Source organism: Devosia sp. Z11_6 (genome assembly GCF_058133665.1).
Window position 1 is genome coordinate 1 of record NZ_JBYUNQ010000007.1, and the last position, 115,343, is coordinate 115,343.

Consider the following 115,343-nt stretch of genomic DNA (forward strand, 5'->3'; position numbering starts at 1 on the left):
GATCAGGCCTACGACCTATGGGGGTTGGGGCGGGGCGCCCAGGTCACGTTCGAGGATCTATCCGCCCATATCCACCCCGCTGACCGGGATCGGGTCCGAGCTGCCTTCACCGCTACACGGGCAATACTCGGCCCCTATGAGATCGATTTCCGCATCATGGTTGGTGAGGAGCTTCGCTGGATCTCGGCCCGTGGCAAGGGAGACGATGAGGGCATCGTCGAGCGCCTCATGTTCGGTGTTTTTCTGGATGTGACAGGCCGCAAACAGGCCGAAGAAGGGCGAGAACTCCTTGCCGGCGAAATGAGTCATCGCGTCAAGAACCTGCTGGCCATTGCCACCGGTCTGACTGCGATCACCTCCCGATCCACGTCCACCGTCACCGACATGGCGCGTGAACTGACGCAGCGACTGACAGCCCTGGGACGAGCCCATGATCTTGTTCGTCCATTGCCCGGTCAGACCGACGCCGCGGCAGCTTTGCTCGGCGATCTGCTTTCCGTGCTGCTCGCGCCCTACGACGACCTAGGGGCCTTCAGTGGGCGCATCCGAGTCTCGGTGCCTCGCATGATCGTGGGCGAAAGCGCAACGACCACACTCGCATTGATCGTGCACGAACTGGCAACGAACTCCCTCAAGTACGGCGCGCTCTCATCATCGACCGGTATGATCGATGTTTCCTGCTCGGCCCGAGACGAAGCGGTAACGGTGGTCTGGACGGAGCGCGGAGGTCCTGAGGTGGTACCGACCAGCGTCCCAAAAGGGTACGGCACCAAACTCGTCGAGCGCAGCATCACCAATGCGCTACGCGGGTCCATCCACTATGCGTGGGAGGAAGATGGTCTCATCGTCACCCTGAAAATCGATCCCGCCCGCCTGGCAGCCTGAGCGGTACCGTGACTTCATCCCTCGAGACGTCCAGTGTTGCTTCAAGAGCATTGAGACCTGCAATATCTATCTCGATAATAGTTACCCAGCATCCTTCGATGAAGCCGATACCGCCCGGACAGTAAAACGCACGACGTGACGTTTTCCCCCTGTAGCCGTTGCCGTTTATCCCCTCGTCAGCGCGGCATGGCTGGCGAAGGTACGGGCACCAGCACGTGTATTTTTCTGCCTCGGTTAGTTGGTTAAAAGGTGCGATGGTTTTGTTACGCATTCTGTAGCACCCGCGTGCCCCGCCTCCTATATACGGCAAATGGAAAACACAAACCGGGGCCTTCTGGAAGCCCGCCCGCATTATCCCAGCGTTCAGGCACGCTCCGCGGATCTGTTTGTACATTTGCTGGGTCTCGGCCTTGCCCTCCTTGGCGGCGCCATCCTGCTTTGGATGGGCGTCCAGGATCCAGCCCCTGGCAGGCTTGCGGTCATCGCGATCTATTCGCTTGGCGTGGTATGCATGTTCGGGTTCTCCACCGCGTACAACTTCGCGCCGGCTGAATGGAAGCCCGTGCTGCGCCGGCTCGACCATGTCGGCATCTTCCTGATGATCGCAGCCACTTATACGCCGTTCACCGCGTATTTGCTGTCCGGAGCCTGGGCCTGGTCGCTGACCACGACCCTGTGGGTGCTGGCCGGCGTGGGCATTGCCGGCAAGATCTTCCTGCCGCCGATCAGCCAGAAGGTCTGGGTGCCCATCTACCTGGGCCTGGCCTGGATCGGCGCCATCGCAGCGGTCCCCCTTGCGGAGATAACCTCCGCGGTGGTGCTGTGGCTCCTGGCACTTGGCGGCGCTTTCTATTCAGCCGGTGTTCTCTTTTACGCCAACAAGCGCCTGCAGTTCGCCAAAGCCATCTGGCACGGCCACGTCGTGGCCGCGGCCGCGACGCACTGGGCAGCCGTGCTGGTGGGACTGTTTGTGGTCCGCTCCTGATAGCCGCTTCCCCAATCCGCCTGGCGCAGCGTTGAGGAAGGTACGCTGGGCTTTGCCAATTTTCTAGGAGCTGCAGGTCCGCTCCGGGTCCAGATGTCGATAACAGGGCGGGAAGACCGTAGCTGCTAGGGTTGAACAAAGCAAAGGGCAGCGGTTCTGCGCCTTTATGCAAGCAGCCGGAGCGAAGCCATCTGCTGAAGCTGATCGCGAACGGCTTAATTCCATTCACCCAGATATACGACCGGCGGAACCACAAAGGTTGACCACAATGAAGCGCTACTCCCACTGCTTATTTCTGGGACGCTGGGCGTCGTACGGCGCCCACCCCCCTTCATCGGTCTACGTGGTGATAAAAGAGGCTATAGGCCCCCATGTCGGAGCTGAAGAGGTATCGTCCGTGGGTACAGACCATGCCGTACCGCGGTCATCTCGGACGATCAGCAAAATGACTGGTGGCTCGACCGCGGCTTAGCTGCAGCAACGCGCTACTTCGCGGCAAGGCAGTGACGTCGGCTTTCAGGCCGCTGAACGAAGAGCGTGAACGGCAGAAATGGGGTCGGTTGCTGACCGGCCACTTGGGGGAGGTAATCTGACAGTCCGCTTCTGGCGCTCTAATCCGCAAAACTGGACGCTGCGTGCCCATCGGCTCGATCATGAGCGTCAAGCAGTATGGGCCCCAACGAAGCTGCATGGGGACATCCACCCACATATGGGCAGGGCTTCGTCGGACGGTTGTCGGAACACCGTGAAGTGGACGGTGTTGAAGCCGGGGTCTGCTGCAGCAGAAGCCATCGGGGGTTAAGACGGTCTTCCGCATCGTAGCGTGCCGATGCAGCGCGTAAAGCGGCAGGACAATCCCGCCATTGACGTGAATATCGCAACCGCTTGGAATTAGGCTTGTCCCCTTCGTTCTTCCGGGCGACCGTTTTAAGAAGTCGAGGATTCCGATTCCCGATCTTTGAAACGCCGATGAACGAAAGGGCAGGATATGACGAACTGGGAGAGTTGCAGCTTCTCGATGGACCAAGTCGCAGATCGTAAGGCAAAGGTATGGGGCAAGAAAAAAGGTGGCATTGCAATCGTCGATGCGATCGCAGGCGAAGACGATTTCGAGCTGTACTGCTTGATGCTGCCGTCGAGCGGGAAGCTCCTCGGATGGCTATGCTGCGCGCCCGAAAAGGTTGAAGAGATCGTAGACGAGCTGGTCTTAAGCCAAGACTGGACCAATGCGTCCCGCGCAGCCGACCTCTCGGCGTCGACACGGCAAGTTTGGGAAATGTTTCAACGTAAACACATGTTCTTCCGGAAGCTTCCCGAAAGTTTGCGCCCCCTGGTTCGTGCCGATGAACTCGACGAGAGGCGGTGAGTTCCTGGAAGCGGACGGTCGAGTTAGGCCGACTCTAATCTGCGTTGCTTGTCGATAGGATATCCCTCAAAGCTGTCGCACGCAGGCTAGGCCTACTGCATCTTTTTGGGCGCAACCTTCTAGGGCTGCCAGATGATCGCCGAAATGCCAGGCACGGACGGGTATGAGCAGCATGCGGTCGAACTTGTCGCAAGCTGGCAGTAACTGTCTTTCACGGACCGACCTAAGCAGGTGTTGCAACCAGTCCCAGACCCGTTTGCCGTTTCGGTATGTCGTCACCAGCCACCTGCCCGGCCTGACAGCTGCCAGCTTGCGACAGCATCGCGACAATGCCAGCCTTTATCGGCAATGGGAGGTGTGCTGAGCTCCTTGCACACCATCAGGATACAGGCCTACGGTCGTTTCGCTGCTGAGGGAATTGTTGGCCCGGTCAGCACCAACACGAAGTTCGTTCGCAAACGTCTCGCGTGGGCTTTGAAGCAGTTTTTGGAGCATGGCCCGGATCCGGGACTTGCATCGCGCTTGCGCGACATTGCCGAGGGCCCTTTCGATGCCGTTGTCCCGCACAGCCGCGGCGCGGTACTGGCGCACGATGATCCGCATCCCAACAACGTTTTGGCCACCCAGACCGACGGTCTGCTCCAACTCAGCGGCTTACTTGCTTGCGGCAATGCCCACGCCGCAGATGCCGTGTCAGATCTGGCCAAATGCCTGTTCTGTTCGGAGCATGACGCCCTGGCAGCGCACGCAACATCTTGGAGGGCTACGGCCCTGTGGCTCACCCCGATCCTGCGCGCGCACTTTGCCTTTTACACCCTGCTGCACCGCCTCACGATGTGGTCCTGGCTACGCCAGATCGGCGCCATCCCTACGCCCGATGCGCCCGGCGACATAATGGACGACCTCAAGCAAACGGCGGTGGTGGCCTAGGGAGGACGCCGGACACGGAGCGATATCCAAGCACATCGCCTTTTGGCCCCACCAGTCTGAGGATACGCCTAACGTCGGCAAATACGCGTGCCTCGCCCCCTTCGTCTGGAAGGAGCACGCCGGCAAGGTCGAAAGCTGCAAGCACCTGATCGTCTGACCATTTGCCTTGGTCTTTCTTCTAGTCCCGCATATTCGTCCCTTAGCACTACTGATCTTGGTCACAAGATCCGACATCGTCTTCGGTGTTGCCCCCTGCGCCGACCTCAAACAAGCGCTCTGACACGGACCGGGCCCAAGAGGGTACTGCGAGTGCGGACCCGGTCAGGAACTGGTCCGCCCCGCCGAAGTCGGGGAGCCTTTGCAGCTCCGGGTCTGCTATCTGGGCCCGTAAGGCGTCGCCAATCCTAGGCGTATCAATGAAGCGGAAAGGCCGAGTATGAAGTGACGCCTGCTCCGGCGATATGGCGCCTGGCACGCCTTTCGCGACCTGCAAGTCGGCGAGGAGACCGCACGCTTCCATGATGTGGGTTTCGCGCGCTTGCCAGTCCGTTGCTTCGAAGATGGCCATCAGAACGGGCTCAAGCTGCCGCGAACAGGGCAGCTCCGCAAAGGCGCTGCCGAACCATTTGGAATAAGGCGCGTAGCGCCGCTCCAAAATCATGGCCAGCTTCATTAGGTTTCCCACCATCCGCCCGGCGATCACTCTCGAGCCCAGCTCGTCCCCAACGCTGCCCGCTCGGCCGATCAGGGCACGCTCTTCCGCGATCCGGCCCCACTGAGCAGCAAGTTTGAAGAGCCAGACATCACGCGGGAAATACTTGAGGCGGTTTCGCAGCGCAGACAGTTTACCGTTGTCGTCGCGAAAGACCGCTCCGGCGGTAAGGGACAAGAACAGGTGCTCAGGATAGGATAGCCATTCGAGGCTGGTAGGCTCGGCCGGAAACTGTCGTCCGAAAAACCGGTCGCACCAGGAGGGTACGGTATAGAGCTCGCCGCCATGATCCGAACCGAGCATCATGTCCATCGCTGCCCCGGGTGGCCGAACCGCAGTAGGATAGCGGACAGAGTAGCCCTCAAACCGGTCAGGCAAGGACCTGTCCAGAACGGACATAATCTCCCGTGCTGCGCCGGGGAATGCCCCAGAGGGAAGAAAGAGCTGAACGCAGGGGCCGTAGTCATGATCGGCAGACATCTCGGTGTCATAGCCGAGGACTTCTGATCCCAAGCCAATCCGCGCGGCGGCATAGGCCAAGCGGGGGAAGTGCTCCTGCAATACCGGTTCAATGAGTTGCTCGAAGAACCGTCGTGACAGTCCCAACCCGATCCAGCGCTTCATCCGATCTCCTGGTGTGACCCTCTTGATTGGTCCCGACGCTCTTGCACTCCTTTGGTGGCCTGCAAACGACTACGAGGACATCTCGAGCCCGTTCGGCAGTGAGATCCAGATAACCGTCTGCGCTTCGGGAGAATGGCGGGACAGGTGACCTTTTCCGCGGGTATCTGCCACCAACACGAAGCTCCCTGCGGAGAAGTGGCGTCTCTCCCCATCGCTTGTTTCGTATTCCACCGAACCATCCAGCCGAACCGTCAGTACAGGCTCCGGAACCGTGTGCCAGGCCACCTCGCGCATGCCGGCCGGGATGTGGGTGATGCGCACCCGGGACGCCGGATAGCCGGCAGTCACGTCGAACGGCACAGCGTCGAGATGGACCGAACTCTTCCGCGTCGGCAACTCCACCTCGTCGAAGTGGGACTCCCCGTCCTGGTCGGCATAGATGCGCACGCATTTCATGTCGCTGGGTTCCTCCTGCTTACGTCCTACCATCAACAAGGTTGCCAGGACCATACAGGCGCATGGGCGGCCCCGCCCTCGTGACCTGATCGACCGCAATGTGGTGTGCTATCCGGCCAGTATGGTTGTAGTCATTTTACAGCGCAGACGGGCACTTCCGCTCCACGTCTGAGATAATGCGTCTGGCCAAGACGGTTGAACCTGTGCCTAGTTCGACTCTAACGTCGGTTTGGATACTGGAGCGTCGATTGCCTACTGACCCCGTGAGCTTCTACGATTCAAATGCGGTAACTTACGCGGCCGATGGCAGTGTGAATTCGCGATTAGGGCCCTTTCTATCCAAGGTACTTCCGGGAGGCTCCATTCTGGAACTGGGCACAGGGAGTGGTAAAGACGCGAAGGTCATGATCCAGACGGGTTTCGTTGTGGATGCTACGGACGGCTCAACCGAACTTGCGGCCATTGCATCAAGCTATCTTGGCCAGACTGTTCGAACTATGCGTTTTGAGGAGTTGGCTGCTGAGCAAGCATATGACGGTATCTATGCCGCTGCCTCACTGCTGCACGTCCCCAGATCGGACATTCAGTCAGTGCTACGCAAGATACATGCCGCCTTGCGGCCGAACGGGGTGGTGTGGGCGAGCTTTAAGGTCGGATCAAACGAAGGCGTCGATCGCTTAGGAAGGTACTACAATTATCTTGATTCGACCGAACTGACCGCGCTTTGGGAAGCTGCAGGACCTTGGGCGAAGGTGGAATTGGAACAGTGGCTCGGTACTGGATTTGATGAAAAGCCCACAAAGTGGGCGGCGATAACCGCAGTCCGCTGAAGACTAAAACAAAGTCCGCTTTAAACGCAGCCACGCGGGTCGTTGATCGACCCAAGTGGGGTCGGCTCCAAATCGGCATCCTTGGGGTGGATTGCGGAAGGGCAGCTTTCGGCAGGCGAGAACGAAAGGCAGACCTTTTCTCGGCATTCTATGCCTCTTCTTCGGCGAACACCTGCTCCCTTTTCTTCCGAAATGCCGGAAGCAGAACCGTCACAAGGAGGGCTGCGGCCAAAACAAGCATCGCGAGCGAAATTGGTCTCGTGACAAATGTAGACGGATCTCCACGTGACAGCAGCAAAGCGCGCCGGAGATTTTCTTCGAGCATTTCGCCCAGAATGAAGCCCAACAGGAGCGGCGCTGGCTCGCATTTCATGCGTAGCAGAAAGTATCCGGCGAAGCCGAATAAGGCTGCGGTCATGATCTCGAAGGTTTGGTTCTGAATGCTGTATAGCCCAATGACGCAGAACATCATGATGGCCGGGTAGAGATACCGGTATGGCACGGAAATGAGCTTTACCCACAGTCCAACTAGCGGAAGGTTCAGCAGTACCAGCATGACATTGCCGACCCACATTGAGGTGACCAAAGCCCAGAAGAGGTCTGGATTTCCGGTCATCACCTGGGGGCCAGGAGTAATGTTGTGGATCATCATGGCCCCCATCATCAGCGCCATGACGCCGTTAGATGGGATACCGAGCGTAAGCATGGGAATAAAGGAGGTCTGGGCCGCGGCGTTGTTCGCCGCCTCAGGACCGGCCACGCCTTCCACCGCACCATTGCCGAAGCGCTCCGGCTTCCTCGATACTTTTTTCTCAAGCGTATAGGAGGTGAAGGAGGCAAGGGTGGCCCCACCGCCGGGAAGAATGCCCATTATCGAACCGAGGACCGTTCCGCGGACTGCAGCAGGCGCAGCTTCCTTGAATTCTTGCTTGCTTGGCCAGAGCTTGGTGATCTTGTGGACCAGAGTTTCGCCTGTTGTCTTGTCGGCGACATTGTTGACGATATCTGCGAAGGCGAAAATGCCCATGGCGATGGCGATGAATTCAAGACCCGAACTTAGCTCGATCGCCCCAAACGTGAAGCGATGAACTCCGCTGTTTACGTCCGTTCCGACCGTGGCAAGGATCAGGCCGACTATTACCATGCCGATGGCCTTGATCAGTGACCCGTGCGCCAGGATTACGGCCGCGACCAAACCGAGCACCATCAGCGAGAAATACTCTGCGGCGCTGAATGACAGGGCAACGTTTGAGAGAACAGGCGAGAAGGCAGCAACAACTGCCGTGGAGATGGTCCCGGCAAAGACGGACGCCAATGCTGCAATGGCAAGTGCTGCGCCTGCCCTGCCGGCTTGGGCCATTTTGTGCCCGTCGATCGCAGTCACGACCGATGATGATTCACCTGGCAGATTGACGAGAATTGCGGTGGTGGAGCCACCGTACTGCGCCCCATAGTAGATTCCAGCCAGCATTATGAGGGCAGGAATTGGCCCCAGCGTATAGGTGAGCGGTAGCAGCATTGAAATCGTCGCTAACGGTCCGAGACCAGGCAGCACGCCAATGGCGGTGCCGAGCAGGACACCGATAAAACAGTAAAGCAGGTTGATTGGCGCCAAAGATTGGCTGAACCCGAGCGCAAGATTGGCAAAAATGTCCATGGCTCAGAACCGCCAGACTGGGATGTGGAGGCCGAGGCCCAGAATGAAGACGGCCCACGCCATGAATGTCAGGGCCAGCGCTGTCAGGAGAATCGGCAAGGGTCTGAGATTCCTCCCGGCCAATGAACCGACGATCACCAAGGCCGGAATCGCTCCCAGAAGGCCCACAGAGATCAACAGGTATGCCGAAAGCAGGACCGCTGTAGTTATTGCAAACAGAGCACGCCAATCGACCCGAGGCATGTCCCGGCCCGCTTGCTTGCGGATCGCCTGCATACCCACGACCAAGCCGACCAAGATCAGCAGGCCGCCTGCGATAACAGGGAAGAAGCCTGGACCCATTTGGGCAGCGGACCCGAATTGATACTGGCTGCCCACAGCCATGGTGAGCCCACCAAAGGCCACAAAGAAGATCGCGGAATGTCCATCCGACGATTGGAAAAGTGCGCGGTGCATCGGCTTCCTCCCACTGCAGCCCTATGATCCACCGAGTCGGTGGATCACCGTTTCTGAACTTGTGACTGTGAAGGCGGGCGAGTTTATCGAACTCGCCTTCGCCATAGACGGCAGATGGTCTCGGCTTTCAAATATCGACTTGCATTGAACGAAGTCGATCGATCACTAACGCCAAAACATCGTCGCTATTGCTGTCAGACATGGGCATATGAGTATTCCCGAATATACCCGCTTGGGGCAGATCCAAATGGATCGAGAGCCCACCGACTTCGGCGAAAGCCTGGGCGAAAGCCAGCTGCCGCGTCAACACGTTCTGCCAATGCGGCGACTTCGAAATATTGTCACCCGTCACGAAGACGAGCGGTATACTGCTTACATCCGCGGGACTTGAGAACCCCGTGGGTTCCAATGCGACAATTGCCTTTACTAGGTCAGGTCGGCTCGCCGCAGCCAGGAAAGTCGGTTCAGCTCCCTGACTATGGCAGAACAGAATGGACGGGCCGACTCTCTGCATAACCGATGTAAGTGCGGCAACCGCGAGTTCACCCGTGGTGGTCCACCGAGGCACAAATGTCCTGGCGAAAGCCTCGAAGTGATCCGTTGGAAACTGCTGACCGGGAAAGGGTCTGCGTTCGCCGTGCTGATCAACATCGCCGAAGCGAAAACGGGTCCAGGCCTCTTCCATTGTCCGCAGGATGGGCTCGCCATCCCACACGCCGGGCAAAGGGCACCATCCCGCCCGGCCTCGTTCCACATTATCCACGACATGGGTCTCAATTCCTGCTGCGACAAGCCCCTGTACCCAGCCGGCTCGCCCATCCGGTGTGGTTTCCCAAGTGCTGCCGGACATTCCCCCACCGTGGACCAAAATTACCGGACCAAGATCGGAACGCTGAGCCGGCACGAAGAACTGCACATAGGCGTGTTCGATGGCGATGGATCCATTGGGATCGTGACGATAGGTGGTCGTCGCAGTATAGTTCAAATCGCGGGTTGGCTCGCCGGAAATTTTGACGAGCCTCCCGCCGGCTGTGTAAGAACCGAAGTCAGCGAGTTGGTATTCAATCCGGGACAATGTTGCGCTCGCGGATCAGGGTGCCCCACTGGTCGACCTGAGCTGCCAGGAAGACCTGGAGATCTTCGCGGCTGCCGCCGACGATGTTAACGCCGAGCTCGTCAAATCGCTTGGAGACGTCCGGATTGTCGAGAGCGGTTTGGAACGCCGAATTCAATTTGTCTAGAGAGGCTTCATCGGTGCCTGATGGGGCGAAGATGCCGAACCAGGGCGCCACCAGCAGTTCTGGCAGCCCTGCCTCTGCCGACGTAGGGATATCGGGAGCGGCCTTGGCACGCTCCTCCTGTGCAACCAGTAGCGGGACCACCTTGCCTTCTTGGATATTCGGCAGAGCGGCAGGCAAGTTGTCGAAATAGACTTGGACCTGATTTGAAAGAAGGTCGGTCAACACTTGGCCAGCACCCTGATAGGCAATGTGCATCAGTTTCGTGTCAGCAAGCTGGTTCAGTAATTCGCCGGCAAGATGTGGTGACGAGCCAACGCCGGACGACGCATAATTCAGGTCTTGCTCGCGAGCAAGGGCGAGAAATTCCTCAAGCGTTGCAACCCCAAGTTGGGGCGGCACGGTCAGGACGCTCGGCACCGTACCGATTTCGATGACCGGAGCAAAATCTTCCTGGATCAGGTAAGGCGGATTATCGGCATAGAGGCTACCGGCCGCTGCGCAGGAAAAGGCGCAGAACAGGATTTTGGCTCCGTCGGCCGGTGCGTTTGCGACTTCTTGCGCCCCGATGCTTCCGCCGGCACCCCCGCGGTTTTCCACCAGCAGTGGTGTGCCAAGGCTCTCACCGACATGGTCAGCAAGGAGACGTGCGAGAATGTCCGGGGTGCCGCCAGCAGCATAAGGCACGATAAGCGTGACGGGCTGCGACGAATATTGATCCTGCGCCATGGACGTGGCCGGCACGGAACCGAGACCGACAGCAAACACGCTGCTCGCAAGTGCTCGAGCGATACGACTTGTGAACATCTGTATTCCTCCTTGAGAGATTTTAATGGTCACCTAACACTGTTAGAGACCTGATCGGGAAATAGATAATTGCCGCGCTTGTGATAGGACTAGCCTATCACCCTATGCGTCGGCACCTAGTGCAGCAGGCACATCGTACGCCAACTGCACAGATCAACGTCGGCCAACAAGTCCGAGTTTTTCTCGCCAGGGATGTCGGCGAGACCGGGATATTTGTGCTGGAAATAATAATCCCGCACCGCAATGGTCGCCATGCCATGCATGATGACGAGGTATTTCGCGTCCACAGGATCCAGGCCAAGTCTTTCGAGACCTACCTCGACACATTTGCCACCTTCATGCGGCCCTCGGGTAGATCGATCAGGATAAGCCCTTCGGATGTTTCCTGGCCCTGGCCGCGGAGATAGCCATGACCATTGTAGTGCAGGTTACCAACGACCCTAGTGGGAGGAATGATCAGTGACCGGAAACTATGGCTTCTAAAGCAGCTGCACCTTCCCGCTCAACTCAGGATGGCAATAGCGCTTGGGGAACTACTCATAGTCGCCCAGAATGCCCACCGGCCATCCGCCAATACGTCCGCCTGGTCCGTAAACTTCAGTGTTCTGGAGAGATCGGCGGGAAGGTCTCCACGTCTACTAGGACAGCGCGCCGCCGGTGCCGAGTAAGAGCGCCGCCATCGTCGAGGCAACGAAATTCGGTGTCCGCAACATAATCCTCCCGCAGGAGCCATCCTAATTGGCCCTTCGCCGTTTCGGCAGTTGCACCACCGCGCGCAGGGGTTAGCCCTCATCGTAGCGGGTAATCTACGCTCTCCGTCACCGTGAGAAGCAGCTAACGTGGATTGCACTAATCAGGAAACACGATCTTTGCCGCGGTGTGATAGGCTGAGCCTATGTCCTTACCCCAAGTTTCATTACGACAGCTCAGAGCTTTCAGCGCTATCGCCCGCTTAGGCAGCGTGCGTCGTGCAGCGGCTGAACTGAGCATCTCGCAGCCGTCACTCAGCCAGAGCCTTAAGCAGCTTGAGGACGCAATCGGCTGCCAGCTTGTGGTTAGGGACGCACGCGGTTCGAAGATCACTGAAGCTGGTCGACAATTGCTATCAACCTGCGAGAGCGTCTTCGCTTCGCTGGAATACACACTGGACTCTCTCCAGATGCAAACGGGCAGGCCGGGGCAACCTCTCCGGATCGCTGCGCTTCCTTCTCTCGCGCGACAGATCGTTCTGCCGGCCTTCCGCGAGTTCGGAAGTTCTAGCGAGAAGCCACAATTGTTCATTCGCGATGCCATCGGGGAGGAGGTTATCCGAATGGTCCGGGCGCGGGAGGTCGATTTTGCGTTATCTGCCCCACCTGCTGATACGACCGATCTGTTAGCGGAGCCGCTGCTTCAGTCCCCCATGAGAGCGGTAATGTCGCCAGGTCACCGGCTTTCAGAAGGAGCGACTTGGCAACAGTTGGCCCATGAGCGGTTCATCTTTGTCGCCCGCAATTCCTTCACCTATGACATCGTCACCTCCGCCTTTCACAGTGCGAAGTGCTTCCCCAAGAATTACATCGAGACGCACACCGCCGAAACGGCAGCCAGGATGGCGGCCGAGGGCATGGGGGTGACGGTTCTCCATGCCGGAAACATCGATGAAATCGAACATTTCGGTTTCGCCCACGTGCCCGTGAGTGTACCGGAGACCGCGTTGCCGGTTGTCATGATCCGACTGGCGACCAGGCCCCTAGCATCTGGTGCGTCAGCTTTCTGGAACCACCTTATCGAGTCCTCGAAGCTCGCCACTCTTCCCTGGTCAGGGTGACGCCCTAGTCGACCATAATCGCAGCATACTGATCAGCGAGTAGATGTCGGCTTATGCAATCGGGCATCAAGGTCAAGCTCAAATCTTCGCTTCCGCTGCGTTTCGTTCTGAGCGGGTCACGCTTCTTTCGTGGTCGGCATAGCGGCGCGGGCGGAGCTGCCACAAGCATTGGAGGGTCGGGTCTCCGGAGAAGCGGGAGCGCGGAGCGTGATACGCTCGTCGCCACGCAGATCCTGGGTCTTGCTTACTGCCGCTACGTCCTCAACCTGGGCGACGATCACCTCGCTCCAGGCGCGACCATCCAAGTGATCGGCGAAACACTGCAGCGCTACCTGATCATGCCAGGTCCTCTCGGCGCTTGAGGATGGGAATGCCCGTGACGCGGACCGCCTCCTTTTCTCGGCCGCCGCAACTAGGGACTTAGGGGGAACGGACGCGAGTCAATCTTGGGCGGTTGACAGACCAGGTTTAGGTCCATTTACGCGGGTTCTTATAGGAATGCTTCTGCTTGAAACACCACAGTGCGCGATAGCTGCCAATCGACCCCCATCAGTAAGAACCCGACATTGGGTTAGTTCCTGCCTTCGTGGAAAGCTGCAAGTACTGGCCGTTGACGAACATGACCGCACTCTGTAACTGTGGTCATACCACGGTATGGACAAAATACGCGGCGATGTCGATTACAAGAGAAGCGCCTGAGCAGACCAGCGGCTATGATCGCGTTGTCGGCTTTTTGCGGGAGCAACTGCTCTCCGGAGAGCTCAAGACCGGCGACATTCTTTTGCCCGAGCGGGAGCTGGCAGTGCGGCTTGGTGTCAGTCGTCCGGTGCTGCGCGAGGCATTGCGCGCGCTCGCTATGATTGGGGCCGTGGAGATCCGGCACGGCGTGGGCACGGTGGTCAGAAAGCCCGACGTGTCCACGCTGGGCGATTTCTTCACCTTCGCCCTGGCCCAGCAGGCCGATGTCATCGATGACATCATGGAGGCGCGCGTCGCCATAGAGCATCACGCCATTCGCCTGGCCTGTGATCGCGCGACTCAGAACGATCTCGATCGCATTGCGCAGTGCCTGACGCAGATCGTGGAAACCATCAACGATCCCGAGGCCGGTGGACAGGCGGACTTCGATTTCCACGAGGCCATTGTCCGGGCCGCGCGCTCGCCCACCCTGACCAGTCTTTATACATCCATCGCGACGCTGATGCGGCGCTCGCATCTGGATCGCCGCAAGCAGATTACTTCGGTGGATGGGTTCGAGAGCTTCCTCGTTGATCATCACCGGCTGATCTACGAGGCAATCGTTCAGCGCGAACCTGCCAAGGCCGACGATTTGCTCCGTCGCCATTTTCAAATCGGCGGCGAGTTCCGTCGCCGCGCCGCAGATGCGCAGATCTCCGCGCTGCCGTCTTTTAACCGACCTGTCTAAGGGGCACCGAGTGCATATTATTATTGGTAGTGACCACGCTGGCTTCCGTCTCAAGCAAGAGCTTCTCCCCGAGCTCAACAAGTCGGGTTTCGAGATCGAAGACGTCGGCAGCTTTGATCCTGACCCCGTCGATTTTCCCGATATTGCCTGGGCGGTTTGCCAGAAGGTGCGCTCCACGCCGGGTAGCCGTGGCCTTCTGGTGTGCGGCACCGGTGTTGGCGCCGTGATCGCAGCCAACAAGATCAAGGGAATCCGAGCCGCGGTCTGCCATGATGCCCATTCGGCCCACCAGTCGGTCGAGCACGACGATGTCAACGTCATGTGCCTGGGCGCCCAGATCGTCGGCCCCTGGTTGGCGATCGATCTGATCAACGCCTTCCTTGCGGCAGAATTTGTCACCGACCCCGATTTCGTGCGTCGCGTCGACAAGCTTGCGGCACTCGAACAGACCGAGTGAGCGCTTAACCACGCGCACCAGGCGGTGCACGGCACAGAGGCTGGTTTGCCAAGGCGCGCCAGACCCGGGCTGGCGCCGCCTAGATCAGCCCAGGAATTCTAATGTCGATCAACTTTCTCCCGATCTTTGCAAGCTGGCAGATGCTGCTCGACGGTGCCTGGCTGACAGTGCAATTGGCTGTGGCGACCACGATCACCGGTTTTCTCATTGGAACGCTGTGCGCCATTGCGCGCCGGTCGAGCTACAAACCAGCGGCCACCATCGCAGCCATCTATGTTGAGGCCATCCGCAACACGCCCTTCGTGGTGCAGATTTTCCTCGTTTATTTCGGGCTGTCGACTCTCGGCTTCAAATTCTCCGCAGTCACCGTCGCCATCGTGGCCCTGACGATCAATGTCGGCGCCTACACCGCCGAGATCATGCGCGCCGGCTTTGAATCCATCCACAAGGGCCAGTGGGAAGCTGCCGAAACGCTGGGGCTCAACAAGGCACAGCAATATTGGCATGTCGCGCTGCGCCCGGCGATGGAGCGGGTTTATCCCTCGCTCTCGAGCCAGTTCATTCTGCTGATGCTGGCTTCATCGGTGACCTCCCAGATTTCGGCCGAGGAGCTGACTGCGGCCGCCAATTTCATCCAGTCCGAGACCTATCGGCCCTTTGAAGCCTATGTGACCATCGCAGTGATCTATGTCGCGCTCTCGCTCGTAATGCGCGTCGCCTTCCTCTTCGTCGGCAAAGCCCTGTTCCCGCGCCAGCGCCGGCTTGGCACCCATCTTTAGGAGGAAGATCCGCATGACGTCCTCTTTCAATCCTGGCCACTTCAAGTTTCTGCTCGATGGCGCGTTCTGGACCCTGGTCCTGTCGCTGATGGCATTTGTCGGCGGGGGGCTGATCGGGTTTGCCGTAGCGCTGGCCCGCATCTCGCCGCTCAAGACGGTCAGATACCTGGCCACCGGCTATGTGCAGCTGGTTCAGGGCACGCCGCTGCTGGTGATCATGTTCGTCACCTATTTCGGCCTGCCCCAGCTCGGCATTTCGGTGGCGCCCATGGTGGCAGCCGGCTTGTCGATGACCATCTATGTCAGCGCCTATCTTGGCGAAATCTGGCGCGGCTCGATCCAGTCCGTTCCCAAGGCGCAGTGGGAAGCCGCGGAGTGCCTGGCACTCAACCGGACCGAACGCATGTTCAAGGTTATCCTGCCACAAGCCGTGCGCATCGCCATTCCACCGACGGTCGGCTTTTCCGTGCAGATCGTCAAGAACACCTCCCTGGCCTATGTGGTTGGCTTTGTTGAGCTCACCCGCGCCGGCCAGCTGATCAACAACTCCATTTTCCAGCCGCTGCCCGTCTATCTGAGTGTGGCAGCACTCTATTTCTGCCTGTGCTTTCCGATTTCGGCGCTGAGCCGCCGATTGGAAAAGCGCCTGGCCTAAACAATCTGGCGTCGGTCGAGAGGTCGCAAAAGCCATGGAGGCAAACATGCCGATCGTCATTTTGGACGATGTGAAGAAAAGTTTCGGCTCGGTGGACGTCCTGCGTGGCGTTTCTTTTGCGGTCGAGAAGGGGCAGGTCCTTGCGCTGATTGGCGCCAGCGGCTCGGGCAAGAGCACGGCCTTGCGCTGCATTGACCGGCTCGAGACCATCGACTCGGGCCGCATCGAGGTGTGCGGGCACCGTTTGGAAAACCCCAAACTCAGCCTGCGCCACCTGCGCCTCGACGTTGGGATCGTCTTTCAGAGCTACAACCTCTTCCCGCATTTGACCATCGAGCAGAACATCATGCTTGGGCCCACCACGGTCAAGAAGCTCAAAAAGGCCGATGCCCGCGAGATCGCCCGCGACGTGCTCACCAAGGTCGGCCTTGAGCATAAGGCCAATGACTTTCCCGAACAGCTCTCGGGGGGGCAGCAGCAGCGTGCCGCCATCGCCCGCTCCCTGGCCATGCAACCGCAGGTCATGTTGTTCGACGAAGTCACCTCCGCGCTCGACCCAAAATTGACCGGTGAGGTGCTGCGCGTGATCGAAAGCCTCGCCGACAGTGGCATGACCATGATCATGGTCACCCACGAGATGAACTTCGCCCGCAAGATCGCGGACAAGGTGGTGTTCATGCACCAGGGCCTTGTTCACGAGCAAGGCGACGCGTCGATCCTATCCAATCCCGAAACCGCTGCGCTCCAGGACTTCGTCTCCAACGAGCTTTGAGTGCGGCGTCAACAACTACCAGGAGGAAAACTATGTTGAATTTGAAGACTGTTACTGTCTCGGCCATGATGGTCGGCGCGTTTTTGGGCGGCGCCATGCCCGCGCATGCCGACTTGCTCGAGGACATCATGGCGGCGGGCAAGATCCGCATTTCGACCGATCTGGCCATGGTGCCATCGGGCATGCTCGACGGCGCGATGACCCCGATCGGCTCGGACGTGGAGACCGCCCAGCTGCTCGCCGCTGACTGGGGGCTCGAGCTGGAGATCATCTCCACCACCGGCGCCACGCGCATCCCCAATCTGCAGACTAACAAGGCCGATATCGTGATTTCGACCTTGTCGGTGACCGATCAGCGCAAGGAAGTCATCGACTTCTCGCGGCCATATGCGGCCGTGATCTCGGTTGTCGGCGCGCCTGCCGCAACCGAAATCACCGACTGGGAAGATCTGCGTGGCACCCCCATCAGCGTCGTGCGCGGCACCACCCAAGACAGTGAGCTGACGGCGATGGCCGGGGAAAAGGGCATTGAGGTCGTTCGCTACGAGGACGACGCCACGCTTGTGACCGCAGCGATCAGCGGCCAGGCTGCCGCTGTGGCGACCTCGGCGACCGTGGTCAACCAGATCAAGCAACGCAATACCGAGCTCTCCTTTGAGCCAAAGGTGACGATCCGCACCCTCGACGTGGCGATTGGCGTACGCAAGGGCGAAGAGGCGCTCGTGGCCAAGCTCAACGAGTGGATTTCCGCGAACATGGCCAATGGCAAGCTCAACGAAATCTACCTCAAGTACCACGGCTCTCCGCTGCCTGAAGAACTCCAGCAGTAGAAGACGCAGTGGCGGTGGCATCCCATTGCCACCGCATTTACCTTCGGGGGCCCACCCGGCACATATCCAGTCCGGACAATCTCGGTTACAATCCCGGCACGAAAAATCTGGCACCGCTCGTCCCAAGCTTCTTTGCCGCCCTTGAAATCGCCGCCGCTCTGATCTGATCATGACCCTGCCGGCCAGCCTGGCTTGAACAGCAGCCGATGTGGGGCGATTTGCCATCGGGCCACCGCCTCTCAAGCTGGGTAGTGTTGTGATGAACCTGGCCTGGCATGCCTGGCATCAGGATGAAGCGCGCCATTCTTGGCTTCGCCGCGCTATCGTCAGCGCCATCGCCGAACCGGAGCCGCTTTGACCACCGACCTGTCAGGACCGGTGTCCTTCTGTCCACCTGACGCGGGTGATGGCGCTGCGGAATTCGGCGAGATGCGAGTTTTCGGTCCGGAGCATGGATCGATTGCCGAGGTCATTTCGGGATGCAAGCTGTTACCCGGCTTCCCGTGACCCACCCGCCAACATCATAGGGCTGCTCACGTGCTTCGAAAAAGCTTCGCTTCCATGTCGCATCGGTCCGCGGCGAAGAGATGATAGCCTATGCGGTTGGTTTCCCGCACGAAGTCCTGAAGGGCGGTACTTGCCTCAAGGTAAGCCGAAATGTCCCCGAGCATCAATAATCCCGCTCGGTAGTTTTGCATCTTCTGGACCGCGCAGACGATACCAATCCAGGATGAAGAGCCGCCCTTTTTGATGGTCCATCAGGCCATCGGCGCGCAGTTTCTGCAGGGTGCGATAGATATGCACAACGCTCGTGCCAAGAGCCTCTCCTAGCTGCGCTTAGGTTAGAGGGAACGGGCAAGAACTGTCCTTCGTCAGCCCCACAACATCCATGCGTAGGTAAAGCTCGCACATGTTGGTTGGGATGTAACTGCTCGTTCAACCTGGATTTCAGCGGGGCATTGGCCTCGTCCCGCCGTGGTGTGGCTTTCCATGAAAGCGTAAAAAACTAAGTCGTGGCGCGCAGAGATATAGTTTAGAGGATGGAGCAGGAGGCTGTATGCCCCAGGCTTATGAATGATACCTGCGCCCGGCGGATATCATCGAGACCAAACGGAACACGGAATGGCACTCGTTAAGACCACCACTCTCGCCAAGCGCAAGACGGGTGAGGCATCGGCGGCGTTACCTGGGGTGAAGCCAAAGGTCGCAAGGACGCAAGTCAAGCCGCGCATGCCCGTGTCGCGTGAACAGGCGGCCGAGCGGGTCGCGGCGGCGACCATGCAACTGGCCAGCGGCGTGGCTGAATCGGCGGCAGCGGCGGAAGAGTTGCGCCGCACGCTGGAACAGATTGCCGCCGGCGCCGAGGAAGCGGCGGGAGCCGCGCACGAGTCGCTCGCCACGGTCGCTGAATTGTCGCGGCAGTTTTCCGCCGCCCGCACCAACGCGGAAACATCGCGCCGCCAGACAGAGGGTTTGCAGGCGGCAGTGGTTGAATCGGCGACGGCTATCGAGGATTCGCTGCTTGCCATCGAGAGCAATGCCTCCCGCCAGTTGACCGCAGTGGATCTGATCAATCGGCTGCAAGCGCAGGCCGGCAGCATTAGGGAGACCACGACCATCGTCGCCGATGTTTCCGATCAAACCAATCTGCTGGCCCTCAATGCCGCCATCGAAGCGGCGCGCGCCGGTGACAAGGGCGCGGGTTTCGCGGTGGTCGCCGACGAGGTGCGCGCTTTGGCCGAAAGCGCGGAGCGCAGCGCGCGCGACGTCAAGCAATTGGCGCAGTCGGTCGGCGACGGCGTGGCGCAGGTGGCTGACCGCATCGAGGCGGCCGCTCAATCTGCACGGGCACAAACCGAGGTCGGCCGCGCCATCGGGGCGGATTTGACCGCGATCCGCGCCGATTTGATGGCCCTGATCGAGGGCACCAGCGTTATCCTGACCGCTGCGGTGGAAGCGGATCTGGCCGCGCGCGAAGCCCAAAAAGGTGCGGAGAATGTTGCCGCGGCCGCTGAAGAGCAGGCGGCCGCTACGGCCCAAGCCCAGCGCTCGGTGCAGCAGCAAAGCGTGGCCTTGGATCAAAGCCAGCAGGCCGCCCAAACCCTTTCGCAAATAGCCGAGGCCCTAGGCGACAGCGCCGACGCGGCGGGCGGGCCGGCCGCCATGGGCGCGGCTGCCGAGGAATTGTCGGCCACGGTGCAGGAGCTTTCCAGCGCCGCCGCCGAGATCCTGATTGCCGTTGACCAGATCAGCAGAGGGGCCGAGGAACAGGCCGCCGCCACCCAACAGGCCAATGCGGCGATGGCCCAGATCGAAACCAGCGCCGGCCTCAGCGCCGAAAACGCTCGCGACGCGGCCAGCCGGATCCAGGCTATTGCCGAACGCCTGGCCCGCAGCCGGGTCACTGTCATCGGCATCGGCACCCAGTTGCAGACCGGCTTGAGCAACACCACCGCCGCTATGCAGGCCCTGGCCGGGCTGGATGGCGTGGCGCGCCAGATCGAGCGGGTGGTGGACCGGATCATCATGGTTGGCGTGCAAACCAGCATGCTCGCCGTCAGCGGCTCGGTGGAGGCAGCCCGCGCCGGAGCGGAGGGGCGGGGGTTTGCCATTGTATCGAGCGATATCCGCAAACTGGCCAACAATGCTTCCGAAACCATCGAGGGAGCCAAGGAAAGCGTGCGCTCGATCCAGAGCACGATTGGCTCGGCCAAGCGAGATCTGGAAGCAACGGTGCAGGCCATCGAAGCCGAACTCGCGCGCAACCGGCTGATCCTGGGGCACCTCGAACAGGTGCAAACCGATAGCAACGCCATCAGCGCGGGCAGCGCCTCCATTCTCGCCAGCGCCGATGCGGTGCTGACCGCCGTGCGCGAAATCCTTGCCGGCACCGAGCAGATTGCGGCTGTGGCGCAGGAGGCGAGCGCGGCTGCCGGGCAGGCGGCCACAGCGGCGCGCGAACAATCCAGTGCTGCCGAGGATCTTGCGGCGGCGATCGAGGAGATTGCGCTCCTGTCCGAAGAACTCCAGTCCACGAGCTGAGGGTGAGCACTCCGGCGCCAGCCACCACCATCGCCCGGCGCCAGCTGACCGTCATGCTGAGCGGGCAAATCTATGCGCTGGCCGGCGACAGCGTGATCGAGGTCCTACGCCGCCCCCAGGTCACCCGCGTGCCGCACGGACCTCCCGCCTTGCTGGGGGTCGGCAATTTGCGCGGCGCCGTGCTGCCGGTTGTCTCGCTTGCCGCCCTGATGGGGCAGGCGCCGGGCAGCGAGGGGCGTGTTGTCGTGCTGGACCATGGCGGGGCGGTGGGCCTGTTGGTGGATGCCGTGCTGCGCCTGGACCATGGCGGGGACGCCGGAGCCAGCGGGCAGATCGACCTTGCAGCGCTGCTGGAAAATGGTTTCCAACGCCAGGCAAAGCGGGGCGTCGCAAAGCGCGACACAGCGGAAGCGGCGCAGGTGGCCGAGCCGCAAGTGGCGGAGCGCGCCCTGCTGTCGTTTCTGGTGAGCGGGCAGACTTTTGCCTTGCCGCTACAGGCGGTCAGCGAGGTTCTGCGGTTGCCAGCGGCGATGGCGCGCGTCGGGGGTGCCGATGCGGCGATGCTGGGCCTGGCCAATATGCGCGAACGTACGCTGCCGATCCTGTCCCTGTCGGTTCTGCTGGGCTTCAACACCGATGCCGATGAACTCGCCGATTGTCGCGTCCTCGTGGTGGATCACGCCGGGTCGCAAATCGGGCTGATGGCCGATGCGATCCAATCGATCCTGCGGCTGCCTGAAGCGGCGATCGACCCCGTTCCGCCGGTTCTCCAGCGCGGCCAGGGGCAAGCCGAGCTCGACGCCATTGGCCGGCCAGGCGGCGGCAGGCCGCTGGTCTCCATTCTTTCGGTGAGCGGGATTTTCGCCAACGAGGCTGTTGCCGCGACCCTGGCGGCGGCAGGGGGAAAAGGGGAAGTCATGGCCGAGCAGGGCAGCGCAGGGGCACAGGAGCAGTTTGTGGTGTTCGAGCTGGGCGAGGAGCGCTACGGCCTGCCGATCGCCGCGGTGCAGGAAGTACTGCGCCTGCCCAGCACCATTACCCGCCTGCCCAATGCACCGCGCTTCGTCAACGGGATCATCAATCTGCGGGGCCGGCCGGTGCCGATCATCGACCAGCGGGAGCGCTTCGATGTGCCATCGGCAGCCGGGAGCGTGCAGCCGCGCGTCATCATCGTCACTGTCGGTGGATTGCAGGCGGGCCTGGTGGTGGATGGGGTTTCCGAAATCCTATCGGTGTCGAGCTCTGACCTTGCCACCACACCGTCTTTCGCCAGTGAAAGGTCAGCCGTGTTCACCCGCGTCGCCAATACGGGCGCGGACGGCAGGCTGGTCCTCCTGATCGATCCGGACGAGCTGCTCAGCCGCGCCGAGCAGGATTTGGTCGCCGATATCGCCGCCAGGCAAACCGGGGCGGGTACCGCGTGATCCGTCTCCTTATTGCCGAGGATTCCGCGCTGATGCGCAAGCTGCTGAGCGGCATCTTCACGGCCGCGGGAGACTTTGAAATCGCCGTGGCCCGCGATGGGCAGGAAGCGCTGGAACAGCTGACGAGCTTTCATCCTGACGTGGTGACGCTCGACATCAACATGCCCAAGCTGGATGGCCTGGCTTGTCTTGATCGCATCATGCTGGAGCATCCCGTTCCCGTGGTGATGGTTTCGGCGCTGACCGAGGAAGGCGCCGACGAAACCCTGACGGCGCTCGAGATGGGGGCGGTGGATTTCTTCGCCAAGCCTGAAGGGGCGATATCGCTGCATATGGATCGGCTCGCTGACGAGCTGGTCGCCAAGGTGCGGGCCGCGGCCGCGGTACAGCTGCCCCGCTCAAGGCGTTTGGCCGAACGGATGCGTCTTCTGCGGCTGGACAGCGTCCCCATTATTGCTCCGCCGGCCCTACCGCTCCGGGGCAAGGCGGCGGCAACCGGGCTTGTGCTGGTGGGCACCTCCACAGGCGGCCCGCCCGCTCTCGATATCCTCCTGTCGACCTTGCCCGCTGACCTGCGCTGGCCCATTGTTATCGCCCAGCACATGCCGGCGGCCTTCACGGGCCCCCTGGCACGGCGGCTCGACAAGCTGTCGCCCCTCACTGTCTGCGAAGTTACCGGGCCGACCCCGCTGCTGGCCGGCGGGGTGTATATCGCGCGTGGTGGCGCCGACATGGTAATCGGCACCCGAGCCGGGCGGCTGGTGGCTAATGCCGCCCCCATGCAGGAGGACTATCTTTGGCATCCAAGCGTTGACCGGCTGGTGCGTACTGCGCGCCAGTGGGTGCCCGCGCCGCAACTGCTGGGCATTTTGCTGACGGGCATGGGCTCGGATGGTGCCGCCGCGATGGCCGACCTGCGCGAAGCGGGCGGGCATACCATCGCCGAGGCGCGCGACACGGCCGTGGTCTGGGGCATGCCCGGGGAATTGGTGAGCCTCGGCGGAGCGTCCGAAACGCTGCCAATGGACGAAATTCCGCGGCGCCTGACGGAGTTGCTGGCATGACCGGCCGCCGCGCCGACCTTTTGGCCAGAGCCGGGGCCTTGCCGCCCTTGTCGGCCGCGGACTTGGCGACCCTCAGCGACTTCCTCCAGGCGCGGACCGGCATGCGGTTTGGCGAAACCAAGCGCTACTATATCGATCGTCGGGTCGCCGATCGCATGGCGCAAAGCAATCTGACCGCCTTTGCCGATTACTATTCCCTGCTGCGCGCGCAGCCCGACGAAGCCGAACAGCTGATCAACAGCTTCACCGTCAACGAAACCTATTATTATCGCGAGGAGCATCAGCTCGCCTGCCTCAGCCAATCCATTTTGCCCGAGATCACTGCTTCCAAGGCGCCGGGCGACAAGATCCGAATATGGTCGGTGCCCTGCTCGAGCGGGGAGGAGCCTTATTCCATTGCGATATGGCTCCTCGAAAACTGGGCGCTGGTGGATGCCTATAATGTCGAGATCGTCGGCTCCGATATCGACACCGACATCATTGCCCAGGCGCTGGAGGCCAATTACGGCCCGCGCGCGCTGATGCGGCTGCCGCCTGAGCTGGTGGAGCGTTATTTCACCCCCGACGAGGGCGGGCGGGCGCAGCTGATCAATGATTTGCGCGAATCGGTGACCTTTACGCAGTGCAACATCACCGATCCCGGCTCCGTGGCCCGGCAGGGGCGGTTCGACGTCATCTTCTGCCGTAACCTGTTGATCTATTTCGATGCCAGCGCGCGGGTGCGCTGCATGGAGAACCTGTTCAGCAGCCTCGTGCCCGGAGGCTATATGTGCCTGGGGCATTCGGAGTCCATGTCGCGTATCTCCGAGCGCTTTGTGACCCGCCGCTTTCCCAAGGCCATCGTCTACCAGCGGCCGGAGCAGGGCTGATGGACGAGCTGCTGGCCCAGTTCATCATCGAGGCGCGCGAACTGGTGCAGGCCGCCATTGACGATCTGTTTGTGCTGGAAACCGAGCCCGGCAACCGAGCCCGACTCGATAGCACATTTCGGGCCGTCCATACGCTGAAGGGCTCGACTGGCCTCTTCGATCTTGCGCCCCTCCATGCGGCACTGCACGCGGCCGAGGATAATCTGGGGCGGGTTCGCGCCGGCGCGGCAGAACTCGACGCTGGTCAGATCGATGCCATTGTCGCCGTGCTGGAATGGATCGACCGCTGTGTTGATGACATCGAAGCACAAGGCAGCGTCAGCCCGCAACGGCTGGCGCAGGCGGGCGAGATCGAAGCGGCACTAGGCGGGGAGCCAGATGCCGCTCCTGCAATCCCAAGCAGGCCGGAAGTTGCTTTGAGCGACTGGGCCTTGGCCCTTGCGGCCCCGATGGGCGGGAAGGCCAGAGTTGCACTGCGCTACCGGCCCCATCCCGAGTGCTTTTTCGGCGGCGACGATCCCCTTGCCCTGATTGCCCGCATCCCCGGCCTTTTGCACCTCTCGATCGAACCCTGCGAGCCCTGGCCGGCACCGGAGCGGTTCGATCCGTTTCGATCCAATCTGTTGTTCGAGGCGCTGAGCACCGCCGAACCACGGGAGGTCGAGTCGATTTTCCGGCTGGTGCCCGATCAGGTGGAGATCGTGCCGCTCGGGCCTAGGCCCCCTACGCCGGAGCCGTCGCAAGAGAGTGCGAGCGCCGCCAGAGCCGATGCGGCGCGCGGATTGCGGGTGGACCCCGGGCGCATCGACATGCTGCTTGACTTGGTGGGCGAACTGATGGCCGCAAAGAGCGGCATGTCCGATTTGGCAGCGATGGCCAGCGACACGCCGTACGCAGCCGAGCTCGCCCGGAGCATCGCTGCGACCCAAAAGGATCTCGACCGGCTAAGCGGTGCGCTTTACCGGGGTATCCTCCAGACCCGCATGGTGCCACTGGCCCATGCCTTTCACCGGCTGCCCCGCATGGTACGCGATCTGTCGCGGCGTTTGGACAAGCCCACCCATCTGCAGATCGAAGGCGACACGATCGAGGCGGACAAGACCATTGTCGATGAACTGTTTGAGCCCCTTCTGCACCTCGTGCGGAACGCCATGGACCATGGCATCGAACCGGCAAAGGAGCGCCTGGCCTTGGGCAAGCCCGCAACGGCCAAGCTCCATCTGCGAGTGGCTGCCGAGGGCGACCATATTCTGCTGAGCCTTACCGACGACGGACGCGGCATCGATCCGATCGGCATCCGTGCCGCCGCCCTGAGCAAGGGATTGGTGAGCCCGGAACGCGCGGCCGCGCTTGATGACAATGCAACACTGGACCTGCTGTTTGCCGCCGGGTTTTCTACGGCCAAGGCGGTCAACGATCTTTCCGGCCGCGGCGTCGGGCTCGATGCCGTTCGGGCCGATGTGACACGCCTGGGCGGCACCGTCGGGATCACCAGCCGCCTTGGTCACGGCACCACCACGCTCCTGCGCCTGCCGATCAGCTTTGCCATGAGCCAGCTGCTGGTGGTGTCGGTTGGCGCGGAGCGCTATGGCGTGCCCATGCCGGCCGTGATGGAAACCGTTCGGGTCAAAGCGGCCGAGGTCACTCCGATCCGAAGCAACCGTGCCTTTGTGCTGCGCGATCGCACCATAGCGCTGCTCTCGCTTTCGGACCTGCTGGGCCTACCCGAGGCGGCGAGCGCCGGGGAAATGACAGTGCTGGTTCTGGCCCTTGGCGAGCAGCGGATCGGGATCAGGGTCGACGCCATCACCCAACGGATTGAAACCGTTACCCGCCCCTTGGGTGGCTTGCTGACCGGAGTTCGCGGCATCGCGGGCAGCACGGTGTTAGGCAACGGCCAGGTGCTGTTGGTGCTCGACATTGCGGAGCTGGTGGGATGAGCGTCGCGTTGATTGATGATGCAATCGTGCTCCGCGGCGCCTGCGGCGTTGAGGAGGCGGAAACATTGTTGGCGCTGGTGCAGGGCAATCCAGGCCTGCCAGTCGACCTGTCAGGGGCCGGATCGATGCACACCGCCCTTTGGCAGGTCCTGCTCGCCTTTTCACCCGCGCTCCGGGGCGAGCCGAATGATCCATTCATCCGACAATGGATGCTGCCACTGGCCGCGAGGGCTGGACCAGGCAACACAGCGACTTAACTTGCGGTAGACCGACCGTGCGCCTAGAGATGAAGCGATCCGCTGGGATCAACTGGAATAACGGAGTATCTTGATGGTGACGGTCCTGCTCGTGGACGACAGCAAGCTGGCGCGGATCGTAGCCAGCAAGACCATCGCCGCCCTGCAGCCCGACTGGCAGCGTGTTGAGGCGAGCAATGCCGATGAAGCCCTCGCGGTGGTGCAGGCCCAAACGGTGGATTTGGCGGTGCTCGACTTCAACATGCCCGGCAAGGACGGGCTTGAGCTGGCGGCCGAACTGCGCCAGTCCTTTCCCGACATGCCGATCGCGATCATCACGGCCAATGTGCAGAACGAGATCGTCGCGCGGGTGCGCGAGCTAAACGCCACCTTTGTCGGCAAGCCGGTGACCGAGGAGGGCCTCAAGGGCTTTTTGAGCGGTGCGGCCTTGCGGTTGCGCCGGGTCGGCGCATGAGCTTCATCGCCGTCACCCTAGATGAACTCGAGCGCGATGCACTGACCGAACTGGTCAATATCGGGGTAAGCCGCGCCGCTGCCAGCCTGCGCAAGATGGTCGGTAAGCAGGTGCTGCTATCGGTGCCGTCCGTGGAGGTCGTCACCCAAACGGCTGCTGCCGCACTGATCGGGCAGCGCGAAAGCGATGACCTGGTTGCGATCCGGCAGGAATTTGGCGGCGCCTTCACCGGCAAGGCCTTGCTGATCTTTCCAGAGGATAACAGCCTCGAGCTGGTCCGGGCCATTGTGGGGGATGATCTCGATGCCGCTGAAGTGGCCTCGCTGAAGGACGAGGCGCTGGCCGAAACGGGCAATGTGATCCTGAATGGCTGCCTCGGCACCATTGCCAACATGCTCAACCACTCCCTGCAGATGTCCTTGCCCACGGTTCTCTATGGCGATGGCAAGTTGCTGTTCGATGTGGGCTTGGAGCCCGGCACGGACGGGCTGGTACTGTTTTTGTACATCAACTTCTCGGTTCGCGATCGCAACATCCGTGGCTATATCGCCATGATCATGGATCTCCCCTCCCTAGGCATGCTCAAGGAGCTGCTTGACAACTTCATCGAGCGGGTAACCGCTGATACCAATTGGGCGGTAGGTGCGTGACCCCAGTGCCGACATGAAAGCCGCGCCCTAAGTGCTGACCACCCAAAACATGAATGCAACCGAAACTGCCCGGTCGGAGCTGCTTGAGCTGCAGCGCGAGATCGAGGATGCGCGGCAACGCCTCGAGCTAACGCTGGAAGCGGCGGGGGCCGCGGGCAGCTGGGTCTGGGACATTGCGGAACGGCGTCTGACCGCGGATGCTAGATTTGCGGCGCTCACAGGGCAGGATCCGCTGGAGCTTGCCAATGGCGTGCCCACGAGTCAGTTTTTCGTTGGTACCCATCCCTATGACGTACGCCGCATCCGCCTCGCGGTCGCCGGTATGCTGGCCGGCGCAGAAGTGTTCTCCAAAGACTATCGCCTCCTGCGCAATGATGGCGGCATTCGCTGGGTTCACGCCGATGGGCGTACCGTGCTCAACGAGTTGGACCAGCCGGTGCAGTTTCACGGCACACTGGTGGACGTCACCGATCGCAAGCGCACCGAAGAGCAGTTGCGCATCGCCCAGACCGCGGGGCAGATTGGCACCTTTGAGCATAGTGAGGGTTTTGGGACCGTCTCGGTCTCCCGACAGTTCTGCCGGCTGCTCGGCCTGCATCCAACCACCGTGCTGCCTGTCAGAACGGTGAACCTCCTGGTTCATCCTCAGGATCGCCCGATCATCGATCCAAAACTGCCTAGCGGACCGCGGGCCGAGGACAATATCGAATTTCGCATCATCCGCGCCGATACCGGGGAAACGCGCTGGTTGGCGCGGCGCGGCGAATACCAGGAGGATACCGAGGGTAGCGGCCGGCGCTATATCGGGGTGATCTACGACATCACCCATTCCAAGCGCATCGAGGAGCGCCTCCGGCAAACCAACGAAATGCTGTCGGAAAATGTGCGCGAGCGCACCCGCGAGCGCAACCAGGTCTGGCAGAACTCGCGCGACCTGCTCACGGTGGTTGGCGCCGGTGGCGTCATTCGTGACGTCAATCCGGCCTGGCACGCCATTCTGGGGCACGAGCCCGGAACGCTGATCGGCCGCGCATTCGTCGACCTGGCCGACGAGCCGGAGCGCAACAGCGCCACTCACCTCGTGGCGTTTGAGCAGGAGCGCCCGCCGACCGCCATCGACATGGCGCTGACAGCCGCCGACGGATCGCTGCACTGGTTTTCCTGGAATGCGGCGTCGGAAGGCGAGCTGATCTATCTTTACGGCCACAACATCACCGCCGAGCGCCAGCAGGCCGAGATGCTGCGCGAAACAGAAGCCTTGCTGCGCCAGTCCCAGAAAATGGAAGCTGTTGGCCAGCTGACCGGCGGCATCGCGCATGATTTCAACAACATGCTCACCGGCGTGATCGGCTCGCTCGATGTGATGAAGCGCCGCATCGCCAGCCAGCGTTATGACGATCTCGGCCGCTTCATGGATGCGGCGATCACTTCGGCGCAGCGGGCCGCCTCGTTGACCCACCGCCTCTTGGCTTTCTCGCGGCGCCAGTCGCTGGATCGCAAGCCCACCGACGTGGTGCCCCTTATCAACTCCATGCGCGACCTCCTGACCCGCACGCTGGGGGAGCGCGTGGTCCTTGAGACTATTCTGCCCGACAACAGCTGGCAGGCGGTTACCGATGCCAATCAGCTCGAAAACGCTGTTCTGAACCTGGCCATCAATGCCCGCGACGCCATGCCCGAAGGGGGACAGTTGACCATCGCGGTGGCCAATGTCGCCCTGAGCGAAGCCCAGCTTGCCGGCAGGGATGGCTCAGCTCCCGGCGATTACCTGCGCATAACCGTGGCCGACACGGGGGAGGGCATGCCGCCCGAAGTCATGGACAAGGCCTTTGATCCCTTTTTCACTACCAAGCCTATTGGCCAGGGCACCGGGCTGGGGCTCTCCATGATCTATGGCTTCGTGCGCCAGTCGGGCGGGCATGTGGAACTGGCCAGCGCCCCAGGCGCGGGCACCGTGGTTTCGCTCTACCTGCCCCGCAACCAGCAGGAAGCGGTGGCAACCATCTCCCCGGAGGACGTGGAGACGCCCCTGGGACGGGGCGAAAGGGTGTTGATCGTCGAGGATGATCCGGCCGTGCGCCTCCTTGTGATCGATGTGCTCGAGGAGCTGGGCTATGTGCCCTTGGAAGCCGCCGACAGCACCGAGGCACTGCCCATTCTTCAGTCGGGCGCCCGCATTGACCTCCTGATCTCCGACGTCGGCCTGCCCGGTATTAACGGGCGCCAGCTCGCCGACATTGCCCGCCAAAGCCGCCCCCAATTGCGGGTGCTGTTTATCACCGGCTACGCCGCAATGGCCGCTTCCCGGGCCGACTTCCTGGGCTCCGGCATGGACATGATCACCAAGCCCTTCGCCATGGACGAACTCGCCACCAAGATCCGCAGTATGCTGGTCTCTACCTAGGCGCTTACTCGCATAGGAACGCATTCAGTTGGATGCGCGGTAGTTCAACGACCTCGACCAGCACTGTCGTGCGGCTGAAGAGCGCATCGACCGGCAGCATGGTGAGAGTGGCGAACGGTGCCGTTGGCTTCATCCATCGTGCCGTCTAGTGTTGCTCGCCGAATACCGGAGGTCGCAACCACACGCGTCAAAGCGGTCGGGACGACAATCACCGCAAAGGGACGCGGCCTTGATGATTTCGCATAAAGGGTCACTGCTTCACATGACGTGAGCGTCCCAAGTGGCCGACCGTCGAATCAATAGTTCGGGGCAATTCGGGCCGGCTGTTCATCCGTTGCGGCTCACGGTCGAGAATTTTGCGCCTGCTGCAGGCCACTTATTGGCCCTCAGACTGTTGTCTCGGGATTCTGGAGTCCGCACTCCTAAAATTCCAGTTAGGACAGCGACATCTCGATATGCCTCTCACGTCCGGCATGCACTCAAGACTAAGGAAAGGGTGCCGAAGTGCTTGGCCAGCGAGTGAACAGCCATGGCGCACTTGTAGCGGATTGATCGCCGGCCTCTTCACCTTCGCGGTCTTGTGACGCTCTTCGTAAAAAGTCAGGCGATCTGGGCGTCTGCCGGCGCCGACGCTGGCAACCGGTGCCCTGCGAACTTTTACAGCGGCTCCGTAATCCTTCAACCGCTCCGATCCGTAACATGCGCCTTTCTTCAGATTAACAGGGAACGAGTTGATCCCGAGAATCTGGCGTAGACAGCCGACGGCAGTTCTTGGGCACGAACACGTGTAATGCCGATGTCCGATATGGGTCGGTCCGGCTGGATCGAAGTGTGCCCCTACCCTTCTCTCCGATATCCACCTGGTCACAATGGGACCATCACAGCGGCCCTTCGATCATTGGTGCTGGATCGCCTTCCCAAATCATGCGGTAGACGGCGCCCTGGCGAACGGACTGAACGGCAGCCGGCCGCAGGGCGACAATGGCGGTACCACCCGGATGCCGTATGGATGGGTAGATAATGCCGTTGAGGCCAGTGGCCCGGGCGCGCTCCGCGATGGCGTTGCCCATCGGTCAGGTGATGTCCGACTTCGCTGATGCAGGTGGCGACATCCAGAGCGGCATACCAGGCACCACGATCTGCGCCGTTGATGAGCTAACCAGGGCAAACAGCATTAACGCAGCAAAAAAGCCTAACCCAGGCCGAGGCGCTCTACTCTGTTCTTTGGCTTATGGCCACCGTTGGCCTAGGCGCTTTTCTCGTGTGGCAGTATCTTCGGACGAGACGGGGCCTTGAAGTGCAGTAGGGCGAGGGCCTGATGCAGAGAAGCCTGATGCAGAGAAGTATGAGTGGTGAATGGCCCGTATTCCTCTATCCCGAAGCGAAAGCCGGATCTGCTCGATAGGTGGAGAGGCTTGTCGGCGCCGCCGCTGAGGTGGAGGTCGAGGATCAGACCTGGTTGCGGCACTTCCTCAACGATCTGGACCGGCAGGCCGACGAGCTGGTGGCCGGCCGGGTGTATCAATGGACCGATGACGACGCAGAAGTCGCATTGGAAGCGATCACGGTTGGCATAGGCGGGGACAGCGCAGTGCTCGAGAAGCTGGGCCTAACCGTTCCCGAGACAGTGGCCTCGATCTACTGGCCCGATTGGATCACCGGCGGCGATAGGGTTCTCTCCGCCATGGAAGGCCCCTACTCTGTCCCTGATGCCTTGGCTCGCGCCGAGTTCCTGTGCGCCCTGTGGGCTTTCGAGCGTGTCGAATCAGCTTGCAGCAACGCTCGCTTTGGTGCGACGAGTGGGGCCAACTTGCTGAGGAGCCAGGCTTTGACCCGATCTGAAGGGTTCCGCTACGGACTGCGCTATGTCGGCTGGTACTTCCTGACTTGGTTCGTTCTGTCCGTTGTGTTCTATATCTTCCCAGACTGGTGGCGTTCCGGATCGAGCATTGCCACGGTCGTGATGGCCGCCGCGATGACCTACTCCCGGTTTCTCAAGGACAAGTTGAGACTGCCGAGCAAGCCCGAGTACTGGAGCCTGGTTCTCCTAAGCACAACACTAAGCATCTTCATGGAAGTGTTGTTCGCGCTGGTTATCATGGCCCAGATCGGCATCTTCGGACCCGATGTGTGGCTCGCGGTATTGGGTGCAGCAGTGTTCCAAGCTCTCCTTGCCCACCTGCTGTTCTACTCGAGGTTCCTAGGAACAGCGCAGTTGAAGCGGATCCAAAAGAAACATCAATTGGGTAAGCCAAACGATGTGCGGCCGCTTCACCAATGAGATGACCTGGGCGGATAGGTCGTAAGGCCGCGCCCCAGTGGCATTTCGCAGGAATATGACTGAAACTAGCCGGGCGAGCCGGGGAGTTTGATGATGAAGCTGGTCGCCGTCTTGCTGGCTGCATCCTTGTGTTGCGGATCCACTCTCTCGCAGGAACTCCAGCTTGAAGAGTTCGTCAACAAGCAAGGCCCCGAAGCTGACGTGCGAAATGCCCTGGGCGCTGCTGGGATTGGCCTTGAGTCTCTGGCGATGCTCATCGTCAGCAACGATGATTGCGAGCTTGGCTGGACCGACAAGCAGCTCGATCTGATCCGGTGGAACGTCGACTTTCTAGAAGCGTACAGCACGCCTGAGAACGGAGCAACTCCCGCCGCTTTTAGCGTCTCAGAGATATCAAAGTGGTGGAAGCAGGTCTACGCTGCCGGCGACCAAGCTGCCGTGAAGTCTGTATGTGATGTGCTTAAGCGAGCGTCAGAAGATGCTAGGGTCCGACTAGGAAGGTAAAAACCGGCATGTGCGGGCGCTTTACCAACGAGATGACCTGGGCGGATTTGCACGCCCTCTACCAGCTTAGCGACGAGCTATACCCTGTGGCGCCGTCCAACATGCAGCCCCGGTACAACATCGCGCCCACGCAAGACGTGCAGTTCGTTCACCACGACAAGGCCGGCAACCGGGAGCTTGATCAGGGCCGCTGGTGGCTAGTACCGTTCTGGGCCAAGGAAGTGCCCAAGGCCACGATGTTCAATGCCCGCATCGAGACGATCGACACCTCGCCAGCCTTTCGCGAGCCGTTCAAGAAGCGCCGCTGCCTGATCCCGGCCGACGCCTATATCGAGTGGACCACAAATCCCGAGGACGGCAAGAAAGACCCGTGGTTGCTCTACCTGCCCGAGCATCGCCGCTTCAGCTTTGCCGGACTCTGGGCTCACAACGACAATCTGGGCGTGACCAGCTGCACCATCATCACGGCGCCGGCTGTGGAGCACATCGCGCACATCCATGGACGTATGCCGGTCATCCTGGAAGAGAACGCCTAGGACGCTTGGCTCTCAGGCGATGCTCAAGGGAACGAAGCGAAGGATCTGCTGCTCGACAACCAGCTGGACAGCCAGCTCGAGTTCCACCGGATCAGTCGCGCGGTGAACAACAGCCGCTATGAAGGCACGGACGTGAAGAAGCCGGTGGTGAACCCACTCTGATGCAGTTTACGGTGGCCGGAGTTTAACACATGCTCAGCTGGAAGTTCGCCGTCGCCTTGGCGCTGCCAATCGCCATCGTGTCAGGTTGGGGGGCCGCTAACGTGAGCGGTATCTGCGTTCCCGAGCTGCGCCGGCTTAGCGCAGGCGAGTACATCTACTCTGCACTCGAGTGGCGGGAAACCCGGCGGACTTGGGTCACGAGGCCGGATGGTCAAGTACGAACCGTAGAGAAACCAGCCTCCGCAGAGGACTACCTGGCGCTGTATCCAGGCTGCTGTTCTGTTTTCACTGAACCGGGGGCGGACGCGTTCGAAGAGCCAGATCTGTGGGATAGATGGTTTGACTATTTCTCTACAATCGTCCGGATCAGCTCCCCGCAGTACCATGACGTAGATGGCACCGTCCTTCTGAAGGCACGCGAGTACTACGTGCCAATGAACAACTGCGGCGTGGTTTGGGACCTTTGAGGGGCCTGCCAACATGGATCACGAACGGGCGGCAAGTTGAGGAGCAGCCGGTATGAGGGCGCCGACTTGAAGAAGCCGCACTTGAGAGCTGCAGTGTCCCGACCGGCTACCAGCGCTCTCGGTCTCTTCCGTTTTCGCCAGTCGCCGAGCGCATCGCCTGTTCCCGAGTGCAGTTGTCCCGCCTCATGTAGAAGCTGATGATAGCTTCACGGCGCTCTTGGGTGCTCATTGCGTACACGTTGTTGAACCTGCGCCGAACATCCGCCCTGATGGGTTTGCGGTGCTGGAAGCAGGCCCAAGCACGCGGCACTCCAAAGTAGATCGTGGCCGTACTGGCGGCGGCCGCCAGAGCAGCGATGGCTATTTCAATCTGCATCGGCGCAAATTGCCCGCAATGTCGGGCGTCATCAATCCGCCAGTGGTGCTGCCGTTAACGGATCATGAGCGCCAATGGACATGATCGTGGCCGAAGCCCACATTGCCTTGTAGCCGCCAAGAGACCGGCGGCCACAAGGCAGCACGTGCCCCAGAGTACTTGCCCGCCATTCGCGGGCCCCTCGGCACCCCGATTGCATAAACGGGCGCCAGCGCCTCTTGCACCGACCTTAAGGGCTGACCGCGCTCTCCCGGCCATTCCCGCACTGCGAGGCCGCGCAACCCGCCGACACCCCAGGCAATCGAGGCTAGGTGCGATCTTGATTTCTGCTCGACAACATATTTAATCCGGTGATCGGGTCCCGCGAGGTTGACGCTCTGGCGAAAAAGGTCACGCTCAAGGAAGCGACTGCCGTCATATTCTTGATCTGTGGGGTCCAGTGCTGGCTCTATTTCTCGCCTCTCCTGGGTGTTCAGGTTGCTGAGAACCTGATCGCCTGGTCGATCTTGTTTAGTGTCTGTTGGTTTGCTGCTTTTGTTTGCGCAATTGCGACCCGGGAGCCAAGGGCGTCCTGGTTGCTGCTAACGCTGCCCTTCGGACTAGCTCCACTCACGTGGCTCGTCTATCTCCTATCCATAGTATTTGTGGTGCTTCCATTTATGCGGAGCGGCTTTCCTCAGTGATGGAACTGTTTCGCCCGGAATGCCAAGCGCCTCTACGTCAATCATTACCCTCCCTCGTCGCACTCGCAGCCCGCTTTACCCGCCTCTAATCCGCTCTAGGCTTGGGCGGTCCTGAATATAGCTCGTCCCGCCATAGCGGGGTCGTCTTCACCCCCGCCAAACGCCGGACGGTAAGCATCCCCACATCGCTGTTGGTCGCATGCCTCTCACGAGCCCGCCAGAAGTCGGCGCTCTGGCAGCGCGGGCAGCGGCCTCCGAACAGCTCGCGCACGAACAAGTCGGGGTGGTAGATTTCCAGTAGATCCGTCGCGAGATAGATGCGCGAGCGGCGGCAGAGTTGGCAACTGCACACGATGAACATGCCGGAGGCTGCCGCCTCGCTCAGGCGAGTTCGGTAGAACATGGATGACGGTGGGTTCTTGCCCATGGCGGCGCCGGGACCAGGCTCGCTCGCCGAACTTCCGACGCATCCGCTGCTTGGCCTGAAGGGCCTGGCGAACTGCATTGGTCTCGACGTGAAGCTTCCGCGCGATCTCCTGCTCAGTCATCTCCGGGTGCAGCTGCTTCAGCGCCCGGGCTCGCGTCCGCATGGTGTCGTCGTCACCGCTTGGTTTTGACGCCAGCGGGTTAAACAACGATCACAGCGGCCCGCAACGCTCTGGCAACCCGATATGATGCCAGACTATAACGCCTGAAGAAAAGCGATCGCGCTACTTTTGAACACCTGTTGGAGCAACTGGCCAGAAGCAGCTGAACAGGAAGCGGCGCAACTCGGATAAGACGTCGCTCGACTTGTCTCCAGCCCGCCGATGTGGGTGCGGCTCCGATGATCTTGGCGGCACTGCCGGATTAGAGTGGGCCATTGAAGTACCGACACCACTCGGCTATGGCAGCTTTCAGAATTTTCTAGCTTTACTATGGGCGACAGAGATGGGGTCGACGGCTGACCGCCACTATTCGGGTGACGGGACTGTCGCTCTCAGGCAGTTCTTCCAGAAAAACAGACGGCAATCAGAGGTTGGTTTGTTTTGTGCTTAGGAACAGCGCGACATCCTTCTTCACGTGCAAAATCCCGCCGTGCCGAGTGAAGGCGACGTCTATTACCTGGCGAAATTCGGCAAGCGCCTGCTGATCAGCAGAATCGCCGGGCGGATATGAGGTCAGAGCGAGGTAGACCACCTGGGGATCAGTGACCCGCAGGCTGGCTGGATGAACATCTTGGCGCACATTTCCGAATTGCTGCTCCATCAGCTGGGTGGCTTTGTCATAACCAAAGGCGACCGCAGCAGGATCCACCGGATCACTCCCTAGCACAGTGGTCAGCTCATAGAGTTCGGTTAGATTTTCTTTGCCGTTTGTGGTGACCTTGTGGTCAGCGCCTTCTTTCCCCTTGATCAAAAACAGCAGACCCAAGCCGGACCGCCGGGTAGTGACCAGTCCCAGCTGCTCAGCAAGCGTGCGGCCGAGGTCTACGCCCGGGGCCGCTGCATAAGCGGTGAGCATGTCACGACGAGCATTGGCCTGGGCGCCGTCGATGCCCTTGTTGAATGCAATGCCGATATTGCACTCTGTATCGGCCTTCTCATAGACGCTCTTCATGAGCGCGAACATATCGCCTTCGTGCGGCACTAGACTGCCGACGATAGCCGCCGGCTCAGCGATCCCCTTGTTTGGGTAGACCAAATACGTGTGAATACTTTCGATCGGCACATCGCCCTCCCAGCCGGTCAACTGCGATGTGCTTAGCAGAGTCACGAGATTTGCGAAGTCCAAGGCAAATAGTGTGGTGAATGGGGGAGCCGCAACTGCATCTCTCTCGGAAATACCGTTTCTCCCTTGAATGCGACTGCGTAGTTATCGGACGAAGCGACGTCCGAAGGGTTCAAATGCTGCGGACGCTTGCTCGGGTCGGCCTTATCGTAGTCGAAGAAAATTGGATCATCCAAAGTCTCCATACCCTCCGGAAACGTCGGGCGGGTGGTGGCTGACTGCGGCACAGCGAGACGCTTGCCTTCGTGCTCGATCCAGCAGTTCTGGGCTTCTGCCTAGGATCCGCCGGAGCCCGCCTACAGATGCGGGCGAGTCGCACTAAACGCGCAATCGAGTCGTTTATCGACGTAATCGAGTCGGTATTTACGTGTCGGGATAATGTGTCGGGCCAAAACGAAGCTGGGTCGCCTAAGCTGTTGATATGCCTCGATGTGCCAAAAAAAATTGGGTCGATCTTCCAAAGGTTCTTGGGTCGGTTGGGGGTCATTGCCAAAACTTTGTGGGTCGCTGTGGAGCCCCAGACGATCAGACTCCAGCGAAATCATAATCTGCCCTGAGAACAAAACAGGATTCGGTCAATGTACGTTTCTCAATGTACAGTATGCGAATCTACGGCACGGGGCTGCCCATGAACAAGATTCTGTCTCCACAGCAGATCACCGGTGAACTCGGCGCGACCTTGGTGAAGGCTCGAATGCTGAAGCTTGGACAGAGCTTCAACGCGACTGGCGCGCTCGACGCAGGCATCGATGGATATATTGAAGTTCGCGATACGGGCAGTGGAGAGGTAAAGGCCCAACACATAGCAGTCCAAATCAAGACCCGTGAATCCGGCCGTTTCTCGCAGGAGAATAGCGACAGCTTCACCTACATCTGCGAGCAAAAAGATCTCGACTACTGGCTGGGCGCCAACCTGCCTGTGTTGCTGATCGCTGTAAGGGCCGTAGACGACGAGATCTACTGGAAATCCGTTCAGGGCTGGTTCGGAGCTCCCGAACGTGCCGGCCAGCGCAAGATTGTTTTCGATAAGGCTGCAGACATCCTTGACGAGTCATCCCTGCAGCGGCTGCTCCAGGTCGTTGCTGAAGGTGCCGGCATCGGCGCGACCATGTCGATGGCTGACTTGTCTGAGGAACTGGACATCAATCTTCTCAAGGTCGCTTACCCCGAGAAGATCTACGTGGCACGAACTGACATGCCGTATTCGGACCTGCGCAACGCCCTGTATGAGGCCGGCGGTAGTCCGCCGAAGGATTGGATACTGCATGGTAAGCGCATCTGGAGCTTCCGCGATCTTTCGAAGTTTCCTTTCTCGGAGGTGGTCGAGGACGACACCGTGGAATGGATCGGTACCAAGGAGTGGATCGCCTCGGACGGGGAGGTTACCAGGCGTCACTTCGTCGACCTCCTGAAGCGAACGCTATCCGAAATGCACCACGAGGTCCTGCGCTGGGACCGGAAGGGCTATCTCTTCTTCAAGAAGAGTAAGGGCAAGGAGTCTCGGAAGCACTCCTACCGTTCGTTCACCCGCAAAGCGTCGAGAAACGTGGTGAAAGGATACGGTAAAGCGGGCGAAAAACCATCGTACTACAGGCACATCGCGTTCTACCCGAATTTCGTCGAGTTCGGCGACAACTGGTTTCTTTCCATCGACACGACGTACCATTTCACCTCTGACGGTTTCGACGACTATCGCTACGGCTCGGAGAAGCTAGCCGGGATAAAGCGCCTGGAGACAAACCAGAGCGTGCGTGGACACATAGGCATGTGGAAGGCTTTCCTAGCACGCGAAGCCGACTTGCTCCGCGCAGACCCCCTCTCTTTCCAGGAAGTCGGCACGGTCAAGGTCGGTGTCGGCCTGGATGACGAAAGCTGGCGCCCGAACGAGGACGAGGAAGAACGCAACCGCCTGGGAGAATCGGAAAATGACCTCCTTCTTTAAGGCCTCCCACTTCGCGGAACCCGCCCTCGAGTTCGGCGCTGGCGGACGGCATATCGATATGCGGTATGGTCTGGCTAGCTACGGGCCGGTGGACTTCTCTGACGGCTCCACAAAGACCGTCCGCCTGGGTCTGATCGGGTCGAGCCAATCGGCTGGCAAATTCCGAGAGTGGCTCCGTAGGTGCGAGGACTTCATACCCGGGAAGCAATCTAATCAGCCTACGCTGTTCCCGGACTTTCCGGGCGCTTCCATCACGGGCCCGTTCCGTTGCTACTTCGAGGTCGAGGACAGGGACGTACGGACCATTTCCGCTGCGGCAATCTCCAGGATTTCCAGCCAGTCCGACGACGATGTTGCCGTTCAGACGGCGGTGGACGAGTTCTGCCTTGAGATCAAGGCGATCGCGGAAAGCGAAAAGCCGCCCAATGTCATCGTCTGCGCGCTGCCGCTCGAAATCATCGAACGGGTCAGCAACATGCGGACATCCGGCGCGCCCGAGGATGCCGAGAAGGAAGGCGAGGACGAGGACACCCGCAGTGCCGACCGTGGAGTTGCCGATTTCAGGGGCGCGTTGAAAGCGCAGTCGCTCGCGTTCCGTATCCCGATCCAGATCGTTTGGCCAAGCACGTATGACAACGATGCGGTGATCAAGCGCAAACTGGCAGCCCATTCGACCAGGCGCGTGCAGGACGAGGCAACCAGGGCATGGAATTTCTTCTGCGCGCTCTACTACAAGTCCGGAGGGACGCCCTGGCGGATGGTCAGGGACAATAGGGCGTTCGACGCGACCTTCCTGGGCATCAGCTTCTACGAGAGCCGGGACGGCACCGCCCTGATGACCAGTTCGGCACAGCTTTTCGATGAACGTGGCGAAGGCCTCATTTTGAAGGGCGCGCTTGCCATGAGGGATAAGGTGGACCGCCAGCCCTACATGACGGAAGAGGACGCGTTTAAGTTGGCGCAGCGGGCACTGCAGACCTACAAGCAGGAGCACCGGAACTACCCTGCGCGCCTGGTAGTCCACAAGAGTTCGAGGTTCCACCCGCAGGAACTGAAGGGACTGCAGACAGCCGTCGAAGCAGCCGAGATAGACATCGCGGATTTCCTCTGGTTCCCGCGCCGCTCTCCCATCCGGCTGCTGCGGAACGGCATCTACCCACCGCTCCGGGGCACCTCACTACGGCTCGATGACCACCAGTCAGTGCTATATACAAATGGCAGCGTCGACTTCTTCCGCACTTATCCCGGCATGTACATTCCGAACCCATTGACGATCAGGGCAATCCGACAGGACACGACTGAATGGGACGTTTTGTTGGCCGAGACATTGGCGCTGACTAAAATGAACTGGAACCGGACCCAGTTCGACGGCGCGCTCCCTATCACTCTCAAGGCGGCTCATCAGGTCGGAGAGATATTGAAGTACGTTCCGGATAACGTAGTTCCGGACCCTAGGTATCGCTTCTACATGTAACGCCCTCATTGACGGTCTTGCCGTGGGGGCAAAATGAAATCAATGTGTCCCGCAAAGAGCGGCATTCGAAGTCGCCACGCATGGGGGTCATAAGCAATGCCGAATGCCACTCAGATCACCGTTCGCGAAACGCTCGAAATACTCGAGACGGACTTCCGGGCAGTGGCGGAAGCCTTCGAGAACGGTGAATTCGCCTTATGGGTGGGATCGGGAATCTCCAGGGATGCGCCTGACCTCGGCAAGCTGATCATCAGGACGATGGAGTACCTGCGCGTTAAAGCCGCTGACCCCGTTGACGGTGCCAGGATGCGGCCGGCTTTCGTGCGTGCACTGAAATTGGCCGACCTCGAGATAGCCGACGTGGATCCCTATCTAGGTATGACGTTCGAAACTTGGCCTAACCACGAAGCGATCCGGGATCGCCTCTGGAACAAATATTCCGAGCTTCTCGATGTGCGAGTTCAGGGAGAGCCGGAGGATTACCTGCTCTGGGAAGGCATGGATATCCGGGAAGCATTCGCGAACCCTAAACCACCCGCGTGTGCTCATCTCAGTATCGCACTGCTAATCCTTGAAGGTGCACTGCAGGAAATCGTTTCCGCTAACTGGGACGGTTTCATCGAGGCGGCGGTGAAGCAACTGACTGGCGGCGCCGGCGGAGCCTTGCAGGTAGTCGTTGACCCCGACCAGCTACGTGACCCGCCCGGGCGTGCGCGGCTGCTGAAGTTCCATGGCTGCATCGTTTACGCAACCGACGACCCGGCACATTTCAGACAATTCCTGATCGGAAGCAAGACTCGCATCCTGGGCTGGCCGGAAGCCGCAACTGCCGCCGCCATGCGGAACGAAATGGTATCCGTTGCCACCCGTCAAAAGTCGATGATGGTCGGGCTGTCGCTCCAGGACGTCAACCTGCAGTCATTGTTCGTCAGGGCAAGGGAGGCGAAACCCTGGCCATGGCCGCCAACGCCGCACGCACAGGCACACGTCATCTGCTCGGACGAACTGGAGGACGGGCACCGCCAGATACTGATGACGGTTTACGACGCCTCCTATAACGACCATATCGACGACATCGAAAACAGTGCGCTGTTCCGAGCCTGGGGCGAGCAGGTTCTCCTTGCGATGGCCCTGAAGGTCGTCACCGACAAGCTGCTGGCGCTGATGACGACTTGCCTGCCGGGATGCCTCTTGCCAGCGGAAATCGACCGGGTGCAGGATTCCCTGAAGCGTATCCGCGACCGTCTGGCTGCGGGAGCAGACGGGGACCGGACCGCGTTACTGACGGTCGCGATCAAAAATTGGTCTCGCATGGTGGCCATTTTCCGCGATGGCAACGTTCCGGCCGATCCGAAGAAGTACATGCCGATCAGCAGCGTCAGCGTCGGCAACGTCGCCAACGACGAAAACGTCAGGGCATCCGGTTTCGGCGAGATGGGAATTGCCATCTCGATGCTCGAGCTGGGCGAGAATATGGGTGAGTGGAACCTGGAGCTGCCGGGAAACGATGAGCTGGAAAGCGGCGCGCTGATTTCCACCGGGACGTGGGACGGTGCTCCCCCGCGCCCGGTTTTCCTGGTGCGATCTGCCAGCGTTGCCATAAAGCTGCGCCAACAAGGCGCTTTCTCCAACGATAAGGCCATCATCATTCACGCCGACGAAGCTTGGGGCGAGATGGTCGCCAATGGCTACCAACCGTCCGCAAGAACCCCTTCACGTGCGCCGGGCCGGACCGGACCGGGCGGCGGCCCCACCCATGTCAGCCTGGTGGAGATCCTCAGGGCGGGTGACCTGGATGGCATCCACCAGCGCTTTATGGAGGCAGTCACAGTATGAGCAATGCTCTTGTGAGGGCTATAGTGGAAGTGCTGACTGCCGGCGGATATGCGGTGAGGCCGACCCCGTTCAAGGTAGCATCAGTAGAATTCGCGTTCACGGCGGCGCTGATCGGGACTGCTGGCCGTTCGCTCGATCTGGTTCTTATCGTTGACACCGCCACCGGTGACCATGGTGATCGCGATCCGCTGCGCGTCCGGCAAAGGATCGAGGCACTAAGCAGGGCCCTTGATATTACCGGGTCGCGCTACGTCATCACTACGGTCCTGGCAGGGGCAATGCTTGCAGGAGCCATCGAGGCGCTATCGGCCACATGCCGGGTACTGACGGTGGATAACATACCGATTGGCGAAACCGGCACGCTTACCGACGCCGCCGCGTTGCAGCTGCTCGAGGACCAGATCCGCGTGCTTCTACCTTTGAGATTGAGCTTCGAGAACGAAGAGCAGGATATAATGGGCACCGATCCGATAGAGGATCTCCGGGCGATCCTACCTTCCCATCTCGACAGCGACCTCGTTGCACGACTCGCCGATGCTTCGTTGCTAGGTGACGATGCTGTGACGAAGGCTCTGGCAACCGCATTGAACGAAGCACTGGATACAGGGGTGGACGAATGACCGGCCGCCCGTTGCTTGAACACCTACAGATCTCGAACTTCCGCAGCATCAAGGGAGCGATCGAGGCTCCTCTAGACGCCAAGATGGTCCTTATCCATGGCGAGAACGGCGCGGGGAAGACCAGTTTTCTTTCTGCGGTCGAGCTGGCACTTACCGGTAAAGTGAGCTCGCTGCAGCGAGCTGATCCGGCGTATAAAATGCAGCTCCTCCACCGCGGCGGAAAGATAGCCGCACCCTCGGAGGGCAAGGTTCAGCTCAAGACATCAGGCCTGCCCGGCAACGCTTTCGGAACTACCGTAACGGCGGCAGGCTTGGGCCAGGGCACCTTTCTTCCGTCCTTCGAGGCCGCTTTCTTCAGCGAGCGCTGCTACCTGCCGCAGGCACTGTTAGGGCAACTCCTGCAAATATATCAGGAAGCCGATACCTCGAATGAATCTCCGCTATCGAAGTTCGTGAACGATTTGCTCGGCCTTGATCGGCTCGACGCGTTAGAAGCCGGCCTGACGCCGGTCAACGATGTTCGCAATCTCAGGAAGACAACCGAACGGCTCGGGCAGACCGAAGCCGAGGTATCCCGTCTCGAACGGGAACTTAAAGACCGACGTCAAGCTCGCGCCCTCTCTGCGCAGGCTTTGGCAAAGGCTCTCATCAGCCTAAATTCCGACGGGGCGCTGCTGGGCTTTAACTCGCCCATCGGAGAGGAAGCGCTCGTCGATACGCCATGGACAGACTCGTCGTCGGACGAAGCCGATCTTGCCATACTGCACGATGGCAGAAGGCGTCTCGAAGCATTGCGACGGGAGGTGAGGCAACGCGACGAGTACGCCCGCGGAAACGATGAGGCCACCTTACAGGAAGCGCTAACAGTGGCGTCTATTCCCCTGCAAGCCTGGCGCGCCGTTAACCTGCCCAGAATGGAGACGAACAGGAAGGAGATCGCTCGCCTCCTGCCGGATTTCGATATGTCTCTGGTCGATCCGGGACAGTATTTTCGGGAAGCCTTAGCCTTGGTGCAGACGAGAGTGCAGCAGGCTCGCCAGCATTCCGAGCAAACGGCGATCGACGTGCGACGGCATGACGAGATCCAGGCTGAGAGCGACGTATTACGCTCTGGATTACGTACCCTCGAAAGCGAGCTGGCACTTCTTGCCTCCAACTCCGGTGTGTTCGCCGCATCGCTGGCGGAAATAGCCCAATTCGTTGACGGTGACATTTGCCCCGTATGCGAACGAGACTTCGCGGAATGTGATAAGGGGCCGCTAGGGGATCACCTCAACCGGCGCATAAGGGAGCTCTCGGGCGCTGCGGAGCGCCTCATCAGCCTGAGCCGTACGCAGGTCGACACCCGCACGCAACTAGACCGGCTGGAGGTGGAATTTGCGGAAGTTCAAGCGAGAGGTCATCGTGGGTCCGAAGCAGACTCCTGGGCCAAGTCGCTTGCTGACCTTGAAAAGCTTTCACGGGAATTGGTCGATTTCATCGACTTAGTGGATGAGGGCATGCGGCTGGGTCAGGCTCACGCCCAGGCCCAACGCTCGGTAAACGATTATCGGGGTATCGGTACGTCCCGCCTGCAGACGGCAGCAGAGGTCGTCGAGATAGCTGCATCGGTGTCTATCGTTATGCCGAGTGACGATGATGGCGCCACCTCTGCGTTGGATTGGCTAGCAGGCGAGATCGACTTAAGGACTGCTAATCTTGAGATTCGACTTGCCGCCAGACGGCGCGCCGGAGACGCCCTGCGTCTTTGTCGGGAAGAGATTGCGAGACGGGACGCGATGGACAAGGACATCGCGCGGGTAACCAAGGAGCTTGCGGTCTTCGAGGATGCCCTGGTCCGCGCCACCAGTGTCAGGACGCAGGCACAGACCATTCGCGGTCAGGTCGAGCAGGTTCGTTCCGGTATTGTGCGACGCGTTTTCAACGAACGCCTTAACCGTTTGTGGCGAGACCTTTTCGTCCGTCTCACACCGAACGAGCCGTATATTCCTGCGTTCAGCATTCCGCAGGCAACAACGCACCGACTAAAGCCGAAACTCGTCACTCATCATCGGTCCGGAACGGACGGGGGCACCCCCGGCGCCATGCTAAGTTCCGGTAACCTCAATACCGCCGCGCTCACTTTATTCACGGCCCTGCACCTAACGGCGAAACCGCGTTTACCGTGGTTGATCCTCGACGATCCGATCCAGTCGATGGATGACGTGCACATATCCCAGTTCGCCGCACTCTTGCGGACACTATCAAAGGAACATGGTCGCCAGATATTCGTGGCTGTTCACGACCGGCAGCTTTTCGAGTACCTCCGGCTTGAGCTAAGCCCCGCCTATCCGGAAGACAGCATGCTCACGCTAGAACTGGCCCGCGGTTCGTCGCGCGATACGAGGTGTATTTCCCAGCGGTATTGGTTCAAGGAAGAAACCGCGCTCAGGGTAGCTTAGTCGTCACGCCTTCATCTCCAGCCACGGCTCTACCTTGGCCCGATCGTAGATGACGCCACCTCTTACGGGAAATTCACGGGCTGGAAACACATGCTTGTCCTCTAGCCATCTTGGGACCTCTTGCGGCGTACTTCGGCTTCGGACCGCCACCTCGTTCGCGAAAATATATCGCTCCGCGAACTCGAGCACGCTGGAGTAGACCGCGGCGCCTTCATCGTCCACTTCGATCAGTCCAGCGTCGACGCACGCAACGAAGACATAGTGATTATGGAAGCCCAGCATCTGGCTTACGGCGACGGCTGATACCTTTCCGATGTCATGCCGAACGCGATAGGAGTGGTCGAACATGATCAGCTCGCGCGCGTATTCTACTCGCCTCACCGAAATCGAAGCCAGCAGGTTCTTGGGGTTGGTCTCGTCCATCTCCCGGTGAAAAATGGCGTCCACATGCCCATGGAAGATGGCGTTCATCATCGGAAGCCATGGCCGATGTCCGGTAGGGAACATCAACATTGCCTCCGTGAAGGAGATGAAGTCCCTCGGACGCTTCTTAACGGACAATCCCTCTCGAAGAATATCGACCAGTTCGTTCAGGTCATGCTTTGAGTGGAACGTGCCGCCCCCGGCTATGTCCTCCGCGACCTTCTGGTGGTCACCGGTGTGGGTGTAGAAATGATGGGAAACCAAATCCCGCACGCCATCGGGGGGCAGACCGAAGGTAGCTCCAATACGACTTTCGCTGGCAAGGTCCAGATAGCGATCGACAACCCCGGCCGCCTGCCATGTCTCGAAGAATACAGGTGACATCGCCTCGTCTGAAAACCTGTAGGTTCTTATGTCCGGATGATCGCCTAGCCGCTTTGTTATCCGGGAGCTGATCGGGACCAGCTTCAGGATCTGTCCGACACCGATGTAATTTCCTGGCTTTAGAGGTCTCGTCGTCTTTCTTGGAATTTTGGTGCCGGGCCTGATATCCGAGAGCGCCTTATCGATACCAGTATTGACAACCGCCTTCGCCGCAGGCGTCAGGTTATCGTCCCGGACCAGGCTCGCCAGTGCACCGAATTCCTTGAACATTCCCCATTCGCCGGTTCGTCTGGAGGAGCGTGCCTGCTCGGCGGCGCACATAGCTACGAAGGCATGCGGCCAGGAGAGGATAGCTCGGGTCGCCGTAGCCAGATGCTCGGGCGGCAACGTCCGAACGCCCCAGCGATTCCTGGTTTCCCATGAAAGGTTTTCGCTATTGCTTTCGTTCTGAACCAAGGCACTGCCGATAGCTACTGCAAGATCGAACAGCTCGCTACGGTTCAGGCCGCCGAGGTCGGCATGCAGCTTCAGGTTCTTCGAGGCGGCATTGCCGGGATCTATCAGCGACGTCGCGAAATCAAGCGCCTCCTCGTCCGCAACTTCCACTATCGGCTGGGGAAAGTCCCGCAGGTCGGTCATCGACCGTGGAAGGCCGTACTCGTCACTGCCTATGCAATGCTCGCAGAACTCGACGCCCCATGTGATCGAGAACCCTAGGGCGCGTTCGCAAACTGGACAGCTGTCGATGAGCATTTCCTTCGTGCCCGGATCGAAAGCCAAGGGTCGCACGCTCCAGATCGCCTTGATGTATGGCGCTTCGGCAAGTGCACGCGGCGAAACCCTGCGCTTCGTCCTTTCCCTGTAAAGTGACCGAAGCTCGGTTCCGAAGAAGTCGATCGAAGAGGATGACGTCTGCGAATGGAATAGCGGCTTCAGGCTCTCCGAAGACGTTCCGAGCACGCGCGCAAGTGCGTCGATACCTGCACTGCCGTGCGTGGCGATAGCTTGCGGACGAACGTGATCCAACCTGGCTTGAACCAGCACGTCACGTGCATGAGGGTAAATGTTAGCCCCGGCGGCGCGGGCGACGAGACCGGCCAAATTCTCGTCAGGCATCGGCGTGACCTTGCGAAAGATGGTCATGCCGCCTCTTCAACATCATCGTGGAACGGGTTGTAGGTAGACATGCCGTTGGGAATGCCTCTTGTATCCACGGCAAGGGCAAGATCTTCGAACTCGACGCGCGCCGCGCCCCGATCGATGGCATGGAACACAGCCTGTTCCAGCAATCTGGAGACGAAACCTACGCATCCGCCCGACGCTGCCCAGAGGCGATACGCGATGTCTTCGTCCAGCAGATCGGTTTCTTCCGGCAGGAGGCCGTGCGACTTGATGAGCCCGGCTGCCTCTTCGCAGTATTCAAGGAAGACTCCCTGATCTTCTTCACTGCTCCACTGGAGCGGCGAAAAATCGATCTTGTCCATTTCCCTGCCGGTTAGCTGGACATCGATGGCAAGGTGCTCCCTGGCGGCGGGTATCCCAACGAAGACCATCGGCACCAGACCTCGGATCATCATGGTCTTGAGCGTATCGGTGACATCGGTGCTGGTCACCCTCAGGGCCTTCTGGGACCGACCTCCGGCCTGCGTCGTCTTGGTAGACGAAAGGTGTTGGATTTCGTCCAGGATGACCAGTTCCGTCCGCCCCGTATCAAGGCGTGCCCCATCTTCGTCGGTTTCGCCCGAAAGATATTCGTATACACGACGCAGGAGCACAGGACCGTCTCCCCTATCCGACCGTCGATCTCCCAGCTGCCTGAGAATGTCCGCAGCCATTGAACGTACGGATGCCTTCGGGGAGAGGGTTACATGAAGAACGACGGTCTGCTTTCTGGCGATCAATGCGGGGTCCATGTCAGCTGGAAATAGTCCCCTGGCGACGACTTCCGGTACGACCACCTGCTCGATATAGGTTCGAATAGCCATGGACTTGCCGGAGTGGCTGGGCGCAAAGAATTCAATGTACCGCTTCGGGCTGTACGGGGTCAGCCGGCCACCTTCCCTGGCATCGTCGAACTTGCGATGTGCACCGGCCATTCGGGGATGCTGTATCCGCATCAGCTCAAATTCGGCGGTGACCCGTCCATGACTTATCGTAGTGCTCACTTCGGTTCTCCCGGGTTGCCGAACTTTGCGGCGTTTCTGGCAGCGACACGCGCTCTGATAGCTTCGACGTCGACCTTGGGACGACTGACGGATGGGGTAGCAGGCAGTGCTGGCAGGACTACGCCTGCAGTGACCGCCTTTGCCGCCTCGCGATTTCGCTGCCTTGTGTCAGCAGCCTTGGCTGCACCAGCCTTGTTTCCGAACGGCCGACCGACCTTAACCTTCGGGTTGTGATCGGTGCGCTTGATCGAGGTGTCGTGCGCCAGGTCGTGTTCGGTCCCTGCGGAAATCATCTCGATACGATCGCCCGGAACGAGGTCGACTTGCGGATCGATGATGCGCGCCCTTCTGCCGGCCTCGATGGCCTTGATGCCAGGGATAAGCTCGAGCAGAAACTGCCTGTGCGCGACACGCGCCGCCGCCCGTTCTGTGTCGGAATGGAAGGCCATATTACGCTGGTTCGCGAATTCCTTGATGCGGTCGGCGGCGTACCAGCTCAGCCCCGAGCCCGCGTAGAGGCGATCCCAGTTCGGCAGGGTCACGAAGGTCTTGGTGTTCGGGTCGAACACATGGATCTTGGAAACGTCGCCCGGATTATAGGAAACGCGGATCGGCACGGTTCGGGATGATGCAAGTCCGTTGCGCTGCTGGCGTTCCTTCCCGTACTTGGCAAGCCGGTTCATGAGCATCGACGTGAGCTCGGGATCATGGAAACGGTGCCCGTCCACGGTGACGCCCTCGGCGCTGAGCAGCTTGTTCTTGCCCCGGCCGAATATCTTGTCGAGCATGCTGGTGGAGTCAGCGGTCGCCCTCTTGAATTCGTGGATTCCCCTCTTCCACTTCAGTGCCGGAGCCATGCCAATCTTGCTATGGGTCTCCAGGTGATAGCGGGTCACGATGGTGTTCCACATGGCCTGCTCGAGTTGGGCCTTCGTGTAAACGGCCTCAGCCTCGGGCTCGAGCCCGAGCTCGCGGCGCTGTTGCGGCGTTAGCGGGAGACCGCCCGGCAGCTTATGCCAGAGCATGGTATTAAACGTACCGAAGATGCGCTCGACATAGGCCTTGTAAGTCGGCATGCCGACCGGCGCCCAGATAACGTCGATGCCGGCCGCCTCGCACGACGACTGAAAGGACGGACTGACGAACTCCTTGCCGTTATCGACGATAATGGTGAATGGCTTGCCCCAGCCGTCGGTCGCGCCCTTCATATAACCGTATGGCCGCAGGAATTCCTTCTTGGCAACGACCTGACGAAGACATGCGGCTACCGAGTGAAGGCTGGGAGGCTCGAAGCCGATGACGGCCCCCAGCACCATTCTCGAATAGCAGTCGAGCGCCACCGTTAGCCATGCACGCGCCACCATGACCGGCTGACCGTCATCATCCAGAACGACAGCCCAGACGTCGATCTTGGTATGATCGAACATGACGTATTCAAGCGGTCTAGTTGGATCGATAGGCTTCCCGCGTCCTCGAAACCTGGCATTGGCATTGCGCACTCCGTATCGCTGGGCCCAATGAGCCCAGTCGGCATTCTGGTGTAGCCAGAGCCGGATCGTCTCTTCGCAAGGTATGAGATAACCGCCGGTGCGCTTCTTCCGCCGCTTGCGGGATGGGAATGGACTTTCCGGGGATGACGCGATTTCAAGTACGACGGGTTCGTCCGGCATGGGAACGGCATGCTCGGCCTCGATACGATCCGCTTCCGCGCGGAACTGGGCCAGAGCATCGCCGATGGTGACGGACTGGTCGTCCCAGTAAAATTCGATCGCCCGGTTGGCAGCCTCTACGACGTCACGTGGCCAGTGCTTCTCCCGGTCCGGCCTCTGCCTGTCCTTGAAGAACAACGTCAGCGGCCGGTCTCCCGGCGTCCCGCATTCGTCGACCGCCCTAAGTATGGAGGTCGGCGAGCATTCCCAGGTGAGGCCTTCCTCGATTGCATCCTGACGGTGCTCGGCAATGAACTTTTCCAGCCCGCGCCTGCCGCGTCCCGTCTTCTTGTCGAGATCGTAGCGCGTTGCGTAAAAGCGTAGGGTCCGGGCGTGCAGGAGCCTTTCCTGCTCTCTCAGGCGTGCCGCCTTCTCCTTGCCCGTTATGTTGGGATCGTAGGGATCGAGGATTGTCAGCGGGTCGATGTCCCGGGCATCGATCAAACGGCCTTCCGTGTCCAGGCGGATCCGGTCTGCCCTGCCATCCGAGCGCATTAGTTCGAACAGGTCGGGTTCGATGTAAGTTTCGTAGTCCGTGCCTTCGCGCCGGAACATGAGCCGGCCATCCCGAAGTTCCTTGGCGAATTCCCCCAGGATTGGCATATTCTCGTCCGGGAGATTGAGCGAATAGAGCTCGCCGATCCTGATATCCAGCGTGGTTACCATTGGACCTTGCCCTTCATCTCGAAGATCGCCAGGTCGTCGGGCATCCTGATTACGGGGGTGTGTGACCTGAGGTCGTGCCGGAGATCGATGGATATGATCCGGCGGACATGCAGCGCGCAGCACTTCGCCAGTGCCGTCTGACCACCGCCAAGGGATGCAACCACGTCTGCAAGTAGTCCGGCGCCTGCTGCGAGCGGCTTTCGTGCCAGGTTGATATCCCGCGGACTCAGCGAAACGTCATGGTCGAGCATGATCTGCCGGACTGACCTGGCGATCTCGGCGTTGTCGATATCAAGCGACCGCACCACCGTCAGGAACTTCCAGTTCTTCTTCTCATACAGCTTGCGCGCGAACGCGAGCTTCAGCAGATAGACGGGGTCGTCGATCCGGGGGTCGCGATCGTCCTTCACTTCGACGATGAGCGTCGTGTGGTGCCCCTTATTCTTGCCGGGCCGCCACTCTGCCACTGCCTGCGAGAATGGCACGCCGGCCAGAACCGTATCCACGAATGCCGAGTCCGCTATGAGACGTAAGTCCGGGCGGTACATCCACTCACGGTTGTCGCCGACGATCTTCATGAAGAGTTCGTGTGGCTGCGACATGAGCTTCCTGACCGGCGATGCCACTTCGCACAATTCGATCATGGGCCTCTCGGCCCTTATGGACTCCCACGGCACGGCGCGCATGCCGGCCTTGATGCAGACCGTCTGCCCGACCGCATGAGGCTCGCGGCCCGTAATGAGGTCGTGAACTGGCCCACCTTCCTCGTCATGCACGATGCGGGCTACGGTTCGAAGCTCGTCGGCCTCGAGGCGAGCCTTGGTAATGGCATAGTCTTCGGACATCATCGTTCGCCCTTTGACAGCATGAAGGCTATCGGCGTTCCCGTTGTCTCGCCCTGAACTAATTCATGGATCATCGCACCGGCCCCTCGGGGTCGATTTGTAATCCGCGAAGTCTTTGGAAATGCTGAGACGGAACGGCTAACGCGAGGTAAAGCCGCCGCCTGTCGGTCAGCGTCCTTTTTCGCCGTCCCCGAAGTCGTGCGGCTGCCTCGTCCGCTCGAGCGGAAACCTGATGACGGACTGAGGGATGACGATGGACGCGCCGCCGCGCTCCATGGCCTGGCGTTCGGCTTCTTCCATGGTCGCCATACCGATGCCGACGAGAGCGCGGTGAGCGGCGTCTTCATAGGCACGCTTTCCTAGGGACTCATGAACCTTCACCAGGCGCACGATAACCTTGATGATCAGGTCATCCATGACGCACCACCCTCCTGGAGACCGGCGACTTTCCCGCCGTGATCAACATGGAGCGCAGGCGATCGCCGCCGAGGACGCGTTCCTCGAGGAGAACGTCGGCCACCCGTTCGATGTCATGGCGATGCCGCTCGACGATGTCGGTGCAGGCAGCGTGCAGGCGCCTGAGCTCGCGCTCGACCTCGGCGAGGAGGCGGTTGTCCAGCTGCAGGAGGCCGCGCGCCTGTTCGGGCGAAGCGCGGTAGGCAAGGTGTTCGCCGAACCCCATGCTGACGATGTCGACGGTAACGAGGTCGGTGACCTTTGCCAGGTCGCTGTATGCGCCGCCGCCGGAACCGCTGCTGCAAGATCCGAGGACGACTTCCTCGCCGCAACGGCCTGCCAGCACGAACATTGCCACAGCGTCGCTCTGCTCCTTCGTAATGAGACCGTCGTCTATCATGATGTCGGTGTGTCCACCGGAACCGCGGCGACCGACCAATGAGACGCTCCGGACGGTGCCAGCCCCGAGCGCGCACATCACCACGGCGTGGCTAGCTTCGTGGATCGCCACGCGGCGCATGTTTCCCGCTGATATTCCAGAGTCCGGCGCGATCTGGGCCGCCAGATCGCCAGGCCTCATTTCCCTTCCGGCCTGGCGGGCGACAGAACGGGCGCGCTTCACCCATTCGGTGGCGTCTGCACCTGTCGAACCCACGCCCAGTTCCGCCATCGGCAGCAGGTTGGTGTCGGGGATATCGTTGCCCAGATGCTGACGGATGATGCCGGCAAGCGCCGGCGCGTCCGGCGGCTCGATCCGGATGATCCTGGACAAGCGCCCTGGTCTTACCAGCGCCGGATCTAGCATCTCGGGATGGTTGGTTGCGCCGATGACGATCAGCCGCGAAGCGGGGCCGGATGCAGCGCCGTCCAACGTGGTCAGCATATGGCCGATTACCGGCATCCACCAATCGGCTCCTCGGGGGCTAAGGGTGGCCCGGCTAGGAATCGCCTCGATCTCGTCGATGAAAATTATGGCGGGTGCCACCGCATCGGCGCCGTTGAACAGCTGATCGATCTGCTTGATGACGCTGTCGAGATATCCGGGACTGTTCGCAAACCAGGTACCGACCGAAGATGCGAACAGCGGGAGGCGCGCCGTCTTCGCCAGGCTGCGGACGAAGGTCGTCTTCCCGAGACCAGGCGCCGATGCCAGGATCGCCGTGCGCTCGAGCGCGGAGAAGTCGAGACGGCCTTCGCGGAAGGCCTGAAGGTCCGAGACCAGGCGTTCGGCCCACTCCATAGCCTCCCCGTAACCGTGAAGTTGAGAGAGCTCGGGCAATGATGCGAGGTCGGGATCGGGGACGTACCCCGCACCGCGGGCGGCGACAAGTCTGTCTATGCAATCCTTCCGGGTGCTTCCCTTCCGTATGGCGGTGCAGATAGTCGAGTAGTCGAGACCACGGGCTATATTGGCCGGAATGGCTGTGACACGCGTGCCGGTAGCCAAGTGGATGACCTTGCGGACAATGTCGTCGCTGGGGAAGTCCAGGGTCACGTCGACGTCTATGACGGAACGCAGCTCCACAGGAACCGTGTCTGACTTTACCGGGGTAATGCAGAGTATTCGCCCGCCAGAAGAGAGCTTGCGGACGGCGTCGTCGACGATGTCGCGCGACTTCTGAGGCTTCTCATAAGCAAGGATCTGATCCCACGTGGATATCTTGCGGGCCATCTTGGAGATGGGAGCTACCCATTCCGGGCCGGGCACCCTGATGACCAGGCAGACGCCGGTGGCGTCGAAGAACTTTCGTTCGTGTTCCTTGAGGGCGCCTTCCAGCATCAGGAGCGGCAAGGTTTCGTGTGCCGGCGTAATGCGGACCTTGCCGCGCTCGTTCTTGTGCCTCGGAAAGCGCTCGGGGATGTGGGTGTCGTCTTCGGTGCCGAAGTCGAGGTCGTCTACGTTGAGGTCATCCATGATTGTCTCTGCGCCGACAGCAGCGGGCGCACTCAGGCGCCGGTCGGTATGCCGGTCTTCTTCGCCGCTAAGGGCGTAATGTCGGGAAATGTTCGGGTAGGTTCAGGAGAACCGTTTGCCCGATTTCAGGACGCAGGGACGAACGAAAGCACCGCAGGCGGTTAGGCCCAGACGGTCCGAATTTTCAGTGATGTGCGCGAAGTGCGACATGGAGGCTCTCGTTTCAGGCGTGAACGGATAAAGAACGTCCAGTGGCGAGTCAACTGGCAACTGACCTCGAGATCCCTGGCAATCCCCGTGCACAAGCCTCTCAGCCTTTGATCTCCGAACGTTAACTACGCTTGCAATTGCGTGAAAGAGGGTGACTTTCTCGATTGTTAAACTCATGCGTCCGGATGATGGTAGATATCTGCCGATTCAAACGAGGCGGTAGGACATGGACAGAAAAGACGGTCGGAAGCAATTTCTGACGTATCTCCGGCCCGAGACCATTAAAGCGCTGAAAACAGAAGCGCGGCAGTCAAAGACACCGGCCTATGTCCTGATCGAAAATCTCGTCGATCGCGAGCTTTCCGTTCAGCAGGAAGCGGGAGAAGGAAGCATGCTTCAACAACAAGAGCACTCAGCCGGCCCACGACCGTTTCCAGGCGCGAACATTCAATCAGCCCAGCCGTCTTTGGATGACGTTCCGAAGTATAGGGCGGACATTGCAGGCGGCTCGCTGCAGGTTCCAGAAGCGCGAGTTATAGCCGGGCTTCTTCTTCAAGGCATCGACGAGGCCGCTTGGCAAAAGGCCATCGAATCCGAGAATGTGCTCCAGAAGCGTTCGGTGGGCACTGCAAAGCGTCAGGCTCTCCTGGTGAGAACTCGCCTACAGGGGATGGAGCCGGAGCTTTGGGAAATCGTCCGTGACGGCACCAAGCCGGCCGCGACGCACGCCATGTTAGCATGTGCCATCAAGCTTAGTCCGCTGCTGGCCGACTTCCTCCATTATTCCGTCCGGGAAAGCTTCCGCACGTTCCAGCAGACATTGCCGCGTCGCGAATGGAATCGTTTCGTCGAAAGATGCCGCGACCGTGACCCTTCGATGCCTGAATGGGCGAACTCCACCGTGGAGAAGCTGGGCGACAGTGCATTTAGGGTGCTGCATGAATCCGGCTATCTGGCCGGCGGCATAAAGAACGCCCTGCGGCCCGTGCGAATTGATCCGGGCGTCCTCGCGTACCTGCGGGAGCACGACGAGCATTATGTGCTCTCGCGCATCCAGGTGGCACCGTGAGTTCCCTAGCAGCACGCCTGGACAGGGTTCTCGACAAGATCACTTCGGATGACTTCCTGAGCGGCAGGACGTTGGCCGGCGATATTCCCTTTTGGATATTCGACTACCCTCCTGAAGACGAGGCCATCGTTCGTGCGCACCTTCCGTTCCTCATGTCGCAGGCGCCCAAGAAGCGCAGGGGGATGAAGATCGTCCATTTCAACCTGCTGGAGCTGGTTCGGGACATCCTGGAAACCCGGAACCTGAGGGTCAAGGCGGAACAGATGTTTCATGAGAAGGGCGCGGACGTGGTCCTGAAAAACCTCATGAAAACGCTCGAGGCTTCGAAAGTGGCGCGCTTCATGAGCGAGCGCATCGAGGCGGACGCCGATATGGTGATGGTTTCGGGTGTGGGCTCTGCGTATCCGCTCGTTCGCACGCACAACCTGCTCAATGCGTTGCAGCCACTGACCGGCTCCAGACCATTGGTCGTCTTTTACCCCGGACGCTACGACGGCCAGTCGCTAAGTCTGTTCGGCGACATTACCGACAAGCCATACTACCGTGCATTTCGCCTTGCTGACTGACGGGGGACACCGAGTCAAATGAAGATAGCGGAACTTTTCTACAAGCAGATCTCTCGCCCTATCAACGGGGTTATCAAGGCCGATCAGTCTGACTCCGAAAGCATTTTCCAGGAACTGGACGAATACGTGGTCACCCGGGAGCTTGATGTTCATTTCCGCAAGTTCCTTAAGGCCTATCTCGGAACCGATCAGATAGAGCAATCAAGCCAGAACGGCGTTTGGATCAGCGGCTTTTTCGGCTCCGGCAAGTCGCACTTCCTCAAGATCCTGTCGTATGTCCTCGCCAACGGCACCGTGACCAAGGACGGGGTTACCCGGCAGGCGATCGATTTCTTCGATGGCAAGATCACCGATCCCATGCTGGCGGCCGACCTCAGGCTCGCAGCCAAGATGAAGACGGAAGTCGTGCTGTTCAACGTCGACAGCCGGGCTGACGGGCATGACGAGAACGCCATCCTCAACGTGTTCCTGCGCGTATTCAACGAGAAGCTGGGACTCTGCGCAGATTACCCGCACATCGCGCATTTGGAGCGCTACCTCAAATCCAAGGGCAAGCTGGAAGCATTCCACGAAGCGTTCAAGCAGCACTCTGGTGGTAACTGGCTCGTCGAACGCGACGCATATCATTTCCATCTCGATGACACGATGGCCGCCCTCGGCGACGCCACCGGCCTAAGTCGGGATGATGCCGACAAATGGTTCGAGAAATTTGAGGCCGACTTCAAGCCTACCATCGAGAACTTCTCGCGGTGGGTAAACGAATATATCGAGGCATCCGGTATCGACCGGATCGTGTTCCTTGTCGACGAAATCGGTGCCTTCATCGGTCAGGACACCAGGCTGATGACGAACCTGCAGACCGTGGTCGAGAACCTTGGCACGAACTGCAAGGGAAAGGCGTGGGTCGCAGTCACCTCCCAGGCTGACATGGATGCCATCATCGGCGACCTCCGTTCCGCACGGGCAAACGACTTTTCCAAGATCCAGGGGCGGTTCCGCACGCGGCTTTCGCTGTCGGGTGCACACGCGAACGAGGTCATCCAAAAACGCTTGCTCCGCAAGAAGGAGAGGGACGAGGGCGCCACCGGCCCCGATGTCACCGACGAGCTGAAGAAGCTCTATACCTCCAAGGCGGACGTCCTGCGGAACCAGATGACCTTCCGGGAGACCGGCATGACGTTTCGGGCATATGCAGACGAGGCCGATTTCGCGGCCGTCTATCCGTTCGTTCCCTACCAGTTCCAGCTGGTGCAAAAGGTGTTTGACGCCAGCCGCGTCAGTGGGGCCACGGGCGCCCACCTGGCAAAGGGCGAACGTTCGATGCTGGACGCCTTCCAGACGGCCGCTGTTTCGATTTCCGAGGACGACGTCGGCCGGCTGGTTCCCTTCTATCGCTTCTACCCCGCCATCGAGAGCTTTCTCGAGGACATCGTGCGCCGCGCTATCAAGGGCGTGGACGACAATCCGTCGCTCGAACCGTTCGACTCCGATGTGCTCAAGACTCTGTTCCTGATCCGCTATGTCGAGGAGATCAAGGGCAACGTCGACAACCTGGTGACGCTCTTCATCGACGAGATCGACACCGACAAGCTGGAGCTCCGTCGCAAGATCGAGGCCAGCCTCGGACGGCTGGAAAACGAGACACTGGTCAACCGTAACGGCGACGACTTCTATTTCCTCACCAACGAGGAACGCGACATCTCCAAGGAGATTGCGGTCGTCCAGACCACGACGTCGGAGGAATTGAAGCTCCTCAACGACATCATCTATGATGACATTATCCGCACCCTCAATCGCGGCAAGTTCAGGCACAAGACCACCGGCAACGACTTCGAGGTCGGTCGCTTCACTGACTCCCATCCGTACTCGTCGCGAATAGACGCCGATCTCGTCCTGAACATCATCACCCCGCTGGGTGACGACTATGCCGATTACGACGACGCCAGGGCGACGATGAAGAGCCTGGACAATGACGGCCAGGTCATCGTTCGCCTCGATAACGACCGGGATCTGGCCCGCGAGGTCCGGCGCTTCCTGCAGACCGAAAAGCTCATCGACCGCAAGAGCGATGGCTCCCAGCCGGAGTCGGTTCGCCGCATCCTTCAGGACCAGGCTCGGGAAAACACCGAGCGCCGTGGCCGTGTCGCCGTCGTAATCAATCGCCTGTTGCAGGAGGCCCGCGTCTACGTTGCCGGCCAGCATCTCTCGGACGTATCGGGCAGCCCCCAGGCCATTATCGACCAGGCGCTGACATATCTGATCGACAACACTTTTCCCAAGCTCGGGCTCATCGATCATCGCGTAGAAGATCCGAGGTCGGAAATTCCGGCGACATTGCGAAACGCTTTGGACGGGGGACTGGAGCTGGAAGGCGGTGGGTACAATCCACGCGCCCTCAAGGAAGTGCTCGACCACGTCACCTTGATGACCGCCTCCAGCAAGCAGATCGTGTTGCACGAACTGGTTTCCCGCTTCGGTCGCCGGCCTTTCGGTTGGGGCGACTGGGAAACGGTATTGCTGATTGCTCATCTGGTCGCCCACGGGGATGTCTCCCTCGCCGCTAGCGGCGAGACCCTCGCGCGGGACCGCATTTGGGACGAGCTGGATGGCCCTAACAAGTGGCGGCGGATAACGATCCACCCGCGGAAGGCTGTCGCGAAGGACACTTTCCTGAAGGTTCGAGACCTCTCCAAAGAGATGTTCGGCAAGTCCGGTCCCGACAGCGAGGATGGCCTCGCCACCTACATTCGCCAAAGCCTGACGACATGGCAGAATGAGTTCAACGGCTGGCGCCAGGTCGCTGAGACCGGCACCTATCCGGGCGGCACCGAGATGAAGGATGGCCTTGGGGTTATCCGCAAGGCCGTCGCGATCGAAGATCCCGCGGCACTCATCGAGCACATGTTCGCCTTGAAGGACGACTTCCTTGACCTGTCCGAGGACCACGCGGATCTGTCCGGTTTCTATCAGAACCAGCGGAAAGCCTGGGACGACATGGGCAAAGCCGTGATCCGTTTTCAGCCGAACGAAAGCGAGCTCGTCAAGAACGAGACCGCGAAGAAGGCATTGGACCGCATCAGAGCGATCCTGTCGATGCCGGCGCCCTATGGAGCTGTCAACGAAGGCGCCAAGTTGATCGCCGACATTGACGCCGTGAACGAAGAGATCGTTTCGGCTCGTCGCAAGCATGCGATCGAGAAGGTCGATGACCTGATCACGAAGATCCAGGCCGAACTCGACCGTCAGCACGGCGTCGGTGAGCTGCGGAACATGGCTCTCATGCCCCTGCAGAAGATCCGGAAACGCATCGAGGCCGAGAAGAGCATCGCCCATATCTTCCAGCTACAGGCGGAGGCGGGCGACGCTTATGATGACGCGTTCAACCTCATCGAACGCGAGAGCGCGGTGATCGCGGTGGTGGTGCCGGAACCGGCGCCGCGGCCTGGCGAACCTCCGCACGGGGGAGGCAAGCCGCCGGCCCCGCCGGTCGCCCCGATCAAGCGCCGAGCTATTCTTCGCCCTGCCAGTTTGGTGGATGCGGGGCATTTCATCGAGACCCCAGCAGACGCAAAGGCCTTCCTCGCGAAGCTAGAAGTCCAGCTGCTCGCCGCAATAGCAAATGATGAGCGCGTCGAAATCCGCTGACCCGTGGGAACGAGAACAATGGCGATCAACACCAGCATCCTGAAATCTTACGCACCGCAGGCTCGCCGCGACTTCATCGTTGCCGTCAAAATGCGGGCGGCGCGCTTCGGCATCGTCGACGGTGGTGCTGCGGTGATCCAGGAGCAGGGTGATGTCGCCATCATCAACGGGGAAGCCTACCCCAGGGCTGTCGCACGGCAGTGTCGCGATCTCGAGAGCAAGATAGCGCTTCGCGGGTACAACGCTGTCATGGAGGAAGTGGCTTACACATGGTTCAACCGGTTTGCCGCCATCCGTTACATGGAGCTTCACGGGTACCTGGACCACGGCTTCCGGGTTCTCAGCCATCCGGGTGGCGAAACTACCCCCGAGATCGTTCAGCAGGCGGATAGGGTAAGTCTTCCCGGATTGAAGACCGATCGCATCGTCGATTTGAAACTCGATGGTCGGAAGGACGAGGAGCTCTACCGCATGCTGCTCGTTGCCCAATGCAATGCGCTGCATGCGGCGATGCCGTTCCTGTTCGAGCGGATCGACGACGAGACCGAGCTCCTGTTGCCTGACAACCTGCTGCACTCGGATTCTGTAATCCGCGAGATGGTCCGGCGAATTCCGGAAGCCGACTGGCGGGAGATCGAGATCATCGGCTGGCTGTACCAGTTCTATATTTCGGAGAAAAAAGACCAAGTTATCGGCAAGGTGGTGAAGTCTGAGGACATCCCAGCGGCCACCCAACTGTTCACCCCAAACTGGATCGTGAAGTACATGGTCCAGAACTCGCTCGGCGCGAAATGGCTCGCGACCTACCCGGACTCGCCGCTCAAGGCGAAGATGGTATATTACATCGAGCAGTCGGAGCAGCCGGAAGATGTCCAGCGCGAGATCGCTGCAGAAACACCAACTAGCCTGAACCCTGAGGCCATAACCTTTCTCGATCCCGCCAGCGGATCTGGTCATATCCTCGTTGAAGCGTACGACCTTTTTAGAGAGATATATCTGGAGCGTGGCTACAGGCTTAGGGACATCCCGCGCCTGATCCTCGAGAAGAACGTCTACGGTCTGGACATAGATGACCGCGCCGCCCAGCTATCGGGGTTTGCGCTTATCATGCGGGCCAGGGCCGATGACCGGCGTATTCTTTCCAGCGAGGCACCGGTACGGCTTAACGTGCTCTCCATACAGGAAAGCAAAGGACTTTTACAAAAGAAACTGCGCGAAGACATCTTACCACCTGACAGCACCTTCGAGCTGCTGTCTTCAGGCGATCTCTTGCCGACTACCCTGTTGCAGCCAGGCCTCGCCTTGTCAGAAAGCTCGGCAGCGGAACGTCGGGCCGTAGCGGCGTTGGCTGAGCTGTTTGAAAGTGGGAAAACGCTTGGATCTTTGATTGAGATTCCAGCTGTGATTGCTGCCACCTTGCCCTCATTCAAGGAGAGACTCACGGCTGTACATGGCGGTGACCTTCTCGACCAGTCCGAGCACCTTGAAGCGATTTCTGTGCTGACGCCGTTGGTTAGGCAGGCGGAAGCCTTAGCGCGAACTTACGACGTGGTGGCGGCAAATCCGCCATACATGGGGTCAAACGGGATGAACGCCCGCTTGAAGGCACATGCTCAAACCTTCTTTCCCGACAGCAAGTCCGACCTTTTCTCCATGTTTATGGAGCGTTGTTTGGCGATGACACGCCCCGGCGGTTATGTCTCGATGATCAACATGCAATCCTGGATGTTCTTGCCGACATTCGAGAACTTCAGACGTTCGGTCCTAAACGACGCTCCCCCTACCAGCATGATCCATTTGGGTGCGCGGGGGTTCGACACCATCGGGGGAGAGGTTGTGTCCACGACGGCTTTCGTCCTGAAGAAGGGAAGCACGCCGGATCGACGGTCAACTTTTGTTCGCCTCATTGAAGGGAGGTCGGAAGCTGGCAAACGAGACCTCGCACTAGAGGCGATAAACAATACGGGTTCCCAGAACCTGTTCGTAAGATCACCAAGCCAATTTGTTCGCCTTCCCAGCGCGGCTCTTGCTTACTGGATACCTGATGCCCTTCTGAACGCGCTGACTGGACAAAACATCTCAGACGCGATTGACGTTATTGGGAAAAATATAACTTCAGACAATGATCGTTTCCTTCGCTTCATATGGGAAGTTTCTGAAAAAGATACATGGGATGGAAGTAAAAAGTGGCTTCTTTACTCTAAGGGTGGACCGTACCGGAAGTGGGCAGGCAACCTCGAGTACGTAGTAAATTGGTCCGAAGAAGCTCTAAAATACTACCGGTCCCACTCCTCAGGAAGGGTGATTCCGGAAAGATATTGGTTCAGGCAGGGTGTCACTTGGTCACCCATCTCGTCGAAAAAATCAGGTTTTCGCTTCCTTCCAAAAAACACAACTTTCGACACTAAAGGGCTCGCCGTCTTCCCCGCAGAAGGATGGGATCTATATGTCCTTCTTGCGATCCTGAACTCACCGGTGGCTCGGATCGCGTTGGAAATAGCAAATCCGACGATGTCCATCAACCTTTTCGATGTGAAGACCGTACCGCTGCCGGCAAGCTCCTTGAAAACAGAGTTGTCGGATATAATCCGAAGTCTGGTGGAAATTAGCCAAGCTGACTGGAATGAAAAGGAAACGTCATGGGACTTCAAGACGCTACCTATACTTTCAATAAAGGATGGATCAGATACATTTTCGACGGCATTCGGTAAACTATGCCGTGTCTGGCAGTCTGCAATCGAGCAAACATCTTCCTTGGAGACGAGGGTCAATAGTGTGCTTCTGGAAGCCTACGGGCTACAGGGTGAGTTGTCACCGTCTACTCCAGTTAGTGAAATCACTCTCACCTGCAACCCATCGTACAGGTATGATCTAAGACCCAACGCGGAATTGGAATTCTTGCGGATGGTCGACACCATTCGAGACTTCTTATCTTTCTCAGTTGGATGCATGTTCGGACGCTACTCCATCGACCAAGGAGGCCGGATACTTGCAAGTGAGGGGGAGTCGCTAGAGACGTACCTTGAGCGGGTTCCAGCTCCGACTTTCATGCCGGATGCCGACAACGTCATCCCGATGCTTGACGACAGCTGGTTCGAAGACGACGTCGCTGATCGCTTTCACGAATTCCTGAAGGTCACGTTTGGAACTGAGCATTTCAATGACAACCTCGCCTTCATTGAGAATGCTATCGGTAAGGACATCCGCAAGTATTTCAAACGCGACTTCTTTAGCGACCACCTGAAGATGTACAAGCGCCGGCCCATTTACTGGGTGTTCTCCAGCGGCAAGGAGAAGGCGTTCGAAGCCATCGTCTACATGCATCGCTACAATGAGGGCACGCTGGCCCGTATGCGTATGAACTATGTCGTGCCCCTGCAGTCGCAGATGGCAAGTCGCATCGAGCGCCTGGCGGCGGAAGCAAACGGCGTCAACCTCTCCAGTGCCGAGCGCAAGCGCAAGGACACCCAGCGGGCGAAGCTCATCAAGCAGTTGGAGGAGTTGGGCCGGTTCGAAGAGGAGCTGCGGCATCGGGCCGACCAGCGCATCCGGATCGACCTGGATGATGGCGTGAAGGTCAACTACGCGAAGTTCGGCAACCTGCTGGCCGAGACCAAGGCCGTTGTCGGGAAGGATGACGACTGATGGAAATGCAGCGTGTCATAGAAGGACTGTCGAAGCACTTCGAAACCAGACGAATCGTGTTCTGGCAGGACGTTGATGGCGAGTTCAAGGAATCCATCAACCAGATCAAGATCGATGGCGTCGAGGTCATCGACATCAACAAGCGGGCGCCACTGGAGATCAAGATCAACGTCGAGCTTGATCGTCCGGACGACAAGTTCCTCCTGTACGCCGAGGGGGCGCGGCCCTCGACAGACGGAGACTGGCTCCTCGACATTCGCCACTACGCGCAGTCATTCTCGGCTGATCGAGCGAGCATGATAGTCGGCGAGTTGGAGTTGGTGAGGCCCTCGCTGCGCGAGCACGTGGCCGCACGGGCCAAATTCTTTGCCAGCAAGGACCGGGTGGAGCGCGTTGCCCGCCTCGTTGAACCCCAGGATGGGGAAGCCGTCCTCGACCTCAAGATCATGGCCGTGCTCGCCAAGTCGGACCAGTGGGAGTTCCACCACATCCTGATGGCGGTCTTCGAGCAACTCGCAGACGCTCACGATCTGACCGCCACCTCTGGTCTCATGGATGATTTCGACAAATATGGGGTGGCGTCCACCTTCTGGGAGAACTGCCAGACCTATTTCGGCTTCGAACACGAAACACTCACCCTGGGCGGGCTGCTGACCAGGTTGCTTGTCAGCGACTTTGGCAAGACCCTCAACGGCAGCACGCCGTCGGCGCTGAAGCACTTCATGTTGCCCAACAAGGGACTTGCAAACGCCGTCGTGTTCCTGGACCGTTGGCGGGATAGCGCTAGCTTTCACCGCAGCTACGACGTTGTCTCGGCCCTCGTGGCCGGCGAAATCGACCTCGACCGCCATATCGACGGGCTTCAGCCAGAGATCCTCAAGGACAGCAAGACCTTCCAGGCCAGCGAGAAGGCCGTAGCCCGTCAGCTGACACGCAGGATCGTGGATTCGGGAACGGCGATCGATGAGGCTGAGGTCATGGCCATCGCTTCCGCCCGGCAACATGCCTATTGGGCAGACCCCAAATGGGGTGACAGCGACGATGCCCCACGGCAGGCCATGTCACATGTCTACGACGCCCTGGTGCATGCTGCCCAGTTGCTGGCACTGCGGCAACGCCACGCCGGTGGGTTCGATTACGCGACTGCCGGAGCGTTCTGGCAGGCATATGAAAACGAGTTGTTCCGCTTCGACCAGCTCTACCGCCTCTTCTGCGAGGTAGCCGACAAGGTGGAGCTGCGCGGCTGGGACGTCCTGAAGTCACTGCGGGAGATGGTGGAGGACATCTACTGCAACGGCTTCGTGGCCCAACTAGCACTAAGCTGGGGTAAGCACGCCGAGAAGCTGGTCAGTGGCGAGTGGCGTATCGAAGGGGTGGACCGTCAGGCAAGGTTCTTCAATGCCCATGTGGCCCCTCACATCGACAAGGCACCCGACCGCCGGATGTTCGTGATCATCAGCGACGCGTTCCGATACGAAGCGGGCGTAGAGCTCGAGGCTGAACTCAACGGACGCTATCGCTTTACCGCCAAGTTGTCGTCGCAGCTTTCCGTCCTGCCGTCTTACACGGCGCTGGGGATGGCTTCCCTGCTGCCGCACGCGAAGCTCGCGATCGGTAAAGACGGCATCGTCTCCGTCGACGGTAAGTCCTCCGCAGGGCTGGAGAACCGCGGCAAGATACTCGCCGGCCATGCAGGGGTAGCCGTCAAGGCGGATGACCTCATGGCCATGAAGAAGGATGCCGGCCGTGCCTTCCTGGAAGGCAAGCAGGTCGTCTACGTATACCACAATGTTATCGACCAGACAGCGGACACCGGCAACGAGGACGGCACCTTTGCCGCGGTTCGCAAGACCATCGACGATATCGCTGCTCTGGTCCGGCACATCATGAACAATCTGAACGGCACGAACGTCATTGTCACAGCCGACCACGGATTCCTGTTCCAGGAGACAGCACCGTCTGCCGTCGACAAGAACAGCATTGACGCCAAGCCGACAAACCCGATTACGGCCAAGAAGCGCTACGTGATCGGCGATACACTCGGAGATAACCCGGGGGCATGGCGTGGCAAGCTCGCTTCGACGTCCAACGTCGTCGGTGAAACGGAATTCTGGGTACCGAAAGGGGCCAATCGTTTCCATTTCGTCGGAGGTGCGCGCTTCGTTCATGGCGGCGCCATGCTGCAGGAAATCTGTGTTCCCATCATCAAGGTCCGTCAGCAGAAGGATCTGAAGGCAAAGGCCGCGACGAAGATCTCGACGGTAGGCGTAACGCTGCTCAACTATCCTGCCAAGATCACCACACCGCGCCAGCGCATTACCCTGCTGCAGACGGAAGCGATCTCCGACCGGAAGAAGCCGGCGATTGTGAAGATCGGCATATACGATGACGGCCAAGCCATCTCCAGCGTGGAGACCGTCAGCCTGGACAGCGCTACGCCACAAATGAACGAGGACTGGAAGAAGGACGTCTGGCTGACCCTGGCCAACGCTTCATTCGACAAGTCCAGAAAATACAGCCTGATCGTTCGCGATGCGGGCAGTGACAGTGAAGTGGTCCGTCAAGATGTCAGTATCGACCTTGCATTCTCCAGCGACTTCTAAGGTGGAAACCGACGAAGTTGACGCACTCCTGAACCGGCATTTTGCCGGCAAGGTCGTGCGGAAAGATCTCACGAAGCTGCTGAAGGAGGGCGCCAACGTCCCCGTGTACGTCCTGGAGTATCTCCTGGGGATGTACTGCGCCTCCGACGACGAGGCTACCATCCGCGATGGCATGGAGACCGTAAAGCAGATCCTCTCCGAGAACTACGTCCGACCGGACGAGGCCGAGAAGGTCAAGTCCAAGATCCGGGAGCGCGGCAGCTACAAGGTCATCGACAAGGTCACGGTCCGCCTGAACGAGAAGCGCGACATCTATGAGGCGCTGCTGTCGAACCTGGGGGTGAAAGACGCCTCCGTTTCGGCATCGGACGTCAAGAGGTATGAAAAGCTGCTGGCCGGCGGCATCTGGTCGATCGTGACCATCCACTACTTCTTCGAAGAAGGTCAGAAGAAGTCGCCCTTCAGCATCAGCGAGATCAAGCCGATCCAGATGCCCAACATGGACATGGACGAGCTCTTCGAAGGCCGGAAGGGATTCTCGGAGAACGAGTGGATGGATGTGCTCCTGCGTTCGACGGGCATGGAGCCGACCCATTTCCACGAGCGGGCCAAGTGGCACCTGCTGACCCGCCTCGTTCCGTTCGTGGAGAATAATTACAACGTGTGCGAACTCGGTCCGAAGGGCACCGGGAAGAGCCACGTCTACAAGGAGTGCAGCCCGAATAGCATCCTGATCTCCGGCGGGCAGACCACCGTGGCCAACCTGTTCTACAACATGTCGAGCCGCGCCGTTGGCTTGGTGGGGCTGTGGGACGTCGTCGCCTTTGACGAGGTCGCGGGCATCTCGTTCAAGGATAAGGACGGCGTGCAGATCATGAAGGACTTCATGGCTTCGGGCTCGTTTGCCCGCGGGCGCGATGCCGTTGCTGCGTCCGCTTCCATGGTCTTCGTGGGCAACATCAGCAATGTCGACAACCTGATCAAAACCAGCCATCTCCTGGCGCCCTTCCCGGAGGTTATGATCGATTCCGCATTCTTCGATCGCTTCCACGCCTACATCCCGGGCTGGGAAATCCCGAAGATGCGACCGGAGTTCTTCACCAACCGCTTCGGGCTGATCACGGACTACCTGGCCGAATACATGCGAGAGATGCGGAAGCGGAACTTCTCCGATGCCATCGACCGCTATTTCAAGCTCGGCAACAACCTGAACCAGCGCGACACCATAGCGGTGAAGCGCACGGTGTCCGGGTTGCTGAAGCTGCTTCATCCGGGCGGGGATTTCGATAAGGAAGCGGTCCGTCGCTGCCTCGCCTACGCCCTCGAGGCCAGGCGCCGGGTAAAAGAGCAGCTGAAGAAGATCGGCGGTATGGAATTCTTCGACGTCCACTTCTCCTACATCGACCAGGAGACGCTGGAGGAAACCTTCATACCGGTTCCCGAACAGGGAGGAGGCAAGCTGATATCAGACAGCGCGCTTAGCCCTGGAGCGCTGCATACAATCGCGACTGGAGCGAATGGCCATCTCGGCCTCTACAGGGTCGAAACTCAAACCACCGCAGGCTCCGGCAAGTTGACCACGTCCGGCCTTGGGTCAAATGCTGGCTCCAGGGAAGCGCTGAAGGTAGCCTTCGATTACTTCAAGGCCAATGGCCAGCGGATCAGCTCCGGTATCCGGGTCAACGACCACGACTTCCACCTACACATGGTCGAACTCCATAACACGGGCGCTCCAAGGGCGATCACGCTGGCCGGTTTCGTGGCGTACTGCTCCGGTGTGCTCAAGAGACCCCTGCAGAGCCAGATGGCGGTTCTTGGTGACATGAGCCTGGGTGGAAATATCGTGCCGGTGGAAAACCTTGCGGAGTGCCTTCAGGTGGCGTTCGATGCAGGTGCCAAGCGGATATTGCTTCCAATGGCCAGTGCGGTCGACATCGCCACGGTGCCCGCCGAGCTGTTCACCAAGTTTCAGACCTCGTTCTATGCCGATCCGGTGGACGCCGTGTTCAAGGCGATGGGGATCGACTGATGTTCTTCGATATCTCACGCCACGCCCGCATCGGCAGCCTGCTAGCCGCTAGTGTGTTTGCCTGCTTGTCCATTCCTGCGGCCGCTCAGGATCTCAGCAACCTAAGCGGCATGGCATCCTTGTCCGGTGACTGCGAGCGCCTGGTCGCCGCGGGGAATAACTTCTCGGACGACTGCAACGGCATGATCATGCAGTCGATCTATAACACTGGGCGAACCGGCTTTACGGTGACTGTCGGCGACCGGGGTGTCGTCATGACCTTCAGCGGCATGGAAGGCGCGAAGCCCGACGCCGATAGCCAGCTGCAGAGCCTGGACAAGGTGATCCTCAACCTTGGTATCGAGGGCGTCCCTCCCACATCGACCGAGGTCACTGGAAGCTGCGCATACAGCAACCCGTATCTCGGACCCATGACCATCAGTTGCCAAGGCGTCGATCCGAAAGGCGAGGCCTATCTGCTGCAGTTCCGGACTGACGGCACGGAACCCAACATGACCGACATGAGTGGTGACGCTGGCAGTGAAGCGGAGCTGTCTACGGGTGAGTTCTCGGTTAACGGCTGGGACGGCGGCCCTCTCAAGGACGATCCTGACCTGGGTTGCCTGATGACGAAAGAGGTCAACAGCAAGATCATGCTGATGGTCTACGCCAATGCAACGAGGCGTTCGAGCTGAACCTGTACAACAAGGACTGGGCTTTCGAGCAGGAACAGGAGATCGACGCCGACGTTCTGTTCGACGGCACGACATTTCCACTATCCGGCGTCGAGGTGAGAAATCCAAACGTCCTGACGCTCCTAGGAGGAGGGGAGGAAGAAGGTTTCCAATCCCCCTTCGAGGCAAGCTCGGAGCTGGTGTTCCGGATGGGCCGCGAACAAATAACCGTAGTGCTCACCGGTTCACGTGCGGCTACCGCCGCGCTCTGGTCGTGCGTCGCTCGCTAGGTTACCCCCTCCGGTCTAGAATGAGGTTCTAAGTGCTTAGATCGATTTTGCTAGCCGTTCTGGTGATGATACCGACCATGAGCTGGGCGCAAGATACGCCCCTAGAATGGATCGACCTCGATCAACTATCGAGATCTGAACGTAGCTGGGTCAAGCTGGACGAAGAAGAACGCACTGCCGACATCGAAGTGGCACGCGCTAAGCTGGCGCAGGATGCCAACGGCGCCGAATTTGACACTCTGTTCGTACACCACCGCGGCAGTCTTTTTTGCGGTTCAGGCGGATGTCTGCTGGAGGTCATCCATTTCGGTGGAAACGGGCAGGAGCCCAAGACCATCCTGCAAATGCTGGCTGATGACGTCGAACTCGGCCAGAACTTCGAAAACGGCATGCGTAATCTTCGATTCGGAAACGGCTCCGTCACCTGGCAGTGGAACGGGGAGGAATACGAAATCAGGTAGCGGCAAGTTTCAACCGACACATCGGCGCTCTCCCGTTCTCGCCAGGCAGTGATCATCGTGGCATCGCGGTGCCGGCAGTTGCAGCGAACAGTTCTGCTTTTTACGACTGGTCCTCGTCGAGATCGCTTTCCTCGGTCGACGGTGACCATGCCTTGAGTTCCATTCCGATCTGGCGGAGCGGCTCACGGAAAGCCTTTTCAAGGCGAACCATAGCGTCCGTCATGAAGTCGACCATCCCGGGCCACTCGTCTTTCTCGAAGACGTTCGCTCTGATCTCAGCCTTGACCCTGCTAGCGCGACGGTTGTCCAATCGCTCCCAGGTCAGCTCGCCTCCAAATACGGCCTCGATGGCCTCCTTGTTGAGATGGAGCTTGTCGAAGACAAACTTATTTTCCTCTTGCTCGCCCCGGTCGATGTAAACTTCAGCGCGACCGTATCGGCCGGATGCAGCGAAGTTGAAACCGATGCCTCGAACTCCCGAACCTGCCCCTATCCAGTTCGCCACGCCCGGGGAAATGTTGCGATAGAGAGTGGACTTGTTCACCATCGCCTTGATCACTTCGGACCAGAACTCGCGCCGGATGGCATGGCGATGCGCTTCGGCAGAGGATGACTGCACTTCGTCCTGCGCTTTGTCCGCAAGTCCGATAACGAAGTCCTGTGTGTCCTTGACAGGGATGATCTGCTCGACATTTAGGAAGAGGTCTTCCCCCATGGACCACGGGGTAACCTTGAAGCATTGAACCTGAAGCCGGAAGTTCATCAACCACAATACCGTCGAGGTCACTTCCTTACGGAAATTGGCAGCGATGAGCATGATGCGCTGAGTCAGTCCACGGTTCAGGGCCACTTCGGATAGATCACCCACCTCGAGGAAGTCAGCGATTATTTCCGCAGCGACGCCCGGCTGCCCTGTTTTGGCTAGGTGCTCCTGATATATGGAGCAGATGCTGTCCGTCTTCAGACTGGCACAGTAAGATGCATATTTCAGGGCCTGCCACGTCACATCGCGGCCCGTGTCGTCGAGCTTGTTCTCGATGATGACCAGCCGACCTTCCTTGTCCAGCGCCAGGAGGTCGAGACGCTCCTGAGTGTCGGAAAATCCTGCGAACTCCTTCTGAATGATGAGGAGATCCTCGCCGAGGCAGGAAGGGTATTTAGCAATCCACTCCTGCAGATGCGCCCGTTCCTTGAAGCCAAAGTCCGAGAAGCTTCCGGCCTTTAAGGGCTGAATGGCATTCGTATCGCGGTCAATACGGAACAAGTTGTGGTTCTCCTGGCCTCAGGCATGACGCCAGGCGCATCGCTATATCGTTCGTTGGTCAAGCGGGTTTGGCACTTAATATGCGCTGTGTCTTGATGTGTTCGTCAACCGTCGAGGGAAGAACGGCGTCGTTAATCTGGATGATGGCCCGCAGTAGATACTCGCGGATGCCCGACCGAGGCTGTTTGTCGCCCGCCGCGTCTATTGCCGATTGCAGGTCAGCCAGAACGTTGTAGATGGCGGTGCAAGTTGGCAGGTTCGACCCGCTCTCGAACACCACGTCGTCAATAACATGATGCTCGACCAATTCGCCGTTACTCGAACACGGACACGGCTCCCATCGCTTTCCTTGAAACAGGAAGTCTCCCCACTCGAAGCGTGGGTCGCGGTAGGGAATCTCCATGCCGTAAGCGTTCGTCGTGAGATAGCCGAACTGGTCAGCCTTCCGATAGTGCCCTCTCCGGCCGCAATCGGTATGGCGCGTCACCACAAGCAGGCCAAATTTCTTGGCTTCGAGGACGTGTCGTTCCAAAACGGCCTTCAATTGCCTTCTGGTCGATGAGTTGGGCGTCGAATTGTCCCAATAGAGGCTGAACCCGGCGTTTTGAATACCGGTAGTGGCCGTAAGCAAGTCCTGCCTGAGGCCAACGAAGTAATCCCAAATTTGATTGTCCATATACCCCTCCCACGACCATAGCCTGCCCGGGACAATGAGCGATCACAAATCTACGATCAAATGGATATCCCATACTCTGAGATCTGTTTCAGCTTTTCCGAGAAGCCTCCAAGGAGCGCATGTTCTTGGAATATGTCTGGAACAGTCAAGGCAGCAGTTGCGAGGACTAACCGCGGCGGGTCGCAGTCCACCATATTTCGCACGGGAATGCCGTCTTCTGGGAAACGGAGCCGGAATCCCCTATCATATTCGGTAGCGATTAAGTGCGTATAGCTTCCTAAGCCGCCTCCCATACCTTGTTCAGTATCTTCGCCGCGATTGCCGCCTTGTCCTGGGGCAGAAAGCGCCCGTAGTGCTTCGCCACCATGTCGGGCGTGTCTTGGATCGCGTAGCTAGCCTGCTCATATGAACCGGTCTGCTTTAGGATGTGGGTGGCAAGCACGTCTCTGACATTATGGGGTCCGTGGGGCAGCAGACCCCGAATTACGCCGCGACCGGTGTAGGGATTGTAGATGCCATAGCGCTGGATGGTCAGGCGCCAGGCTTCGTAGAAGGTGTTCTGATTATAGGACGCGTCGGCGCTGGTCCGCTTCACCGACTTCACGAAAAAGGTGCCCGGGTCGGCGGCATCGCCGATCAGGCGGGCCCTATGCCGGTCGAGATAAGCATCGATCATGTCGTAGAGCCCGGCCAGGTCTGGCAGCACCAACCGGAACGGCTTCGAGCCGAAGAAAGACGAAGTCGAGTTCTTGAAGGCGACGGCAGGGATGAGGACTTCCCAGCCCTGTTCGCGATCGCTCCATCGCAGTTCGCCTCGCTTTCTGTCCTCGAGATGCCGCTCCGATGTCGGCATCCGGCCTCGCGGGCATACCAGGAGCTCGCGCAAGTTCCGCTGCCGTAGCCCGAGGTGCATGCCCAAGCGAAGAAGCAGGAACGATCTGACGGACCCGGCGGCCGCGCGCGGATAACGGCGCTCATCTGGCATCAGGCGCACGATCTCCTCGGTGATTTTGCGGTATTCACCCACCGGGCTGTCGGACTCGAGCACCGGCAGTATCGGCTCGAACGGATCGCGGTGGATGCGGGCGACGCGCTGGATTTCCTTGATCCGGTGCCGGGCATGCTTATGGAAGCTCTCGCAGGCCGCGTCCCAGTCTTGCCGCGCAACCGCGATGTCATGGTCGGATATCAGGCCCCGGATCGGTTTCAGGCGATCGGCCAGCGACGGCGTCTGCCGTATCCAGCCCGTGTCGGCCCGGGTCATGCCCAGGACGACGCTGAGCATGTCGACTTCCCATTTCGTGTAGAACCCGCGCCGGCGCTCCCGCCATTGGAGGTACCAGTCCCACACAGCGGGAAACACCAGCATCGCGAAACACAGGCTATCGAGCGGCACGCCACAGCCCTTGACCGTGCTCCGGGGATCCGACGCCAATGAGCCGAACATCAGGCTGAGGTGCTCGACCTTCTGCGATGCGGTCTCCTCGTTCCAGACGCCGTTGCGCTGGAAACCGAAAGCGGTCAGCGTCGCGGTCTTGAAGCGGAGGAGCTCGTTCATTTCCCGGTCCAGGGCGGCTGGCGCATCGACCACCGCGGACTCCAGTTCAGCATCCAGGTCGTAGAGGTCGATATCCGGATTGTCATTGGCGGTCACCGGCTTGCGCTTGCGTCCCAGGAAAGCGGTGAAGCGTACGGCATACTTCTGCTTCATGGCCTCGGCCTGGTAGCGACGGTAGTCCGTCGACCCGGTAATAATGACGCGGCGCACCCAGGCCAGGATCTCGTCCTGCTCGACTTTCGTCCGGCCGAGGAAGTCGTCGGGCAGGTGCCAGGCCAAGCGCCGACGCTCATGGGCAGAGATACCCTCGAGGCCATGGCCATATGTCGCCCGCCCGCGGTTCGGCATCTTGGACTTGAAGTAGCCCTCGGGCAGGCGATATCGACGCTCGACCTTTGCCAGGACTGCCAGGCTTTGCACCGTGCGCGGCACCAGCTGGCCGGTACACCACTTCATCAGGGTACGCTGGTTGTTGGCATTGCCGTTGCTGTCCAGTGCAAGGAAAAGGTGCTGGACCGTGTCGCCGTGGCGACGCATGTGCAGGTTCAAGGCTTCGGACAGGGTCTCTGGTTCCTTCCATTCGGTCCAGAGCGGTTCGGGGAATTCAACGATGACCTTAGGCTTTGGGCCTCGCTTTCGTGGCGCCGGCCGATCCTCGTCGACCGCTGCCCGCCGGCCCGATCGTTTCTTCGGTGCTTCTGCGGTGAGGATATCCCCGGATGGCGTCCGAAGAGATGGCGCCACGTCCTGCATAGCGACGGCACGCGATACGGCATCGAAGACCGGTTGGAGCTGATGACGGGCGGCCTGCAGCCTTTCTCTCTCGACGCCGGCGGCGATGGCAACTTGTGACCAGTCGATCCATCGCCCTCGGTACGGCGGGAAGGCGTGTAGCCCGAGGAGATCGGTAAGGTACCTGCACACCGCAGAGCGCTCGTTTTCCGCTAGGAGTTTCCCCAGGCGAAGCCGGCAGAAATCGGAGATCATTCGCGGGGTCAGGGCGGCTTTAGGCATCGGCGTATTGCGTCCAGAGTTTCGGGCGCGCACGCAAATGACCGAGTCGATTTAACGAGAAGCTAACGGGCTAAGGTCGTCCCCAGCCGTGTTTTGCCACCCGCCTTATCGGCTTGTGTCCGGAGATAAAGTTTACCGGATCGCAAAAATCATCCGCTTCCGTTCTTGTTTCGTTCGTGCGCAGAGTGTCGCGAACCAATCATGGATTCGAAAATGCGGATTAGCCAAGTCGAGATGTCGAAGGGAGGAATGCCCGTCCCGTTGTCGTCTCTCGTTTCCATAAACCTGCCAATGGTAGGCCAGTCCGTGCATGCCGGCTTCCCGTCTCCGGCCGACGACTTCATCGAGGCGATGATCGACCTCAACCAGGTGCTGGTGCAGAACCCCACTGCGACCTTCCTATGGCGCGTCGTCGGCGACTGCATGATCGACGTGAAGATCTTCCCCGGGGACGTGGTCATCGTTGACCGCTCAGTTTCACCCAAGCACCGGTCGATCGTGCTGGCCATCATAGACGGTGAGCCGACCCTAAAGCGGCTGAACCGGCGCGGCGGCGTCATAGTGCTGCATAACGAGAACGCGAAGCTGCCGACCTTTACCGTTGCCGAAGGCACCGAGGTGTCCGTCTGGGGCGTCGTCACCGCCACTATCCGCGATCTCAAGAAATGACGGCCGGCCTGGCGCTGATCGACGGCAACTCGTTCTATTGCAGCTGCGAGCGCGTCTTCGATGCCAAGCTCGAGCGCCGGCCCGTGATCGTGCTCTCAAACAATGACGGCTGCGCGGTGGCACGCACGACCGAGGCCAAGGCGCTGGGCATCAAGATGGGGCAGCCCATGTTCCAGATCCGGGATCTGTGCCGCGACAATAAAGTCGCCGTCTTCAGCTCGAACTATGCCCTGTACGGCGACATGAGCCGGCGCATGAATGCAATCTACAACACGTTTTCCCCGGACGTGGAGATCTACTCGATCGACGAAAGCTTTATCGACGTCAGCCGGTTGCCGGTGAAGGACAGGACAGCATGGGCGTCGGACCTGCGATCGACGACACGGCAATGGACGGGAATACCCACCTGTGTCGGCATCGGGCCGACGAAGACCTTGGCGAAGCTGGCCAACAAGGCGGCGAAGAAGCTGGCATCCGGCGTGTTGGATCTTAGCGATTCCCGCGAGCAGACTAGGGTCATGGCCGACTTCCCGATCGGGGACGTTTGGGGCATCGGGCGTGCCAGCCAGGCGAAGCTGCTGGGCTTAGGCATCCAGTTCGCCGGCCAGGTGCGGGACATGGACCCGAAGCTGGCGCGGCAGCTAATGACCGTCGTCGGCGAAAAGATCGTCCACGAGCTGAACGGCATCCCCTGCATCGCGCTGGAGACCGTAGCGCCGCAGCGGAAGGGGTGCGCGGTCACCCGATCGTTCGGCGAGCGCGTGACCTTGAAGGTCCAGATGGAACAGGCGGTCGCCGGCTATGCCACCCGCCTGGGCGAGAAGCTGCGGCGCCACGGCCTGGCCACCGACCACGTCACCGTCTTCATGCACACGTCGCGGTTCAACGACGACGAGCCGCAGCGAAGCGTCTCCATGACGGTCGATATTCCCGAGGCGACGAACGACAGCCTGACCCTGATCAAGGCAGCGCGGCGGGCGGTGGATGCCCTGTGGCGATCGGGCTACCGATACAGCAAGGCGGGGATCATCACCCAGGACCTGGTGCCACCCCCGATCCCGCAGCGTGCGCTGTTCGATAACCTCGACCATGAACGGGCGGCGAAGGTCATGGCGGCCATGGACGAGGCAAACCGGCGCTGGGGTCGGGCAACGGTTGTACCTGCAGCCACGCTGGGTAGCCCCGTCAAGCAGCAGACGTTCTCGACGAAGTTCGAAATGCGGTCGCCGCGGTTCACCACGCGATGGAACGAGCTACCCGAATGCAGGTAACCATGACTAGCACCAGAACTCGTCGCCGTTCGGCCAGCGCCGGGCGAGTCCTTCCTCGATAAGGATATCGCCTACGTCGCGACCGCCGATCCGGACAGTTGCCAGCGTACGCTCGCCCGTGTTGTCCAAGCCAAAGGTCTGCACGTCGATCGGGTGAGAATTCAGCAGGTCGAGCAGCCGCGCGCTGGACCGTTTAGCCAATGCGACTTCGGCCTGACCACCGCACATGCCGGTGTAGGGTTCTGGCGTGTCATATGATTGCAGCCTGAGGTTCATGCCATCCAGCCAGATCGTGTCTCCATCGACGACGCAGGTGTGACGGTTCGACCCGCACATGGAAAAGCTTACTCGCCGCCCGTCGCCGCTGGCCGTGGCACTGCCAGTTCCGGCGGGCATCAGCTGATCGACTGCCACCCAGCCAAGGACGCATACGGCGACTAGAGCTGCGACGGCGAGAAGCGGTGTGAGCACGTCGCGTGGCCTTGCTGGCGGACGGCGACTCTTATCGAACCTGACCACGTTCATAGCGCGTTCAGCAACGGCTTTTTGGTATCCGTCCCCTCATACCGGCTGTTATTGACCTCTCGGCCGACCCGGAAGAACTCCAGCTGACTGTCAAGGTGGTTGTCGAGCAGGATCGCCTTGGCATCGTCGCCTTGTGCCTCCCCAGACAGCCAGGCATCGTAGGCGCTTTCCTCGAGGAGGACCGGCATGCGGCCGTGGATCTGGGCAATGTGCTCGACCGCCGGCGCCGTGATGATGGTGCAGCTGGTCACGCCCAGGTTGTCGTTATGCGCCCAGATGCCAGCGAAGCTGAAGCCTCGGTGCTCCGGCAGGTGCAGCAGCCATGGATCCTTCTTGCCGTCCACGGGACTGGTCGTCCACTCGAAGTAGGCATCAGCCGGAATCAGGCAGCGGCGGGTCTTGAAAGCGTCCCGGAAGGCCGGCGAGCTGTCGACGGTCTCGATCCTGGCGTTGAACATGGCAGCCTTGGGCAGCTCTTTTGCCCAGAACGGCACCAGCCACCATCGGCCGGTCAGCAGCTCACGGACGCCGGCCTTGTTAGTGGCGACGAAATCCACGTCCTGGGTCGGGGCGATGTTGAACTTCGGCTGCATGTTCGACGGCGGCCCCATGGGGAACAGCTCGTCGCTCAGGCTATAGAGCGCGTGCAGCTCGGCCCAGGTGAACTCGTTCGTAAAGCGTCCGCACATGCATTTACTCCCGGCTGGCAGCGACACGGTACCGCCACCCGATAAGGCCGGCAACCGCCGTTTCGGCGAGAACTGATCACCACAGCCTTCCTTGGCGCGTGGGTCTGAGCTGGCCAATCTTTTTTGCGAATCCAGCGATTTTTTCGGCTAATCCGCCGATCCAGCCCTGCGCCCGACACTAAATACCAGTGAAAGGAGGGCGACATGGAGATCGTGATAATTATCAAAGTCATAGCTTACGTTCTGCTCATCATCACCCTGTTCATGTGATGAGATTTTCGGGGTCGGTCATTATGGATCGACCTCGAAATCGATCCGTTCGGAACAAATTTGCGCTCGTCGAATTGAGTCGCCGATGTACCCGAGTGAGCCATGGAGGCCGTAGAGGCCCCAGCCCGCAAAAAGCGGCAATCCCGCAGGGACTCAGAATCTACCCGTAGCTACCCCCTCCCGAACTTCCGTCCGTTCCAGCTCTGCACGCTGGCCACCACCATCCCGACCGGCAGCAACTGGCTGTTCGAGATGAAGTTCGACGGCTACCGGACGCAGATCGCTATCTCCGGCTCCGAAGTCAGGGTCTACACCCGCAACGGGCATGACTGGACCGAGCAGTTCAAGGTCATCCTGCCATCACTGAAGGCGCTAACGACAGGCTCCGTCCTCCTCGACGGCGAGATCGTTGCGGTGGACGAGGCGGGGCGCACGAACTTCTCCATGCTCAAGACCGGTATCTCCGCCGGCATCCCGCTCAAGTTTTATGCTTTCGACATCTTCGAGGAGGACGGCAAGGACCTGACCGGCCTGCAGCTGGTCGAACGCAAGGCCATCCTCGAGGCGCTAATCGGCGAGCGCGATCCAGGCGACAGCCTGCAATACAGCCACCATGTGGTCGACAACGGTAAGCAGGTGTTCGCAGCCATGGCTGCAGGCGGGCACGAAGGCATGATCGCCAAAAAGGCCGACGCCCGCTACGTCGGCGATCGCACCACCGGCTGGCTCAAGATCAAGTGCACGAAGCGGCAGGAGTTCGTCATCGGTGGCTGGCGCCCGAGCGATAGCGGCAAGGGCATGGCCAGCCTTATCCTGGGCACCTACGAAAAGGGCGAGTTCATTTACCGCGGCCGGGTCGGAACCGGGTTCAGCGATGCCATGCGCGATAAAATACTTGCGCAGCTCGAGAAGCGGCGCCTCGACAAGCCGGCGTTCGCCACGGTGCCGAGGGACATTGCCCGAAAGGCGCAGTGGGTGCGACCCGAGCTGGTTGCCGAAGTTGCGTACGCCGAGATCACCCCCGATGGGTCGGTCCGGCATGCCTCCTTCCAGGGAATGCGCGCGGACAAGAAGGCTTTTCAGGTGGTGCTGGAAACGGCGATCGAGGACGATGCAGGCGAGGGCCTGGACCCCGAGATGGGCAAGGAGATTGCCGGAGCCGTGGGGGTGAAGCTGTCGAACCCCGATAAGATAATGTACCCGGGGACCGCTATCACCAAGGCGCGCCTGGTGGCGTATTACGCCGCCGTCGCCGACAAGATGCTGCCGCATCTAAAGGACCGGCCGCTGTCTCTAGTTCGCGATACCGACAACGACCTGGCAAAGACGTTCTTCCAGAAGCACCAGCTCCCCGGCATGCCGAAGACTCTGAAGGCAGGCGAGCTGACAAAAATGAAGGGCACCGAGAGCCGCATCCTCTGGATCGAAGACCTGTCGGGCCTAATTGGTGGCGTCCAGATGAACACGCTCGAATTCCACCTGTGGGGATCGGATCGCCATAATCCCGACCTTCCCGAGCGCATGGTGTTCGACATCGACCCCGACGAGGGCCTCGACTTCGGTCACGTCAAGCGGGCCGCCACCGACATTCGGGACATCCTCGGTGCCATCGGGCTGCAGTCATGGCCGCTGGTATCCGGCGGCAAAGGAGTGCACGTCGTGGTGCCGCTGGTGCCTGAGGCAAACTGGGACGAGGTGAAATCGTTCTGCCAGAACTTCGCGGAACTCCTGGCCAAGACGGAGCCGCAGCGGTTCGTTGCCAACATGAGCAAGGCCAAACGCAAGGGGCGCATGTTCCTAGATTACCTGCGGAACGGCCAAGGCAGCACTGCCGTCTGCCCGTGGTCGACCCGCGCCCGGGCCGGCGGCACCGTTGCCGTGCCAGTGACATGGGACGAGCTGGACGGTCTCGACAAGGCAAACGGTTTTGACATCTTTGCAGCCGCGGAGCGAGCACAGGGGCCGGACGCCTGGGATGGGTACTTCGAGGTCGATCAGGTTCTGACGCAAAGTATCCAGGATGTCGTGAAGCGATAGCTACCGTTGCCCGGTCACCGGCTGCGACCATCAACTGACGTGACGGCAACGGATCTTAAACGGCAATCATCCACAATACCGTACCGGTACGGTATGGGGCGATGATGACTGAAGCTGTTGCAACATTAGATGCCGTGCGCGATGCGATGGGAAAAATACGCCATCTTGGCGAAAAGCCGACCTTCTCGAAGGTCCGGGAGCTGACCGGCGGGGGGTCGAAGTCGACAATACTTTCGCACATGAATGCCGTCTTCTCTGAGACGGCGCTAAAGCAGGCTGACTCGGACCTTCCGCATTCGTTCCTCGCGTCGGCCGCTGCTCCGATGCTCAGACAGCTCTGGGAGAAGGCGGAGAGGGCGGCTAACCACGAATATTCGAGCCGCATCCGATACCTATTCGACATTCAGTCGGCGATGGCAGAGGAACTGGCGGCTGCGATTGCACGCGCTGAAAAAGCCGAACGCGAGCTGGCAGATGCAAGGTCTGCACTCAGGGTAAGCGAAGAAGCGGGTTTTCACCTCGACACGCTCAGCGAACTGATCCGTGCGCTTCGGGATATTCCCGACGAGCCGGCAAGGCTTCAGCTGCTCAGAATACTCGTCGGTGCGGATCTCGGTGTCCCAAAGGATGAAGTCTATCGCAGGATGAAAAGCGCCGGCTATCAGGACATGGCCATCTATCAGGCACGTTTTCATGCCAAGGCTGCCGGCCAGATCAAAGACCTAGGCGATGAGGTCTATTGCTTGACACCCAAGGGTAGCGACCTCCTGAACGAGGCTGCCTGACCCCTAATGTCGATTGAGGAGCCTTAAAGCGCTTCGCTTTCCAGGTTTCCGGCCTCGATCCAACCGTAACCGATGCATTTTCCGCCGACGATCCGGATGAGGTCACCTTCGATCCAGGCCTTGCCACCGAGACGTCGCGAAGCATGAACGCCGACAGCGTCGCTAGGAATTTCCCACCAATCGCCATTGTGCTGCCGAAGCCGGAGTATCAGACACCAGACCGGGAGTCGTCGATGCATGACTGCCGTGACCGGCTTCGTCACGTGGCGACGGAACATAAGGGGGAGCACCCAAACGACGATGCGTGCCTTGTCTACGTACGATATCGGGCCTTGGCCTACCGCAATGCCGGACCATGAAATGAACTGATTCCACATGGGGCCAGCCTATCACCGACAAGCGTTCCGGCTATTGATAGATCGCGAAGATAGCACTTCCGCTTTGCATGCAAACCAATGCCAGCACCTCGCAACAGGCTGTGGAGATTCTCGGCGGGCTCCCCTATCCTAAGTGCATGGAAGCAGGTGAAAACTGGACCGCCGAAGAGAATGCTAGGCTTGTTGCGGCCTATTTCGCATTGCTCGAACGCGATCTCAAGAGGATCGCCGCCGATGCACCCACCCGCATCCTGAACAAGGCGAAGATCTATCGCGACTTCGGCGGGCGCTCGGTCAAGTCAGTCGAGTTCAAGATGCGGAACGTCAGCTCGATACTGGAAGAGCTGCACACCCCCTGGATCGTAGGCCTGGTGCCGGCGAATAATCGTCAGGACGATCTATGGACCGCCGTCCACGATGCAATATCGGGCGGATTTGAAATCCCCATCATAGAGACGCCCGCCCGAGAACTAAGGGTGGCGCCCACGCCTCCGCTGGCGAGACGCAACGACTACCTGACCGAGCATGCTGAAGCGATCATCCGGAAAATCGACCCAGCCCAGAGAGACGCGAATAACCGAACCTTGGGCAAGGCCGGCGAGGCCATGGTTTTCGACATGGAGCTCAAGCGATTGTCCCTCCACATGCCCAGGCGGGTGCCAGACCTGAAATGGGTTGCGAGGGACGAGGGTGACGGGCACGGATACGACATCCGATCATTCGACGAGGCCGGCGAAGAACGCCTGATCGAGGTCAAGACGACCAGAGGCATCAACACGACCCCATTCTTCATATCCCACAACGAGACCAGGGTTGCCGAAGATCGCGGCGATGCGTACCGGATCTATCGGGTCTTCAGCTACGATCGAAACCCGCAGGTCTTCACGATCAGGCCGCCGCTCGGAGATGCAGTCAGGCTGGAGCCGCACGTTTTCTCGGCGTCGTTTCGATGACGGCGATTGAGGCGTTTGTATCACCCCGGCCTTCGAGAACATGATGACCGCTTCCAATTCTCCTTCGTATGACCAACCGACCAAGGACAAGGCTCGGAGACTTTCGCTAACCCACGCCGTTGAATTGATGACGTCGCGCCGGGAAGCGGCTGCGGTCGTGCAAGGCGACCATCCCGAGCGCGTGCGCGACGCCCTCCTCAATAGCGAGGTGGATGGTGACCGATGGGCCGGAGGTGTCTGCACGGACGACGACCTGGCCTCCTGGCGAACCTTCCGAACCGCGGCTATCGGCACGCGAAAACCGGACGAGATTACAATCGCTTATTTGGCGGGTCCGGAGCCGCAAAACGACCTCGCTGTTCTGCTGGAGCTTGGAGTCCGTCCGGAAAACATCTGGGCTTTCGAGGTCAACAAAGGTGCCGCAGCTCAGGGCCTGGATACGCTTCGCGGATTGAAAGAGCGCGGTGTCAAATTTATTCCGGCCGGCATCGAGGACTATTTCATCAGCACGCCGCGGCGTTTCGATATCATCTATCTCGACGCCTGCGGCCCCTTACCGAGCCAAAGTGCTAAAACGGCTCGTATCCTGGCCACCATGTTTCGCTATTGCGCGCTGGCTCCGCTGGGCGTCCTCATCAGCAACTTTTCTCGCCCAGACGTATCTAAACCAGAAGAACTAGCTCGCTACAGCTTCCTTGTCGCGGCCTACCTTTACCCCAAGAGCTTTCTGGAGTCTGAAGAGGGCGGCAGAGTAGAGGGACCGCAAGCCTGGGGCTCTGTCTTCAATTTGTCGGGTGGACATGCGGAAGATTGGGGTGACCTCGATCCCTCGGAGGATTTTATTGAAGAGGTGAAGGCAAATTTCGAGCATTACTACGGGATGTTCATTACACGTAGCTTGATGGACCTGGCGACAATCGTTGCGCCCATGGCTCGGCTATTGGGCAGTGAGCTGTGGAAGATTGCCTTTAAGGATGATTTGGACGCCGCCATTGCTCGCGGTAGGCGGCTGGTAATCTTCAACGAGGAGGCTCTTCAAGCGTTCGACGTCGATGGCGAGGACGCTGTCAATGAAACCACGATCGACGATGCTTGGGATGAGGTCGACACTGCTGATGGTCCCAAGATCAATCAAAGCGATCTGTCGAGCGAGGACACCGGCGAATACGTTGACATAGATGGTAACGCTATCTCTGATTCAGATCAGTTTTCCCTACTCTGGACCTTGGCTGCGTGTGGCTATTACCCGGTCGACGAAAATTTCGGCCCCCCTCCCAAGAGTGTAGCTAAACTAATCAAGAATTGGCACGGAGATCTGGTTGGCAAGTCGGCCCAGCATGGCAAAGACTTCAAAGACCTCATGGCAATCTACTACGCCTGGCGTCACGATCCGTCTTTGTGGTCAGAGGCGATGCAACGAATAGGCAGCTTCCCGTATCAGAGACAGATGCCATTCCTGTGCGATGTCCCTACTTCGGAAATCGGCTTTTACCCAGCATTTGCACAACTTGCCTATCCAGCCCATCCGAACGCACGCGAGACACGGCGTTTCCGGTACGTGGCCGAGGGTAAGATTACGCCTATGTTCATGGACGTAATCGCATTCGACGAATGCCGTTATGTCTATGATTGGATTTCGGCGCTGCACCTTACGCCCGAGGATTGGCATGATCTTTCGGCCCAACTGACATTTCGCTTCGCGCTCGACGGCATAGCCAAAGAAAAGCGTTGGCTCGGCAGTGATTTTCTCTATGCGTGCCACGTGGTGGGTGGAAGCGCAGCGTTCCCTTTCAGCGACCTCAAATTGCGCGAGGATCTAAATCCGTCAACCGACAGCGAAGACGATGTGGAAAGCTAAGCCCGACAAAATGGCGGTCACGGAGAGACTCAAATCCCCGGCCTCCCCAAATTTGGAATCTGGTACTCTATCCAACTAAGCTACGCGACCATACTATCCGGGCGTGCGACGATACCGCGCTTCCCTCTTCTGGCGATCCCTGCTGGAATTGAACCAGCGACCTGCGGCTTAGAAGGCCGTTGCTCCATCCGCTGAGCTAACGGACCGAACCCGTATCGACCCATGAGTCTTTGGAAGCGACCCATGGCCGTTTTGGCCCGACATAATGGAAAAGGAATGGCGCGCCCTAAGAGATTCGAACTCCTGACCCCCAGATTCGTAGTCTGGTGCTCTATCCAGCTGAGCTAAGGGCGCGCAGGCCATGTCTGGCCGCTTGGTGTGGGAGGCGGTTGGAACCGCTCTCTGCAGCAAGCGCGGCAACCCATACATGGGTGATCCGGGGTTGGCAAGGCCGTGCCGGGAAAATCCACAGGGCCTCACGACAAGCGCAGCGATAAGGGCAAGATCAGCTCGAAGCGGGTTCCCTGGTCCTGTTGGGCCAGCACCAACCGCCCGCCATGGGCCTCGGCGATTTCACGCGCGATTGCCAGACCAAGTCCGGTCCCGCCCGCGCGGGCGGAGCCTTCAAAGGCGACGAATAAATTGTCGCGGGCGCGCGGGGGGAGCCCTGGCCCATTATCGCTCACCGCAATAACAAGGCCATCGTCCCGCTCCCCGGCGGATACGCTGACCTGAGGCGACTCCACCTTGGCGCCAGCAGCCTCGAGCGCCTCACGGGCATTCTTCAGCAGATTCACCAGCAATCGGCCGAGTTGGGTTTGGTCGACATTGAGGCGCAGCTCCTGGGGCGTTTCATTGTGGAAGCTGATCGTTGGGTGCCCCACAAGGCGGGCATCAAAGGCGGCGTCCTCCACCAGCGCCCGCAACGCTACCGGCGCCAGTACCGGCAGCGCAGCGCTTTCACGGCCGTAATCCAGCACCGATTGGGCAAAGCCGATTGCCTTGTCGAGGGTGGTCACGAGGCGGGGCGCGAGGCGCTGCACCTTGGGATCGTCAAGGGTGGCCACCTGGTCGGACAGCAATTGGGCCGAGGTCAGGGTGTTGCGCAAATCATGATTGATCTTGGCGACGGCGAGCCCGAGATCGGCCAGATGCTGGCGCTGACGCAGCATCGAGAACAGATCGGCCTCCATGGCGGCCAGTTCCCGCTCGGCAATGCCGATCTCGTCGCGGCGGCCGGACGGGGCCAGGATCAGGCTCGCATTTTCCGGCGCCTGCCGGAAGGCCAGCATATTGGCGGTGAGCCGGCGCACCGGATAGATGAACAGCCGGCTGACCATCAGGTAAAGAGCCACGGCAGTCAGCGCGGCGATGATGAAGGACACCAGCACAATATCGCGGGAATAATCCAGCAGGTCCTGCCGCAATGGGCGTTCGGGCATCAGCACTTCAAGCAGGCTTTCGTCGACATCCCCCTCCCCCACAATACGCAGGGTCCGTCCCGGGCCGGCAAACAGCGTATCCATGGCACCCATGATCAAGGCAAAGGGATTGGATTCGCGGATATCGGCCGTAACCACGCGGTCGGGCGTGATCGGCTCGGTCAGCTCGATCATCTGACTTTGCCCTTCGCGCCGATACACAATGGCGTTGGCACCCGCCGAGGTCAAAAGCCGATCGGTGAGGCTGCGCGGGAGGGCTGGCACGTCGGGCACGGCATCGAGCACGCGGGCTGCCACCATGCCGACGCGCATGCGGTCATTGAGCCAATTGGCGCGGAAGCTGGCGACGGACGGCAGATACACCACCACCTCCACCGTCAGGATCACGGCGATGATGGTGACAATGAGTTTGATGGACAGGCCGGAGAACCGGCCCGGCATAACATTGCGCGCGGCTGTCATCCCAGCCATTATAGTCAATTGAGGCGCGCTGGTAAGCCCCGCTCAGCCCAGCAAGCGCGGCAGCTTGAGACGGCGCCGTGTGGCGGGCGCAGATGCAATTTTGCCCTCGAACTGCTCGGCCGCGCTACGCAGCACTTCGGCAAAACTGGGATGGGGCAGCACCAATTGCGCCAACTCGGCCACATGCAGGCGCCGCTCCATCGCAAGGGCGATGATGGCCAGCATTTCGGCCGCCCCAATCCCGACCAGCGCCGCACCGGCAAGGGTGCCGTTATTGTTGACCACGAGCTTGGCGGCACCATGCGCAGCACCCAAGGCGCGGGCCTTCGGGTTCTCGCTCCAGTTGGCCCGCAAGATCTGCTGCCCGGATGCACCGTCGCGCGGCTCCGTGAGGCCGATCTGGGCCAGTTCAGGCGATGTCATCACCAGGGTGGGAGCAAGCTTTGAATTCGAGGTCTTCTTGCCCAGCAGCAGCCGGCCCAACAGCGCTTCGCCGGCGCGGCGCGCGTCATGGGGATGATTCTCGTTGGCAGCGCCGCCCACCGCGCTGACGCGATTATTGGTCGTACGACCGACCACGCTCACCTCGATCTGCTCTGGCTGCTGGTCTGGGCGGGCGATGCCGGCCTTAGCAAGGTTCAACCCTTCGAGATCAGGGATGCGGCTCGTGGTCACCAGCAGGTGGGAGGCATCCAGCAAGGTGGTTTCGCTTCCGGAGTGCTGCAACTGCACCCCGATGCCCAGCTTGCGCGGTAAAACCGTAATTTCCACATTCTCGTGGAAGGCGATCCCCTCTTCCACCAGGGCGCGCAGGAGAATGGCTCGGCTCTCCGCATCCGCTTCTGACAGGATCGCCCCGGGCGAGGTCAGCGTCACCTGCGAGCCCAGCCGGGCATGGACCTGTGCCAGTTCGAGAGCTGCGGCGTCGCCGCCAATCACCACAAGATGGGTCAGCTTTCGCGTGTTGGCGACAATGGTGTCGGGGGTGAAAAACGGCACATCCTCCAGCCCGGGGATCGCCGGTATCTTCGGGGTGGCCCCCGTTGCAAGAATGAAGTGGTCGGCCCGGATGGTGGTCTGGCCGACAACCAGCGTTTGCTTGTCTGCAAATGCCGGGGCGCCGGTGCGGATAACAATGCCAAGCGCCTGCAAACGCTCGGTCGAGCGCTCGGGGGCGAGTTCCGCCACGACGCGACTCACCTGCTCGCTGACGGTGCGGTAGTTGATCTTGGGCGGATCGCCGGCAAGACCGACCGCAGCGCCAGTTCGCCAGCTGTGGGCGCGCGCAGCGATACCGGCCAGGGCAGCCAAGGCCACTGTCTGGGCCACTCCATCGCCCGCCTCGGGGTGACCGCGATCCACCAGCACTACGCTCGCGCCATAGCGGCGGGCGCGACACGCCAGTTCCACGCCCAGCGATCCGGCGCCAATGATGCAGAGATCAGGTTTGCTCAGTTCCGCCATTGCCGCTGGCCAAGGTGAAGACACGGGGGTTATGGGGCGATCCGCGCCTGAAAACAACAGCGCTCCGCTCTCCCCAGCCGATCTTGCGCAAGGGTGTGGTGGCGCGTTGACTTGCCGCCCCGTTTTGCCTATAGACGCCACCAACCGGCACCGTCCGAGCCCCGCGCTTGACCTGTGCCCCCATTTTCTTGCGCAAGCAGAGCCAATAAGAGGAACCGGGCGCAGGCGCGGTTTGATGTTATGAAGCGTACATATCAGCCCAGCAAGCTCGTGCGTGCCCGTCGCCACGGTTTCCGCGCCCGCATGGCAACCAAGGATGGTCGTGCGATCATCAACAAGCGTCGCCGCGACGGTCGCAAGAAGCTCACGGCCTGAGTGCTGCTGGCCGGATGACGGCCGTGGATGAAGCCGTAAGTTCCTTGCGTCGGCTGCGTAAGCGATCGCAGTTTTTGCGGGCCGCCCGGGGCAATCGCACCGGGCGTTCCGCCTTTTCGCTGCAGGCCATCGCCGCGGCGGATCCGGATGCGGGCATCGGCTTTACAGTTACCAAAAAAACGGGCAACTCGCCCCAGCGCAACCGCATCAAGCGCAGGCTTCGTGCGGCTGCGACCGAATGCGCGCCTTTTTTTCGGCCCGGCCATGATTATGTAATGGTCGGCAGGCCCGAAGCGCTCAGCGAGCCTTTCACTAAGCTGGTCAAGGACCTCGGCATCGCCATTGGGCGGGTGCACCAGGAGCGCTCACCAGACCAGCGCAACCCTTCGGGCCGCAGTGGCCACCGGAATCCCCGACCATGACAGACAACCGCAACGTGATCATCGCCATCATCTTGAGCATGGTGGTGCTGTTCGGCTGGCAGTTCTTTGTGGCAGGGCCGCAGCTGGAGCGCGCCCAGCAACAGGCGCAGATCGCGGCGGAACAGGCCCAGAGCGAAGCGGCGCTCGCGACACCCGCGACCACCGAAGCGGGCACATCAGTTGCACCTGGCGCCATTGGTGCGGATGGCAATCCTTCTTATCCCGATCGCCAAACCGCCGTCGCGGCAACGCAGCGCATCACGATCGACACGCCTGACTTGCTCGGCTCGATCAACCTGACCGGCGCGCGGATCGACGATCTCGAACTCAAGCAATATCGTGAAACGGTTGAGCCGGATTCACCCATCATCACGCTGCTGACTCCGGCCGGCGCGCCCAATGCTTACTTTATCGAGCAAGGCTGGGTGGCCGCTGGCGGCGCCAATGTCCCGCTGCCCACTGCGCAAAGCGTATGGACGCTCGAAGGCGACAATACCGTCCTCACGCCTGAAACGCCTGTAACGCTGCGCTTTGACAATGGCGCGGGCCTTATTTTCCGGCGCACCTTTGCGGTGGACGAGCATTACCTGTTCACCGTCACCCAGAACGTGGAAAATCTCAGCCCCACCCAGGTGTCGCTGTTCCCCTATTCGCGGGTTGTTCGGTATGGAACGCCCAAGGTGCAGAACTTCTTCATCCAGCATGAAGGCCCGCACGGCGTCCTTGGCTCGAACAATCTCGTTTCGCTGAAATATAGCGATCTGCAGAAGGATCAGCGCCGCCAGATCGACAACACGCAGGGCTGGCTCGGCTTTTCGGACAAGTATTGGGCAACCGCCGTGCTGCCCAACCCGCAGGCCAGCATCAACGCGCTGTTCTCCTGGAAGAACAATGCCGGCTATGACGATTACCAGACCAGTTTCGTGGAAACGACGCCGGTTGTCGTGCCACCAGGCGGCAGCGCCACGCACGAGACCTATGTCTTTGCCGGCGCCAAGGAAGAAGCCGTTATTGCGTCCTATGAGCAGCAATATGGCTTTGACCGGCTGGAGCTGTTGATCGACTGGGGCTGGCTGCACTTCATCACCAAACCCATGTTCCACCTGCTGACCTTCCTGCATGGTGTTCTGGGCAATTTCGGCCTCGCGGTCCTCGCGGTGACCGTGATCGTCAAGGCGATCTTCTTCCCGCTGGCGAGCCGTTCCTATGCCTCCATGGCGGCGATGCGGCGCGTGCAGCCAGAGATGAAAGCCATCCAGGAGCGCCTCAAGGACGACCGTCCCGCCCAGCAACAGGCGATGATGGAGCTCTACAAGAAGGAAAAGATCAATCCGCTCTCGGGCTGCTGGCCGATCCTGATCCAAATCCCGGTGTTCTTCGCCCTTTACACCGTTATCTTCATCAGCCTTGAAATGCGGCATGCGCCATTCTTTGGCTGGATCCGCGATCTGGCTGCGCCCGATCCCACCAATATCTTCACCCTGTTCGGCCTGATCCCCTGGGATCCGACCGCCCTGCCCCTGATCGGTGGCTTCCTGCATCTCGGCGTATGGCCCGTGATCATGGGCATCACGATGTGGGTGCAGATGAAGCTCAATCCGCCGCCACCAGATCCGACCCAGGCAATGATCTTCAACTGGATGCCAGTGATCTTCACCTTCATGCTCGGCACCTTCCCCGCAGGTCTCGTGATCTACTGGGCCTGGAACAATACGCTCTCGATCACGCAGCAGTGGTTCATCATGAAGCGGCACGGCGCCGAGGTGAACCTCCTGGGTAACATCCTCGACAGCTTCAAGCGCAAGCCCAAGGCCGCCGAGCCGCCCAAGGCGTAATCGCCAAGCACCACTATCCATGCTAGAGCCCGCCGGAGCCACACCGGCGGGCTCTGCCTTTTGAATGACGAGACCCCATGAGCGCACCAGACTATTCGCCCGACATCATCGAAAAAGGACGCCTGCTGTTCGCGCGTCCCTTTGTGTTCGTGAAAGGCTGCGTACGCATCGCCGACCTGCCGCCCATGGACAAGGTCGAGATCGCCTTTGCCGGGCGGTCCAATGTGGGCAAATCCTCGCTGATCAATGCCCTCTGCGGCACTTCGGGGCTCGCCCGCACGTCCAACACGCCCGGACGGACGCAGGAGCTCAACATCTTTGAGAGCACCAGCGCAGAGCTGCGCATCGTTGATATGCCGGGCTATGGCTATGCCAAGGCGCCCGAAGACAAGGTGCGCGCCTGGACCAAGCTTATTCACCAGTATCTGACCGGGCGGGCGACGCTGCGCCGGGTTTATGTGCTGGTTGATGGTCGCCACGGCCCAAAGGACAACGACCTGACCGTGATGAACGAGCTCGACAAGTCGGCCGTTAGTTACCAGATCATCCTCACCAAAGCCGACAAGCCTTCAGCGGAAGAGCTCAAAAAGGTCATCGCGGCGACCCAGGCGGCGATCGCCAAGCGCCCGGCGGCTCACCCGCAGGTGATCCTCACTTCCAGCGCCAAAGGCGATGGCTTGCGCGAACTGCGCACCGAAATCGCCATGCTGCTCGAGAGCTGAGCCCCCGCTCAGCGGCTGGCAAGGAAGCTCGCGATATAGCCCGCCACTGCCCGGCTGTCCGATGGCGTCGTGAAGGATGCACGCGCGGCCGCAACGACATTGTCGGCCGCAACGCCCTGACGCAGTTCAGCCAAAGCCAAAGCGTAGTCGTCGGTGAATTCGGGATGAGGCTGCAGGCTAAGCGCGGCCCCGTTGCGGTAGATCAGGCCGGCATTGGGCGTGAAAGATGACGCGAGCAGGATCTGGGCTTCGGCGGGGGCCGTGATCACCTGATCCTGGTGCGAACAGCTGATCGCAAAGCTTGCTGGCGCCGCGCCCATGAAGGCGGGTTTGGCCACAACATCATAGCGGTGACGCCCGATACCCCAGCCTTTCTCGGATTTGCGCACCGTGCCGCGCAGTGCATCGGCCATGATCTGGTGACCAAAGCAGACCCCGACCATGGGTGTTCTCCGCGCATAGGCCCGGCGGATGAAGTCGCGCAGCGGATCGAGCCAGGGCAGATCGTCATACACCCCGGCAGATGAGCCGGTAATCAGGATGGCTTCCACCCTATCGAGGTCGGGAGGAACTGCACCTGCTCCCACAGGCACCACATCATAGCTGAAATCGGCGCCGGCTTCCTCGAACATGCGCCGGAACATCGATGAATAAGGCCCGAAGCGCGAACGCAGCTCGTCGGGGACTTCGCCGGTCTGCAGGATTGTGAGTTTCATGAGATGCCGATCGGATGAACCGTCGATCCTTATCGGACAAGCAGTTGCCCCTGCAAGACCGAGCTACGCCGTGGCGGGGACAAACCGCATCGCAACCCCATTGATGCAATAGCGCAAGCCGGTCGGGGCGGGACCATCCTCGAACACATGGCCCTGGTGGCCGCCACAATTGGCGCAGTGCACCTCGGTTCGGGTCATGAACAAAGTATCATCCACTGAAGTGCCGACACCCCCTTCAATGAAGGTGTAAAAGCTGGGCCAGCCGGTGCCGCTATCGAACTTGGTGGCGGAGTCGAAGAGGGCCTCGTCGCACCCTGCACAGTGGAAAATCCCGGCGCGGTGCTCGTCATTGAGCGGGGAGGTGAAGGCGCGTTCGGTGCCTTCATGGCGCAGCACGTCATAGGCAGCGGGTTCAAGCCTGGCGCGCCATTCGGCATCGGTGAGCTCGAACGGAAAATCGCCTTCAGCGGCACTGCTGCCCACTGGGCGCAGCATCGAGAAGGCGCCGAGGGCTGCAACAGCACTGCCACCAAGCAAAATGGTTCGACGGGAAACGGCCACGGCATGCTCCTCAAAAACCAGAACCGCCTGTGCAGCGGCGCTGATGGTGCAGTCTAGGTAGCGCTTGAAGGGTGCGCATCACAAGATTTGGTGAGGGTCCGCCCGAAGGCGAACCCCCTCAGCTCAGGGCGGGTGCGGCCGCCCCTTGCTGATTACATGTCCGACTTGGGCGTCAGCACGGCGTCGATCACGTGGATCACGCCATTGGACTGGATCACATCGGCAATGGTGACATTGGCGACGGTGCCGTTTTCGTCGGTAACAGTCACGCCGCCATCAGCTGCGGCGAGGGTCAGCGTGCAACCGCCAACGGTATCGACTTCATGGGTGCCGCCATCTTCCTCGACCATGGAGACGATGTCAGTGGACAGCGCCTTGGCCGGGATCACGTGGCAGGCAAGGATAGTAGAGAGCATTTCCTTGTTTTCTGGCTTGAGCAGGTTTTCGACAGTCCCTTCAGGCAGCGCCTCGAAGGCTTCGTTGGTCGGGGCCAGAACGGTGAACGGGCCCTCGCCCGAAAGCGTATCCACGAGGCCGGCGGCCTTTACGGCAGCAACCAGGGTGGTGTGATCAGCTGAATTGCTGGCGTTCTCGACGATGTTCTTGTCGGCAGACATGGCTGCGCCGCCGACTTCAGGATTATCCTGGGCAAAGGCGACGCCGCCAAAGGCGGTAACCGAGAGCATGGCGGTAACAGCAAGTGTGGAGAGCTTCATTGTAGAGTTCCTTCCTCGTGATTGTTTGCCCGTTATTGGCTCGGACATGGGAAGGTACGGAGGCCTGCCGTGGGCAGTTTCGGCGATTTCAGCACCGAAACCGGGAAAAGCGCTGAAACTTTTTGCCGCTCGGGTTCGTACGCTGGCAGCGCTCATTGCTTGAGAGACGACGTAGAAAAGGGCGCGAACCAGGTCGCGCCCCTGAACCGCCCGAGCTAAGCAGAGGCCTCTGCTAGATGCGAGTGACCTGGCCCTGCGCCACGATCGGGCCGGTGGCCACGCCGGTGGGCGAGCCACCCTTGGGCTCAAGCGTCAGCGCAAGGCTTGAGCCTTCGCCCCAATGTTCGAGGATTTCGGGAGAAACCTTGACCTCGATCGCCTCGCCAATGGGCACAACGCCCATGGAGATCACGCTGTCATCCTCGATGGCCCAGAGTTCGAGGTCCTGGTCGGCCGCGGTTGCCCCCGAAAGAGCAGTCAACCGCAACGTGCCCGCGCCGTCGTAAAAGGCGAGGAAGCGCACATCGCTGCCTTCGGCCTCGAGCGCCGCCACGAGTTGGGTCGCCAAAGCTTCAGACCCCAGTTCGGGGCGCAGGAGGTTGGCGCCAATCGCGATCACCGCCACCGCCGCCGCTCCGGCCGCCACAGCGCGCCAGAACGCCAGACTATCCCAGAAACTGCCCGAGCCCCGGGCCGGCTCGGGCTGGCCGAACAGGCGCCCCTCGATCCGCGCCAGCAATCGCGCCGGCACCGGCGCTTCGGCGAACTCGGCATCCAGAGCGGCGAAGCTGGAGGTCCAGAAGTGCTCTTCTTCCTGTAGTGTCCGATCATCGGCGATCATCTCTGCCACGCGACGATGCTCATCCGGCCCGAGCAGGCCGAGCACATATTCGGCGACTAGCGCGCGTCGCCCGCTGGCATCTCCGCTCTGATCACCCATGCTCATGCCGAAAGACACTCTCTTAATCTGAGCAAACTGCGCCGCAGCCAGGTTCGCATCGTGTTCAACGGGATGCTGTGCCGCTGGGCCAGTTCCTCATAACTAAAGCCATCCAGATAGGCGCCGCGAACCGCTTCGGCCCGGTCGGGCTCAAGGGTTTGCAGGCAACTATCGATCTGCCCGCGGACCTGGCGATCCGCGGTCGCCTGCTCGGGGTCTGGCGCCTCGTCGGCAATATCGAGCGCCGCGTCGATGTCGTCAGAGACAGGGCGGCGGGCTCGCAAAATATCGAGCGAATGGTTGCGCGCCACGGCCACCAGCCAGCTGATCGGGCTGGTATGGCCAGGAACATAGCGGTCGGCGCGCTGCCAGATCTTGACGTAAACCTCCTGGATGGCCTCTTCGGCTTCCGAGCGGTCCTTCAAGATACGCAGCACCACGCCGAATAGTTTCGCGCTGGTGCGCTCGTAAAGGCTGCGGAACGCCGCGCGATCGCGCAAGGCACAGCGGGAAATCAGCTCGGCGATCTCGGGGCTCGGTGTCTGCATAACCTGTGTTGTAGCGGGCGGCGGCAAATCCGCAAGGGCTCAGCGCATCGAAGCGTTGGCAAATGGCCGATAGCGTCTTTTCCTTTGCCGCGTCATGCTCTAGACCCTCAACCGTCTTTTGGCCCGCTTCGGGGAGAAATGGTCTGTCCATGACGCAGGAAAACAACACAGTCGACCGGTTCTCCCATGATGCGGGGATCCTGGCTCAGGCGCTGCCCTATATGCAGCGCTATGAAGGCAAGACCGTCGTGGTCAAGTATGGTGGCCATGCCATGGGCGACCAGGCCCTCGGCCAGGCCTTTGCGCGCGACATCGCGCTGCTCAAGCAATCCAAGGTCAATCCGATCGTGGTGCATGGAGGCGGGCCGCAGATCGCGTCCATGCTCAAAAATCTTGGCATCGAATCCAAGTTCGAAGGTGGCCTGCGCGTCACCGACCAGCGCACCATGGATGTGGTGGAAATGGTGCTGGCCGGCTCCATCAACAAGGAAATCGTCGCCCTCATCAATGCCGAAGGCGAATGGGCGATTGGCCTCTGCGGCAAGGACGGGAACATGGTCTTTGCCCGCAAGGCCGAAAAGAAGGTGCGCGATCCCGGCTCCCATATCGAGCGTGTGCTCGACCTCGGTTTCGTCGGTGAGCCGGTGGAAGTGGACCGCACCCTCCTGGACCTTCTCGCCCGCTCCGAGATGATCCCGGTGATCGCGCCGGTCGCTCCCGGGCGCGATGGCATGACCTACAACATCAATGCCGATACTTTTGCCGGCGCCATTGCCGGCTCGCTCGGCGCCAAGCGCCTCCTGTTCCTGACCGACGTGCCGGGCGTGCTTGACGCCAATGGCAAGCTGATCCCCGAACTGTCGGTGCGCGAAGCCAAGGCGCTGATCGCCGATGGCACCATTTCGGGCGGCATGATCCCCAAGGTCGAGACCTGCCTTGAAGCGCTCGACAATGGCGTCGAGGGCGTGGTGATCCTCAACGGCAAGACCCCGCATGTGGTGCTGGTGGAGCTCTTCACCGAGCATGGGGCTGGCACACTGATCGTGCGCTAAGCCTCGCCTTTGCCACAGCCGAAAACACGAAGGCCGCCCCGACGGGCGGCCTTTTTTAGTGTTCCACCACCACTTGCGGGGCCGGGGCGCCCTGCCCTTGGCCGCCGCCCCGCTTGAACAGCGGCACCGCCAGCAGCACGAGGAGGAAACTGGCCACCTGGTACCAAAGGGCAAAGCTCGCCGCATCGGCAAAGGCGATCTGGGGCATGTTGCCGGCCGCCAGTTCGCTCCCCAGCCGGCCAAAGAACATCTCACCCACCAGCGCAATGCCGAGGGCACCACCCACTTGCTGAAAGGCCTGCAGCGCCCCCGATCCGGCCCCGGCATCGCGCGGGGGCACATAGCGCAGCACCAGCTGGAACAGGGACGAAAAGCCCAGGCCCAGCCCGATGCCCGCAATCAGCAGTGGGGCGAGGAAGCTCCACTGATCGATGCTGTCGCGGGCGGCGGCAATGATGAAGTGGAGCCACAAGATCCCCGAGGACAACAGGATCCCCGAGGCGGCGAGCCGGCTGCGCAGCTGGCGCGAGCCCAGGCGCCCGGCAATAAACGAGGCCAGCAGCACGCCCACCGAAAACGGCGTATTGGTCAGTCCGGATTGCAGCGGGGTAAAGCCGAAGCCCGATTGCAGCAGCAGCGAAATCACCATGAACATGCCCGGAATCCCCGACGCAAAGACGGTGATCACAAGGGCGCCGAACATGAAGTCCTTGTTGGTGATGAGATCGAAATTGAGCAGCTGCGGCTCGCCGCGGCGCGCCCGCTGGCGCGTCCAGAGCGTAAACAGCCCCAGCCCTACGATACCCGCCACGATCATTGCCAGGCACCAGGCCGGCCAGCCATAAGCGCGCCCCTCCACGATGGGGAACACCAGCAGCACGATGCTGACGCCAAAAAGCACGATGCCGACATAGTCGTTCTTGAGCCCGGCATGGCCGGGCAGGCGCGGGATCAGGAAATAGCCGGCGACGATCGCGGCAATGCCGATGGGAATGTTGACAAGGAAAATGGGCTGCCAATCCAGCCCGAAGAGATTGGCTGAGATCAGGAGGCCCCCCAGGATCGGCCCGCACACCGAAGCCAGACCCGCCGACAGGCCAAAGAGCGAAAAGGCCTGCCCGCGCTCATGGGGCGGAAAGGTCACCGTGGCGATGGCCAAAACCTGGGGCGTCATCATCGCGCCGGCCAGGCCCTGGATCACCCGGGCGATGATCAGGAACTCGATATTGGGCGCCATCCCACAAAGCGCCGAAGCAACCGTGAAGGCGCCCACACCCCACAGGAACATATGGGTGCGGCCCACAATGTCGCCCAGCCGCCCGAAGGGCAGCAGCCCCAGGGCAAAGGCCAGCACAAAGGCGGCAACCACCCATTCGATCTGGCTGTCGGTCGCCCCCAGGCCCTCGCGCATGCTGGGCAGGGCCACATTGACGATGGTCACATCGATCAGGTTCATGAAGTTGGCGATCAACAGCACGAACAGCGCCGGCCAGCGCCGGGGATCGGCCGTATAGGGCATGGCCGCCGATGCGGGATTAGCTGTGGACATGGTCTTGCTTTCCTTGGACAGTTTGGGGGGCGCCAAAGGCGCGCTCGAGTTCGGCAAAGACGCGCTCGAGCGAAGTGCGGTGCGCCGTCCAGAGCCGCCAGTGATCGCTGAGGGCACCAGTGGCAATGAGCGCGGCCGCCAGCGGGTCGAGATCGGGCCGGAACGAGCCATCGCCGATCCCCAGCTCGAACAGCTCGACGAATTGGCTGCGCCACAAATCGTGCAGCGGCGCCATGATGGCGGCGATCGCCGGATCGCGCCGGCCGCGCTCCATCATTTCGGTCAAAACGATAATGAGCTCGGGCGTGTCTTCCACGATCTCGCGGAATTCCTCGAATTCGAGGCGCAACTGCTCGAGCCCGCTCTTGCCGGTGCGCGGACGCCGCTCGGCCTGGGCGCGGAAATCGGCGCGCAGGCTTTCCGCCACCAGCGCGATCAAGGCTTCCTTGCTGGGCACGTGGTAATGGAGTGTCGCGATATTGATGCCGACGCGCGCGGCAATGTCGCGCGTGCGCAAGCCCTCGAGGCCCCGCTTGACAATGATGGCGCGCGCCGCCAGCGCGACGGCACGCCGGCGATCATCGCCACTGCAACGTTTGGGTAGGGGCTCGCTCGACATGGCGCTCAACTCTGGGGAGCGGCGTCCTAGCGCACCTGCGCCAGCCAATCAATCATTTGATTGGGAGGCTCGGCTGAATTTTGCCCATGCGCCCATCGCTGTTGACATCTGCGCCGGGGAGGCCGAGTTCCCCTTTCTGTTCGTCACCGGAGCCCGCCATGCAGGATTATGTCCGCCGGATCTTGACCTCCGCGGTTTATGAAGTTGCCCAGGAAACCCCGCTCGAGCGCTTGCCGCTGCTGTCGGCGCGCCTGGGGGCCGATGTGCTGCTCAAGCGCGAAGACCTGCAGCCGGTGTTTTCCTTCAAGATCCGCGGCGCCCATAACCGCATCGCCCAGCTCACGGCCGCCGAGCGCGTCCGCGGCGTCATCTGCGCCTCGGCGGGCAACCATGCCCAGGGCGTTGCGATGTCTGCCACGCGGCTCGGCATCCGCGCCATTGTGGTCATGCCCACGACCACCCCCACCATCAAGATCGGCGCGGTGCGGCGGCTGGGCGGCGAAGTGGTGCTGCATGGCGACGGGTTCGATGCCGCGCGTGCCCATGCCGCCGAGCTGGCCGCAACCCATGGCTATGTCGTCGTGCACCCGTTCGACGACCCCGATGTGATCGCCGGACAAGGCACGATCGGGCTCGAACTCATGCGCCAGCAGCCTGGCCCAATCGGGGCCATCTATGTCCCCATCGGCGGGGGCGGGCTGGCGGCCGGCATTGCCGCCATCGTCAAGTTCCTGCGCCCCGATATCCGGGTGATCGGGGTCGAACCGGAGGAAGCGGCCAGCATGAAGGCGGCCATTGCCGCTGGCCATCCCGTGCCGCTTGACGAGGTGGGGCTCTTTGCCGATGGCGTTGCCGTGCGCCAGGTGGGCGACGAAACCTTCCGGCTCTGCCGCGAGCTGCTTGACGACATCGTTTTGGTCTCGGCCGACGAGATCTGCGCTGCGATCAAGGATATTTTCGATGATACCCGCGCCATTGCCGAGCCCGCCGGCGCCCTGGCCCTCGCCGGCTTGCGGCGCCAGGTCGAGCTGGGCACCGCCCCCAAGGGCCCGCTGATCGCCATCAATTCGGGCGCGAATGTCAATTTCGACCGCCTGCGCTATGTGGCCGAGCGGGCCGAGATCGGCGAGCGCGCGGAAGCGCTCCTTGCCGTTACCATTCCCGAGCGTCCCGGCAGCTATCGCGATTTTATCCGGCTGATCGGCCAGCGCGCCATCACCGAGTTCAACTACCGCTTTGCTCATGGCGAAGCCGCGCGCATCTTTGTGGGCGTCAAGCTCAGCCGCGGCGATGCGGAAAAGGCCGAGATCCTGTCCCTGCTCGCCAATGCGGGCCTGTCGGTCATCGACATGACCGACAACGAGGTCGCCAAGCTGCATGTGCGCCATATGGTGGGCGGGCGCGTCGCCAATCTCGCCGATGAGGCGATCTACCGCTTCCAGTTCCCCGAACGCCCCGGCGCCTTGCTGCGCTTCCTTGAGGGGCTGACTGAAGCCTGGAACATTTCGCTGTTTCACTACCGCAACCACGGTGCCGATTATGGGCGCGTGCTGGTGGGCATCCAGGTGCCGCCCGAAACCCGGACTGCCTTTGAAGCCCATCTGAACGCCATCGGATTTCCGTTCTGGGACGAAACGGGCAACCCGGCCTATAAACTTTTCCTTGGAACCTGAGATCGGCGGAACCAGCAGGCGTTCCGGGGCGTCATGCTGTTGCCACCAACAGCCAGCATAGTCACCCTTCACCCCACTCCAAAAAGCGGAGCCGCCATGACGCCGACCAGAAACAAGCACCTTTTTGCCCTGGCCGGGATGGCCACCCTGGCCATGCTCCAGCCCGCCATGGCCTTGGATGCGCAGAGCTTTGTTGATCGGGTGGAGGCCATCTACGAGCCGCTTGGCTATGAGCTGAGCTTTGGCGAGGCAACGCTTGAAGGCGACACCATCGTGGCCAAGGCTGTTCGCATCGGCGTTGGCGCGACGGCCGGCGAGCCGGCGCCCTACACCGTGACGACCGACATTACATTTAGCGGCGTTACCGAGCTGGCCGACGGCGCCTATATGGCTGAAACGGTTACGGTTCCAGATATCGACACCGACTTTGCCACCGATCCGGTGGGGCACCTCACCCTCAAGGATGTGCGGCTCGAGGGCTTCTACCTGCCGGCCGGCGAGGCGATCTCGGCCGATGCCGTGTTGCAGCTGGTGCGAGCGATCAAGACGGGGCCGATGACGGTGACCCGTGATGGCGCGCAGGTGGCGAGTGTCGCCTCCATGGAAGCGGTTTCGACCTTCAATCCCGAGCCTGGGACCGGGCCACTGGTGGATTTGACCTCGACGCTGGCGATCAATGACATCGATCTGGACTTGTCGACCATGAAGGACGACGACCCCGAAGCCGCCGCTGACATCGAGGCGCTGGGGCTGACGCAGGTGCAGGGCGATGTCAGCCAGTCCATGAGCTGGGCCATGGCCGACGGGCATCTGGTGGTCGATAAGTTCCTGTTCGACTTCAACGATGTGGGCGCGCTCGACCTCCGGTTCGACCTGCTCGGCGTCACGCCCGCGCTGATGGACAAGCTCGGCAAGGCGCAGGCCGCGACCGAGGCGCAGGGCTATGATCCCGAGAGCAAGGAAGCCCAGGCCGCCCAGATGATGATGGGCATGGAGTTGCTGCAGGGCGTGACCCTGGTTGGCGCCTCGATCGCTTATGACGACGCCTCGCTGGCCGACAAGGCGCTGGATTTGTATTCGGCAAAACAAGGAGTTGAGCGGGCCGAGCTGGTTGAAGGCCTCAAGGCCAGCCTGCCGCAGATGCTGGCGGGAACCGGCGTTCCGGCGCTGGCCGATCTCGTGACCGGGCCGGTTTCGGCGTTCCTTGATGACCCGCAGAGCCTTGAAATTGCAGTTCAACCGGCTAGCCCGACGACCCTCCTTGTGTTGACGGCTGCAGCGGCAAACCCCGCGGGATTGCTGTCGATGCTGGGGCTGGCGGTTACCGCCAACGAGTAAGCCCAGCTGCCAAAAAGGCCGGTTCGCCGGCCTTTTTCTTCCCCCGATAGTGGTGAATTCATTTAGATGAACGTGTTATGAACGGCTTATGAACGAGCTTTTGCCGCCGCGGAATGAAAGCCTATCGCATGTGCAGGATTGGGTGTTTGATCTCGACAACACCCTTTATCCGCGCACCTGTAATTTGTTTGCGCAAATCGATATCCGCATCACCAATTACGTGATGGACCTGACGCGCCTAGACTTCGAGGCGGCGCGGGCATTGCAGAAAACCTATTACCGCGATTTCGGCACGACGCTGAACGGGCTGATGCATGGCCACAAGGTCGACCCCGACCATTTCCTCGATACCGTCCACGCCATCGATTATTCCCCGGTCGCGGCCCATCCCGAACTGGTGGAGGCCATTCGCGCCCTGCCCGGGCGCAAGTTCATTCTGACCAATGGCGATGTCAGCCATGCCCGCTCGGTGCTGCGCCAATTGGGTGGCGGGGATTTGTTCGAGCATGTGCACGATATCCGCGCCATGACCTTCGTGCCCAAGCCGCACCGGCAGGCCTATGAGGGTTTTCTCAAGGCCCACGACATCGATCCCAACCGGGCGGTGATGTTCGACGATCTCGAAAAGAATTTGCTGGCGCCCCATGAGCTGGGGATGTCCACCGTGCATGTGGTGGCCGGCGAGGACTTCGTGCATGACCAGGTGGAAGCCTGGGAACTCGGTCGTGGCGCCGGCGCGCATGTGCACCATATCACCGACGATCTGGCGCGGTTCCTGCGCGAGCTGCCCTAGGGGCTGCACCGCTACATAGTGTTGAGGTGCAGGATATTGCCGTCGGGGTCCTTGAACCAGACCATGCCGAAATCGCCGGCATGGTGGATGTCGCCCCGCAGCTCCATGCCCGGATAATGTTCGAACACCACACCTTTGGCAGCAAGATCGGCGGTAATCGCCTCAAGCTCGTCGCCGACGCCCCAGACCACGGCATTGGCCTGGTTGGTGCCGGCATAATCGGAGCGGTAGACGACAAGCCGAGTGCCGCCGGTACGAAAGGTCAGCACATCGTGGTCACCCCCTTCGAGCTCCAGCCCCAAAATGGTGCCATAGAAATGCTGCGCCCGCGCGATATCGCTGACTGCAACAATCGCCGAAGAGTCTTTCTGCTTGAGCATCCCATCCTCCCTGCAGGCTTATCCTGACCATGGCTGAGATCGGCCTTATTGTGCGCCCAGTGGGGGCGATGAAACAAGCCAGCACTGCTGACCTGCGCTGCTCGTGCGGTCCCCTTCGCGCTAGGCTGAAGCCATGAGCCAATTTGCTTCCCGCCGTCTACCACCGGTTCCCGAGGAAGCCGCCAGCTTTCGCGAACGCATGCGCAATCTGCGCCATCTCGGGCGGCTCCTGGCGCAGATCTGGCGAACCAGCCGGTTCCTGACCGCTGCGAGCATTGGATTGCGGCTGGTGGCGGCGGTGCAGCCGGTCGCCATGCTTTATGTGGGCAAGCTAATCATCGATGAAGTGGTGCGGCTTTCCGGCTCGCCAGCGCCTGGCTCAACCCTGGCGGAATGGTGGGCGAGCGGGTCGCTCAACACGATCGCGGTGCTGCTGCTGATCGAGCTGGGGCTGGTGATCGGCTCGGACCTGCTGTCGCGCCTGACGGGGCTGGCGGATTCGGTGCTGGGAGAATTGCACTCCAATACGGTCAGCGTCGAGTTGATGGCCCATGCCGCCAGGCTCGATTTGCGCCACTTTGAATCGGCGGAATACCAGGATCGGCTGGAGCGAGCGCGGCGGCAGGCCGCGGGCCGCAATGCGCTCCTGAGCCAGATTTTCGGGCAAGCCCAGGACATCATCACCGTCATCACGCTGGGCGCCGGGCTGTTCGTTTATGCGCCCTGGCTGATTGCCTTGCTGCCCCTGTCCTTTGTGCCGGCGATCTGGGGCGAAACGCGGTTCAATACCCTCGCCTATTACCTTTCGCGCGGGCGCACTCCCGAGCGGCGCGAGCTGGAATATATCCGCCATGTCGGCGCCAGCGCCGAAACTGCCAAGGAGATCAAGCTTTTCGGCTTGGGCGGCTTCCTGATCAACCGGTTCCGCACCCTCGCGCAGACCATCTTTGTCGAGAACCGGCGCATCGCGATCCAGCGGGCGGGCTGGGGCGCGTTGTTCGCCGCCATCGCCACCCTCACCTATTACGGCGCCTATGGCTATATCGTTTGGCGCACCATCACCGGGGCTTTTTCCATCGGCGATCTCGCCTTTCTGTCGGGCTCGTTCCTGCGCCTCAACGGCTTGTTCCAGCGCATCCTGCTGGGCTTCACCAGCATTGCCGGCCAGTCGCTTTATCTCGACGATCTGTTCTCATTTTTCGAGATCGAGCCCACCATCGTGCCGCCAGCCCATCCCAAACCCTTTCCCCAGCCAATCCGGCGGGGCGTGCAGTTCGAGAATGTCGGGTTCCGCTATCCCGATACGGATACCTGGGCGATCCGCAATCTGAGCTTTACCCTTGCCGCCGGGGAAACCCTGGCGCTGGTGGGCGAAAACGGCGCGGGCAAGACCACGATCGTCAAGCTGATGACCCGGCTCTACGACCCCGATGAAGGGCGGATCACCGTCGATGGCGTGGATCTGCGTGACATGCTGATCGAAGATATCCACGCCCATATCGGGGTGATCTTCCAGGACTTCATCCGCTATAGCCTCACCGCACGCGAAAATATCGGCGTGGGGCGCATCGAGCTGCAAGACGACATGGATCGGATCAAGGCCGCGGCCGAGCAAAGCCTCGCCGATGGGGTGATCGCCAAGCTGCCGCTTGGCTATGAGCAGCCGCTGGGCCGCCTGTTCAACAAGGGCCGCGACCTGTCTGGTGGGGAATGGCAAAAGATCGCCATTGCCCGCGCCTATATGCGCGATGCCGAACTCATCATTCTCGATGAACCCACCGCCGCGCTCGATGCCAAGGCGGAAGCCGAGGTGTTTGCGCGCTTCAAGAGCCTTGCCGCCGGCAAAACCGCGGTGATCATCTCGCATCGGTTTTCAACCGTGCGCATGGCCGACCGTATCCTCGTGCTGGAAAACGGGGCGATCCTGGAATCCGGCTCGCACCAGGACCTGGTGGCGCTGGGCGGGCGCTATGCCGAACTGTTCGAGTTACAGGCCGCCGGTTACCGCTAGGACGGGCATCTGAGCCCGTCCCTGCCCTGGGAGCGCCGGTTTGGCCTTGGCAAGCAGCACAGAACAGCCTTAGCTCTGCCCGAGGTCCTCAAGAGGTTGCATGATCACCCCGAACGACAGCCAGATCACCCTCATCGCCGAAACCTATCGTCTCCTGGGCGATCCGACGCGGTTGCGGGTGATGCTGGCTTGCCTGGCGGGCCCGATCGCCGTGGGGGACATTGCCCACACGCTCGGCGTGTCGCCTTCCCTCGTCAGTCACCATCTGCGCTTGCTGCGCTCAGCGCGCCTGGTGCGCGGCACGCGGCGTAACAAGCAGGTGTTCTACGAGGCAGAAGACGATCACATCGCCCATATTCTGACCGATATGATCGAGCATGTTGGCGAGGAACAAGGCGGCGACGCCGGGTCTTGATCACACCCGCGTGTGAGTCTTGCATCCGACATATGAACAGCTATTCATATGACAGAGGATGAGGTGAGGTCGATGAACGCAGATGGCCATGAGGGGGATGCCAGGGCGGCGGCCGGTGCGAGCGCAACTGTGGTTGGGCAGGTCCACGATCACCACGAGCATGCTCACGCCTCCCACAGCCATGAGCACGACGATGATGGCCATCACCATGATCATGGCGGACACAGCCACGCCCCCAAGGTCGGGGCCAATAATGAACGCGTGGTGCTGATCGGCTTTGCGTTGACGGCTGGCTTCATGCTGGTGGAAGTGGTGGCAGGATGGCTGTCAGGCTCGCTGGCGCTGATCGCCGATGCCGGCCACATGCTGACCGATGCCGGGGCCCTGCTGCTGGCCTGGGCCGCGTTCCGCTTTGGGCGGCGCGCTTCGGACGCCACGCACACCTTTGGCTTCATGCGGCTCGAAGTGGTCGCGGGGCTGGTCAATGCACTAACGCTGTTTGCCCTGGCTGGCTGGATCCTGTTCGAGGCAGTGCAGCGGGTGATGTCGCCCCAGCCGGTGCTGGCGGGGCCGATGCTGGTGGTGGCGATCCTCGGGTTGGGGGTGAACCTCCTCGTTTTCCGAACGCTCCAGGGCGGGGACAAGGATCACGTCAATATTCGAGGTGCCGCGCTCCATGTGCTGGGCGACATGCTGGGTTCTGCCGCAGCGATCATCGCCGCCATCGCGATCTGGCTTACGGGCTGGATGCCGATCGATCCGATCCTGTCCTCCCTTGTTTCGCTGCTGATCCTGCGCAGCGCCTGGAGCCTATTGCGCAATTCGCTGCAGATCCTGATGGAAGGAGCGCCCGGCAATGTGGTGGTGGAGGAGATCGGTCCATTTCTGACCAAGACCGTGCCGGGGCTGGGGGCGGTGCGGCATATTCATGTCTGGTCCATCACCTCCAACAAGCCCTTGGCGACGCTGGAAATCGCCCTTGCTCCCGGAGCCGACCCGGCCGCCGTAACCCGTGCCACCAAGGCGGCGCTGCTGGAAGCCTATGGCATTGCCCATTCCACGGTGGAAATCGACTGGAGCCAAAGCCCGACCCATTGTGCCCTGGGTGACGCAGCGGCGCCGGCCTGAGACGTCGCAACTGCCCACCGCGCGCCCCCTTGGCGCCGCCCCGTATCCGGTTCCATCGGGCAGGCGAAAAATACCCTCTGGTCTGTTGTCGCAAACCCGTGTTCTCGGGGGGAACCAATTGGGGGTCGTTCCGATTGAGTCCCCGAACGCCACAAGGCAAATTAACCGAGGAAATCAACATGGCTGAAGAAAAGAATCTTAACGATTTGTTTCTCGATACGCTCAAGGACATCTACTACGCCGAAAAGCAGATCGTGAAAACTCTGCCTAAGATGGCCAAGGCAGCCCAGTCGCCCGAACTTGCTGCCGGCTTCGAACAGCACCGCGATGAAACCGACGTGCATATCGAACGCCTCGAGCAGATCTTCGAACTGCTCGGCAAGCCCGCGCGCGGCAAGACCTGCGACGCCATTCTCGGGATCATCGAGGAAGGCAAGTCCATCATGGACGAGTTCAAGGGCACGCAGGCGCTGGATGCCGGCCTGATCGCGGCGGCACAGGCCGTCGAGCACTATGAAATGGCCCGTTACGGCACGCTGCGCACCTGGGCCCAGCAGTTGGGGATGACCGACGCGGCCAAGCTGCTCGAGACCACGCTGGGCGAAGAAGAAGCGACTGACAAGAAGCTGACGACGCTCGCCACCGGTGAAGCCAACGCCAAGGCCGCCTGAGCCCTGGCAGGGGACTGAAATCAAGCCGGCAGGCCGCCCACGCGGCGGGGCTGCCGGCTTGCGCATGTTGCAATAACCTACTGTAATTTCAAGACAATTAAGGGAACTTCCGTCCGCTCGCGGCATTGTGTGCTCACTTGACGTCGGCCACGGAGCGGCCAAGGCGACGTTCTCTAGAACCTAAAGGAGTCGGAGCGATGAGCCCCCAAGATCCTAGTCAATTCTCAGCAGACCAGACATCGAGCACCGGCGGCGCCGCGGGGATCGTCCCCGATCAGGCCAAGCAGGACCTGAGCGCAGCTCAAGAACAGGCCAAGCACGATTTTGCTGCGGTCAAGGAAACCGCCAAGAGCGAACTTGACGCGGTTGCCCAGCGCGCGGCCGAAGAAGTGCGCAACCTCAAGGGCCAGGCGCAGGAACAGCTTGGCGCCGCGACGGAAAAGGCCCGCTCCTTTGCCAGCGAGCAAAAGGACATGGCCGCGGGCCAGCTCAGCGGCATTGCCTCGGCCGTGACGCGGGTTGCCGATGAACTCGACAACGACCAGCAGAGCACCATTTCGGGCTATGTCCGCGACCTGGCCAACGGCCTTAATCGCGCATCCGAAACGGTCCAGAACAAGAATGTCGACGACCTCGTGGGCATGGCCCAGGACTTCGGCCGCCGCCAGCCGCTGGCTTTCCTGGGCGTTGCAGCCCTGGCCGGCTTTGTGGCCAGCCGCTTTGTGCTGGCTTCCGCCAACCGCCGCAGCGGTACGGGCGGGCAGACTTCGGGTGAAACCGGCTATACCGGCAATTCCTCCAGCTATGCCAGCTCGGGCGGTTTTGCCACCGGCGGCAGCGGTTCGGGCACCGGTTCGAGCGGTTATGGCACGGGCAGCAGCGGCTATGGCTCCACCGGCAGCACCGGTTCGACCGGCAGCACCGGCTCCAGCTATGGCTCGACCGGCGGCACGGGTTCGGGCACCGGCTCCAGCTATGGTTCCACCCCCGGCACGGGCAGTTCCTATGGTTCGACCGGCGGCAGCACTTCGGGCTCGGGCCTAGGCTCGGGCAGCGGCTACGGCTCGGGTTCCACGGGTGGTTCGACCACCCAGAATGGGGAGAAGGATAATGTCTAACGTCAATGACAGCCGGCCACTATCCGAGCTGATCGGCGGCCTTGCCGGCGACATCTCGAACCTGTTCCACAAGGAAATCCAGCTGGCCAAGGCCGAGGCCTCGGAAAAGTTCTCCCAGACCATGGGCGGGGTCGTGTTCCTCCTCGCCGGTGCCGTTCTGGCACTGGGCGCGCTGGGCGTGTTCCTCTCGTTCCTCGTGTCGCTGATTGCAGCGTTCTTTGAGGCGCAGGGCATGGACGAGACCATGGCCACTTCCATCGGGGCGATCATCGTCACCGTGGTCGTCGGCATCATCGCTTATGTGCTGGTGAACCGTGGGCTCAGTGCCCTCAAGGCCAGCAACCTCAAAATGGAGCGCACGGCCTCTTCGCTTGGCCGTGACGCCGATGTGGTCAAGGAGAGACTCTAATGGCTTACGATGACGACAACAAAAGCTCGGCCGAACTCCAGCGCGAAATCGATATGCAGCGCAACCAGGTCGAAAACCGCATCGACCAGATTGCCGATCGCCTTTCGCCCGGCCAGTTGGTCGACGAGTTCATGGCTTACACCAAAGGCGGCGGTGGCGAGTTCATCGGCTCGCTGCAGCGCAGCGTGACCGCCAACCCCCTGCCGGTGGCCTTGCTGGGCGTGAGCCTGGCCTGGCTGATGGCCAAGCCCGGCGGTTCGTCCAAATCGGAGCGGACAACGACCACCCGCGCTTATGGCGACGATGCCTGGGATGACAGCATCAATGCGCGTCGCGGCTATGGCGCCACGGACTACGACACCGAAAGCGTTTATATCGACGAAGAGTTCTATGACGACGAAGACTATCCCGTCGCCACGATCTCGGGCTCGAGCATGCAGCGGCTGGGCAGCGTCAGCGATGATGCTGGCCGCAACTACAGCGAGTTCACCGACGATTCCGGCAAGAAGTTCCGCGCCCTGACCGACAAGACGGGCCAGCGCGCCGGCCACTTCATGGATGAGGCGGGCAATCGCTTCAAGGGCTTCGCCGATGCCGGCGGCCAGCAGGTGCAGCATTTCCGTGACGAAGCGGGCAATCTGCTCGATGCGGCCACGGGCTGGGCCTCCCATACCTGGCGCCAGGCTCGTCGCAAGCTCCATGATGCTCGCGATGCGCTGAGCTCGGGTGCAAGCCATGCCGGCAGTGCCGCCAGCGGGCTGCGCAGCCAGGCGGGCCATGCCGGCAGTGCCATCCGCAGCCAGGCCGGTCATGCCGGTTCGGCGATCCGACACCAGGCGGGCTCGCTCAACCACACGCTGATGGACCAGTTCCGTGAGCAGCCGCTGGTTGCCGGTGCCCTGGCTTTTGCCGCCGGTGCCGCCCTTGCCGCCACCCTGCCCCATACCGAGCAGGAAGACGCGCTGTTGGGTGAAAGTGCCGACCAGCTCAAGGCCATGGCCGGCGAGCAGGCCAGCCAGGTTTATGAGCAGGGCCGCGAAAAAGCGACCGAGCTTTATGAAACCGCGGCCGGCAAGGCTGGCGAAATCTACCAGCAGGCCAAGGAAGGCGTTTCCAACGTGGCTGGGACCCCTACCACCTCTTCGACCGGGCAGTCCTCGACTGGCCAGGGCTCGACCGGAGAGTCGACGACCTGAGCGAAAGAAAAACAAGAGGAAGGCGGGTAACCGCCTTTCTCTTTTGGGGGGAAGAATGCAAGACACGTCATCGCTTTACGCCGGTCAACAAGGTCGGGGGCGAGACGCTGCTGCGCCCACCGAGATCCCAGCCGCAGGCTGGAAAGACATTCTCTACCGCCTGTTCCGGTCCATCAATAATGATCGGATCCTGCTCACCTCCGCCGGCGTCACCTTTTACATGCTGCTGGCGCTGGTGCCGACGCTAACCTCCGTGGTCGCGATCTATGGCCTGTTCAACAGCACCACCGATGTTGCCAACCAGGTCGATCTGCTGGTGGGGCTGGTGCCCCCGGGCGGGCTCGAAATCATCCGGGACCAGCTGACGCGTCTCACCACGGAAAGCAGCCGCACCCTCAGTTTTACCCTTGTCATCTCCACCGCCATTGCGCTTTGGAGCGCGAGCGCTGGCGTCAAGGCCATGTTCGAGGCAATGAACATTGCTTATCACGAGCAGGAGCGCCGCCCTTTCCTCAAGCTCCAACTGATTGCCCTGTTGTTCACCCTGGGTGGCGCCGTGGCAGCGATCATGGTGCTGGCGACGGTGGTGATCCTGCCCGCCATTATTGCTCTGTTGCCAACCACCGGCGGGTTCGAATGGGTGGTGCGGGTCGCTTCTTATGCCGTGATGCTCCTGGTGGTCTGGCTGAGCATCGCAGCCATTTATCGCTGGGGACCCAGCCGCGAGGAAGCCAAATGGCGCTGGATCACCCCGGGCGCCGTTCTGGCCGTGGTGTTGCTCGGAGCGACCTCCATCGCCTTTTCCTGGTATGTCACCAATTTCAGCGACTACAACCGCACCTATGGCTCGCTTGGCGCCCTGATCGCGCTTTTGACGTGGCTGTGGATCTCGGTGACCCTCGTGATCCTCGGGGCCGAGCTCAACTCGGAAGTGGAGCACCAGACCGCGCGCGACTCCACCACCGGCCCCGAAAAGCCGCTCGGCGAACGCGGTGCCCATATGGCCGACCATGTGGGGCGGGTCTGGCCGTGGGACCGCAAGAAGCTGGAAAAACCACCCAAGCCGCCGGCCGAGCGCCGGCCCCTGCCGTGGAGCAGCCTCGCCTTTTCGGCTCCGGCAGCCTGGCTGCTCGGGCGAGCCCGCAAGCGCGGCAGGAGCTGACCCATATCTAGTGCAAGCCCAACGGGAGCCTGATCCGTGATCCCAACACATGCCGGCCTGCCCGGCAAAGAACCACGGTGAAACGCGATGCCGCGCTTCTTTTTCGATATTCACGACAGCGACGGCTTGTTCCGCGACGATGCCGGGCTGGAACTGGAAAACATGGATGTGGCGGTGGGCATGGCTCGCCGCACCCTGTCCGACATGGTGCGCGATGCCTTTCGCGACCCCCAAACCACCGAGCTTTCCGTGCAGATCCGCGATGGCAGCCAGGGTCCGGTAGTGCTGACCGTCAAGCTCGAAACGCGCGATGAAGCGGAGGATCAATCTAGGTGAGTGACATCAGCCGATTGGGCTCCTCAGACGTTGCTGGCAAAAGAGGATTCCCGATGAACCAAATGGCCGTCCCCGCCCATAAGACCATCCGCCGCGAACAGGAAATGAAGTTCGGCACCCAGATCACCGGATCGGGCGTGCGCTTCCGGCTCTGGGCACCCCAGGCGCAACGCGTCGAGCTCAGGCTGATCGGCGGGAAAACCCTGCCCATGGTGGCGAGCGAGCGCGGCTGGTTCGAGCTCGATGTGCCTGGCGTGGGCCCCGGCACGCGCTACATGTTTGCCATTGACGGCGCGCTCGAAGTGCCCGACCCGGCATCGCGCTACCAGCCCCAGGATGTGGACGGACCCAGCGAAGTGCTCGATCCGCTTTCCTATGAATGGCGCGACCTAGGATGGCGCGGCCGCCCTTGGGAAGAAGCCGTCTTTTACCAGCTCCATATCGGCACCTTCACCGAGCAAGGCACCTTCCGGGCCGCAATCGACAAGCTCGACTATCTGGTGGAGCTGGGCGTGACAGCGATCCAGTTGCTGCCGCTGGCCGAATTCAAGGGCGATTGGAACTGGGGCTATGACGGGGCGATGCTGTTCGCGCCCGATGCCAGCTATGGCCACCCCGATGACCTCAAGGCCCTGGTGGATGCCGCCCATGAACGCGGCCTGATGATGTTTGCCGACGTGATCTACAACCATTTCGGGCCCAAGGGGAATTACCTGCCCGCCTATGCCCCGGTGATGACCGAAAAGCACAAGACCCCCTGGGGCGCCGCCCTCAACTATGACGATGAAGGCGCCCATACCGTGCGCGACATCGTGTTTGCCAATGCCCGGTTCTGGATCAACGAATATCGCTTTGACGGACTGCGCTTCGATGCGGTGCATGCCATCCAGGATACCGGCCCCAAGCATATGCTGCAGGACCTGGCCGAGCAGACCCGGGCCGCAACCGATGGGCGCTATATCCATCTGGTGCAGGAGAATTCCAAGAACCAGGCCGGCTGGTTCAAGCGCGGCTGGCATGGCGGGCCATGGCTTTACGATGCGCAATGGAATGACGACGTGCATCATTGCCTCCATGTCGCGGCGACAGGCGAAAAGTTCTGGTATTACGAAAATTATGAAGGGCGCACTGACCTCTTGGGCCGCTCGCTCGCGGAAGGCTATGCCTATCAGGGCGAGATAACTCCGCATGAAGGCGAGCCCAAGGGCGAGCCCAGCGCCTTTCTGCCCAGCACCGCTTTTGTCGCCTTTATCCAGAACCATGACCAGATCGGCAATCGCCCCTTTGGCGAGCGAATTGGTCAATTGGTGCCGGCAGCGGTGACGCGGGTGCTGGCCACGATCTATCTGTTGTCGCCCCAGATCCCGATGGTGTTCATGGGCGAGGAATGGGACAGCAAGCGCCCCTTCCTGTTCTTTACCGATGTGGGCGAGGATCTGGCCGAGGCCATCCGCAAGGGCCGCCGCGAAGAAATGCGCCACATGATCGGGGACAGCGAGCCCGACCGACTGCCGCCCGACCCGATGGCCGAGGCAACGTTCCGGGCCTGCAAGCTGGACTGGGAAGAGACCGACGAGGCCGGGCCCACCAGCCATTTGTCGCTTTATCGAACCCTGCTGGCGTTGCGGCGCGAGGAAATCGTGCCCCGGCTTCGCGGCATGCAAGGCTATGCCGGGCGCTACCAAATCCTGGGCGACAAGGCGGTGCGCGTGAGTTGGACCCTGGGCGATGGCTCGACGCTGGTGTTGAGCGCCAATCTAGGCTCCGAGCCCGTCAGCGGGGTCGATCTCTCCCATTCCCATCTCTGGGTCGAGGGCACTGTGAGTGGCGATACGCTCCAGCCCTGGAGTGCCGTTTATGACCTGCACCTCGCCCCCGCGCAGGGAACAACTGGGGTCCAGGACAGTTAAATCGGCACAAGAACCGGAGGCTTGAACAGTGCAACTTCACGTTTATCGTCTGGTGCCGGTGGCAAGGGCAGGCGACCCCAATTGGGGTCGCGCCGTCCCCCAGGGCGAAGTTGTGGTGCGGGCGCGCTCCTCGGGCGATGCCCGGGTGGTGGCCTCGCATGCGGAGGCGGCAGCGATTACCCTGCGCGAGCCATTGGCGACCACCCAGGTGGAAGCCAGCGCGCTACGCGACCCAAAACTTTACCATGTGGTGCAGGATGATAGCGGGCTTTACCCGAGCGAGGGGCCGCGCACGGTGCTCAAGGCGATGTTCCAGGTGCCCGACGACTATATCGTGAGTTCAGACTAGGGGCTCACCCCTAGTCACTGCCCACATCGGCTTCGCCACCCTGCGGATCGGGCAATGAGCCGGTGCCGGGGGTTTTTTCGTTGTCGATCAGGTCTGGGCGCGCATGCGGGCCGGCGGGCGGCATGGTGGAGGGCGCATCCTTGCCCGGCTTGTGGTCGGGCTCGTCAGGCTTGGCGTCCGGGTGCTGGCGCATGGACTTAACTCCTTGTTGCCGAGGGAGAACGCGGCGTCCGAACGCCTGTTCCCTGCGCAGGGACGGGCTGCGTTATTGCCGGTTTGAAGACCTGGGCGCTCGGTGCTAGGGGTTCGCCGCGCCACTACAGCCAAAGGACGCGGATGTGAGCTCGACCGACGACATGGGCAAGGCCCCAACCCCGCTCAAGCGGCCCACCCGGCTGGGGGACGAGGTTTACAACGCCATTTACGGGCAGCTGATGTCGCGCCAGATTCCGCCAGGCGGGCGGGTATCGGTTGACCGAATGGCGCGTGAACTGGGCGTGTCGCAAACCCCGATCCGCGAGGCACTATCGCGGCTCGAGGCGCAGGGGCTGGTGGTCAAGACCCATCTCGTAGGCTACAGCGCCGCCGAGCAGCTCGATCGTGCCCGGCTCGAGCAGCTGTATGAATTGCGCTTGTTGCTCGAACCGTTCGCCGCGGGACGCGCGGCCAAGGCGATGAGCGCGGAAGCGCGGGCCGGATTGAACAAGCTGGCCGAGGAGATGCGCGAAACCGAACAGGATCCGCCGGCGGAGGCTTATCGGCGCTTTGCACGGCTCGACAGCGATTTCCACGATGCCATTGCCCAGGGCAGCGGCAATGAGCTGGTGCATGAAACGCTGACCAATCTGCACACCCATGTGCATCTGTTCCGCTTGTTCTACCATGCACGCGCCACCAGCGACGCGCTCGAGGAGCACCAGGGGATCATCGATGCGCTGACGGCGGGCGATGCCAAGGCCGCGGAAGCGGCGATGCGCCACCATCTGGAGCGCTCGCGCGAGCGCTTCATTGGCGCGTTCGAGCGCTGAGGCGCATGGCTCTCGTGCACCCGATGGCGCACGAGAGCTGAAAAACGGGCCGGCTTAGGCCTTGGCGGCTTCCACCTGGATTTCCACCAGCACGTCGGGAGCAGCAAGGCGCGCTTCCACCGTGGCGCGCACCGGGGTGTGGCCAGCCACGACCCACTTGTCCCACACTGCGTTCATTTCATCGAAGGCCGCAATGTCGCGCAGCCAGATCGTGGCCTTGTAGACCTGTTCCTTGCTGGTGCCGGCATCGGCCAGCAGCGCGTCGATGCGCTCGAGGATCTCGGTGGTCTGCTCGGCGACCGAAGTGCCGCCGCGCTTGTCGGCGGTGATGCCGGCGAGGAAAACCGTATTGCCGTGGATGGCAACCAGGCTCATGCGGGGGCCGACATGCTTGCGTTCGATAGTCATGGCTCTTCCTTGTTGTTCTTGGGCGCCGCGCGGAGCGGCACGCAGCCTTTCTAGGCTGGCGGGCCGCAAGGAGCTAGCCCGCCCTGGCGCTATTGTGCCGCCGGCATTGCCTGCCGGCGCGACAACCAGGCCTGCATCTCGGCAATTTCGGTCTGCTGGGCGGTGATGATCTCCTTGGCAATCATCTTGACGAAGGGATCGCTGCCATAGGTCTGAGCAACCTGCGCCATTTCGATCGCGCCCTGGTGGTGGGGGATCATGCCGCACACAAAGGCCACCTCGAAATCGGGCGCGGTCATGCCCGCCATCATGTCGGAATGCATGGGCTCCATGGTTTGGTAAAGTGCGGCATGGGCCTCGTCGGCGGCTTGCGCCATCATGTCGAGATGGGCCTGCATAGAGGTTCCGCCATGATCGGCACCGCTCGTGCCGCAGATCGCGGGCAGCGGCAGCGTGGCCACGGAACTGGCCGCTGGATTGCGAACTACCAGCGCCCCTATGAAAGCCACAAACAGCAGCGCTGCGGCGCTCCATTTCAACCAGTCCATTGCCCAAACCCCGTTGTTGATGTGCCAGAGCCTTGTGTCACGTGTGAGCCGGGTGGGGGTTGATCCAGATCAAAGCAAACAAGACGCTAATTGCTATGGTCCGCGCGGCTGCAGGGGCAGCGGGATTGATGGAGCTGAAAGTGAATAGCTTGTTTGCGGGCATTGCCTGTCCGAGCCGTCCGAAGTGGAAGGGAGCCCACAGGGCTGGCCTCGTTTCCCTCGCGCTTGGAGCCCTCGGAACCCTGGGAGCGGTCACTCCCGCCCAGGCGCATGTGAAATGGTTCGCGCCCTATGTCGTGGGCGCTTCGCCCGCACCCATCACCAATACGCTGGGCAATGGCTGGTTCTGGATGGGCATCGTGCTGGTGCTGGTGTTTTTCGCCGCCACCGTGCTGCTGGAAAAAAGCCCGGCCGGCGCGGGCGTTTCGGCGGGGCTTGACCGCTTCAGCCATCCGCTCTGGAGCCGGGCCGACGATTTCATGCGGGCCGTGATCGGGGCGTTCTTTGTGGCCATCTTTGCCGTGGGCGGGGTGTATCTCACGCCCGACCTGCAAACCCCCAATGAATGGGTGTCGTGGCTGCAGCTGCTGATCGGCCTGCTGGTGTTTTCGCGCCGCACCATGCCAGTGGCCGCGGCCGGCATTATCGGGCTCTGGGTCATCGCACTGCGCGATTACGACTTCTTCCACCTGCTCGATTATCTGGCGCTGGGCGTCGGGGTGGCCGGCTATCTCGCCTTGGCGGCGGATCCCGAGGGCAAGTGGTACAAGCACCGGTTTGCCGTGCTGCGCTGGGGTGTGGCCATCGCCCTGATGTGGTCGAGCCTTGAGAAATTCGCCTATGCCGAATGGTTCTATCCGCTGGTTGAGGAACGCCCATTCCTGACCTTCGGGCTGCCCCGCGACACCTTTATACCGATGGCTGGGGTGGCTGAGTTCACCATGGGCTTTGGGCTCTTGTGGACGCCGCTGGTGCGGCGCCTGTCGGCGGTTGCCCTGCTCGTGATCTTCACCGCAGCGGTGTATCCCTTTGGCCGGATCGACCTTGTTGGCCATGCGCTGATCATGGGCACGCTGTTCCTGATTGCCGCCGATCCCACGCCTTCGGGCCTGCCCATCCGGGAGCGCCTGCCCGCCATTGGCAGCATTCCCGCCGGGCTGCTGGCCGCCATGGTGGTGATTGCCGGCTCTTATTGGGGCTTGCACGGGATGCTTTATGGCAATGACGCCCCGCAGGCGGCCCCGGTCGCGGCTGATGGGCAATTGCTGACCCACCTGCCCAATCCCGAGCATCCCCATGGCATGGTTGCTCCGGCAGCACCCCAGCCCTGAGCGACGCCGAGCCAGCTGGAACTGATACGACAGCCACCCGCCCCAACAGGCGGGTGGCGCTTGTTTGCAGCTAGCTGGTTCAGCGCGCTGGTAGTTCGACTACCCGCTCGATCCCGATATTGCGCAGGAACTCGCGATCATGGCTGACCACGAGGAGGGCGCCGTCATAGGCGCGCAGGCCCGCTTCGAGCGCCTCGATGCTGTCCATATCGAGGTGATTGGTGGGCTCGTCGAGGAGCAGCAGTTCGGGCGGCGCGGAGCCCCCGATCACGGCGGCAAGGCCGGCCCGCAGCATTTCCCCGCCGCTCAGGGTGCCCACGCGTTGCAGCCCCGCTTCGGCCCGGAACATGAAGCGGGCCAGCGCCGCGCGGCAGGTGTTCTCATCGGCATCGGGGTTGAGGAGGCGGAAATTGTCGCGAATGGAAAGGGCCGGGTCGAGCAGGCCAACGGTTTGATCGAGGAGAGCATAGCGGCCAAGAATGCGCGCCGATCCTGATTGCGGCGCGAGATCACCGGTCAGGAGGCGCAGCAGCGTGGTCTTGCCTGAGCCATTGGGGCCGGCAATCGCAACCCGCTCGGGCCCGATCATGGTCAAACATAGCCCGGTGAGCAGCGGCTCCCCGGGCGCCGGGCCACCCGAGAGATTGTCGCACTGCACGATGGTCTTGCCGGCGGGCACGCCGCTGGGCGCGAGCTTGACCGCAAGCGGGGTCAGCACCTCGACGCGCGCCCGCGCTTCCTCAAGGCTCTGGGCGGCAGCGCCGCGCAGGCGATCGGCGAGCTGGCTTTGGCGCGCGCCGGTTTGTTGCGCATTGTCCTTTCTGGCGCCGAGCAGAACTTTGGGCATGTCGTTGCGGGCGCGGGCCCGCTTGCCGGCGCTGTCGCTCCGTTGCTGCCGTTCGGCTGTTTGTTGCACTCGCCGGTCGATCTCGCCGATCTGGCGCTGGGCCGTGGCCAGCTCGTGCCGGGCGGAAGCCAGCTCGATGGCCTTGCGCTCGCGGTAATGCCCCCAGTTGCCGCCATAGCTGGTGGCACCGAGACTGGTCAGCTCGACAATGGCATCGACGTGCTCGAGCAGGTCACGATCATGGCTGACGATGATGGCGCCGCCGCGCCAATGGGCAAGCAGGTCCAGCACGGCCTCGCGCCCTTGCGCATCGAGATT

At 60.8% G+C, this 115,343-nt stretch carries 100 protein-coding genes, 2 tRNA genes and 3 pseudogenes (1 of these 105 running past the window's edge); 67 read left to right on the forward strand and 38 right to left on the reverse strand.

Features of this window, described 5'->3' with window-relative positions:
- The 4 genes from AC3YMN_RS16750 to AC3YMN_RS16765 all read left to right on the forward strand — a co-directional run.
- On the forward strand, positions 1-885 hold an 885-nt coding region (locus AC3YMN_RS16750; protein WP_489890887.1), incomplete at its 5' end, for a sensor histidine kinase.
- Between the two features lie 310 nt (positions 886-1,195).
- Positions 1,196-1,870 (forward strand): PAQR family membrane homeostasis protein TrhA, encoded by a 675-nt coding sequence (gene trhA / locus AC3YMN_RS16755; protein WP_489890888.1) that lies wholly within the window; start codon positions 1,196-1,198, stop codon positions 1,868-1,870.
- 988 nt (positions 1,871-2,858) lie between these two features.
- Positions 2,859-3,236: a hypothetical protein gene (locus AC3YMN_RS16760; RefSeq protein WP_489890889.1), complete on the forward strand. Its 378-nt coding sequence runs from the start codon at positions 2,859-2,861 to the stop codon at positions 3,234-3,236.
- Positions 3,237-3,584: 348 nt separating this feature from the next.
- A complete protein-coding gene (locus AC3YMN_RS16765) occupies positions 3,585-4,166 on the forward strand; it encodes a phosphotransferase (RefSeq protein WP_489890890.1) in 582 nt (193 codons plus the stop codon).
- Between the two features lie 205 nt (positions 4,167-4,371).
- On the opposite strand, the gene AC3YMN_RS16770 is transcribed toward AC3YMN_RS16765, so the two are convergent.
- The gene (locus AC3YMN_RS16770; RefSeq protein WP_489890891.1) at positions 4,372-5,502 is read right to left on the reverse strand and encodes a DUF4037 domain-containing protein; all 1,131 of its coding nucleotides are present in this window, start codon (positions 5,500-5,502) and stop codon (positions 4,372-4,374) included.
- A gap of 69 nt (positions 5,503-5,571) precedes the next feature.
- Positions 5,572-5,958, reverse strand: coding sequence for a cupin domain-containing protein (locus AC3YMN_RS16775; protein WP_489891003.1), 387 nt, complete (start codon positions 5,956-5,958; stop codon positions 5,572-5,574).
- A 248-nt stretch (positions 5,959-6,206) separates the two neighbouring features.
- Here AC3YMN_RS16775 and AC3YMN_RS16780 point away from each other — a divergent pair, with 248 nt between their 5' ends.
- Positions 6,207-6,788 (forward strand): class I SAM-dependent methyltransferase, encoded by a 582-nt coding sequence (locus AC3YMN_RS16780; RefSeq protein ID WP_489890892.1) that lies wholly within the window; start codon positions 6,207-6,209, stop codon positions 6,786-6,788.
- Positions 6,789-6,936: 148 nt separating this feature from the next.
- On the opposite strand, the gene AC3YMN_RS16785 is transcribed toward AC3YMN_RS16780, so the two are convergent.
- The 5 genes from AC3YMN_RS16785 to AC3YMN_RS16805 all read right to left on the reverse strand — a co-directional run bounded on the left by AC3YMN_RS16785 (position 6,937) and on the right by AC3YMN_RS16805 (position 11,233).
- Positions 6,937-8,445: a tripartite tricarboxylate transporter permease gene (locus AC3YMN_RS16785; RefSeq protein ID WP_489890893.1), complete on the reverse strand. Its 1,509-nt coding sequence runs from the start codon at positions 8,443-8,445 to the stop codon at positions 6,937-6,939.
- Between the two features lie 3 nt (positions 8,446-8,448).
- Complete coding sequence (locus AC3YMN_RS16790; protein ID WP_489890894.1) at positions 8,449-8,901, reverse strand: tripartite tricarboxylate transporter TctB family protein; 453 nt, start codon at positions 8,899-8,901, stop codon at positions 8,449-8,451.
- A 127-nt stretch (positions 8,902-9,028) separates the two neighbouring features.
- Positions 9,029-9,976, reverse strand: a complete 948-nt coding sequence (locus tag AC3YMN_RS16795) for an alpha/beta hydrolase family protein (RefSeq protein WP_489890895.1) — start codon at positions 9,974-9,976, stop codon at positions 9,029-9,031.
- On the reverse strand, positions 9,963-10,946 hold the full coding sequence (locus AC3YMN_RS16800) for a Bug family tripartite tricarboxylate transporter substrate binding protein (RefSeq protein WP_489890896.1): 984 nt from the start codon (positions 10,944-10,946) through the stop codon (positions 9,963-9,965). Before AC3YMN_RS16800 ends, AC3YMN_RS16795 begins: the two co-directional genes overlap by 14 nt.
- Positions 10,947-11,062: 116 nt before the next feature.
- Positions 11,063-11,233, reverse strand: a complete 171-nt coding sequence (locus AC3YMN_RS16805; RefSeq protein WP_489890897.1) for a hypothetical protein — start codon at positions 11,231-11,233, stop codon at positions 11,063-11,065.
- Positions 11,234-11,841: 608 nt separating this feature from the next.
- On the opposite strand from AC3YMN_RS16805, the gene AC3YMN_RS16810 reads away from it, so the two are divergent.
- From AC3YMN_RS16810 to AC3YMN_RS16850, 9 genes and pseudogenes are all read left to right on the forward strand, one after another.
- Positions 11,842-12,756, forward strand: a complete 915-nt coding sequence (locus AC3YMN_RS16810; RefSeq protein ID WP_489890898.1) for a LysR family transcriptional regulator — start codon at positions 11,842-11,844, stop codon at positions 12,754-12,756.
- Between the two features lie 53 nt (positions 12,757-12,809).
- Positions 12,810-13,118, forward strand: a complete 309-nt coding sequence (locus tag AC3YMN_RS16815) for a TetR/AcrR family transcriptional regulator (protein WP_489890899.1) — start codon at positions 12,810-12,812, stop codon at positions 13,116-13,118.
- Positions 13,119-13,375: 257 nt separating this feature from the next.
- Positions 13,376-14,182 carry a FadR/GntR family transcriptional regulator gene (locus AC3YMN_RS16820; protein WP_489891004.1) on the forward strand — a complete coding sequence of 269 codons (807 nt, stop codon included), beginning with the start codon at positions 13,376-13,378 and terminating at the stop codon, positions 14,180-14,182.
- A 10-nt stretch (positions 14,183-14,192) separates the two neighbouring features.
- Entirely contained in the window at positions 14,193-14,639 is a 447-nt protein-coding gene (gene rpiB / locus AC3YMN_RS16825) for a ribose 5-phosphate isomerase B (RefSeq protein ID WP_489890900.1), read from the forward strand.
- Between the two features lie 95 nt (positions 14,640-14,734).
- On the forward strand, positions 14,735-15,418 hold the full coding sequence (locus AC3YMN_RS16830; RefSeq protein WP_489891005.1) for an amino acid ABC transporter permease: 684 nt from the start codon (positions 14,735-14,737) through the stop codon (positions 15,416-15,418).
- A 13-nt stretch (positions 15,419-15,431) separates the two neighbouring features.
- A complete protein-coding gene (locus tag AC3YMN_RS16835) occupies positions 15,432-16,073 on the forward strand; it encodes an amino acid ABC transporter permease (RefSeq protein ID WP_127753284.1) in 642 nt (213 codons plus the stop codon).
- 46 nt (positions 16,074-16,119) lie between these two features.
- Entirely contained in the window at positions 16,120-16,845 is a 726-nt protein-coding gene (locus tag AC3YMN_RS16840) for an amino acid ABC transporter ATP-binding protein (protein ID WP_489890901.1), read from the forward strand.
- Positions 16,846-16,877: 32 nt separating this feature from the next.
- Entirely contained in the window at positions 16,878-17,675 is a 798-nt protein-coding gene (locus AC3YMN_RS16845; RefSeq protein ID WP_489890902.1) for a transporter substrate-binding domain-containing protein, read from the forward strand.
- A 119-nt stretch (positions 17,676-17,794) separates the two neighbouring features.
- Positions 17,795-18,033 (forward strand): annotated as a pseudogene (locus AC3YMN_RS16850) (type 2 periplasmic-binding domain-containing protein); the annotation flags it as partial.
- Positions 18,034-18,208: 175 nt separating this feature from the next.
- Here AC3YMN_RS16850 and AC3YMN_RS16855 read toward each other — a convergent pair.
- Together AC3YMN_RS16855 and AC3YMN_RS16860 are read right to left on the reverse strand one after the other, a co-directional pair.
- On the reverse strand, positions 18,209-18,373 hold the full coding sequence (locus AC3YMN_RS16855) for a DUF4180 domain-containing protein (RefSeq protein WP_489890903.1): 165 nt from the start codon (positions 18,371-18,373) through the stop codon (positions 18,209-18,211).
- Positions 18,318-18,497: pseudogene (locus AC3YMN_RS16860) on the reverse strand (helix-turn-helix domain-containing protein); the annotation flags it as partial. The gene AC3YMN_RS16855 and the pseudogene AC3YMN_RS16860, both read right to left, overlap by 56 nt.
- Positions 18,498-18,797: 300 nt before the next feature.
- Between AC3YMN_RS16860 and AC3YMN_RS16865 the strand changes: the two are divergent.
- The 9 genes from AC3YMN_RS16865 to AC3YMN_RS16905 all read left to right on the forward strand — a co-directional run bounded on the left by AC3YMN_RS16865 (position 18,798) and on the right by AC3YMN_RS16905 (position 29,779).
- Complete coding sequence (locus AC3YMN_RS16865) at positions 18,798-20,717, forward strand: methyl-accepting chemotaxis protein (protein WP_489890904.1); 1,920 nt, start codon at positions 18,798-18,800, stop codon at positions 20,715-20,717.
- 2 nt (positions 20,718-20,719) lie between these two features.
- Positions 20,720-22,141, forward strand: coding sequence for a chemotaxis protein CheW (locus AC3YMN_RS16870; RefSeq protein WP_489890905.1), 1,422 nt, complete (start codon positions 20,720-20,722; stop codon positions 22,139-22,141).
- Positions 22,138-23,205, forward strand: a complete 1,068-nt coding sequence (gene cheB, locus AC3YMN_RS16875) for a chemotaxis-specific protein-glutamate methyltransferase CheB (protein WP_489890906.1) — start codon at positions 22,138-22,140, stop codon at positions 23,203-23,205. Before AC3YMN_RS16870 ends, cheB begins: the two co-directional genes overlap by 4 nt.
- A complete protein-coding gene (locus AC3YMN_RS16880) occupies positions 23,202-24,074 on the forward strand; it encodes a CheR family methyltransferase (protein WP_489890907.1) in 873 nt (290 codons plus the stop codon). The genes cheB and AC3YMN_RS16880 overlap by 4 nt, the downstream gene beginning before the upstream one ends.
- The gene (locus AC3YMN_RS16885; protein ID WP_489890908.1) at positions 24,074-26,014 is read left to right on the forward strand and encodes a chemotaxis protein CheA; all 1,941 of its coding nucleotides are present in this window, start codon (positions 24,074-24,076) and stop codon (positions 26,012-26,014) included. The genes AC3YMN_RS16880 and AC3YMN_RS16885 overlap by 1 nt, the downstream gene beginning before the upstream one ends.
- On the forward strand, positions 26,011-26,271 hold the full coding sequence (locus AC3YMN_RS16890; protein ID WP_489890909.1) for a hypothetical protein: 261 nt from the start codon (positions 26,011-26,013) through the stop codon (positions 26,269-26,271). The genes AC3YMN_RS16885 and AC3YMN_RS16890 overlap by 4 nt, the downstream gene beginning before the upstream one ends.
- A 73-nt stretch (positions 26,272-26,344) precedes the next feature.
- The gene (locus AC3YMN_RS16895; protein WP_489890910.1) at positions 26,345-26,725 is read left to right on the forward strand and encodes a response regulator transcription factor; all 381 of its coding nucleotides are present in this window, start codon (positions 26,345-26,347) and stop codon (positions 26,723-26,725) included.
- Entirely contained in the window at positions 26,722-27,375 is a 654-nt protein-coding gene (locus AC3YMN_RS16900) for a chemotaxis protein CheC (protein WP_489890911.1), read from the forward strand. Before AC3YMN_RS16895 ends, AC3YMN_RS16900 begins: the two co-directional genes overlap by 4 nt.
- Before the next feature lie 49 nt (positions 27,376-27,424).
- Positions 27,425-29,779: a PAS domain-containing hybrid sensor histidine kinase/response regulator gene (locus AC3YMN_RS16905; RefSeq protein ID WP_489890912.1), complete on the forward strand. Its 2,355-nt coding sequence runs from the start codon at positions 27,425-27,427 to the stop codon at positions 29,777-29,779.
- 878 nt (positions 29,780-30,657) lie between these two features.
- Here the strand turns inward: AC3YMN_RS16905 and AC3YMN_RS16910 are convergent.
- Positions 30,658-30,931, reverse strand: a pseudogene (locus AC3YMN_RS16910) (RES family NAD+ phosphorylase).
- A gap of 253 nt (positions 30,932-31,184) precedes the next feature.
- On the opposite strand from AC3YMN_RS16910, the gene AC3YMN_RS16915 reads away from it, so the two are divergent.
- The 4 genes from AC3YMN_RS16915 (at position 31,185) to AC3YMN_RS16930 (ending at position 33,729) form a co-directional block, all read left to right on the forward strand.
- Positions 31,185-32,060 carry an ABZJ_00895 family protein gene (locus tag AC3YMN_RS16915; protein WP_489890913.1) on the forward strand — a complete coding sequence of 292 codons (876 nt, stop codon included), beginning with the start codon at positions 31,185-31,187 and terminating at the stop codon, positions 32,058-32,060.
- Positions 32,061-32,153: 93 nt separating this feature from the next.
- Positions 32,154-32,564: a hypothetical protein gene (locus AC3YMN_RS16920; protein WP_489890914.1), complete on the forward strand. Its 411-nt coding sequence runs from the start codon at positions 32,154-32,156 to the stop codon at positions 32,562-32,564.
- An 8-nt stretch (positions 32,565-32,572) separates the two neighbouring features.
- On the forward strand, positions 32,573-33,100 hold the full coding sequence (locus AC3YMN_RS16925; protein WP_489890915.1) for an SOS response-associated peptidase: 528 nt from the start codon (positions 32,573-32,575) through the stop codon (positions 33,098-33,100).
- Positions 33,101-33,291: 191 nt separating this feature from the next.
- Positions 33,292-33,729, forward strand: a complete 438-nt coding sequence (locus AC3YMN_RS16930; protein WP_489890916.1) for a hypothetical protein — start codon at positions 33,292-33,294, stop codon at positions 33,727-33,729.
- Between the two features lie 2,070 nt (positions 33,730-35,799).
- Here AC3YMN_RS16930 and AC3YMN_RS16935 read toward each other — a convergent pair.
- The gene (locus tag AC3YMN_RS16935; protein ID WP_489890917.1) at positions 35,800-36,519 is read right to left on the reverse strand and encodes a hypothetical protein; all 720 of its coding nucleotides are present in this window, start codon (positions 36,517-36,519) and stop codon (positions 35,800-35,802) included.
- A gap of 667 nt (positions 36,520-37,186) precedes the next feature.
- Between AC3YMN_RS16935 and AC3YMN_RS16940 the strand changes: the two genes are divergently transcribed.
- From AC3YMN_RS16940 to AC3YMN_RS16960, 5 genes are all read left to right on the forward strand, one after another.
- Complete coding sequence (locus tag AC3YMN_RS16940; protein WP_489890918.1) at positions 37,187-38,500, forward strand: DUF4365 domain-containing protein; 1,314 nt, start codon at positions 37,187-37,189, stop codon at positions 38,498-38,500.
- Positions 38,484-39,974, forward strand: coding sequence for an argonaute/piwi family protein (locus AC3YMN_RS16945; RefSeq protein WP_489890919.1), 1,491 nt, complete (start codon positions 38,484-38,486; stop codon positions 39,972-39,974). Before AC3YMN_RS16940 ends, AC3YMN_RS16945 begins: the two co-directional genes overlap by 17 nt.
- 96 nt (positions 39,975-40,070) lie before the next feature.
- Positions 40,071-41,810, forward strand: coding sequence for an SIR2 family protein (locus tag AC3YMN_RS16950; RefSeq protein WP_489890922.1), 1,740 nt, complete (start codon positions 40,071-40,073; stop codon positions 41,808-41,810).
- The gene (locus tag AC3YMN_RS16955; RefSeq protein ID WP_489890923.1) at positions 41,807-42,430 is read left to right on the forward strand and encodes a hypothetical protein; all 624 of its coding nucleotides are present in this window, start codon (positions 41,807-41,809) and stop codon (positions 42,428-42,430) included. Before AC3YMN_RS16950 ends, AC3YMN_RS16955 begins: the two co-directional genes overlap by 4 nt.
- Positions 42,427-44,871, forward strand: a complete 2,445-nt coding sequence (locus AC3YMN_RS16960; RefSeq protein ID WP_489890924.1) for an AAA family ATPase — start codon at positions 42,427-42,429, stop codon at positions 44,869-44,871. Before AC3YMN_RS16955 ends, AC3YMN_RS16960 begins: the two co-directional genes overlap by 4 nt.
- Before the next feature lie 3 nt (positions 44,872-44,874).
- Here the strand turns inward: AC3YMN_RS16960 and AC3YMN_RS16965 are convergent, their stop codons facing one another.
- From AC3YMN_RS16965 to AC3YMN_RS16990, 6 genes are all read right to left on the reverse strand, one after another.
- Entirely contained in the window at positions 44,875-46,821 is a 1,947-nt protein-coding gene (locus AC3YMN_RS16965; protein ID WP_489890925.1) for a hypothetical protein, read from the reverse strand.
- A complete protein-coding gene (locus tag AC3YMN_RS16970; RefSeq protein ID WP_489890926.1) occupies positions 46,818-47,843 on the reverse strand; it encodes an ATP-binding protein in 1,026 nt (341 codons plus the stop codon). The genes AC3YMN_RS16965 and AC3YMN_RS16970 overlap by 4 nt, the downstream gene beginning before the upstream one ends.
- On the reverse strand, positions 47,840-50,218 hold the full coding sequence (locus AC3YMN_RS16975; RefSeq protein WP_489890927.1) for an integrase catalytic domain-containing protein: 2,379 nt from the start codon (positions 50,216-50,218) through the stop codon (positions 47,840-47,842). The genes AC3YMN_RS16970 and AC3YMN_RS16975 overlap by 4 nt, the downstream gene beginning before the upstream one ends.
- Positions 50,212-51,063, reverse strand: coding sequence for a hypothetical protein (locus tag AC3YMN_RS16980; protein ID WP_489890928.1), 852 nt, complete (start codon positions 51,061-51,063; stop codon positions 50,212-50,214). Before AC3YMN_RS16980 ends, AC3YMN_RS16975 begins: the two co-directional genes overlap by 7 nt.
- Before the next feature lie 168 nt (positions 51,064-51,231).
- The gene (locus AC3YMN_RS16985; protein WP_489890929.1) at positions 51,232-51,480 is read right to left on the reverse strand and encodes a hypothetical protein; all 249 of its coding nucleotides are present in this window, start codon (positions 51,478-51,480) and stop codon (positions 51,232-51,234) included.
- A complete protein-coding gene (locus tag AC3YMN_RS16990; protein WP_489890930.1) occupies positions 51,473-53,434 on the reverse strand; it encodes an AAA family ATPase in 1,962 nt (653 codons plus the stop codon). Before AC3YMN_RS16990 ends, AC3YMN_RS16985 begins: the two co-directional genes overlap by 8 nt.
- Before the next feature lie 436 nt (positions 53,435-53,870).
- On the opposite strand from AC3YMN_RS16990, the gene AC3YMN_RS16995 reads away from it, so the two are divergent.
- From AC3YMN_RS16995 to AC3YMN_RS17030, 8 genes are all read left to right on the forward strand, one after another.
- A complete protein-coding gene (locus AC3YMN_RS16995) occupies positions 53,871-54,713 on the forward strand; it encodes a DUF1819 family protein (protein WP_489890931.1) in 843 nt (280 codons plus the stop codon).
- A complete protein-coding gene (locus AC3YMN_RS17000) occupies positions 54,710-55,279 on the forward strand; it encodes a DUF1788 domain-containing protein (protein WP_489890932.1) in 570 nt (189 codons plus the stop codon). Before AC3YMN_RS16995 ends, AC3YMN_RS17000 begins: the two co-directional genes overlap by 4 nt.
- Positions 55,280-55,297: 18 nt before the next feature.
- Positions 55,298-58,924 (forward strand): BREX system P-loop protein BrxC, encoded by a 3,627-nt coding sequence (brxC, locus tag AC3YMN_RS17005; protein ID WP_489890933.1) that lies wholly within the window; start codon positions 55,298-55,300, stop codon positions 58,922-58,924.
- 18 nt (positions 58,925-58,942) lie between these two features.
- Positions 58,943-62,569 carry a BREX-1 system adenine-specific DNA-methyltransferase PglX gene (gene pglX / locus AC3YMN_RS17010; RefSeq protein ID WP_489890934.1) on the forward strand — a complete coding sequence of 1,209 codons (3,627 nt, stop codon included), beginning with the start codon at positions 58,943-58,945 and terminating at the stop codon, positions 62,567-62,569.
- Positions 62,569-65,172 (forward strand): BREX-1 system phosphatase PglZ type A, encoded by a 2,604-nt coding sequence (pglZ, locus tag AC3YMN_RS17015; protein ID WP_489890935.1) that lies wholly within the window; start codon positions 62,569-62,571, stop codon positions 65,170-65,172. The genes pglX and pglZ overlap by 1 nt, the downstream gene beginning before the upstream one ends.
- A gap of 1 nt (position 65,173) precedes the next feature.
- The gene (brxL, locus tag AC3YMN_RS17020; RefSeq protein WP_489890936.1) at positions 65,174-67,201 is read left to right on the forward strand and encodes a protease Lon-related BREX system protein BrxL; all 2,028 of its coding nucleotides are present in this window, start codon (positions 65,174-65,176) and stop codon (positions 67,199-67,201) included.
- On the forward strand, positions 67,201-67,875 hold the full coding sequence (locus AC3YMN_RS17025) for a hypothetical protein (RefSeq protein WP_489890937.1): 675 nt from the start codon (positions 67,201-67,203) through the stop codon (positions 67,873-67,875). Before brxL ends, AC3YMN_RS17025 begins: the two co-directional genes overlap by 1 nt.
- Before the next feature lie 301 nt (positions 67,876-68,176).
- A complete protein-coding gene (locus AC3YMN_RS17030; protein WP_489890938.1) occupies positions 68,177-68,605 on the forward strand; it encodes a hypothetical protein in 429 nt (142 codons plus the stop codon).
- Positions 68,606-68,705: 100 nt separating this feature from the next.
- Here the strand turns inward: AC3YMN_RS17030 and AC3YMN_RS17035 are convergent, their stop codons facing one another.
- From AC3YMN_RS17035 to AC3YMN_RS17045, 3 genes are all read right to left on the reverse strand, one after another.
- Complete coding sequence (locus tag AC3YMN_RS17035; protein WP_489890939.1) at positions 68,706-69,869, reverse strand: DUF4268 domain-containing protein; 1,164 nt, start codon at positions 69,867-69,869, stop codon at positions 68,706-68,708.
- Between the two features lie 58 nt (positions 69,870-69,927).
- Positions 69,928-70,545 (reverse strand): hypothetical protein, encoded by a 618-nt coding sequence (locus AC3YMN_RS17040; RefSeq protein WP_489890940.1) that lies wholly within the window; start codon positions 70,543-70,545, stop codon positions 69,928-69,930.
- A gap of 277 nt (positions 70,546-70,822) precedes the next feature.
- A complete protein-coding gene (locus tag AC3YMN_RS17045; RefSeq protein ID WP_489890941.1) occupies positions 70,823-73,090 on the reverse strand; it encodes a hypothetical protein in 2,268 nt (755 codons plus the stop codon).
- 288 nt (positions 73,091-73,378) lie between these two features.
- Between AC3YMN_RS17045 and AC3YMN_RS17050 the strand changes: the two genes are divergently transcribed.
- Both AC3YMN_RS17050 and AC3YMN_RS17055 read left to right on the forward strand, forming a co-directional pair.
- A complete protein-coding gene (locus AC3YMN_RS17050) occupies positions 73,379-73,786 on the forward strand; it encodes a LexA family protein (RefSeq protein WP_489890942.1) in 408 nt (135 codons plus the stop codon).
- A complete protein-coding gene (locus AC3YMN_RS17055; protein ID WP_489890943.1) occupies positions 73,783-75,057 on the forward strand; it encodes a Y-family DNA polymerase in 1,275 nt (424 codons plus the stop codon). Before AC3YMN_RS17050 ends, AC3YMN_RS17055 begins: the two co-directional genes overlap by 4 nt.
- 6 nt (positions 75,058-75,063) lie before the next feature.
- Here AC3YMN_RS17055 and AC3YMN_RS17060 read toward each other — a convergent pair whose 3' ends face one another.
- Positions 75,064-75,528, reverse strand: a complete 465-nt coding sequence (locus tag AC3YMN_RS17060; protein WP_489890944.1) for a thermonuclease family protein — start codon at positions 75,526-75,528, stop codon at positions 75,064-75,066.
- 50 nt (positions 75,529-75,578) lie between these two features.
- Positions 75,579-76,271, reverse strand: a complete 693-nt coding sequence (locus tag AC3YMN_RS17065; RefSeq protein WP_489890945.1) for an SOS response-associated peptidase — start codon at positions 76,269-76,271, stop codon at positions 75,579-75,581.
- Positions 76,272-76,643: 372 nt separating this feature from the next.
- On the opposite strand from AC3YMN_RS17065, the gene ligD reads away from it, so the two are divergent.
- From ligD to AC3YMN_RS17085, 4 genes are all read left to right on the forward strand, one after another.
- The gene (gene ligD / locus AC3YMN_RS17070; RefSeq protein WP_489890946.1) at positions 76,644-78,578 is read left to right on the forward strand and encodes a DNA ligase D; all 1,935 of its coding nucleotides are present in this window, start codon (positions 76,644-76,646) and stop codon (positions 78,576-78,578) included.
- Positions 78,579-78,682: 104 nt separating this feature from the next.
- Positions 78,683-79,363 carry a DNA-binding protein gene (locus AC3YMN_RS17075; protein ID WP_489890947.1) on the forward strand — a complete coding sequence of 227 codons (681 nt, stop codon included), beginning with the start codon at positions 78,683-78,685 and terminating at the stop codon, positions 79,361-79,363.
- A gap of 445 nt (positions 79,364-79,808) precedes the next feature.
- Complete coding sequence (locus AC3YMN_RS17080; RefSeq protein ID WP_489890948.1) at positions 79,809-80,693, forward strand: protein NO VEIN domain-containing protein; 885 nt, start codon at positions 79,809-79,811, stop codon at positions 80,691-80,693.
- Positions 80,694-80,736: 43 nt separating this feature from the next.
- A complete protein-coding gene (locus AC3YMN_RS17085) occupies positions 80,737-82,551 on the forward strand; it encodes a class I SAM-dependent methyltransferase (RefSeq protein ID WP_489890949.1) in 1,815 nt (604 codons plus the stop codon).
- 130 nt (positions 82,552-82,681) lie between these two features.
- On the opposite strand, the gene AC3YMN_RS17090 is transcribed toward AC3YMN_RS17085, so the two are convergent.
- The 4 genes from AC3YMN_RS17090 to AC3YMN_RS17105 form a co-directional block, all read right to left on the reverse strand.
- Positions 82,682-82,757, reverse strand: a tRNA-Arg gene (locus tag AC3YMN_RS17090).
- A 71-nt stretch (positions 82,758-82,828) separates the two neighbouring features.
- Positions 82,829-82,905: transfer RNA gene (locus AC3YMN_RS17095), tRNA-Arg, on the reverse strand.
- 122 nt (positions 82,906-83,027) lie between these two features.
- Positions 83,028-84,464: a sensor histidine kinase gene (locus tag AC3YMN_RS17100; RefSeq protein WP_489890950.1), complete on the reverse strand. Its 1,437-nt coding sequence runs from the start codon at positions 84,462-84,464 to the stop codon at positions 83,028-83,030.
- Between the two features lie 33 nt (positions 84,465-84,497).
- Positions 84,498-85,919: an FAD-dependent oxidoreductase gene (locus AC3YMN_RS17105; RefSeq protein ID WP_489890951.1), complete on the reverse strand. Its 1,422-nt coding sequence runs from the start codon at positions 85,917-85,919 to the stop codon at positions 84,498-84,500.
- A gap of 240 nt (positions 85,920-86,159) precedes the next feature.
- Here AC3YMN_RS17105 and rpmH point away from each other — a divergent pair, with 240 nt between their 5' ends.
- From rpmH to yihA, 4 genes are all read left to right on the forward strand, one after another.
- Complete coding sequence (rpmH, locus tag AC3YMN_RS17110; protein WP_127751898.1) at positions 86,160-86,294, forward strand: 50S ribosomal protein L34; 135 nt, start codon at positions 86,160-86,162, stop codon at positions 86,292-86,294.
- A 23-nt stretch (positions 86,295-86,317) separates the two neighbouring features.
- Positions 86,318-86,716, forward strand: a complete 399-nt coding sequence (rnpA, locus tag AC3YMN_RS17115) for a ribonuclease P protein component (RefSeq protein WP_489890952.1) — start codon at positions 86,318-86,320, stop codon at positions 86,714-86,716.
- A complete protein-coding gene (gene yidC / locus AC3YMN_RS17120; protein WP_127751896.1) occupies positions 86,713-88,551 on the forward strand; it encodes a membrane protein insertase YidC in 1,839 nt (612 codons plus the stop codon). The genes rnpA and yidC overlap by 4 nt, the downstream gene beginning before the upstream one ends.
- A gap of 77 nt (positions 88,552-88,628) precedes the next feature.
- Positions 88,629-89,273 carry a ribosome biogenesis GTP-binding protein YihA/YsxC gene (gene yihA, locus AC3YMN_RS17125; RefSeq protein WP_172122359.1) on the forward strand — a complete coding sequence of 215 codons (645 nt, stop codon included), beginning with the start codon at positions 88,629-88,631 and terminating at the stop codon, positions 89,271-89,273.
- An 8-nt stretch (positions 89,274-89,281) separates the two neighbouring features.
- Here yihA and AC3YMN_RS17130 read toward each other — a convergent pair whose 3' ends face one another.
- The 5 genes from AC3YMN_RS17130 to AC3YMN_RS17150 form a co-directional block, all read right to left on the reverse strand.
- Positions 89,282-89,989, reverse strand: coding sequence for a type 1 glutamine amidotransferase (locus AC3YMN_RS17130; RefSeq protein ID WP_489890953.1), 708 nt, complete (start codon positions 89,987-89,989; stop codon positions 89,282-89,284).
- 63 nt (positions 89,990-90,052) lie between these two features.
- On the reverse strand, positions 90,053-90,484 hold the full coding sequence (gene msrB, locus AC3YMN_RS17135) for a peptide-methionine (R)-S-oxide reductase MsrB (protein WP_489891006.1): 432 nt from the start codon (positions 90,482-90,484) through the stop codon (positions 90,053-90,055).
- 218 nt (positions 90,485-90,702) lie between these two features.
- Positions 90,703-91,266, reverse strand: a complete 564-nt coding sequence (locus tag AC3YMN_RS17140; RefSeq protein ID WP_489890954.1) for a fasciclin domain-containing protein — start codon at positions 91,264-91,266, stop codon at positions 90,703-90,705.
- Between the two features lie 232 nt (positions 91,267-91,498).
- Positions 91,499-92,212 (reverse strand): anti-sigma factor, encoded by a 714-nt coding sequence (locus AC3YMN_RS17145; protein ID WP_489890955.1) that lies wholly within the window; start codon positions 92,210-92,212, stop codon positions 91,499-91,501.
- On the reverse strand, positions 92,209-92,754 hold the full coding sequence (locus AC3YMN_RS17150; RefSeq protein ID WP_489890956.1) for a sigma-70 family RNA polymerase sigma factor: 546 nt from the start codon (positions 92,752-92,754) through the stop codon (positions 92,209-92,211). Before AC3YMN_RS17150 ends, AC3YMN_RS17145 begins: the two co-directional genes overlap by 4 nt.
- 149 nt (positions 92,755-92,903) lie before the next feature.
- Between AC3YMN_RS17150 and argB the strand changes: the two genes are divergently transcribed.
- Positions 92,904-93,806: an acetylglutamate kinase gene (gene argB, locus AC3YMN_RS17155; protein ID WP_127751890.1), complete on the forward strand. Its 903-nt coding sequence runs from the start codon at positions 92,904-92,906 to the stop codon at positions 93,804-93,806.
- Between the two features lie 55 nt (positions 93,807-93,861).
- Here the strand turns inward: argB and AC3YMN_RS17160 are convergent, their stop codons facing one another.
- Together AC3YMN_RS17160 and AC3YMN_RS17165 are read right to left on the reverse strand one after the other, a co-directional pair.
- Positions 93,862-95,355 carry a DHA2 family efflux MFS transporter permease subunit gene (locus AC3YMN_RS17160; RefSeq protein ID WP_489890957.1) on the reverse strand — a complete coding sequence of 498 codons (1,494 nt, stop codon included), beginning with the start codon at positions 95,353-95,355 and terminating at the stop codon, positions 93,862-93,864.
- Entirely contained in the window at positions 95,342-95,974 is a 633-nt protein-coding gene (locus tag AC3YMN_RS17165) for a TetR/AcrR family transcriptional regulator (protein ID WP_489890958.1), read from the reverse strand. The genes AC3YMN_RS17160 and AC3YMN_RS17165 overlap by 14 nt, the downstream gene beginning before the upstream one ends.
- Positions 95,975-96,132: 158 nt before the next feature.
- Here AC3YMN_RS17165 and ilvA point away from each other — a divergent pair, with 158 nt between their 5' ends.
- From ilvA to AC3YMN_RS17180, 3 genes are all read left to right on the forward strand, one after another.
- Positions 96,133-97,647 carry a threonine ammonia-lyase, biosynthetic gene (ilvA, locus tag AC3YMN_RS17170; RefSeq protein WP_489890959.1) on the forward strand — a complete coding sequence of 505 codons (1,515 nt, stop codon included), beginning with the start codon at positions 96,133-96,135 and terminating at the stop codon, positions 97,645-97,647.
- A gap of 96 nt (positions 97,648-97,743) precedes the next feature.
- Complete coding sequence (locus AC3YMN_RS17175; RefSeq protein WP_489890960.1) at positions 97,744-98,985, forward strand: hypothetical protein; 1,242 nt, start codon at positions 97,744-97,746, stop codon at positions 98,983-98,985.
- 88 nt (positions 98,986-99,073) lie between these two features.
- On the forward strand, positions 99,074-99,778 hold the full coding sequence (locus AC3YMN_RS17180) for a pyrimidine 5'-nucleotidase (RefSeq protein ID WP_489890961.1): 705 nt from the start codon (positions 99,074-99,076) through the stop codon (positions 99,776-99,778).
- An 11-nt stretch (positions 99,779-99,789) separates the two neighbouring features.
- Here AC3YMN_RS17180 and AC3YMN_RS17185 read toward each other — a convergent pair whose 3' ends face one another.
- Complete coding sequence (locus AC3YMN_RS17185; RefSeq protein WP_489890962.1) at positions 99,790-100,158, reverse strand: VOC family protein; 369 nt, start codon at positions 100,156-100,158, stop codon at positions 99,790-99,792.
- 133 nt (positions 100,159-100,291) lie between these two features.
- Here AC3YMN_RS17185 and AC3YMN_RS17190 point away from each other — a divergent pair, with 133 nt between their 5' ends.
- The 11 genes from AC3YMN_RS17190 to AC3YMN_RS17240 all read left to right on the forward strand — a co-directional run bounded on the left by AC3YMN_RS17190 (position 100,292) and on the right by AC3YMN_RS17240 (position 110,863).
- Positions 100,292-102,169: an ABC transporter ATP-binding protein gene (locus AC3YMN_RS17190; protein WP_489890963.1), complete on the forward strand. Its 1,878-nt coding sequence runs from the start codon at positions 100,292-100,294 to the stop codon at positions 102,167-102,169.
- Between the two features lie 100 nt (positions 102,170-102,269).
- Complete coding sequence (locus AC3YMN_RS17195; RefSeq protein ID WP_489890964.1) at positions 102,270-102,584, forward strand: ArsR/SmtB family transcription factor; 315 nt, start codon at positions 102,270-102,272, stop codon at positions 102,582-102,584.
- A 72-nt stretch (positions 102,585-102,656) separates the two neighbouring features.
- Positions 102,657-103,712 carry a cation diffusion facilitator family transporter gene (locus tag AC3YMN_RS17200; protein ID WP_489890965.1) on the forward strand — a complete coding sequence of 352 codons (1,056 nt, stop codon included), beginning with the start codon at positions 102,657-102,659 and terminating at the stop codon, positions 103,710-103,712.
- A 179-nt stretch (positions 103,713-103,891) separates the two neighbouring features.
- Positions 103,892-104,383 (forward strand): YciE/YciF ferroxidase family protein, encoded by a 492-nt coding sequence (locus tag AC3YMN_RS17205; protein ID WP_127751880.1) that lies wholly within the window; start codon positions 103,892-103,894, stop codon positions 104,381-104,383.
- A gap of 197 nt (positions 104,384-104,580) precedes the next feature.
- Positions 104,581-105,501, forward strand: a complete 921-nt coding sequence (locus AC3YMN_RS17210; RefSeq protein ID WP_127751879.1) for a hypothetical protein — start codon at positions 104,581-104,583, stop codon at positions 105,499-105,501.
- Positions 105,494-105,910, forward strand: a complete 417-nt coding sequence (locus AC3YMN_RS17215; RefSeq protein WP_489890966.1) for a phage holin family protein — start codon at positions 105,494-105,496, stop codon at positions 105,908-105,910. Before AC3YMN_RS17210 ends, AC3YMN_RS17215 begins: the two co-directional genes overlap by 8 nt.
- Positions 105,910-107,106: a DUF3618 domain-containing protein gene (locus AC3YMN_RS17220; protein ID WP_489890967.1), complete on the forward strand. Its 1,197-nt coding sequence runs from the start codon at positions 105,910-105,912 to the stop codon at positions 107,104-107,106. The genes AC3YMN_RS17215 and AC3YMN_RS17220 overlap by 1 nt, the downstream gene beginning before the upstream one ends.
- Positions 107,107-107,161: 55 nt before the next feature.
- Entirely contained in the window at positions 107,162-108,268 is a 1,107-nt protein-coding gene (locus tag AC3YMN_RS17225) for a YihY/virulence factor BrkB family protein (RefSeq protein ID WP_172122344.1), read from the forward strand.
- An 87-nt stretch (positions 108,269-108,355) separates the two neighbouring features.
- Positions 108,356-108,604 (forward strand): DUF6894 family protein, encoded by a 249-nt coding sequence (locus AC3YMN_RS17230; protein WP_127751875.1) that lies wholly within the window; start codon positions 108,356-108,358, stop codon positions 108,602-108,604.
- A 53-nt stretch (positions 108,605-108,657) separates the two neighbouring features.
- Entirely contained in the window at positions 108,658-110,514 is a 1,857-nt protein-coding gene (gene treZ, locus AC3YMN_RS17235; RefSeq protein ID WP_489890968.1) for a malto-oligosyltrehalose trehalohydrolase, read from the forward strand.
- Positions 110,515-110,542: 28 nt separating this feature from the next.
- On the forward strand, positions 110,543-110,863 hold the full coding sequence (locus AC3YMN_RS17240; protein ID WP_489890969.1) for a hypothetical protein: 321 nt from the start codon (positions 110,543-110,545) through the stop codon (positions 110,861-110,863).
- A 10-nt stretch (positions 110,864-110,873) separates the two neighbouring features.
- Here AC3YMN_RS17240 and AC3YMN_RS17245 read toward each other — a convergent pair whose 3' ends face one another.
- Entirely contained in the window at positions 110,874-111,056 is a 183-nt protein-coding gene (locus AC3YMN_RS17245) for a hypothetical protein (RefSeq protein ID WP_489890970.1), read from the reverse strand.
- Between the two features lie 145 nt (positions 111,057-111,201).
- Here AC3YMN_RS17245 and AC3YMN_RS17250 point away from each other — a divergent pair, with 145 nt between their 5' ends.
- Positions 111,202-111,891: a GntR family transcriptional regulator gene (locus AC3YMN_RS17250; protein WP_349236667.1), complete on the forward strand. Its 690-nt coding sequence runs from the start codon at positions 111,202-111,204 to the stop codon at positions 111,889-111,891.
- Between the two features lie 54 nt (positions 111,892-111,945).
- On the opposite strand, the gene AC3YMN_RS17255 is transcribed toward AC3YMN_RS17250, so the two are convergent.
- Positions 111,946-112,299: a RidA family protein gene (locus AC3YMN_RS17255; protein ID WP_172122340.1), complete on the reverse strand. Its 354-nt coding sequence runs from the start codon at positions 112,297-112,299 to the stop codon at positions 111,946-111,948.
- A gap of 89 nt (positions 112,300-112,388) precedes the next feature.
- Complete coding sequence (copM, locus tag AC3YMN_RS17260; RefSeq protein WP_489890971.1) at positions 112,389-112,847, reverse strand: CopM family metallochaperone; 459 nt, start codon at positions 112,845-112,847, stop codon at positions 112,389-112,391.
- A 140-nt stretch (positions 112,848-112,987) separates the two neighbouring features.
- On the opposite strand from copM, the gene AC3YMN_RS17265 reads away from it, so the two are divergent.
- A complete protein-coding gene (locus AC3YMN_RS17265; protein ID WP_489890972.1) occupies positions 112,988-114,178 on the forward strand; it encodes a hypothetical protein in 1,191 nt (396 codons plus the stop codon).
- Between the two features lie 79 nt (positions 114,179-114,257).
- On the opposite strand, the gene AC3YMN_RS17270 is transcribed toward AC3YMN_RS17265, so the two are convergent.
- Positions 114,258-115,343: the 3' portion of an ABC-F family ATP-binding cassette domain-containing protein gene (locus tag AC3YMN_RS17270; protein WP_489890973.1), read on the reverse strand. 501 nt of this gene lie beyond the right edge of the window; the window shows 1,086 of its 1,587 coding nt (coding positions 502-1,587); the start codon falls outside the window, past its right edge; the stop codon is at positions 114,258-114,260.

Excerpts from the sequence above, each read along its gene's own strand:
- trhA (WP_489890888.1), top strand. The coding sequence starts at position 1,196 with ATGGAAAACACAAACCGGGGCCTTCTGGAAGCCCGCCCGCATTATCCC.
- AC3YMN_RS16760 (WP_489890889.1), top strand. The coding sequence starts at position 2,859 with ATGACGAACTGGGAGAGTTGCAGCTTCTCGATGGACCAAGTCGCAGAT.
- AC3YMN_RS16765 (WP_489890890.1), top strand. The coding sequence starts at position 3,585 with ATGGGAGGTGTGCTGAGCTCCTTGCACACCATCAGGATACAGGCCTAC.
- AC3YMN_RS16770 (WP_489890891.1), bottom strand. The coding sequence starts at position 5,502 with ATGAAGCGCTGGATCGGGTTGGGACTGTCACGACGGTTCTTCGAGCAA.
- AC3YMN_RS16775 (WP_489891003.1), bottom strand. The coding sequence starts at position 5,958 with ATGAAATGCGTGCGCATCTATGCCGACCAGGACGGGGAGTCCCACTTC.
- AC3YMN_RS16785 (WP_489890893.1), bottom strand. The coding sequence starts at position 8,445 with ATGGACATTTTTGCCAATCTTGCGCTCGGGTTCAGCCAATCTTTGGCG.
- AC3YMN_RS16790 (WP_489890894.1), bottom strand. The coding sequence starts at position 8,901 with ATGCACCGCGCACTTTTCCAATCGTCGGATGGACATTCCGCGATCTTC.
- AC3YMN_RS16800 (WP_489890896.1), bottom strand. The coding sequence starts at position 10,946 with ATGTTCACAAGTCGTATCGCTCGAGCACTTGCGAGCAGCGTGTTTGCT.
- AC3YMN_RS16810 (WP_489890898.1), top strand. The coding sequence starts at position 11,842 with ATGTCCTTACCCCAAGTTTCATTACGACAGCTCAGAGCTTTCAGCGCT.
- AC3YMN_RS16815 (WP_489890899.1), top strand. The coding sequence starts at position 12,810 with ATGCAATCGGGCATCAAGGTCAAGCTCAAATCTTCGCTTCCGCTGCGT.
- AC3YMN_RS16820 (WP_489891004.1), top strand. The coding sequence starts at position 13,376 with ATGACCGCACTCTGTAACTGTGGTCATACCACGGTATGGACAAAATAC.
- AC3YMN_RS16835 (WP_127753284.1), top strand. The coding sequence starts at position 15,432 with ATGACGTCCTCTTTCAATCCTGGCCACTTCAAGTTTCTGCTCGATGGC.
- AC3YMN_RS16840 (WP_489890901.1), top strand. The coding sequence starts at position 16,120 with ATGCCGATCGTCATTTTGGACGATGTGAAGAAAAGTTTCGGCTCGGTG.
- AC3YMN_RS16845 (WP_489890902.1), top strand. The coding sequence starts at position 16,878 with ATGTTGAATTTGAAGACTGTTACTGTCTCGGCCATGATGGTCGGCGCG.
- AC3YMN_RS16855 (WP_489890903.1), bottom strand. The coding sequence starts at position 18,373 with ATGCAAAACTACCGAGCGGGATTATTGATGCTCGGGGACATTTCGGCT.
- AC3YMN_RS16865 (WP_489890904.1), top strand. The coding sequence starts at position 18,798 with ATGGCACTCGTTAAGACCACCACTCTCGCCAAGCGCAAGACGGGTGAG.
- AC3YMN_RS16880 (WP_489890907.1), top strand. The coding sequence starts at position 23,202 with ATGACCGGCCGCCGCGCCGACCTTTTGGCCAGAGCCGGGGCCTTGCCG.
- AC3YMN_RS16885 (WP_489890908.1), top strand. The coding sequence starts at position 24,074 with ATGGACGAGCTGCTGGCCCAGTTCATCATCGAGGCGCGCGAACTGGTG.
- AC3YMN_RS16890 (WP_489890909.1), top strand. The coding sequence starts at position 26,011 with ATGAGCGTCGCGTTGATTGATGATGCAATCGTGCTCCGCGGCGCCTGC.
- AC3YMN_RS16895 (WP_489890910.1), top strand. The coding sequence starts at position 26,345 with ATGGTGACGGTCCTGCTCGTGGACGACAGCAAGCTGGCGCGGATCGTA.
- AC3YMN_RS16900 (WP_489890911.1), top strand. The coding sequence starts at position 26,722 with ATGAGCTTCATCGCCGTCACCCTAGATGAACTCGAGCGCGATGCACTG.
- AC3YMN_RS16905 (WP_489890912.1), top strand. The coding sequence starts at position 27,425 with ATGAATGCAACCGAAACTGCCCGGTCGGAGCTGCTTGAGCTGCAGCGC.
- AC3YMN_RS16920 (WP_489890914.1), top strand. The coding sequence starts at position 32,154 with ATGAAGCTGGTCGCCGTCTTGCTGGCTGCATCCTTGTGTTGCGGATCC.
- AC3YMN_RS16925 (WP_489890915.1), top strand. The coding sequence starts at position 32,573 with ATGTGCGGGCGCTTTACCAACGAGATGACCTGGGCGGATTTGCACGCC.
- AC3YMN_RS16930 (WP_489890916.1), top strand. The coding sequence starts at position 33,292 with ATGCTCAGCTGGAAGTTCGCCGTCGCCTTGGCGCTGCCAATCGCCATC.
- AC3YMN_RS16940 (WP_489890918.1), top strand. The coding sequence starts at position 37,187 with ATGAACAAGATTCTGTCTCCACAGCAGATCACCGGTGAACTCGGCGCG.
- AC3YMN_RS16945 (WP_489890919.1), top strand. The coding sequence starts at position 38,484 with ATGACCTCCTTCTTTAAGGCCTCCCACTTCGCGGAACCCGCCCTCGAG.
- AC3YMN_RS16950 (WP_489890922.1), top strand. The coding sequence starts at position 40,071 with ATGCCGAATGCCACTCAGATCACCGTTCGCGAAACGCTCGAAATACTC.
- AC3YMN_RS16955 (WP_489890923.1), top strand. The coding sequence starts at position 41,807 with ATGAGCAATGCTCTTGTGAGGGCTATAGTGGAAGTGCTGACTGCCGGC.
- AC3YMN_RS16960 (WP_489890924.1), top strand. The coding sequence starts at position 42,427 with ATGACCGGCCGCCCGTTGCTTGAACACCTACAGATCTCGAACTTCCGC.
- AC3YMN_RS16965 (WP_489890925.1), bottom strand. The coding sequence starts at position 46,821 with ATGACCATCTTTCGCAAGGTCACGCCGATGCCTGACGAGAATTTGGCC.
- AC3YMN_RS16975 (WP_489890927.1), bottom strand. The coding sequence starts at position 50,218 with ATGGTAACCACGCTGGATATCAGGATCGGCGAGCTCTATTCGCTCAAT.
- AC3YMN_RS16980 (WP_489890928.1), bottom strand. The coding sequence starts at position 51,063 with ATGTCCGAAGACTATGCCATTACCAAGGCTCGCCTCGAGGCCGACGAG.
- AC3YMN_RS16985 (WP_489890929.1), bottom strand. The coding sequence starts at position 51,480 with ATGGATGACCTGATCATCAAGGTTATCGTGCGCCTGGTGAAGGTTCAT.
- AC3YMN_RS16990 (WP_489890930.1), bottom strand. The coding sequence starts at position 53,434 with ATGGATGACCTCAACGTAGACGACCTCGACTTCGGCACCGAAGACGAC.
- AC3YMN_RS16995 (WP_489890931.1), top strand. The coding sequence starts at position 53,871 with ATGGACAGAAAAGACGGTCGGAAGCAATTTCTGACGTATCTCCGGCCC.
- brxC (WP_489890933.1), top strand. The coding sequence starts at position 55,298 with ATGAAGATAGCGGAACTTTTCTACAAGCAGATCTCTCGCCCTATCAAC.
- pglX (WP_489890934.1), top strand. The coding sequence starts at position 58,943 with ATGGCGATCAACACCAGCATCCTGAAATCTTACGCACCGCAGGCTCGC.
- pglZ (WP_489890935.1), top strand. The coding sequence starts at position 62,569 with ATGGAAATGCAGCGTGTCATAGAAGGACTGTCGAAGCACTTCGAAACC.
- AC3YMN_RS17025 (WP_489890937.1), top strand. The coding sequence starts at position 67,201 with ATGTTCTTCGATATCTCACGCCACGCCCGCATCGGCAGCCTGCTAGCC.
- AC3YMN_RS17040 (WP_489890940.1), bottom strand. The coding sequence starts at position 70,545 with ATGGACAATCAAATTTGGGATTACTTCGTTGGCCTCAGGCAGGACTTG.
- AC3YMN_RS17045 (WP_489890941.1), bottom strand. The coding sequence starts at position 73,090 with ATGATCTCCGATTTCTGCCGGCTTCGCCTGGGGAAACTCCTAGCGGAA.
- AC3YMN_RS17055 (WP_489890943.1), top strand. The coding sequence starts at position 73,783 with ATGACGGCCGGCCTGGCGCTGATCGACGGCAACTCGTTCTATTGCAGC.
- AC3YMN_RS17065 (WP_489890945.1), bottom strand. The coding sequence starts at position 76,271 with ATGTGCGGACGCTTTACGAACGAGTTCACCTGGGCCGAGCTGCACGCG.
- ligD (WP_489890946.1), top strand. The coding sequence starts at position 76,644 with ATGGAGGCCGTAGAGGCCCCAGCCCGCAAAAAGCGGCAATCCCGCAGG.
- AC3YMN_RS17075 (WP_489890947.1), top strand. The coding sequence starts at position 78,683 with ATGACTGAAGCTGTTGCAACATTAGATGCCGTGCGCGATGCGATGGGA.
- AC3YMN_RS17080 (WP_489890948.1), top strand. The coding sequence starts at position 79,809 with ATGCAAACCAATGCCAGCACCTCGCAACAGGCTGTGGAGATTCTCGGC.
- AC3YMN_RS17085 (WP_489890949.1), top strand. The coding sequence starts at position 80,737 with ATGACCGCTTCCAATTCTCCTTCGTATGACCAACCGACCAAGGACAAG.
- AC3YMN_RS17100 (WP_489890950.1), bottom strand. The coding sequence starts at position 84,464 with ATGGCTGGGATGACAGCCGCGCGCAATGTTATGCCGGGCCGGTTCTCC.
- AC3YMN_RS17105 (WP_489890951.1), bottom strand. The coding sequence starts at position 85,919 with ATGGCGGAACTGAGCAAACCTGATCTCTGCATCATTGGCGCCGGATCG.
- rpmH (WP_127751898.1), top strand. The coding sequence starts at position 86,160 with ATGAAGCGTACATATCAGCCCAGCAAGCTCGTGCGTGCCCGTCGCCAC.
- yidC (WP_127751896.1), top strand. The coding sequence starts at position 86,713 with ATGACAGACAACCGCAACGTGATCATCGCCATCATCTTGAGCATGGTG.
- yihA (WP_172122359.1), top strand. The coding sequence starts at position 88,629 with ATGAGCGCACCAGACTATTCGCCCGACATCATCGAAAAAGGACGCCTG.
- AC3YMN_RS17130 (WP_489890953.1), bottom strand. The coding sequence starts at position 89,989 with ATGAAACTCACAATCCTGCAGACCGGCGAAGTCCCCGACGAGCTGCGT.
- msrB (WP_489891006.1), bottom strand. The coding sequence starts at position 90,484 with ATGCTGCGCCCAGTGGGCAGCAGTGCCGCTGAAGGCGATTTTCCGTTC.
- AC3YMN_RS17140 (WP_489890954.1), bottom strand. The coding sequence starts at position 91,266 with ATGAAGCTCTCCACACTTGCTGTTACCGCCATGCTCTCGGTTACCGCC.
- AC3YMN_RS17145 (WP_489890955.1), bottom strand. The coding sequence starts at position 92,212 with ATGAGCATGGGTGATCAGAGCGGAGATGCCAGCGGGCGACGCGCGCTA.
- AC3YMN_RS17150 (WP_489890956.1), bottom strand. The coding sequence starts at position 92,754 with ATGCAGACACCGAGCCCCGAGATCGCCGAGCTGATTTCCCGCTGTGCC.
- argB (WP_127751890.1), top strand. The coding sequence starts at position 92,904 with ATGACGCAGGAAAACAACACAGTCGACCGGTTCTCCCATGATGCGGGG.
- AC3YMN_RS17160 (WP_489890957.1), bottom strand. The coding sequence starts at position 95,355 with ATGTCCACAGCTAATCCCGCATCGGCGGCCATGCCCTATACGGCCGAT.
- AC3YMN_RS17165 (WP_489890958.1), bottom strand. The coding sequence starts at position 95,974 with ATGTCGAGCGAGCCCCTACCCAAACGTTGCAGTGGCGATGATCGCCGG.
- ilvA (WP_489890959.1), top strand. The coding sequence starts at position 96,133 with ATGCAGGATTATGTCCGCCGGATCTTGACCTCCGCGGTTTATGAAGTT.
- AC3YMN_RS17175 (WP_489890960.1), top strand. The coding sequence starts at position 97,744 with ATGACGCCGACCAGAAACAAGCACCTTTTTGCCCTGGCCGGGATGGCC.
- AC3YMN_RS17180 (WP_489890961.1), top strand. The coding sequence starts at position 99,074 with ATGAACGAGCTTTTGCCGCCGCGGAATGAAAGCCTATCGCATGTGCAG.
- AC3YMN_RS17185 (WP_489890962.1), bottom strand. The coding sequence starts at position 100,158 with ATGCTCAAGCAGAAAGACTCTTCGGCGATTGTTGCAGTCAGCGATATC.
- AC3YMN_RS17190 (WP_489890963.1), top strand. The coding sequence starts at position 100,292 with ATGAGCCAATTTGCTTCCCGCCGTCTACCACCGGTTCCCGAGGAAGCC.
- AC3YMN_RS17195 (WP_489890964.1), top strand. The coding sequence starts at position 102,270 with ATGATCACCCCGAACGACAGCCAGATCACCCTCATCGCCGAAACCTAT.
- AC3YMN_RS17200 (WP_489890965.1), top strand. The coding sequence starts at position 102,657 with ATGAACGCAGATGGCCATGAGGGGGATGCCAGGGCGGCGGCCGGTGCG.
- AC3YMN_RS17205 (WP_127751880.1), top strand. The coding sequence starts at position 103,892 with ATGGCTGAAGAAAAGAATCTTAACGATTTGTTTCTCGATACGCTCAAG.
- AC3YMN_RS17210 (WP_127751879.1), top strand. The coding sequence starts at position 104,581 with ATGAGCCCCCAAGATCCTAGTCAATTCTCAGCAGACCAGACATCGAGC.
- AC3YMN_RS17215 (WP_489890966.1), top strand. The coding sequence starts at position 105,494 with ATGTCTAACGTCAATGACAGCCGGCCACTATCCGAGCTGATCGGCGGC.
- AC3YMN_RS17220 (WP_489890967.1), top strand. The coding sequence starts at position 105,910 with ATGGCTTACGATGACGACAACAAAAGCTCGGCCGAACTCCAGCGCGAA.
- AC3YMN_RS17225 (WP_172122344.1), top strand. The coding sequence starts at position 107,162 with ATGCAAGACACGTCATCGCTTTACGCCGGTCAACAAGGTCGGGGGCGA.
- AC3YMN_RS17230 (WP_127751875.1), top strand. The coding sequence starts at position 108,356 with ATGCCGCGCTTCTTTTTCGATATTCACGACAGCGACGGCTTGTTCCGC.
- treZ (WP_489890968.1), top strand. The coding sequence starts at position 108,658 with ATGAACCAAATGGCCGTCCCCGCCCATAAGACCATCCGCCGCGAACAG.
- AC3YMN_RS17245 (WP_489890970.1), bottom strand. The coding sequence starts at position 111,056 with ATGCGCCAGCACCCGGACGCCAAGCCTGACGAGCCCGACCACAAGCCG.
- AC3YMN_RS17255 (WP_172122340.1), bottom strand. The coding sequence starts at position 112,299 with ATGACTATCGAACGCAAGCATGTCGGCCCCCGCATGAGCCTGGTTGCC.
- copM (WP_489890971.1), bottom strand. The coding sequence starts at position 112,847 with ATGGACTGGTTGAAATGGAGCGCCGCAGCGCTGCTGTTTGTGGCTTTC.